Source organism: Mesorhizobium sp. M0590 (genome assembly GCF_040320905.1).
Lineage (GTDB): Bacteria > Pseudomonadota > Alphaproteobacteria > Rhizobiales > Rhizobiaceae > Mesorhizobium.
Genome location: NZ_JAMYQN010000012.1, coordinates 1 through 112,914, shown reverse-complemented (window position 1 = coordinate 112,914; position 112,914 = coordinate 1). Strand labels below are relative to the sequence as shown.

The following is a 112,914-nucleotide window of genomic DNA, read 5'->3' as shown; positions in this document are numbered from 1 at the left end:
TAGAAATCGAAGAAGGCCGGATCGCGCTGATAGGCCCCGGCAAACGTGGCACTGCGCTGGGCTTCACCTTCACCGCGCAGGATTTCAGACTCTTTTTGCGCTTCGGCGACGATTTCGACCACTTCGCGGTCGGCGCGAGCCCTGATCCGCTGCGCTGCCTCATTGCCTCGTGCCCTCAGCCGCTCGGCTTCGGCGAGACGTTCGGCCTTCATGCGATCGAAGGTCTGCTGCGAGACTTCGACCGTGAGATCGGTGCGGCGGATGCGGACATCCTCGATCTGCAGGCCAAGCGAGGTGGCATCGGGCCTCAGCTGATCGCGCACCTCGCGCATCATCACCGCGCGCTCTTCCGAGAGCGCCGCTTCGAAGTCGCGCAGGCCGTAAACGCGGCGCAAGGCGGCGTCGAGACGCGTCCTAAGCCGGGCCTCGGCCAGTTCGATCTGGCCGGACACCGCGGCGCGGAACACGCGCGGATCCGAGATACGATAGGCGATAAAGGCATCGACCTCATAGAACTTGCCGCCCGAAACCTGGACGCGGATGTTGTCGAGGTCGAAGCGCAGGACCCTGTTTTCGATCAGCTGGACGGTGTCGGCATCGAAGAAGGAGAATGGCGCCTTGAAATAGATGCCCGGCTGGTTCTTGACGTCGACGATTTCGCCGAACCTGAGCACCAGCGCCTGCTGGCGCGCATTGACGACGAAGACCGACGAATAGAGCAGGAACAGGATGACCGCGGCGATGACCGCAATGACGGGAAGACGGTTGGCCATCACTGGTTTCCTCCGGTGGCCGGTGCCGGCGCCTTCTGCTGCAATGCCGGCAGCGGCAGGTAGGGAACGACCCCTTGCCCGTTGCCTTGCTCGACGATGACCTTGCTCGAATCCTTCAGCACCCGCTCCATCGTTTCCAGGTAGAGTCGCTTGCGCGTCACCTCCGGCGCCTTGGCATATTCGTCATAAACCGAGATGAAGCGCTGCGCCTCGCCTTCGGCCTCCTGCACGACCCGGTTTTTGTAGGCGGCCGCGTCTTCGCGGATCTGTGCGGCCGCACCGCGTGCCTGGCCGAGCTTCTGATTGGAATACTGATTGGCCTGCTCGACGAACTTGTCCTCGTCCTGCTCGGCGCGCTGCACCTCGTCGAACGCGTCTGCCACCTCGCGCGGTGGCGCGGCGTCCTCGATCGAAATGGCGTTGACGTTGAGGCCGGCCTTGTAACCGTCCAGCGTCGTCTGGATGATCTCACGCACCGACGCCGCGATGCCTTGCCGGTCGTCGCGGAAAATGTCTTGCGCCGGGCGCCGGCCGACCGCTTCGCGCATCGCGCTTTCGGCGACCTGCTGCAGCATGCCGTCCGGGTCGGACACGTCGAACAGATAGGCCTTAGGATCGGAGACCTGATAGGCCACAGAGAACTGCACATTGACGATGTTCTGGTCGCCGGAAAGCATCAGGCCATTGCCGCTGGAACTGCCGCCGCCGATACTGACAAGCTGCTCGGCGATGTTGGCGGTCTCGACCGTTTCGATGGGCCACCAATGGAAATGCAGGCCAGGCTGCGACAGCTCCGCCTTCGGCTTGCCGAACCTGAGTTCCACCGCAACTTCGTCGGGCTGCACGGTGTAGACCGCCTTGAACGCCCATAGCACCACCAGCGCCGCGGCAATCAGCCCGAACACGGCAGGGCTCGCGCCACCGCCGCCCGGCAGCGCGCGCCGCAACCTGTCCTGCCCGCGCCGGATGATATCCTCGAGATCGGGAGGCGAGCCCTGCGGGCCGCTGGGTCCTTTTGGTCCCTGACCCCAAGGCCCCTGATTGTTGCCGCCGCCCCACGGGCCGCCGCCGCCGCTCTTGTCGTTCCAGGGCATGAATGTCCTTTCGCTTGGAATTCCCTCAAGCGCCGGCTCACCGGCGCAAAATCCAATATTATTATTCTATAGGGATGCAGCGGCACGCTTTCAACGCGATCGGCTGCCGCCACTGTCCGCCTTTTGGGTCCATCTAGACCTGTCGCGACCCCTTTGTCGCCTTCAATGCACGTCGCGGCGCCGCTCGTAAACCGAATAGCGTGTCGCATGGCTGTCCTTTTCGCCAGCCTCCACCTCCTGTGAGCGGACGATCCGCCACAGCGCCGGATCGATCGGCGGGAAATGGGCATCGCCGTCGACCGCGGCCAGAACATGGGTCACGTGCAGCCGATCGGCCAACGGCAGCGCCTGAGCGTAGATCTCGCCGCCGCCGATGACGCAGATCTCGTCGGCGCCGGCCATGCAGCGCCCGCGCACCGTCGCCAGCGCGATTGCGTCCTCGATCGAGTGCGCGACTTCGACGCCCTCGGCGCGCCATGCCCTGTCTCGTGTCACCACGATGTTGAGCCTGCCCGGCAATGGGCGGCCGATGCCTTCATAGGTCTTGCGGCCCATGATGATGGGCTTGCCCATCGTATCGGCTTTGAACCGCTTGAGATCGGTGGACAGCCGCCACGGCAACCCACCCTCGCGCCCGATCACGCCGTTCTCGGCGATGGCGACATAAATCGCGAGGTCCATCAGCCGCCGTTTCCGCCATCGGATGGCTCCAGCAGCAATATGTCGATATCGTGCTCGGGGTAGAAGTTCTGCGCCTTCATCTCGAACGTCGTCGGTCCGATCTTCCTGACGTTTTCGCCGCAAAACGAGACCAGGTTCTTCGCATCGCCCTTGTCGACGGTCAGCTTGAAACTGCCGATGTTTCCCGACGCCCAGTTGCCGCCCGTGGTCAGGATATAGGCGATGCGGTTCTCGAAATATTTGGGGTAGCCGTCGGGATCGTCCTTGGCTGCCTTGCGCACGGCATTCTCGAAGGCATCGTCCATGCAGTAGCGTGTCTTGTAGGCGGCATACTGACCCTGGAACTGGCCGTCATAGAAGAAGCTGACCGAGGAGGTGCCGCCGACGCTCGGCTTGTAGCGATGCGAGACATGGACCGCCTTGTTGGCCGGAAACGTCGAGCGCCACCAATAGGTCGAGCGCAATTGCCAGAACGGCGTATAGACGGTCATCATGCCCGAACCGTCGTCGGCAGTGTCCTCGATGATGATGCCGCGGTTGACCCAGTCGTCGGCGACCGCTTGCGGCAGCCTTGCCAGCGCCGCCTTGGCCGCATCGCCGAACGGATAGAACGGCACGCCCTGCGCCTTCAGGTCAGCGCCGATGTCGATGCCGAGCGCGAACACCTTCTGCTCGAGTTGCGGCTTTGCCGGCACCCCGTCGATCGTCACTTCGAAGCCGAGGAAATTGTCGCTCTGCGCCTCCGGAATCGCCGGTATTTCTTCGGGGTCGCCTTCGATGTCGGGCATCGGAAAGGCGACGATCGCATCGACATCCTTGTCGGTGTTGTTGCGGAAGACGTAATCGACCATCACTTTTTCCGGCGAGATGTAGAGATCCTCGCTTTCCATCGCCACCGCATCGCTGCGCGAAAGGATCAGCCCACCGGTGCCGAGTTCGGCGACCGAATCATTGGCGAGCGCAGGCGTAGCCGAGAGCGCCAAGGCTGCGGTCAGGACGTAACGGAACATGGAAACTCCCCCGGCGAGAATGCCAATATGACTCTAGCTGTTCAATATGGCGTTTCAAAGCCTTTCGGCAAATGCGCCGGCGCCTGCCGGCATGTCGTGTCGGTCTAGACACGCCGGTCCCGATCGGGCAGGAGTTCGCCCATGCGCAAGCTTCTCGTCATCGGCATCGGCGCCGGCAATCCGGAGCACATGACGGTCCAGGCCATTAACGGTCTCAATCGGGCCGACGTGCTGTTCATTCCCGACAAGGGCGCCAAGAAGAACGATCTCGCCGAATTGCGCCGCCAGATCTGCGACCGCTTCGTCATTAATCCGAACTCGCGCCGTGTCGAATTCGAGGTGCCGGTGCGCGCCGAGCCGGCGCCTTCCTACCGCTCGACCGTCGACGACTGGCACGAGGCGATCGCCGCGATCTACGAAGGCCTGATCCGCGACGAACTCCCTGAAGATGGCTGCGGCGCCTTCCTGATCTGGGGCGATCCGTCGCTCTACGACAGTGCGCTGCGCATCCTCGAGCGCGTGCGCCTCAGAGGCAATGTAGCGTTCGAGCTGGAGGTCATCCCTGGCATCACCGCCATCCAGGCACTCGCAGCCAGCCATAAAATGGCATTGAACCGGATCGGCGACGCCATTTTGATCACCACCGGCCGCCGGCTCGCCGAGGAAGGTCTGCCCGAAAACGCCGGCAGCACCATCGTCATGCTGGACGGCAAATGCGCCTTCAACACGCTGGACGACAACGACGTCACCGTCCACTGGGGCGCCTATCTCGGGACGCCCGACGAGATCGTCATCTCGGGCCGGATTGGCGACGTCGGCGACAAGATCGTGAGCACCCGTGAGCAGGCCCGCCGGAAAAAAGGCTGGATCATGGACACCTATCTGCTGCGCAAGCCGGGCGAGCCTAAGAAGTAACAGGGATCACACGCGGCATGAATTCCGCCGGCGTCACGCTGCGTCGATCTCGGCCTGCAGCGCCTCCATATGCGCCGCCGCTGCTGAAGACGCAGCCCGCTCGATCGCGCGGAAGCGGCTGACCACAGCAAGCCCGACCGACGTCAACTGGGCGCCACCGCCTTTTTTGCCGCCCGTCTGTGCCGCAACCAGCGGCTTGCCGAACACGCGGTTCATGTCTTCGACCAGATCCCAGGCGTGCTTGTAGGACATCTCCATGCCGCGTGCCGCGGCCGAAATCGAGCCGAAGGCGGCGATCTGTTCCAGAAGCTCGATCTTGCCCGGTCCGATGCGGCCATCTGGATCGAGATTTATCCGCAAACTCAGCGACGGCATTTGCTCCTCCGCGGTCACGCTATTCTACAAGTTCTGCAGCGATACCGCTATTCCAAAACGATATAGCGAATCATCGGCCGTTCACTCATCCGCCTCGGCGGGCAGGCCGGCGCCGGTATTCGCCCGGTCGAAGCTCACCGTCTTGACCACGGCGAAGACCTGTCGACCAAGCCGAAGCCCCAGTGTCTGCCGCGACTGTTCGGTGATGCGGGCAAGCACGGTTGCGCCATTGCAGTCGAGGCCAATCTCGACCGTAGGCCCTTCGCCCGGCTCTATCGCCACGATCGTGCCCGGCAATATGTTGAGCGCGCTGAGGCCAACCGGCTGCTCGGTGGCGATCATCACGTCGCGGGCACGGATGCGGACGCGCACCGGCGCACCGGCTGGCGTTGCCAGAAGCGGCACCCGGATATCGCCCGCCAATGAGCCTAGCACCGTCATGCCAAAGGCTTCGTCGTGGCGCAGAACCGCGGTATCCAGCACGGCACCGCCCTCGCCGCGCTCTTCGGCCGGCAATAGATCCAGACGCTGCATGATCGCTCCGGTCGGACCGGAAGCGGCGACCTTTCCTTGCATCAGCACCACGACGTCGCTCGCCAGCCGCGCCACTTCGGCGATCGAGTGGCTGACATAGACGATCGGGATTTTCGTCTCGTCGCGCAGCCGCTCGATATAAGGCAAGATCTCGGCCTTGCGCCCCTCGTCGAGCGAAGCCAGCGGCTCGTCCATCAGCAGCAATTTCGGACTGGCAAGCAGCGCCCTGCCGATTGCCACACGCTGCTTCTCGCCACCGGAGAGTTTTGCCGGCCGCCGGTCGAGCAAATGGCCGATCCCGAGCAGTTCGACCACGCCATCGATATCCGCGTAACGCTGAGCAGCCGGCGTGAACCAGCGGCCATAGCGCAGATTGCTCGCCACGCTCATATGCGGAAACAGCCGCGCATCCTGGAACACCATACCGATCCGCCGTTTGTGCTTCGGCACGAACAGACCGGCATCGCTATCGACCAGCACGCGGCCCTCTGCCGCGATACGACCTTTGTCGGGGCGGATCAGCCCGGCAATCAAATTGATCAGCGTCGTCTTTCCGGAGCCGGAAGGCCCGAACAGCGCAGTCAGCCGCCCGGCGCTTTCGAAGCGGGCATTGACGGTGAAATCGCCAAGCCGGTGGCTGATGTCGACCTGAACCGTCATTCGATGTCCATCCGCCGGCCGACGCGCCGCGCCAGCACTTCCGAGGCAACAAGTGCCGCCATCGAGATGACGATCGAGATCAGCGTCAGCCTGAGCGCGCCGGCGTCGCCGCCGGGAACCTGCGTGAAAGTGTAGATCGCCGACGGTAGCGTCTGCGTCTCGTTCGGAATGTTGGAGACAAAGGTGATCGTCGCGCCGAATTCGCCCATCGCCTTGGCGAAGGAGAGGATCGCACCGGCGATCAGGCCGGGCAGGATAAGCGGCAGCGTGATCGTGCCGAATACCCATAGCGGATTGGCGCCGAGCGTGCCGGCGGCCGCCTCGATTTTGCGGTCGACGGCCTCGATAGACAGCCGGATGGCCCGCACCATCAGCGGAAAGCCCATCACGCCGCAGGCGAGCGCGGCGCCAGTCCAGCGGAAGGAAAAAACGATGCCGAAATGTTCGGCCAGGAAAGCGCCGGCCGGACCACGTTTGCCGAAAGTCAAAAGCAGCAAATAGCCGGTCACCACCGGCGGCAGGATCAGCGGCAGATGCACCAGACCATTGAGCAGCGTCTTGCCCCAGAACTGGCCGCGGGCAAGCACAAGAGCGATCAGAATGCCCGGCGGCAGGCTGGCAATCATCGCCACGGTCGCCACCTTGATCGACAGCCGGACCGCATTCCATTCGTCGGGAGCGAGATCCAGCAGCCAGTTCATGTGCGGTGCCGTACGTCAGTTGCTCGGCGCGAGGATTGTAAAACCTTGCGCCTTGAAGAGTTCGCCAGCCTTGGCGGATTGCAGGCATTTCAGGAATGCCGGGGTATCCCTGCTCTTCGAATCCGCAAGCTGGGCGACTGGATAGATGATCGGCCGATGGGTACCCGCGGGGAAAGTGCCGACCACCTTCACGCCAGGCTCCGCATGCGCATCCGTGGCGTAGACGATGCCGAGTGCTGCCTCGCCGGTCGATACCAGTTTTAGAGCGGCGCGGACATTCTCGGCCTGCGCCACCTTGCCTTCGACCGAAGACCAGACACCGAGCGATTCGAGCGCCGCCTTGCCGTATTTGCCGGCTGGCACTGCCTTGACATCGCCCATGGCAAGTTTGCCGTTACCGACCAGCCCGGCAAGATCGAAACCCGTTTCGATCCTGGTTTCAACCTTGGAATCCCGCGGCGCAACCAGCACGATCTGGTTACCGAGCAATTTCACTTCGGTGCCGGGCTTGGTCAGCTTCCTGTCGGCAAGATATTTCATCCAGTCGAGATCGGCCGAGATGAACAGGTCTGCCGGCGCGCCGCTTTCAATCTGCCTGGCCAGCGCCGAGCTCGCCGCGTAGGAAATGGTCGCCGCCTCGCCGACATCGGCCTCGCAGGCCTTGTTGACGGCATCGAGCCCATCCTTCAGGCTCGCCGCGGCAAACACGACCACCTTGTCATCGGCATGGGCCGCCGGCACCGCGGCCATCAGCATGGCGGCGAGACCCGCGATGGCAATCGTCGTCGAACCTTTGCGCGCCAGCATGAAACTCTCCTCGTCTCAGAACGCCCGAAGCCGTCCATCGATATATCCATGTGAACATAACAAGGAAAGGCTCTTTACCGCCGACGGCATTCTGAGCTGAGGTTTTCCCGGCCTGCGATAATCTTCGTTGGATACAGCGGTACCGAGGCCGAAGGAAATATTCACATGAAAATCAGCGACCAGGGATTGCGCGTCAAGTCGACGTCGGCCAATCAAGATGGATGCTGACAACGCCCGAAGGCGCAGCCGCAGTAGGCAATGTCGACATGCACGGTCAGCTATGGTGCTAGACCGCGATCGGCGCCTTGATCGTCGCGTCGGCGAAATAGTTCTCGAGCCGGAAATCCTCGAAGCGGAAGGCAAAGAGATCCTTCACCTCGGGATTGATCCACAGCGTCGGCAACGCCTTGGGCGTGCGCCGCAATTGTTCGCGCGCCTGCTCGAAATGGTTCGAGTAAAGATGCGCGTCGCCGAGCGTGTGGATGAAATCGCCGGGTTTCAATCCGGTCACCTGCGCCACCATCAGCGTCAGCAACGCATAGGAAGCGATGTTGAACGGCACACCGAGAAAGATATCGCCCGAACGCTGGTAGAGCTGGCAGGAAAGCTTGCCTTCCGAAACATAGAACTGGAACAGGCAGTGGCAGGGCGGCAAGGCCATGGCCTCCACCTCGGCCGGGTTCCACGCCGAAACGATCAGCCGCCGCGAATTAGGATTTTTGCGTATCTCCTTCAGAAGATTCGCAATCTGGTCGATGGCGCCGCCATGGCCGTCCGGCCACGACCGCCATTGTTTGCCATAGACCGGGCCGAGATCGCCGTTCTCGTCGGCCCACTCATCCCAGATCGAGACGCCGTGATCGTTGAGATATTTGATGTTGGTGTCGCCGGCCAGGAACCACAAAAGCTCGTGGATAATCGACTTCAGGTGCAGCTTCTTGGTGGTGGTGACCGGAAAGCCGCGGGCCAGGTCGAAGCGCATCTGGTAGCCGAATACCGAGCGCGTTCCGGTGCCGGTGCGGTCGCCGCGATCGGCGCCGTTTTCCAGCACATGCTTCAGAAGGTCGAGATACTGGCGCATCGGCTCCGGTCCGATTCGGGTTGTCAGCCATCATAGCCGAATGACCGTCGGCCGAACACAGCAAAGCGAGACGATTCCAGCAGAAGCCTCACCAGCACCGGCGGCGAGGTTGCTCAGAGCGAGCCGAGCATGCCCAGATCCTTGGCGACGAGGTAATAGAATGTCACCCGGCTCTTGCTGTTGTCGGCCGCCATAGCCTTGCAGGTCTTTTCGATAGCCGCATCCGCCTTGGCACCGTCGGTGACGCCGAGCTTGCCGGCGACCCAGCTGTTCCTGACGCGCTTCAGTTCCTCCGGGTCGGTGCAGGACACCAGCGAGGAATCGCGGTTCCTGAGCGCGATGCCCAGATGCTTGACGATCTTGGCGACCGCGTCGGCATCCGCCGCCGCATCATATTTCTTTACGTCTGCGAGATAATCGGCCATCGAATTTCCCCTCGTCGGCGCCACGGGATCCGGTCAGTGAGGATCGTGGCGCGCTGCCGCAAGTATGCGCTAGGTCTCCTCACCGCCACAAAGCTTCGGTTGAGACCGGCTGCAAGTCAACCCCTTGATGATCCACTTTGACACGGACGAAAGTGGCATTCCGGCCTTTCATTTTCCACCGTCAGTCCCTATATTCGCCTCGTCGGCTCGACCGACTATGGCGATAAACAGGCGATGAAATAAGCCGTTCGGACCCGGGGGCGGTACCCGGCGCCTCCACCAAAAACCGCTGCTCAGGAGCGGCTTTTGCTGGGGGCGAAATAGGATCGACGAAGGTGTAAAGATCGTACTTTTGCCCGGCATTGTACCACCGTTATCGGGCTAAACTTATAGTTGCCAACGACAACTATGCGGAAGCACGTCTCGCCGCGTAAGCGGTGCGATAGCTTCAATTCAAGCCCTAGTGGTTCGCACTTCTAGGCGGGGTTCGGAGGTACCTGGCAACAGAAACCTCCATTTCTCCCTCTCGACATATGCAGAAGCAGGCCCCGCCGGCCGGGCTTTCATGTGCCCTGACGGGTCCAAAAAACCCCTGTCTTCATACTTCCCCATCCAATCCATGGATCAGAAATGCGAAACGATTCCAATCGGTTTTTCGTGCTGACCGGCGGTCCGGGCTCAGGCAAGACAACGTTGATCGACTCTTAAGGTGGCAGGCCTCGCACCTCGGGCGAAGCCGGGCGCAGCATCATCACGACGAATTGGCGATAGGCGGCAAGGCCCTGCCCTGGCGGCTCTGTTCGCCGAGTTGATGCTGTCTTGGGAGTTGCGCTCCTACCGGATCGCGGGCGAGCAATCCGGCCTGGTCTTCTTCGATCGCGGCGTGCCGGACACTCTTGGCTATCTGCGCCTGACCGGGGTGCCGGTTCCCGATCACGCCACGAATGCCGCCCGACGCTTCCGCTATGCCAGGCGCGTCTTCGTCGCGCCGCCATGGCCGGAAATCTTTCGGCAGGACAACGAACGCAAGCAAACGATGGACGAGGCTGAACGCACCTTTCACGCACTCGTCGCCGTTTACACGGAACTAGGCTACGAGCTGGTGCCGCTGCCCTTGGCGCCCGTCGAAACGCAGCTGCGGTTCGTCCTCTCCGAGACAGCGTCGTAGCGAAGCGCCGCAAGCGACGGTTTTGCGAAAGCCCAAGGGCCTCCCATCATCGGAACCTCCGATGGCAGCATTCGTATCTTCCCGTTTCCCTTCTCTCATGCCTTGCGGGACAAGGCCTCAGTTTCTCGCCGCATATCAGTCAGGCCCCGGCGAGCTATCTGATGGAGATAAGATGAACCAGGAAACCACACCAAAACACGAACGCATCCTGATCGTTGGCGGCAGTTCCGGTATGGGGCTGTCGCTTGCCGAACAGCAGCTTGCCGCCGGCGCCGAGGTTACGATCGTCGGCCGCTCCGAGGACCGGTTGTCGGCCGCACGGCAGCGCGTGCCTCACCCGGAAAGGCTGAGGACGATCGCAGCCGACGTCACTAGCGAGGACGAGGTCCAGCGCCTGTTCCAGGATGCCGGCACGCTCGACCACATCGTCTCGACCGCCGCCGACGTTACCGGCGTCTATGTGTTGCTTCCCGAGATGGATATCTCGGTGGCGCGGAAAGTGATGGATTCCAAAGTCGTCGGGCCGCTTCTTCTTGCCAAGCATGGCGCGCCTCGTCTGACGCCCGGGGGATCGATCACGCTGACCTCGGGCATCGCCGCCTATCGTCCGGCGGCGAAAGGCTCGGTGGTGGCAGCCGTTAATGGGGCACTTGGCTCACTCGCCTACGCGCTTGCCGTCGAACTGGCGCCGATCCGCGTCAACGTCGTCTCGCCGGGCTGGGTCGACACGCCGATTTGGGATGCCGTCGTCGGCAGCGGAAAGACAGCCGCGCTGGACGCCATGGCAAAGCGTCTGCTCGTCGGCCGGATCGGCCAGGCAGCCGACATTGCCCAAGCCATCACGTCCCTCATGCACAACGGCTTCATCACCGGAACCGTGCTTCATGTCGATGGTGGCCAGCGGCTGGTCTAGTGATGGCCAGATTTCGCGGACCATTGCGAGGAACAGCCGCAAGACCGGCGCTTGAATGCGCCGGTGGCGCCATACCATGGTGACCGGCGTCACCGGACTGCTTCCGACCCAAGGCAACACGACAATATTGGCGTCAGCCGCGGAAGCCACGAGACGCGGGACCAGCGCGCATCCAAGACCGCCTTCAACAAGGCTCCGTATCGCGCTCATGCTGGCGAACTCGCCGACGAGTTTTGGACGGTCAGGCAATGTTGCGGCAAACGTTTCGTCGAACATCCGCCTATAGACGCAACCGGGCTGGGTGACGAGGAAGGCCTCGTCGGCCAGATCGTCGGGCGTTATGGCAGAATATCCGGCCAACCGGTGATTTGCCGGCATTATGGTGACGAGCTCTTCCACTGCCACTTGCTCGCTTCGCAGCTCCGGCGCCGCCGCCGGGACGGCTCCGAAATGGAAAGATACGTCCAGCGCCCCGCTTGTCACGCCGGCACGCAACCCACTGCTATCGTCCGCCCTGAGGTTCAGTTCCACATCGGGATGGCGCCGATGGAATTCCGCCAGCAGAGCTGGCAAGCGTGTCGAGCAAAGCGTCTCCAGGCCGCCGACCGTCAGGCGACCGGCAACCGTGCCGCTCGCGTCGGCGACTGCGGAACGGGCTTCGTCCGCGAGGTCGAGGAGATCGTTTGCGTAGTCCAGCAGGCGTTGTCCCGCCGCCGTCAGCTTCAAGCCACGCCGTGATCTGTCGAACAGCGACGTGCCTAGATCGCTTTCCAGCGCCTGGATCTGTTCGGACACGCTCGATTGGGCAAGATGAACCCGCTCGGAGGCGCGTGTGATGTTCAAGGTGGTGGCGACGGCCACGAAGGTTTTGAGATGTCGAAGCTGCATGTCCTGAACCCGTCATATAGGCATAGGCTGCTTTGAACCGGGACCGCAAACGTGAAAAGGCCGGGAACATCGCCCGGCCTTTTTGTCTCGATAGGCGAAGTTTACTCCGCCGGCGCTTCCGCGACGTCCCGGCTGCGGCCGAGCGTTATTTTGGCCAGTGTGAAGGAGATCGCCGCGCAGAGCGTGATGCCCGCCACCATCGGCAGCGGCGTGCCGTCGAAAAACACGCCGGCGACGCCCATGGCGACCGCCCCGATGGCGAAGTGCAGCGTGCCCATCAGCGCCGACGCGGTACCGGCGATCTCGCCATGCTCTTCCATGGCCAGCACCGACGTCGTCGGGATGACCAGGCCGAGAAAGCCGTAGCCGATGAACAGCAGCGCCGCCATCACGTCGAGCCGGTCGACACCCGATGCCATCACCGCGAACAGCACCACCATCGTCGTCGCATAGCCTGTCACCGCGACGCGCACCACGCGCTGCAGCCCGAACCGCTCCGACAGCAACCCGGTCAGCTGCGACATGCCGATGAAGGCAACCGCATTGATCGAGAAGAACACGCTGTAGACTGAAGGCGACAGCCCGTAATGATCGATCAGGATGAAGGACGAGCTCGACAGATAGACGAAGAAGCTCGCAATGCCGAAGCCGGCGATGGCCGTCAGGCCAAGGAAGTTGCGGTCGCCCATCAGGAAGCGGTAGCCGGAAAGTGCCGTCCCGAAGGACGAACCGGCGCGCTCTTCGACCGGCCGTGTCTCCTTGAGCGAGGTCGCCAGCAGGATGGTGGCGAGCACGGCCGCGCCCGTCACCGTCCAGAACACGGCGCGCCAGCCGAAATTCTCGATGATCTGGCTACCGGTCAGCGGCGCTAGGATCGGCGACACCGAAAACACCAGCATCAGCAGCGACATCAGCTTGGCGGCCTCGGTGCCGGTATGCAGGTCGCGCACGATCGCACGCGGCACGGCCATGCCGGCGCTGGCGCCGAGCCCTTGCAGGAAACGGAAGGCGATCAGCCATTCGATCGAGGGAGCCAGCGCCGAGCCGACGCCGCCGACCATGAACAGCGCCAGGCCGCCGTAGAGCGGCAGCTTGCGGCCGACCATGTCGGAGATTGGTCCGACGACGATCTGGCCGAAGCCCATGGAAAGAAAGAAGATCAGCAGGCTCATCTGCACCGCGGCAGTGCTGGCATGCAGATCCTCGCCGATTGACGGCAGGGCCGGAAGATACATGTCGATGGCAAACGGGCCGATCGCGGACAATAGGCCGAGCACGACCGCAATGCGGAGGAATTTGGCGTTCATGATAGCAGGCTCTTTCGAATTCTGGTTGCCGCCGAGGACCGGCGTGTAACCCTAGGACGTTCCATCCCGTGGAGTTCCGACTCTTCTGCGGAACGAAACCCCCTTCTTGCAAGTCCACAAATTTAGACAGGCTTGTCTAATTCGTCAACCATCTCTATATAGTTTTGCATGAAGGCCAACGTCTCTCCTGACATTTTCCCGCCGCGAGGCCACGAGGCCAAGCGCATGTCGATTGTCGATGCCGCCGCCTCGGTCTTCTGCCGCGAAAGCTTTGCCGGTGCCAATATCGACATGATTGCCGCCGAGGCCGGCGTCTCCCGCCAGACCATCTACAATCATCACGGCGACAAGGAAAAACTCTTCGTTGCCATCGTCCGCGACCTCACCGAACGTTGCAATGCCGGCATCTTTGCTACGATTTCCACTTTTCCCGATCAGCCGAAGGATCTCGAGGCCGACCTCATCGCCTTTGCTGTGCGGATGAACCACAACTGCATCTGCAACCGCGACGGCAAATTCTTGCGCAAGCTGATCCAGACCGAGGGCGGGCGCTATCCCGAGTTGTTCGCCGAATGGCGCGAAGAAGGACCGGGCAGGACATGGCCGGCGATCGCCGCCCGCTTCGCCCGCCTCGCTCATGCCGGCTTCCTTGACATCGACGATCCCGATGTCGCAGCGCGCCAGTTCATGGCGCTTGCCAATGCCGAGTTGCAGACGACGTTCATGCTCGGCGGCACACCGACCGAGGACGAGGTGGTGCAGTCGGCGACAAATGGCGTGCGCACCTTCCTGCGCGCCTTCGGCAAGCGGCAGCCTATGGCCCGGGCAAGCAAACAGGGCGCGCTCGCCAGCGCTTGACGATCAAAGCCGTTTGACGATCAAATCGTCGCCAATGGGCTTCGCTTCCGCACGCCGGCGATCTATATCCGGTTTACGCCGCGCTCAAGCTTGATTACAGCTATCAGGACGATTCAACGGAACCCGACAGCCACATGGCCGACGACCACATCCGCTACGACATTCTGGCCCAGGAGGCGTTGCGCGGCGTCATGCGCAAGGTCCTGGCCGAGGTCGCGCGCACCGGTCTCCCGGGCAACCATCATTTCTTCATCACCTTTCTCACCGGCGCGCCGGGCGTGCGCGTGTCGTCGCGGCTGCGCGAGCGCTATCCCGAACAGATGACCATCGTCATCCAGTTCCAGTATTGGGACCTGAAGGTGAGCGACACCGGTTTCGAAGTCGGGCTGTCGTTTTCCGACGTGCCGGAGAAACTGGAAATCCCGTTCTCGGCCGTACGCGGCTTTTACGACCCGTCCGTCAACTTCGAGCTCGAATTCGACGTCAAGACCGATACCCCGGCGGAACAGGAGACAAAGGCCAAGCCTGCTCCCGAACCGCTGGCCATCGTCGCCGAGAAAAAGCCCGAGACGAAGAAGAAAACCGCCGAGGCGGAAAAGAAGCCTGCCGCGGCCGACGCCGGCGCCAAGGGCGCCGACGTGGTGTCGCTTGACGCCTTCCGCAAGAAGTGACCCGACGGGCGGCGTGACATGGCCGAGATCGTCAATCTCCGTCAGGCACGCAAGCAGAAGGCGCGAGCCGAGAAGGAGCGCCTGGCCGAACAGAACCGGGCGCTGCATGGCCGTTCCAAACCCAGCCGGGATCGCGACCGCCTGATCGCCGACAAGGCCGATAAATTCGTCGCCGGCCATCGCCGCGAAAATTCGGGCGATTCGGACAAATCCGATGCTTGAAGTGTGAGTAGGATCGTCTCGTGAGCCCGGTGGAAAAGCGCTCGGTCACCATTCGCGGCCACCGCACCAGCTATTCGCTCGAAAAGCCTTTTTACGACGACCTGGGCGCCATCGCGGCCGTGCGAAAACTGACGCTCGCCGCCCTTGTCGCCGAAATCGACGAGAGCCGCCCGCGGGATGCCAATCTCTCCTCGGCGCTCCGGCTCTATGTGCTGGATTGGGCCAAGCGCGGCAAGTTGTAGCCTTCAGGCAACGCTATCCTGTTTCCTGCGCCGGATACGGAAGCCCAGCAAAGCCGAGCGGTCGCGTTCTTCGGCCTGCCAAGCGGCGTATCCTGCAGTTTCAGGTCGGCGAGCGTGAACTGGCCAAAATAGGCGATGTTCGTGGCAAGCCGGATCAGCTTCAAAAGGGCAATGCCGGCAAACAACCCCGCGGTCGCAACCACCACCGCTATGCCGGCAATGAGCAGCACCCGGGCATCGGTGGTAAAATCGCGCAGATGGCCGGGGTTGGCGTGATCGGACTTCATTTGCAAACCTTGCTTTCTGGCGGCGTGCCGACTTGCGGATGGGTCGCTGGCCGTGCCACCGAAGATGGCGGGCACGAGCCATGTTGGTGCGCTGTATCGTAACACGATATAAATGTTCAAGGCCCGTTTGCGGCTTTGTCGGAAAGGAATCGATGGCAGACACTTCGAAGCCACAAAAGCGCGGCGCAACGATCGGGCCGGCCGACTACCAGAGGCTGTCCGAATTTCGTTACCTGATCCGCCGCTTTCTCGAATTCAGCCAGATCCAGGCGCAGGAAGCCGGCCTGACACCACGCCAGCATCAGGCCCTGCTTGCAATCAAAGGGTTCCCCGGCGGAGGGCCAGTGACCATTGGCGACCTCGCGGAGCGCCTGCGCATCCGCCATCACAGCGCAGTGGAATTGGTCAACCGTCTTTGCGAAGCCGGGCTCGTCGCGAGGGACCACGACGAGGAGGACCACCGCCGCGTGCTGCTGCGGCTGACCGAGCGCGCCGACGACAGTCTCGCCGATCTGTCGGCCGCTCATCTCGACGAACTCGGGCGGATCGAGCCGATGCTGAAGCGCTTGCTTGCTGGACGCGACACATAAGGGATGCGCCGTCACCCGCCATTCAACGATTTTAGCAGATCGTCGATCGACGAGGGATCGAACTTGAGCTTTGGCGGGGGCTGCACTGGCGGTGGCACGTTATTTGCGGCCGGTGGCGCCCGTTCCGCTCGCTCCGCCGCGGCCTTGCGTTCGGCGTCGAGCCTTGCCTTCTCTTCCGAGGCGATCCGCAACGCCTCTTCCGCCCTCTGGCGTTGCTGTTCTTCGGCCTGCGCTGCTTCCTCGGCAGCCTGTTGCGCCGCCTTGGCTTTGGCTTCGGCCTTTGCAGCCGCCTCGGCTTTCGCCCTGGCCTCGGCTTCGGCCTTCGCCGCTGCATCCGCCTTCGCCTTGGCTTCAGCCTGCGCCCTGGCCTCCGCTTCGGCTTGGGCCTGCGCCTCAGCTTCGGCCTTTGCCTTGGCGTCCGCTTCAGCTTTCGCTTTGGCCTCAGCCTGGGCCCTCGCCTCCGCATCCGCCTGTGCCTTGGCGTCCGCTTCAGCTTTCGCCTTGGCTTCAGCTTGCGCCCTCGCCTCGGCTTCGGCTTGGGCCTGAGCCTCGGCTTCGGCCTTCAGCCGCGCTGCTTCCTGTTGTCTGCGCAGTTCCTCCGCCGCTCTTTCACGCTCGGTTTGCAGTGCAGCGTAGTAGCGCACCTCACGCCGCAGCCTTTGTTTCTCGAGCAGTGCGGCTTGCATGGCTTCGACCCGCTGCTGCTCCTTTTCCAGCGCACGCTGGGTCAGGAACTGTGCCAGCGGCTCGCTGTCGAACTGCCGCTTGGTGGCGCCGAACGGCCCGTCGACGCTGAAATTCAAAATCGGTTCGGAGCCGACCAGCGCCTCGTCGCCGGGCCGGTAAGCGATCTCGCCCTTGGCATCGACGGTGCTGGTGTTCAGATCGGCGGTGATGTCGGCGGACAGCGTCGCGCCCGGGCTTTCGAATTTGACCGGCGGCGCCCTCAGCGTGCCGCCGGCGATGGTGAAGGCAATATCGGTGTCCTGTGCCGGAAAACTGCCCGCCGCGGCGATCTGCGGCACAAAGCCGGCAGTCTTCGAGGCGTCGATATCGCGCCCTATCGCGTCGGCCTTGGCGATGAATGCGCCAAAGGCTTCGGGATTGAAGCCGGCAATAGTCATGCCCTTGAGCGTTGCCGTGCCGGAACCGGACAGCGCCGCAACCATCGCGTCGACCGATTTGCCGCTGGTCGAAAGCGCCGTCGAGAACTCGCCGCTTCCGCTGATGCCGGCCTCCGGCAGCACGGCTGCCAGATCGGCGCCGGCGAGTTTCATCTGACCGGAGAAAAGCCCGGTGCCGTCATTGTTCTTGAGCTCGAACAGGCCACTCAACGCGCCGCCGAGGAACTTTGCCTTGAGGTCGGAAACGCGGATGCCCTCCTGGTCGAGCTGCAGCGACAGCGCAGCGTCATAGGCGGTGGCAAGCGGGCCGGCGGCAAGCGACGCCGCCGTCAGATCGAGATCGGCGGTAAATGGCAGACTGGATTTCTGGCTGAACGGTGCTGTCGGCCAGGTCCTGTCATTGACAAGGAAGGCCTGGTCACCGAACAGCATCACCGCCATCGGATCGAGGTCCAGCTCGTCCAGCGACAGCGCGCCGGCAAGATGCGGCAGCCCCTCTTTGATGTCGATATTTACGTCACCGGAAACCGCCGCTTCGTTGACGGCGCCGCTGAGGCCGCTCAGCACCAGGAGACCATTGCCGTAATCGGCATCGGCTGCAAGCGACGTCGACATGCCGGTGCCCATGCCGGGCAGGCCGACGCCGGTCGTCATCAGCCATGGCTCGATGTCGGCCGTTTCAAGGCTGACCTTGCCCTTGGCGGCCGCGCCTTGAGGCGTGTCGGCAATTGTCCCGTCGAAACCAGCTTTGAAGTCATTGCCGGCCAGGCTGAAGCGTGTCGCCAGGCCGCTGCCAAGCGTGCCTTTGGCCGAGACGTCGGTGGTCGCCTCGCCGAGCATGCCGAGCGGCAGTGCCGGCAGACCGTAAAGCGCCAGAAGTGCGGTGGCGTCGGCATTCCTTGCGTTGAAGGTCAGTGTCACCGGCGCTTCGAGAGGCCGGTCGAGCGCCCCTTTGCCGGACAACGACGCCGAAAAGGCCGAGCCACCGGCCTTGCCCTGTGCGCTCATTGCCAGTCCGGTCGTACCGTCGCCATTGTCTGCGGCACTCGTGACCGCGTCGATACGCGCATCCTGGAACAACTCGGGATAGGCAGCAGCACGCTCCGCCAGCCCCTTCAGCACCGCATTATCCGGATAATGCCGGACGGCGACGTCGATCAGCGGCTTGAGGTCGACGGCGACCACCGAGGCGTCGAGCTTGCCGGTCGGGCTCGCCGGGAAATCCTTGATCCGGCCGGTAGCGCTGATCGAGGCGCCGGCAAGTCCGCCGACCGACAGTCGGTCGATCTCAAGCAACCCCTCGCGCAATCTAAGCGCAGTATCGACGCTATCGGCGGTCAACCCGCCGGCGCTGACCGGCCCGGCCTTGATCTGGAAATCGAGGTCGCGATCGGAAAAGCGGTTGGCGCCCTTGTCGCTGACGAAGATCGAGGCGAAGGCGGCGAGCCCATCGACATCGAGTTCGCCACCTTCCAGTTGCATCAGCACCGATGGACGGGTGTCGTCGGGCTGGCTGGAATCGATGCGGCCGGAGAACTTCGCCTTGCCGAGGATGAGTTCGAGATCGCTGAAGGCCTGGTGCTTCTCGCTCAAATCCACCTTGGCCTTGAAGCCGGCGGCCGGCAAGCGGCGGATCGCCTCGTCGACGTCCTTCGACAGCCATGCGGCGAAGCCGGAGGGCTGCGCCACCGCCAGAAGCAGCGATCCGGTGAAACCGAAATGGTCCTCGACGCTGACCAAGCCATTGGCTTCCAGCTTGGCGCGGCCGGGCAGCGTGGCGGCCAGCGATTTTACCGCCCAGCCGCCCTCGGCCGGTTCGGCGGACAGATGCACGTCGCGAACCGTGGTGTCGCCTGCAACCACGGCCGGCAGTTTCACCTCGACCGTACCCGGTATGGTCGGCTTCGGTAGACCGAGCAGCGCCTGCTCCAGCGCCGCCACCCGCTCGGACAGCGTCAATCCGGCGCCGGCCGCCGCCCCTACGGCCTCGTCGAACTGCACCTGCGCGCCATTGGCCTCGATCGAGAAATGCGGCTTCAGCCCAAGGTCGACCGCAGCCTTGCCGTCGGCGGTGTAGGGATTGTCGAGCGGTCCCGTCTCGAAGCGGAATTCGTCGACGCCGAGCTTCTGGTGGTCGAGCGAAAACTTGCCGTTCAGCCTGAAGCCCGGGTCCGGTTTGCCGGCGCTGACTTTCAGTGCCTCGCCGCCGGTGCCGCGCAGCTGCGCCGCAGTTCGGTCTGCGCCCGATATCTTGAACTGGCCCGAATAGACCGCGGCGCCCTCGACGAGGCCCACATTGCCGTCGGTCTCGATGACCAGCGGATAGTCATCCGGATCGGCCTTGAGCCTGAGCCGCATTTGCCCGTCCGGTTCGGTCTTGCCGGTGGAAGCGGCGATCGTGGTCCGCAACCCGTCCAGCAACAGCGAGCCGTCCAGCCGCCAGGGGCCGGCCAGCGACTTGGCCGAGATCGTCGAGTTGATCTCGGAAATAAGATGGCTGCGCCCGCCGGCGGCGTGGCTGAGCGCGATCTGTCCTTCCGTCACCGTCAGCTTCTCGATGGAGATCTGGCCGGGATCGAAAGGCGAGGACGGCCGTATCGTCCAGTCGACCGTGCCGTCGGCGGCGATGTCGATCGTCGCCTTCGGCCGCACCAGGCGCATGTCGAAGATCAGCACCTCGCCGCGCAGGAATGGCGCGAGTTCTGCATCCATCGAAAAGGTTTCGACGGTCATCGCCGGCTGGCCGTTGGGGCCACCGGCAACGGCGACGTTGGAAAAGGTCACCGAGGGGAACGGCAACAGCCTTGCCGTCGCATCGCCTCGCACGGTCACCTTGCGGCCCAGAACGGCACTGGCCTCGCGCTCGAAATCGGCACGGTAACCTGTCCAGTCGACAAAGTACGGCACCACCAGCGCCGCACACAGCACCAGCACGAGAAGCCCACCAAAGATCACGAACAGGCGTGCGAGCATGAACTCCTAGACAGTTGATAGTAAAGTCAGTGGCACTCTACCCGCATCAGCGTGTCGATAAAGAGGCAAATCGGGGCGCGGCAGCGGCCTGATGTCAGTCCTTTCCCGGCAATATCTTGCCCGGGTTCATGATGTTCAGCGGGTCGAGCGCCTGCTTGATCGTGCGCATGATGTCGACGCCATGGCCGAGCTCATGCCGCAGGAAGCCGATCTTGCCTTGCCCTATGCCATGCTCGCCGGTGCAGGTGCCGTCCATGGCGATGGCGCGCATATTGAGCCGCGCCACGAATTTTTCCGCCAATGCGATCTCCTTCGGGTCGTCCACGTCCATCAGCACCAGCACATGGAAATTGCCGTCGCCGGCATGGCCGACGATCGGCGCGATCAGCCCCATCTCCGCGATATCCGCCTCGGTCTCCGTGACACATTCGGCAAAGCGCGAGATCGGCACGCAGACATCGGTCGAGAGGCCCTTGGCGCCCGGCCGCAGTGTCAGCGACGACCAGTAGGCATCGTGCCTGGCCTTCCACAATTTCGTTCGCTCTTCGGCGACGCTGGTCCACAGGAACGGACCGCCGCCATTTTCCTCGGCGATCATGCCGAAGGTCTCGGCCTGCTCGGCGACGCTGGCATCGCTGCCGTGGAATTCGACGAACAGGCAGGGACTCTCCGGATAGTCGAGCTTCGAATAGGTCTTCATCGCCCGCATCTGCAGTGCGTTGACCAATTCTATGCGCGCCACCGGAATGCCCATCTGGATGGTCGCGATCACCGCGTTGCACGCCGCCTCGAGGCTGGGGAACGGACAAACGCCGCCTGAAATCGCCTGTGGAATGCCCTGCAGCTTCAAGGTCAGCTGTGTGATGATGCCAAGCGTGCCTTCCGAACCGATCAGCAGCCGCGTCAGATCATAGCCGGCCGAGCTTTTCTTGGCGCGCTTGCCGGTCGTCACTGCTTCCCCGTCGGCCATCACCGCCGTCAGCGACAGGACGTTCTCGCGCATCGTGCCGTAGCGCACCGCGTTGGTGCCCGACGCACGCGTCGCCGCCATGCCGCCGAGCGAGGCGTTGGCGCCCGGGTCGATCGGAAAGAACAGGCCGGTGTCGCGCAGGTGCCGGTTGAGGTCCTCGCGCGTCACGCCGGGCTCGACGATGCAGTCGAGGTCCTGCGGATTGACCGCAGTGATGCGGTTCATGCGTGACGTATCGAGTGAGATGCCGCCGCCCGGCGCATTGGTGTGACCTTCCAGCGAAGAGCCGACGCCGAAGGCGATCACCGGCACGCGATGCGCCGCGCATGCGCGCACGATCTCCTGCACCTCCTCCGTCGTCTCGGCAAAGGCGACACCGTCCGGCGCCTGCGTCGGGATATAGGTCGTGGTGTGCGCGTGCTGGGCGCGGATCGCCTGGCCGGTCTGGAATCGCTCGCCGAGCCGCTGCTTGAGGATGCCGAGCACGGCGGCAATGCCTTCTTCGTTGCGCTCGACCGGATTGAGGTCGCTTAGAGCCATCGATTCCTCCGCGAATGGACCAGCGTCCACCCTTGTTCTGCTTCTACGGATGCGTAGTCTCACCAAGCACGCTCTGTCCAGTCCACGCTCACCCCGGCATGACGAGAAGGAAGTTTCCGATGCCCATCCCCGCCCCTTTCGTCTCTCGCGCCATGGACATCGAGGAGGCCTGGATCGACTACAACGGCCATCTCAACATGGCCTATTACAACGTGCTGTTCGATCGTTGCTCCGACGAAGCATTCGAGATGATGGGGATGGGGCCGGATTATGTGAAAGAACGACGGCTGACCATCTACACCGCGGAAGTGCATGTCTGCTACGTCCAGGAGTTGCATCTCGACCACAAGGTCACGGTCTCGTTCCAACTCCTCGACCATGACGAGAAGCGGCTGAGGGCCTATCAGGAAATCCGGCATCGCGACGGCTGGCTTGCCGCCACATCCGAAACGCTGTCGCTGCATGTCGACATGGCTGGCCCGAAGGTAGCGCCCTTCCCCGCCGACGTCCTGGCCAGGGTGGAAGCGATGCGCGCCGCCCATGCCGCCCTGCCGATGCCGGAGCGCGCCGGCCGCTCGATCGGTATTCGTCGTAAGCCGGCTTGAACCACGGTCCAACCGCCGTTAACCTTACCGAGGTTTTAACGTGAACAAGCCGAATTGAGACGTTGAACGACTCAGCGCGGCGTTGGAAAACCATCCGCATCGAATTGCGATACGGGCGGCGGAGCAGCAGCGGTTCGGGGAACGTGCATGAAAACCGATATCAAGGTCGAAGCGGACAGGCTGGCGGCTGACCCACGCATCACCGACTATGATTTCTGGCGCTCGCTGAAGAACCTCAACAACGAGATCTTCCACATCGCCAACAACAACGAGCCGATCCCCTTCGCCATGATCCGCTGGCGCGCCATCCTGAAGCAGGCGCGGATGAAACGCGGCCACGCCTGAACAGTGGGGAAGAAACAGACCGGCCGTCCGGTTTGCATTTCTGATGATGTGCTGGCGAACGATCCCAAGCGTCAAGGCTGGCGCTTCACCGCCCCCAGCGGCGAGCGCGCTGTGACCGGCGACGACTGGATGATCGCCGTGTTGGTCATCGCAAATGGGATGATGCGGTCGATCACCCGTTCGAGCTCGGCCACCGAGCCGACATGCGCCAAAGCGATGAAACAGTCCTCGCCGGTCACCCTGTCGCATTGGGCGATTTCCGGCAGCTCGCGGATGATCTCGGCCACGACGGCCAATTGGCCCGGCACCGGCCTGATGCGCAGCCATGCCGACAGCTTCATGCCGAGCGCGGCCGGATTGATACGCACCGTATAGGCCTCGATCACACCGCTTTCCTGCAGCCGCTTGATGCGCTCGGCAACGCTCGGCGCCGACAGGCCGACCGACCGCGCCAGTTCGGCGGTGCTGGTGCGCGCGTCCTTTTCCAGCAGGCGCAGGATTTTCAGGTCCGCCGGATCCAGATCGCTATTTTCATTTCGAAGGCGTTTCAGCGGAATACTCCTTGCTTTCAGAAAGGAAATGGCCGCAATGCCCGGCCATCATCCATATCAATGGCAAAAATCGCCTGCGATACTGATCCCATGCAAGATCGGACGCAAGCCCCCGCAGCAAGTCCGGCACTCGCCGGCCCCGCCTTTACCTTGGCAAACGCGGTCCCGCCGCATCTCTGGTTCGGCGTCAGCGCCGTGTTCCACTATCTCGGACCGGCCTTGGCGGTGCTGCTGTTCCCGCATGTCGGCGTGCTCGGCATGGCGTGGCTGCGCATCGCCACCGCAGCACTCGTCTTTGCGCCGCTGACCCGGCCATGGGCGGTCTTCGCCCGCGCCGACCGCTCGACGCGGTTGTTGCTTGTGGCTTTTGGCGTCTGCCTTGGGGTGATGAATTGCTCGTTTTACCTGGCGCTCGACCGGCTGCCGATCTCGCTGGTGGCGGCGATCGAATTCGTCGGCACCATCGGCGTTGCGCTTGTTGGCCTCAGAAGCCCGCGCAATCTCGCCGCCCTCGCAATCGCTCTCGCCGGCACCCTGTTGCTGATCGACGTCAAATGGTCGAGCGATCTCGTCGGCCTGTTCTGGGCCTTCCTCAACGGCACGCTGTTCGTTGGCTACATCGTGCTCGGCCACCGTATCGCGCGCGGCGGCGCCGGCGATGGCATCGCCGGGCTGGGTGCCGCCATGGCGGTCGCCCTTCTCGTCGTTCTGCCGATCGGTTTCGCCGATGCTCTGCCGGCTTTCTCGGCGCCGCCGCTGCTGTTTGCGGCGGTCGGCGTCGGCATCTGCTCGTCGGTCATTCCCTATATTTGCGACCAGCTTGCCATGTCGCGGCTGCCGCGCTCCAGCTTCGCGCTGATGCTGTCTTTGCTGCCGGTCACCGCGACGTTGATCGGCGTCATTGTGCTGCGGCAGGTGCCGAGCCTCACCGATTGCATCGGCATCGCGCTGGTGGTGGCCGGCGTCGCCCTTCACAAACCGGCGCCGGCGCCCACCTGATCAGGCCAGCTTCTCCTTGAGGAAAGCGATCGTCCGGCCCCAGGCGAGGTCAGCCGCCTTCTTGTCGTAGCGGGCCGCCGACGTGTCGTTGTTGAAGGCATGGTTGGCACCTTCATAGACATAGACCGAGTATTCGACATGAGCCGCGTCGAGTGCCTTCTTGAAGGCATCGATGCCGGCATTGGTGCGGGTGTCGAGCCCGGCATAATGCAGCATGAGCGCGGCCTTGATCTTCGGCACGTCCTCGGCCTTTGGCTGCATGCCGTAATAGGCGACGGCGGCGGCGAGGTCCGGCGCGTTGACGGCCAGCATGTTCACCGTGCCGCCGCCCCAGCAGAAGCCGACGGCGCCGACTTTGCCGTTGCCGTCCTTGTAGCCTTTGAGGTAGACGACCGTTGCCACGGCATTGGCGGCGACCTGTGCTGGATCGAGCTGGGAAAACAGGTCACGTGCCCTGTTTTCATCGTCCGGCGTGCCGCCGAGCGGTGTCATGAAGTCCGGCGCAAGCGCCACGAACCCTTCCAGCGCCACGCGCCGCGCCACATCGCGAATATGCGGGTTGAGCCCCCGGTTTTCATGCACGACGATGACCGTGCCGAGCTTGCCGGTCTGGTCCGCCGGCTTGACCAGATAGCCCTTCATCTCGCCGCCGCTGCCCGGATAGCTGATGTCCTCGCCTTTCACCCGCGGATCGTCTTCCGCCACGATTGCCGCCTGGGCCGAGTTCGCCGCCAGCAGCGGCGCGATCGCGGCAGCTGCCGCACCCGATCCGGCAAGCCTGGTCAATTGCTCCATGAAGCGCCGCCGGTCGAGCGTCAGGTGCGTGTATTCGTCATAGGCATCGATCATCGCCTGGGTAATGACAGGCTCGGCGGCAGTGGGTCCGGCAGGTGTTGTCATGGCGCGCTCCTCGTCGGCGCCCCCCGCGGCAACATAGAGCCGAAGCTTGCCTGGTCCAGTCACGGCTGAGTGAGGCTGCCATAAGTCCCTGCACGTGGGCCGTGATGCCGCGCGCCGCACTGTCGTTAAATTTTGGTCCTTTGTGGCAATGCTAAATGCACGCACCACAATGTAAAAAGAAGGGCTATGCCTTACTCGGGCCATTTGGCGAACGACAATGGCCATTTGGCGGGAAAAGAATGCCTGATTGACGACGAAGGAATACGCCCATGACCTTTCCCTCCCCGCTTCTTGCAAGTGGGTTCGCCCTCGCCGCTATGGCTTTGCTGGCGCTGCGGTTCACTGTCTTCACCGCATTCAAACGATCGTTGATCAAAATCCGCGCCAACCGGCACCCGCCCGCAAACACCAAAGCCTGAGGAAAGGTCATGAACGTTCAGGACATCATCAACACCGTCTCCCAGAAATCCGGTCTCAACCAGGCTTTGACGGAAAAGATCGCCGGCACGATTTTCTCGGTGCTCGAACACGAGGCGGAAGGCACGACTCTGTCCAGCTTCTTCGCCAAGATCCCGGGAGCCGACGCCCTGGCCAAGCAATATGATGTCATGGCTCCCGGCGCAGCTTCCGGTGGTGGCCTCCTGTCCTCGCTGGAGGGCGCGCTCGGCGGCGCTCTCGGCGAAAAGACCGGCGCGCTGATCAACGGCGTCGCCATACTCAAGGCATCAGGCCTCACGCTGGCACAGATCAGCCAGGCCGGCACGATGCTGGTCCAGCAGGCCGAGGCAGCAGCCGGCCCGCAGCTGACCAGTGAGGTACTTGCATCGGTACCCGACCTGAAAGGGCATCTCGGGCTTTGAAGGAACTTCTCTATTTCGGCAGCGTATAGGCCATCACATAGTCGCCCGGCTTGGTACCGACCGAGCCGTGGCCGCCGGCAACGATGACGACCAACTGGCGCCCGTCGGCTATCGTGTAGGTCATCGGTGTCGACTGCCCGCCCGCCGGCAGCCGCGCCTGCCAGAGCTGTTTGCCGGTCGTCAGGTCATAAGCGCGCACATAGTCATCGACCGCCGCACCGAGGAAGGCGATGCCGCCGGCAGTGATCATCGGCCCGCCAATGCCGGGCACGCCGACCTTGAACGGCAGCGGCAATGGCGTCATGTCGTAGACGGTGCCATTGCGATGCTTGTAGACGATCTTGCCGGTCCGAAGGTCGGCACCCGCCACATAGCCCCAGGGCGGCGCCTGGCAGGGAATGCCGAGCGGCGACAGGAACGGCTTCAATATCACTGCGTAAGGCGCACCGTCATTGCGATTCAGGCCTTGTTCGCTGCCCTTGGTGTCGCCGGGCGGCGGCACGTCGGCGCGCGGCACCAGCTTGGAGATGAACGCCAGGTACGTCGGCATGCCGAACATCACCTGCCGGACCGGATCGACTGCCACGCCGCCCCAGTTGAAGGTGCCGAAATTGCCGGGGTAGATCAGCGAGCCCTGCAGCGACGGCGGCGTGTAGCGGCCCTCATAGCGCAACTTCCGAAGCTCGATCCGGCAGGCCAGCTGGTCGAACATGGTAATGCCCCACATGTCGGCGCCGGTCAGCGGTTTCGGACTGAAGCTGAGATCCGAGAGCGGCTGCGTCGGCGAGGTATGGTCGCCCTCGATCGCGCCGCCCGGCGCCGGTACTTCCTTGACCGGAACGATCGGCTCGCCACTGCGCCGGTCGAGAACATAGAGGTCGCCCTGCTTGGTCGGCCCGACCAGCGCCGGCACCATGCCACTTTCCGTGGTGATGTCGACCAGCGTCGGCTGCGCCGGCACGTCCATGTCCCAGAGATCGTGGTGCACGGTCTGCCGCACCCAGCGCAATTGTCCGCTGTTGAGATCGAGCGCGGTGATCGACGAGGAGAATTTCTCGTCATTGGCGCTGCGCCCGGCGCCGAGCTGGTCCGGCGTCTTGTTGCCGAGCGGCACATAAAGCAGCCCGAGCTTCTCGTCGACGCTCGCCGTCGACCACATGTTGGGTGAGTTGTTGGTGTAGGTCTGGTCCGGCGGCAGCGGCATCGTCTGGTCCGGATTGCCGGAATCCCAATTCCACAACAGCGCGCCGGTGTCGGCATCGTAGGCACGGATGACCCCGGACGGCTCCTGCGTCGAATAATTGTCGTTGACCGCGCCGCCGACGATGATCTTGTTGGCGACGATCAGCGGCGCCGAGGTCGAATAATAATAGCCCGGCTTCGGATATGGCATGTTGGCGAGCAGGTTCAGCGTGCCGCCTTCGGCGAAAGTCGGGCAGACCTGGCCATTCGCCGCATCGAGCGCGATCAGCCGGGCGTCGGATGTCGGCAGGTAGATGCGTGTGGCGCAGGGCTGGCCAGCGGCGACCTTGGCATCGGCATAATAGGACACGCCGCGGCAGGTCTGGTGCTGGCGGTCCTTGTTGAGCTTGACCTGCGGATCGAAGCGCCATTTCTCCTTACCGCTCGCGGCATCGATGGCGATGGCGAAATTATGCGGCGTGCAGATGTAGAGCGTGTCGGCGATTTTTAGCGGCGTCACCTGATAGGTCGTCTCGCCGATGTCGTCGGGCCCTTTCACGTCGCCGGTGCGATAGGTCCAGGCCGGCTGCAGATTGGCAACGTTTTCGGCGGTGATCTGGTCGAGCGGCGAATAACGCTGGCCATATTGCGTGCGACCGTAATAGTGCCATTCGCCAGCCGGCACGTTGCCGCCGAGATCGGCCGTCGGCGTCACCTTGTCGGTGTTGAGTTCACCCGTAATATCCTTTGGATCGGTCGTCATCGAATAGCCGGCGACGGCAAGCGATGCCAGCACGGCGAGGATAAGCGGTGCGCGTCCGTCGGGACCGGTAAGCCCGCGCCGCGCCCATGGCGTCAACAGCCATAGCGCGACAAGCACGATGATGCCGCCGCGCGGGCCGAGCTCCCACCAGTCGAAGCCGATCTCCCAGACCGCCCAGGCGAGCGTGCCGAGCACGATCGCCGCGTAGAGCCACAGCGCCGTGGATCTGCGCCTGTAGAGCAGCCAGGCCGCGACAAGGAAAGCTAGACCGACGATGACGTAATACCAGCTGCCCCCCAGCGTCACGAGCCAGATGCCGCCGCCGCCAACCGCCAGGCCGATGAGGAAAAGGATCAGGGAGGTGATGACCACAGCCAAGACGGTGCTCCTTCGACTGGTGCGCTCCGCGACGCGTCCATGGGCAACCCCGCATTGCGTTCCTGCCCCCACGCAACTTTCTCCGGCCCGCCTCCCCTGTCAAGCAAGCTCGGCGTTTTACGGCGCCGGCCCATCGCAAGCCCGGCGTTTTGGTTAGCGGACCCATTCAGATTGTGAGTCTACCGGCTGGACAGAGAACAAAACGGAGACACTTCTGGCCTTTCGCTGCCGAATCACTACATTCGGGGAGAGATGTCCGGCTTTTCGGAAGACATGCCCTTTTTTGACGAACCGAACGCGCGGCCCGTGGCCCCGTCGGGCATTGCCGCGCGCGCCATGGCTGCCCGCAGCGGCCACAACAATGCGCCCGACTATCTCAAGGGGTTGAACCCCGAGCAGCGGCTGGCGGTGGAAACCACCGAAGGCCCGGTGCTGGTGCTGGCCGGCGCCGGCACCGGCAAAACGCGCGTCCTGACCACCCGCATCGCCCACATCCTTGCCACCGGCAAGGCTTTCCCCTCGCAGATCCTCGCCGTCACCTTCACCAACAAGGCGGCGCGCGAGATGAAGCAGCGCATCGGCCTGTTGATCGGCGAAGGCAATGTCGAGGGCATGCCGTGGCTCGGCACCTTCCACTCGATTGGAGTGAAGCTGCTGCGCAGACATGCCGAGCTGGCCGGGCTCAAATCCGACTTCACCATTCTCGACACCGATGATGTCGTGCGCCTGATCAAGCAGCTTATCCAGGCCGAAGGGCTGGACGACAAGCGCTGGCCGGCCAAGCAGTTCGCCCAGATGATCGACGGCTGGAAGAACAAGGGCCTTGGCCCCGCCGACATCCCCGAGGGCGATGCCCGTGCCTTCGCCAACGGCAAGGGCCGCGAGCTCTACAAGGCCTACCAGGAGCGGCTGAAAACGCTGAACGCTTGCGACTTCGGCGATCTCCTGTGCCACCCGATCCGCATCTTCCGCGCCAATCCGGACGTGCTGAAGGAATACCACAAGCGCTTCCGCTACATCCTCGTTGACGAGTATCAGGACACCAACACCGCCCAGTACATGTGGCTGCGGCTCTTGGCGCAGCGGCCGCAATCCTCCCCCCTTGAGGGGGAGGTGCCCGCGAAGCGGGCGGAGGGGGTTGCCGCAGAAGGCACCGCTAGAGCGTCGAGCACTGCCGCCGGTAGGTCGAGCACTGCCGCACGGACCCCACCCGACCGGGCTTCGCCCGGCCACCCTCCCCTCAAGGGGGAGGGAAGCCCGCGCCTATCCACCGTCAACATCTGCTGCGTCGGCGACGACGACCAGTCGATCTATGGCTGGCGCGGCGCCGAGGTCGACAACATCCTGCGCTTCGATAAGGATTTCCCCGGCGCCACCATCATCAGGCTGGAGCGCAATTATCGCTCCACTGCGCACATCCTCGGCACGGCGTCCCACCTGATCGCCCACAATGAGGGCCGCTTCGGCAAGACGCTGTTCACCGAAAAGATCGCCGAGGACGACGAGAAGGTGCATGTCCATGCCGCCTGGGATTCCGAAGAGGAGGCCCGCGCCGTCGGCGAGACGATCGAGGCCTACCAGCGCCAGAAGCACAATTTGAACGATATGGCGATTCTCGTCCGCGCCTCCTTCCAGATGCGCGAGTTCGAGGACCGCTTCGTCACGCTCGGCCTCAACTACCGCGTCATCGGCGGCCCGCGCTTCTATGAGCGGCTCGAAATCCGCGATGCGCTGGCCTTCTTCCGCGTCGTTGCGCAAGGCGCCGACGACCTCGCCTTCGAGCGCATCGCCAACGTGCCGAAGCGCGGCTTGGGCGAGGCCACCATCCGCCAGATCCACGACACCGCACGGGCGCTGCGCATCCCGATGCTGGAGGCGGCGGCAAAACTCGCCGAGAGCGACGAGCTGAAGCCGAAGCCGCGCGCCGCGCTGCGCGAGGTATCGGCCAATTTCGAACGCTGGCAAAAGGCTCTCGAAACCACGCCGCACACCGAGCTCGCCGAGACCATTCTGGAGGAGAGCGGCTACACCGACATGTGGAAGAACGACCGCTCGGTCGAAGCACCCGGCCGGCTGGAGAACCTCAAGGAGTTGATCCGCTCCATGGAGGAGTACGAATCGCTGCGCTCCTTCCTCGAACACGTCGCACTCGTCATGGACGCCGAGCAGAATGCCGAGCTCGACGCGGTCAACATCATGACGCTGCATTCGGCCAAGGGCCTCGAATTCGAGACCGTATTCCTGCCCGGTTGGGAGGAAGGCCTGTTCCCGCACCAACGGTCACTGGACGAAGGCGGCCGCTCCGGGCTGGAGGAAGAGCGCCGCCTTGCCTATGTCGGGCTGACCCGCGCCAAGAAGAACCTGCATCTGTGGTTCGTCTCCAACCGACGCATCCACGGTCTGTGGCAATCGACCATTCCCTCACGCTTTCTCGAAGAACTGCCGGAAGCTCATGTCGATATCGCCGAGAGTGGCAACAGCTACGGCGGCTACGGCAATTCTTATGGCGGCGGCTCGTTCGCCTCGGGCCGTGGCGGCCAAGGAGCAGGAAGGCAGAATCCCTATGGCGCCTCGCGCTTCGACAATGTCGGCGCGGAAAAGGCGGGAAGCTTCTCCAGCACCTATGCGACGCCGGGCTGGCAGCGCGCTCAAGCCAACCGCACCGAGGCCACAGACCGCAATTGGGGCACGCGTTCCGGCCACCAGGTCGAGCGCATCGGCTATGGCGAGACCGACTCCGGCTACGGCGCTGGCCGCACCTCGGTCAAGGGCCGCACCATCGACGGCGAACTGGTCGCCAAATCCGTCGCCGACACGCCGTCCCCCTTCAGCGTCGGCGACCGCGTCTTCCACCAGAAATTCGGCAACGGCAACATCTCGGCCATCGAAGGCAACAAGCTGACCATCGACTTCGACAAAGCCGGCCAGAAACGCGTGCTGGACGGGTTTGTGACGGGGGCGTGAGGCATATGGAAAATTGTCTGGCACCCCAGAACAAATAGGGTACAATCGCTTGCATGGCTTACGACTCGCGGTATATTGCTAACTTGGTGCTCGATCGCGCGGATGGCGAAGGGCTGGGAATTACAAATCTTGAGATCAACAAGATAATATATTTTCTGCATTCCACATATCTAGCCAATTTTGGAGAACCGTTGATTGAGGCAAAGATAGAAGCCTGGGACTACGGTCCAGTAATTAGAGAAATATATTCGGAATTTAAATCTTTTGGGGCTGCAGATATTAGGACAAGGGCTACAAGGCTCGACTTAAATTCGTTAAAAAGAGTGCCTGTATACGAAACGATGAGCGGTTCTGATGCAAATTTCCTGTATCCGATAATTGACAAATACATGCGCTTGGGGGCGACCAAACTTGTGAACATGTCCCACGAAAAAGGCGGGCCGTGGGACCTAGTGTATAATGCTTCGGGGAGGAGCAATCCTGGAATGGAGATATCCGACGATCTCATCCAGCGATATTTCTTACGTCAAACCCGGCACTAATGAGGAACGCTCGTGCAGATAAGCAAACTTAGCAGGCCTCCCTACGCTCACAACTGGGTCCGATATGTTTTCCCCGATCGCGTTCGAACCACGAAAGAACTCGTCAGGTTCGTGACCGGATTCCCAACGACTACATATTCTGCCGCGTCGCCGATTATTCGAGATCGAATTGTCTACGGGCTCGATCGGCGCACGGCGTTAATTGCGGCAATGTCGAAGGGACGAGCAAATAGTCGTGGCATCGTCGCCGAGTATGTTGAGGCATTTTATGACTACGATGAAAAAAGGGGCTACTTCGGCAAGCCCTGTTTTGACGAAATAGTTGAGCCATTTCGAGTTGGAAAAGGTCTTGTTGTTCCTGTTAAGCCTCTAATTACAATCGTTGAAAATGGGCTTCAGGTTCCAATTTTCACTGTGGGTTGGGCGAACTTCCCATTGACTAACTGGCAAATGCGTCTACTTGCCACGATTTTCGAAGATGCCGTGTTTTCGCTTACCGATTTTAGAAAATCGCCTGGCGAATTTCTCTGCTTTCCAAAAGTAGGAAAAGGTGATTCGGCCAAACGCCAGCCTTTGGTTTGGAAGCGCGGTGATTTTGAGCTTCTTTCAAGAAATGAATTGCGTGAGTGTCTCGATGAATTTTTGCTGGCGCTAGAAGACGCGAAAATTATTCTGGAGGAAGCACTTCGTAAGGAGCAGGCTGAAGCCCCGGTTGTTGAAGAAAAACCAATGGGTGAAACGCCGCTACTCGACTGGCGGTAGAATGCTCAAGACGGTTCGTCTCATACTTGTGCTCGGCTGAACTACCGATACCGCGCCTGGTTCCACTTATGGCCGAGCAGCGACAGGATGATGATCAGGCCGTTGAAGAACTGGACGTAGAAGCCGCTCAGGCCTGCCGCGACGACGCCTGTCTGGATGAAGGAGACCGTGACCGCGCCGATCGCACCGCCGACGACGGTGCCGATGCCGCCCCAGGTCGGAGTGCCGCCGACGAACACCGATGCCAGCACCGGCAGCAGGTATCCGTCGCCCGCCGTCGGCCACCAGGTGAAGTTGATCATCACCGAAAACGTGCCGGCGATCGCAGCCCCGATGCCGACGAAGACGAACACTTTTACCCGCACGCGCTTGACGTCGATACCCATCTGCTGGGCGCTGTCGGGATTGTCGCCGACCACCTTGACCTGCGCGCCGAAGCGATGGCGGTTGTAGAGCAGCGCCGACAGCACGACGAAGCCGATGGCCCAGAAGATCTGCACCGGAATGCCGTAAAGCTGGCTGGAGAAGATCTTGTAGGCCCAGCTGTCGGCAAGGCCGGTCAGCGCCGTCGACCTGCCCTCGTTGATGATCTGGATCAGGCCGCGCAGCAGGAAATTCATGCCGAGCGTGGCGATCAGCGACGACAGCCCGCCATAGACGACCAGTGAGCCGACCAGGAAGCCGAGCAGCATGCCGGTTATCATTGCGGCGGCGATGCCGAGGAACGGGTCGTAGCCGGCCTGCACGACCAGCGCAAACACCCAGGAGGCAAAGCCCATCGTCGCCGGAAACGACAGGTCGATCTCGCCGCAAGTGACGACGAAGACCAGCGGCACCACCACGAACAGCGCCACCGGCAGCGTGGTCAGCACGGAACTGTAGAGATACCAGGTGGTGAACACGATCGGGTTGGCGATCATGAACACCGCCATCATGACGATGAACACGGCAAGCGTGCCGAGCGCGGCGCGGTTGTCGAGGATGAACCCGCGCAGCCAGTTGTCGGACGGGTGTCTCCACTCTTTCCCGGCGGTTTCGCCATGCGTGCCGCCGAGGGGACTCTGCAGATCGGGTTCCATGGTCTTGCTCATCGTGCCGCCCTCCCCGCATCGCCCGCGTCGTGCAACCCCGGCAATCCGCTGGGGTGGGCGACGTCTTCCATGAAATTGATCAGATCCTCGGCCGATTTGACCTCGCTGCGGTCGGCGGTGAGCGCGACCTTGCCACGGTCCAGCACCACGAAGCGATCGGCGATATCGTAGACATGGTGGATGTTGTGGCCGATGAACAGGATCGAGCGCCCGCTCGCCCGCACCTGGCGCACGAAGTGGAAGACCTTGGCGGTCTCGGTCAGCGATAGCGCGGTCGTCGGTTCGTCGAGGACTATCAGCTCCGCCTTCTTATAGATGGCCCGCGCGATCGCCACGCCCTGGCGTTCGCCGCCCGAGAGCTGGCCGACGATCGACTGTGGCGTGAACACTTTCGAGGTGAAGCCGATCTCGCGCATCAGCCGGCTCGCCTCCGCGATCTCCTTGTTGACCTTCAGCCAGCCAAGCCAGCCGGTGAGCTCGCGGCCCATGAAGATATTGCGCACGATCGTCTGCTGCACGGCGAGCGCCCGGTCCTGGAACACGGTCTCGATGCCGGCGTCGCGCGAGCGCGCAGGGCTCCATCCGGTCACCGGCTTGCCGCGGACGAGAATCTCGCCGCTAGTCGGTTTGACCACGCCGGACAGGATCTTGATCAGCGTCGACTTGCCGGCGCCATTGTCGCCGATCAGGCCGACCACCTCGCCGCGATCGACGCTGAGATTGACCCCGCCCAGCGCATAGACCTGGCCATAGGACTTGCTGATGTCGCGCAGTTCGATGATGCGTTCGGCCATGGCGATCCTCGCTTGATTGTCGCGTGCCGGCCTTTTCGCCGGCGGTCCCGCCGGCCGGGCTCGATCCCGGCCGACGGCTTGGGAGGTCAGCGCAACGCCTGCTTGGCGAGCTCGGCGACGATCTCGTAATTCTGCGGCGTGACGAAGCCGGCGCCGGTGTCGACGTTCATCGGCGCAAGGCCGAGCACCACCTGCTGGCAGAGGCTGAGGATCGGCAGATAGCCTTGCAGGAACGGCTGCTGGTCGGCCGTCAGCTGCACCCAGCCGCCCTTGAAGCCCTCGACGATCTGCGGGCTGGTGTCGAAGCCGAAGTTGAAGATATCGCCCGGCTTCCTGCCCGCCGCCTGCATGTAAGTCGGGACGTTGCCCAGCATCTGCCCGCCGGGATAGCCAACCGCCTTGACGTCGGGATTGTTGAGCAGTGCCGCGGTGATCACCGGAAGGGCCAGATTTGGGTCGGAAGCCCATTCGCCGCTTGGCGGCGAGGAGAGCTGTATGACCTCGACGCCCCCTTCCTTGAGGGCAGCGACAGTGCCGCGCTCGCGCGCGCCGCGGCTCTCGTTCTCGAACGGGCCGATCATGATTGCCTTATCGCCGGCCTTGAGCCCGGCCAGCTTGACCGCCTCGGCGCCAAGCGCGCGGCCCTGCTGCTCCTGCTGGGCACCGACATAGCCGCCGCCGAACGCCGCCGTGACCGTCGGCACCGGCACGTTCTGGTACATCATCTTGATGCCGTCCTTGTGCGCCTGTTCGGCCAGCGGCATGATCGCGGCGTCGCCGGGGTGGCCCATCATGGCGATGCCTTGGGGCTTGACCGCGACAGCCTCGCGCAATTGCTGCACCATCTTCTCGACATCCCACTGGGAAAAGATGTAGTCGACCTTCGGCCCGAGATCGGCCGCCGCCTGCTTCGCGCCATTATAGACGATCGTGCCGAAGGCATCGCCCTCGGCACCGCCGACGAAGAAACGGATATGGACATCCTTGCACCACTGGGCATCGAGCGCCTGCGCCGGCAAGGTCGAGAGTGCGGCGGCGAGCGCCATCGCGGCCGCCGCGACGGTCGAGCGCAGAACTGTCCTTCTCATCGTAATGCTCATGCACTTATCCTCCCTTTGTTCCCTCGCTAGCCGAGGGGTTTTGACGATCGCTTCGGCATTGCGCCGCAATCTTTCGCTGGCCGGCACCTCCCGCCGGCTTGTCCTGTTTTTATGCATGTCGTTATCGCAAAACCGCTGGGCACTTTTGCGCGACATGCATTAGCCTCACACCGGGTTCGGCAGGTAGCTCGCGCCTCCCCGGCATTGTTGGAGATAATCCAGTGCCCGCGCCTGGCCGGTGATCTCGAGATCGCCGCGATAGACCGGGTCGTGCCAGCCCTCAATGTCGATGGCGCCCTTGTAGCCGGCCAGCCGCAGCTCGCTGATCACCCGCGTCCAGTCGCTATCGCCGAAGCCAGGGGTGCGCATCTGAACGAACGGCAGGCGGCCGAACACGCCATGTTCGCGGATCACGTCCCAGCGCACCGTCGCGTCCTTGCCGTGGACGTGGAAGATACGCGGCGCCCATTTGCGGATCTGCGGGATCGGATCGATCAGATAGACCAGCTGGTGGCAGGGCTCCCACTCCAGGCCGAGATTGTCGTCCGGCAATTCGTTGAACATCAGCTCCCAGGCGTCCGGATTGTGGGCGATGTTCCAGTCGCCGCTGGCCCAGTTGCCGTCCATGGCGCAGTTCTCGAAGGCGATGCGCACGCCCTTGTCGGCGGCCCGCTTTGCCAGCTTCCCCCAGACCTCGCGGAAGCGCGGCAGGCTGTCGGGCAGCGGCTTGCCGCGGATGCGGCCGGTAAAGCCGCTGACCACATTGGTGCCGAACAGATGCGCGTTGTCGATGATCGTTTCCCACGCCTCGAGCACGCCGCGATCGATCTCGCCGCTCTCCAGCGGATTGCCGAACACGCCGATCGACGAGACGATGACATCGGCATCGCCGATCGCCTCGCGGATCTCGCCCGCCAGCCGCGGAATGTCCTTGCCGCCCAGCGTCTGCCAGAAGAACGGCTGGATGCTCTCGAATCCGAGCGGCAGGATCTGCCTGACATAGGCGGCCGGGTCGTCGAGGTTGGCGCGCACCATGGTGCCGATCCTGATGTCGAGCAGCGGGTTTGGCATCATGATCCTTCCTGTGAGGCGATAGCGACCCGGCGCCCGGTTTCGGCGCTCTCGATCGCAGCGAAAACCATGGACAGGCTCTTGATGTTGTCGGCGCCGCGCGTCTCCGGCGCGGTGCCGGTCTCGACGGCGCGGACGAAATCCTGGATGATGCCGAGATGGCCGCCGACGCGATCTGCCGGGTCGAGCGGCGGCACGGCTATCGATTCGGTGCGGTCGAACAGGCCTTCACGGACCGGCCGCACGACTTCCGCCTTCAACCCGTCCGCGCCGTCCCAGACAATGCTGCCGCGCTCGGCGACGATCCGCCATGTACTGTCCCAGCTGGTACGGAAGCCGGCCGCGCACCAGCTGCCGGCATAGGTGAACAGCTTGCCGCCGCCGAGGTCGAAGCTTGCGGCTGCCGACGACCCTTGCCGATACCAGGAATTGGCCGGCTCCCACTCGTGGCAATAGACGCCGGCCGGTTCGCCGGCCACCATGTAGCGGGCCGCATCGAATGTGTGGATCGCCATATCGAGCAGCAGCACATGGCGCATCTCTTCGCGAAAACCGCCGAAATGCGGCGCAACGAAGAAATCGGCGTGGATGCTGGTTGGCGCACCAATGGCGCCGGAATCGAGAAAGCGCCGGATGCGCCTGACATTGGCGACATAGCGGCGGTTCTGCACGACGGCATGGATGCGGCCGGCGCTGCGGGCCGCCTCGACAATGGCACGCGCATTGTCCGGGCTGTCGGCCAGCGGCTTTTCGGTCAAGAGATGGCAATGGTGGGCAAAGGCGGAAAGCGCGACCTCGCGGCGGGCGGCGGGAACCACCACGTCGAATACCGCGTCGGGCCTGGTCTGGTCGAGCACGGCGTCGAGGTCGGTTCCGATGACGGCGCCGGAAAGCTCGTATTCGCGCGCCCTCGCCCGCGCCCTTTCGGCGTCGAGATCAACCAGGCCGACAATGGCGAGCCCATCGATCTGCTTGGCTGCATCGAGCCAGGCTTTGCTCATCGCGCCGCAGCCGACCAGGACGACATTGATCATCCAGCACTCCTCCCTCTCGGCCCCTCCAGACCGATCGTCACGGCGTTCACGGCAGGGCCGCAAACGTTCTTCCGTAAACGTTTACGAGAACACACCCGATGGCGTAGAATGTCAATTGGCCGATAGCGAAAAACGTGATGCCGGCTTGGCCTGAAGAGCGGCCGGTGCTAGCCAAGCAAGGGGGAGAACTGTCCTTTGGCGTCCAGTATTCACGACCTTGCACGTCACCTGAACATTTCGATCGGCACGGTGTCGCGCGCACTCAACGGCCGCGCCGACGTCAATGCCGACACACGCCAGCGCGTGCTCGATGCGGCCAAGAAGCTGAATTATTCGCCGAACCAGTCCGGCCGCAGCCTGCGGCGCGGCGCCACCCATTCGATCGCCTTCATGCTGCAGCCTCATCCGGGCGACCAGGAATATGGCGAGCCGTTCTTCATTCCGTTCCTGACCGGGTTGCAGGCCAAGCTCGCCGAAAGCGGCCTCGACCTGATCGTAGTGATGGGCGCGCCGGGCGACTATCAGCAGGAGCGCCTGCGCCGTGTCGTCGAGACGCGGCGGGCCGATGCGGTGGTGCTGGCCTGGACGCGGCGCGAGGACGAGCGCATCGACTATCTGACCCAGGCCGGTTTCCCGTTCGCGACGCTCGGCCGCAGCCGCTCCGGCGGCGATTCCTATCCCTCGCTCGACCTCGATTTCGAAAAAGCCGGGGCTGACGCGGTCGATCGTCTCGTCGCGCGCGGTCACCGCCGCATCGCCGCCATCCGCCCGTCGCTCGACCTCAATTTCGGCTATCTGTTCCTCGCCGGCTATCGCAAGGCGTTGCGGCGGCACGGCATCGAATTCGACCCCGAACTGATCGCCGACGGCTTCATCAACGAGGCCGGCGGCTACGCGGTGACGCCGAAGGTCATGCACTCCAAGGACCCGCCGACGGCCATCATCTTCAACAACGACGCGATGGCGCTTGGCGGCTGCAAGGCTCTGGCCGAGGCGGGCATCAGGCCCGGCCACGACGTTGCGGTGATCGTCATCGTCGACACGCCGCTCTGCCGCTATTTTTCGCCGGCGCTGACCGGCTTCCGCCCGGCGCTTGAGCCGATGGGCGAGCGGTTGGCCGAAATGCTGCTGGCATCGATCCCGGCTTACGCCGGCGCCGAAGGCGCACGCATCATCCGTGAAGTCTGGCCGCTGGAACTGATCGCGCGCGACAGCGATTGAATCGCGGCGGTCACTGAGCAGGCTCAGATTGATCAAGACCCCCGCGCCCGCGCTCTGGCGTTGCGACCAGCGAGGCAGCGGCGGCATTGGCGGCGGCAAGTGCCGCCTCGACGGGCTGCCCACGCGCAAGCCCAGCCGCGAAGGCCCCAACGAATTCATCGCCGGCACCGTGGGTGCTGATGACCTTCACCGGCATCGCAGGCAGTGCGAACGCCTGGCCGCCACGGTCGCGATAGGCAACGCCCTCGCCGCCTGCCGTGACGATCGCGGCCGGATAGGAACCGACGAGCATACCGGCCGCCTTCGCAGCCCCCTCGAGCGTGTCGACGACCGCAACGCCGGTCAGGAATTCCGCCTCGATGGCATTGACGATGACGATATCGGTGAGTGCGACCAGTTCGGCTGACAGCTTTCGCGCGGGTGCCGCGTTGAGGACGACGCAGCCGCAATGCGCCTTCACCGCCCGCGCCGCGGCAATGTTGGCGCCTTCCGGTACCTCGTTTTGCAGCAGCAGAACCGCCGTTTGCGCGATCAGCTCGGCCGCCTCAGTAATGTCCTTTTCGCCGAGAGTGAGATTGCTGCCCGAGACGATTACCGCGCCATAGTCGCCGCTGTCGTCGAAGATCGCTACGCTCATGCCCGAGCCGGCGCCCGCAGCCACTCCCACGAAGCGCTGGTCGACGCCGTTGCGATCGAGATTGTCGAGAAGCGCGCGGCCGAAATCATCGTCGCCGACAGCGCCGATCATTGCCGCACGCACGCCGGCCCGCGCTGCCGACACCGCCTGGTTGCCGCCCTTGCCGCCGCATTTTGGATGCCAGGCATGGCCGGTGACCGTTTCGCCCTTGCGTGGGCGATCGGGGGCTTCGACCATGATATCGTAATGCAGACTGCCGAATACGGTCACCAGCGGCGGGGAAGCCGTCATGTGCCCTTATCTTTCCGTTTCGACGTCACCGCAGACATGGTGCGGCCGAGATTGCGCTCCGCCGCCTGGTAGTCGCGTTGCGCGACCGCCACGAACAGCGCGTCGAGGATGTTGAGCTGGGCAATGCGCGCCGCTGCGTTCTCACCCATCAACGGCGAGCCTTGCGCGGTCGAGCAGAGCACGATGTCGGCGACGGCTGCCAATGGCGAGTTGTCATAGTTGGTGATGGCCAGCGTGCGCGCGCCGCTTTTGCGCGCAAGCTGGATGGCGTCGATGACGGCGCTGGTATTGCCGGAATGCGAAAAGCCGACGGCGATGTCGTCGGCGCCGAGCAGCGAGGCGGACATTAGCATCATGTGCGAATCGTCGTAGACAGAGGTGCGGATGCCGATGCGCAGGAATTTGTGCGAAACGTCGCGTGCGATCTGCGCCGAGCCGCCGACGCCGTAGAAATCGCGATTCCTGGCGCGGTAAAGCAGATCGGCGGCACGGTCGAAATCGTCCATGTCGAGGATGGCCAGCGTCTCCTCCAGCGCCTGGATGGAGGTGCGGAACACCTTCTGCACGATCTCGGCCGAACTGTCGTCCACCGACAGCTCCTGATGCATCTCGGCGGTCGGCAGGCGGCTGTATTCATAGACCGCCGTGCGAAAGTCGCGATAGCCGGAAAAACCCAGCTTCTTGGCGATCTTGACCACCATCGCCTCCGAGACACCGGCCTCCTCGGCGATCTGCTTGAGCGGTATGGTCTCGTCGAAGCCGCGCCGTCCGAAGACCGTTTCAACCACCTTCGCCTCGAGCGGCGTCAGATGCGGCATCATCATGCGAATGCGCGGTCCTACTGCTTTCAGGTCCAGCCCGGTCAAGGTCATCCACGTCCCCTCGTCACGCGATCGATAAGCATCGCGGCGAGGATTATAAGGCCAGTTGCCAGGAGCTGATAGAAGGACTGCACGTTCATCAGCGTCAGGCCGTTGCGCATGCTGCCAAGAATGACGGCACCCAGGATGGTGCCGACGACGCTGCCCTTGCCGCCCATCAGCGAGGCGCCGCCGATCGCCGCCGCTGCTATGGCGTCGAGCTCCCAGAGATTGCCCAGAATGGGTTCGGCCGCACCCAGCCGGCCGATCAGGATCTGCGCTGCAAGCGCTGCCAGCAGGCCCGAGATCATATAGGCGGCGATCTTGGTGCGGGCGATCGGCACGCCGGCTATGTAGGCCGCCTCCTCATTGCCGCCGACGGCGAGCAGATATTCGCCGAACGGCGTCTTCTTGAGGATGATCCAGGCAATCAGCGCGACCACCGCCACGATGATGACCGCCAACGGCAATCCGAACAGCGAGCCGTTGAAGATGGCACGGAAGCCGGCAGGCAGGCCGAGCACCGGATTGCCGCCGGTATAGATCAGCGCCAGCGCCCGGTAGGTGCTGAGCGTTCCCAGCGTGACGATGAAGGGCTGCAGCCCGACATAGGCGACCAGCACGCCGTTGAGCAGTCCGCAGGCAAGGCCGATGGCGAAGCCGGCGGCGATGGCCAGCGGAAACGGCACACCGGCAACCAGCATCGAGGCCGAGATGACCGCCGAAAGGGCTGCCGTCGGCCCGACGGACAGATCGATGCCGCCCGAGATGATGACCAGCGTCATGCCCAACGCCAGGCAGGCATTGATGCTCGATTGCTGCAGGATGTTGATCAGATTGCGCTCGGCAAAGAAGCCGGGGACCAGTGCACCGAAGACGGCGAGGATCACCACCAGTCCGATCAGCGTGCCGGCGTCGCGCACGGAAAACCGGTGCAGGAGATCTGCCCTTGGGCGCGCTGCTGTGTGTTCGATTATATCGGTCATCCGCTGGTCCTGTCCGTTATGCACCGGCCCGATGGCCTTGCGCCTTGCCGGCCTCAATCTCCGTTTGGGGTATGGCGTGCGCGGCGATCGCCTGTTCGCTGAGACTTGCACGGCCCAGTTCGGCGGCGACCGTGCCGTCGCGCATGACCAGCACGCGGTCGGCGAGCCGGATCACCTCGGGGAGTTCGGACGACACGACGATTACCGAATGGCCTTCGGCGGCGAGTTCCTCGATCAGGTGGTAGATCTCCGCCTTGGCGCCGACATCGATGCCGCGCGTCGGCTCGTCGAACAGAAGGATCCGTGTTCCCGCCGCCAGCCAGCGGCCGATGATCGCTTTCTGCTGGTTGCCGCCGCTGAACAGGCGGATCGGCCGGTCGAGCAGGAACGGCCTGAGATTGACCCGCTTCATCTTCTCGGCTGCGACCCGTTTCAGCCTTTTGTGATCGATGACGCCGCGCGGCGCGAACACGCCCATCGAGGCCAGCGCCATGTTGCTGGAGATCGACCGCAGCGGCACGATGCCTTCGCGCTTGCGCTCCTCCGGCACCAGGCCGATGCCGGCCGCGATGGCGTCGCGCGGACTGGAAAGCTTTACCGCCTTGCCGTCGATCTCTATTGCGCCTGATGAGGCCCGGTCGGCGCCGGCCAGGAGCCGCAGCAGTTCGGTGCGGCCCGAGCCGACCAGGCCGGCAACGCCCAGCACCTCGCCGCGATGCAGGTCGAACGAAACGTCACGGACCTTGGTTGCCGAGGCGAGGCCACGCAAGCTCAGCCTGACCTCGGGGGAAGCATGCGAGCGGTGTTGTTCCTGGGCAAGCTCGCGGCCGACCATCATCGAAACGACGGCCTTTTCCGACACCTGCGCGAGATCGACGGTTTCGACCACAACGCCGTCGCGCATGACAGTGGCGCGCTCGCAGATGCCGAACACCTCGTCCAGCTTGTGCGAGACATAAACGACGGCGACACCGTCGCGTGCCAGACCGGCAATGACTTCCGCCAGCCGTTCGAACTCGCTCGGCGTGAGGCTCGACGTCGGCTCGTCCATCGCCACGATCCTGGCGCGGTCGAGCAGCGCCCGGGCGATCTCGACGATCTGCCGCTGCGCCACCTTCAGCGAGCCAAGCGGGGCTGCCGGATCGATGGTCGGGTCGATGGCGGCCAGGGCTTCCGCAGCGCGGCTTTCCTGCTCGCCCCGTGCGACGAAGACGCCGCCGCGCGTCAACGGATGGCCGAGAAACATGTTCTGGGCGACGCTGAGGCGTGGCACCTGCTGTAACTCCTGATGGACCATCGCCACGCCGGCGGCGCGGGCCGCGACCGGGGTGTTCAGCGTCACCGGTTTGCCGTCAATAAGCACGCTTCCCGCCGTCGGCCGGTAGACGCCTGACAGGATGCGCAGCAGCGTCGACTTGCCGGCGCCGTTTTCACCGAGCAGCCCATGGATTTCGCCGGCGCCGACCGAAAAGGACACATCGCTCAGCGCCCGCACGGCCGGAAACTCTTTGGAAATGCCTTCGAATTGCAGCCGGGAGATGACTGACATTGCTTCGGTTCTCCAGGCAAGGTGCCGACCCAAGGCCGGCACCTGCCGGCCCTGCTCTACTGGCCCGCTGCCGCGTCCTCGAGCAGCGCCTTGCGCACGGCGTCGCCGGCGCCAGAGTAGCGGTCGGCATTGTCCTTGGTGATCAGCGCCTGCGGCGTGGCGACGACGCGCGGCAGCTTCTGCCCGGCCACCAGTCGCAGCGCCGATTCCAGCGCCACCTCGCCGGTCAGCACCGGGAACGAATCGACGGTGCCGGTCAGCTCGCCGGCGCGGATCGAGGCATAGGCGTCGGAGATGCCGTCGGTGCCGAACACGGCGACCTTGTCCTGCAGCCCGGCAGCCTTGACCGCCTCGACGATGCCCAGCGCCATGCCGTCATTGTTGGCATAGAAGCCGATCAGGTCGGGGTGCTGCTGCAGGATGTTGGTGGCAGCGTCGTAGGAGGTCTGGCGATCCCAGTTGCCGGGGACGCTGGCGACGACCTCGAACTTGCCGGCCTCGGTGACCGTGGTCTTGAAACCGTCGGTACGCTGGACGGCGGCGTAGACGCCGGCCTGGCCTTCGACGATGGCGACCTTGCCGCCGTCCGGCCGATTCTTGATGAACCATTTGGCGACGCGCACGCCGTTGTCGCGCTGGACATTGCCGACATAGTGCTCGGCCTGCGGGATGACCGCGTCGTTGACGTTGACCACCGGCACATTGGCGGCCTTGGCCTGTTCCATGATCGGCTGCAGGTTGGAGTCGGTCTGCGGCGAAACGAGCAGCACGTTGTAGCCTTGCGTGACCAGGCCTTCGGCGATGGTGAGCTGGCCGAGCTGGTCGCCCTCGCTCTGCGCCGCCTGGTAGACCACGGGCACGCCGGTGCGGTCGCCGAACGATTTGTAGCCCTCTCCCAGCGAACGCCAGTATTCGTTGGTCAGCGTCTTGGAGACCGCACCCGCCTTGGTGCCCTCGGGCAGCTTGGGGAAAGCCCCGAACTTGGCCTCGACCTGCGACCAGTCGATGCGATCCTTCTCGGTGTCGGAATTGAGCGGCGCGAGGTCCGCGGAAAACGACGAGCCTATAGACAGCGCCATCAGGGCAGCGGTGGCGGTGGCAAGCAGAAATTTCATGGTCTTTCCTCCCTGGTTGAAAACGGCGATGGCGCCGGAGCTTCAGCTGTCCGGCCCGAGCATGGCTTCCTGGATGATGGCCTGCGAGGCGACCGCGTCCTGACGGTCGACGGCAGTGGACAGGCGATTGTCCTTTTCCAGCCGATCGACGACGCGCAGCATGCGCTTGACGGTCGCGATGTTGACTTCGCATTCGTGGACCGGATCGAGCCCGGTCATGTCGGGGAACGTGTCGAAGTAGATGGCACCGGCGTAGCCGTCGCGGCGGATCTGCCTGAGCAGCTCGATCGTCTGCAGCGTATGCACCGCGCCGACCATCAAGCCGTCGTCGCGCTTGGCGTAGCCATCGTTGAGATGCACGCCGAGCAGCTTGCTATGACGCGCCACAAGTGCTGCGGCAAAGGCCGGCTGCTCGTCGGCATAGAGCACATGGGCGAAATCGAGCGTCACGCCGAGATTGGGCAGGCCGATCTCACGGATCGCCAGCAAAGTCGTCGCCGCGTCGGGCATCAGGCTGTAAGAGCGCGGCTCGTTGGGCTTGTACTCCAGGCTGATCTGGCAATCGGGGTCATGCGCCGAAACTTCACGAATTCCATCGATTTCGTGTTGCCAGAGCGTCGCATAATCGGCCTGGAAAGCATAATCGAAGCCATCCTGCCCGAGCCACAGCGTCATCAGGCTGGCGCCAGCCTCGCGCGCGGCGTCGATCCCGGCCTTGGTCATGTCGATGGCCTCGCGGCGAACGGCCGGATCCGGATTGGTGAAGGCGCCGAGCTTGAAGGCCGGGTTGGAGTAGTAGCGCATGGCGAAACCATTGATGGAAAGCCCGAGATCGCCGAGTTTGCGCGCCATTTCCGCAGGATTTTCATCGACATGGTCGGGAAAGTTGAGGTCGAGATCGGTCAACTCTGCAACCTTCGCCGCACGTGCCGCCATTTGCAGCATGGACGGTTTGCCGACAAGATCGGGCCACTCGGCCTGTGGCCGCGAGGCAAAGGAATTGAGGCGGGTGGCGAAACGGCAGACTGTCATCGGTGACCTTTCATCGTCATGACTTCACATAAAAACGATCATTTGTAAAGTTGCTAATTGTGTTCTCGGCGGCGGCGGATTCGCCATGCCCAGCCAGTTGCCACCACGCTGGGACAAGCAAGCGCGGCACTGTCACGCAAGTATCATGTTCGCATCCTAGATCGCTTCTCCGAAGGCTTTCGCGGCATCCTCGATGCGACGCGGCGCTTTTCGGGCCCCGGCAGCTTTGTCTCAAAAGAGGATATCCATGAAAAACCTGCACCGAACCGCGTCCCTCGCCGTCGCGCTGGCGATGTTCACCGCCTTGACGCCGGCCTTGGCTGAAAACGCCGCGACCGTCGGCGGCGTCAGCTTCGTCAACAAGGGCCTGGTCGGTGTCGGCCGCATCCCGGCCAGCCAGAAGGACAAGTTCGGCGAGACGTTTGGCTCGGGCTCGGGCATGTCGATCGACGCTGCCGGCTGGACGCATGGCGCCGATGGCTACAAGGGCTCGTTATGGCTGCTGCCGGATCGCGGCTACAATGTCGTCGGCACCACCGATTACCGTCCGCGCCTCAACACGATCGCCATCGAGTTCGCCCCGATCGCGCCGGGTGCGGCACCGGCCACCGGCCAGGAACAATCGGGCCTCAAGGCGACGCTTGCCGACACCATGCTTTTGACCGACGACAAGGGCGCCGACGCAACCGGGCTCGATCCGCTCAACGGCGTGCGTGCCGCGACCGACGACATGCCGATCCTGCCCGAAGCCAACGGCAAGCTCGCGCTCGATAACGAAGCGATCGCACGGCTGCCCGACGGCACGATGTTCATCTCGGACGAATACGGTCCGAACATCTACCGCTTCTCCGCCGATGGGCGTCTGATGTCGGCAACGCAGCCGCCGGCGGCGCTTGTCCCGATGCGTCACGGGACGCCAAACTTTGCTTCCAACAATCCGGGACCTGGCGCGGCAGACCCAGATCCGAAGGATCCCGAAACCGGCCGTCAGAACAACCAGGGCCTCGAAGGCATGGCGCTGACGCCGGACGGGAAGTTCCTGATTGCCGTGCTGCAGTCGGCCCCAAGGCAGGATGGCGGCGATTCCGCCTCGACGCGCCAGAACACGCGCGTGCTGGTCTACGATGCCTCGGATCCCGGCCAGCTCAAGCTCGCGCATGAATATGTCGTGCCGCTGCCGGTGTTCACCGATGCCAAGGGCAAAACCAAGATCGCCGCGCAGAGTGAAATCGTGGCGCTGTCGGACAAGACCTTCCTGATGCTGGCGCGCGACAGCGGCAACGGCCAGGGGCTGAAGGGCGACACCTCGCTCCATCGCGAGATCAGCGTCGTCGATGTGTCGGCGGCAACCGACATCGCCGGCACAGAGTTCGACAAGGACAAGCCGCTGGCGCCCAAGGGTGAGCTCGATCCATCGGTGACGCCGGCCAAGCTGACGCCGTTCATCGACATCAACGACAAGAGCGAGCTCGGCCGCTTCGGGTTGCACAATGGCGCGCCCAACGACCGCAACAACCTTTCGGAGAAATGGGAGGCGATGTCGGTGGTGAGCGTCCTCGATCCAAAGCTGCCCGACGACTATTTCCTGTTCGTCGCCAATGACAATGACTTCCTCACGCAGGACGGCTTCCAGGTCGGCGCGGCCTACAAGGCCGAGGATGGCGCCGATGTCGACACCATGTTCCTGGTCTATCAGGTCACGCTCCCAGGCCTCACCGGGAAGTAGCGGCAGCCATACAGGCGGAGGCGCCGAACGCGTCCGCCTGAGCTGGCGCGATTGAACGGTCGTGCCCCTTCAGTTGCGGCTCGCCCGCGAAAAGACGGTGTCCTAAGCATCGCAAAACCTGCGACTGACGATCCAGTCGAAGGCACTTACCTCAACATCTCCGCGTCCCTTGGCACGCCTGCATCGATCGGCTCGGCCGTCCTGTTTGACACGGCGGCGATCTTCCCGGCGGCCGACAGGTTCGGGCGCACGAAGACCGGCACGACGCCATCGACGCGGCTGTAGAGGTCGATAATGTCCTGATTCATGAAGCGCACACAGCCGGAGGAAGCGTTCTTCCCGATGGAATCCCACTCCGGCGTGCCGTGCAGCCTGTACATCGTGTCCTTGCCGTCACGGAAGAGATACAGCGCGCGGGCACCAAGCGGGCTCTGCGGGCCGGGCGGCATGCCGTCCTTGTATTTCGCCAGTTCCGGCCGGCGTTGGATCATTTCCGGCGGCGGCGTCCAGACCGGCCACTTCTTTCTCGCCTGAACCACGGCGCTGCCGGTCCATCCGAAACCGGCCTTGCCGAGGCTGACGCCATAGCGAATTGCCTTGCCGCCGTCGCGCACCAGATAGAGGAAGTGCTCGGAAGTATCGACGACGATCGTGCCGGGTTTTTCTCCAGTCGGGTCGGCCACGATTTGACGCACGAATTTCGGATCGACCTTGGCTACCGGAATTGCCGGCAGTTGATAGCCCTCGTCGATGCGCGCGGCATACATGCTTGCGGCATCGCCGAGAGCCGGATCGCTTGGTGCCGCGGGCACCGGCGGCGCCGCCACGTCCGTCGTGGTGCACGACGAAAGAGCCACGGAGGCCGCGCCCAGAGCGGATGCACCAAGAAAGGCGCGCCGGTTCAGGCGCTCAAAAAACAACGGAATATCGGACATGAGCCCCCCGGCTTACCGATGAGATCCAGGAAAATGCGGCCCCACGCGTGTGGGATCAATATACGATTCCGAAAGGTTTGAGAAATGCTTAGATCAAGGCACGCCAGGCGGAATTTACAGCGCCGCATCGACCTCTCCCGTTAAATCGGCAATCATTGCGGACTCAGACAAGCCTTCGCCGAGTTGCCTGCCATGGACGACAACATGCCCCCGCGCCGGCAGACCGGCGACCTCACCAGTGGGCCTATCCCGCGCACCCTTTTGCTGTTTGCCCTGCCGGTGCTCGGCTCCAATGTGCTGCAGTCGCTCAACGGCTCGATAAATGCCGTGTGGGTCGGCCGTTTCCTCGGTGAAGCGGCGCTGACCGCCACGTCCAATGCCAACCTCGTGCTGTTTCTCATCCTCGGCACCGTCTTCGGCATCGGCATGGCGGCGACCATCCTGGTCGCACAATCCGTCGGCGCTCGTGACCTGCCCGAAGCCCGGCGCATCGTCGGAACCAGCGCCACCTTCTTCTTCCTCGTCTCGGTGGTGTTCGCGGTCTGCGGCTGGATCTGGGTCGATGCGATCCTCGATGCGCTCGGCACGCCGGCCGATGCGTTGCCGCTGGCGCGCTCCTATCTGCGCATCATCTTCCTCGCCGTGCCGATGATGAACCTGCTGTCCTTCGTCATGACGGTGCTACGCGGCGCCGGCGATTCGCGCACGCCTTTCCTGTTCATGGCGCTGGCCGTCGTGCTCGACGTCGCTTTGAACCCGTTGCTCATCCTCGGCATCGGCCCGTTCCCCGAACTCGGCATCGCCGGCTCGGCCGCGTCGACGCTGATCGGCCAGACGGTAAGCGTGGTTGCCATCCTGATCGTGCTTTATGCGCGCAAGCACCCGCTGCGGCTGGCCGGCGCCAATCTCGTTCTGCTGCGGCCGGACCCGGCGCTGCTGCGCATTGTCGTCTTCAAGGGCGTGCCGATGGGCCTGCAGATGATCGTCGTTTCGGCCGCGGCGCTGACGGTGATGGGCATGGTCAACTCGTACGGCTCGCAGGTCGCGGCTGCCTACGGCATAGCCGCACAGCTCTGGACCTATATCCAGATGCCGGCGCTCGCCATCGGCGCCGCGGTGTCGTCCATGGCGGCGCAAAATGTCGGCGCCGGGCGCTGGGACCGGATTGGACGCATCGCCGCCTCCGGCGTCGGCTTCAACCTTGTGCTCACCGGCATGCTCGTCGCGCTGCTGTTCGTATTCGATCGCGCGGTGCTCAGCCTCTTCCTTGGCAGCGACAGTGCAGCAATCGAGATCGCCACTCACATCAACAAGATCGCGTCGTGGTCCTTCATCCTGTTCGGCATCACCATCGTGCTCTTCGCCACCGTGCGTGCCACCGGCGCGGTGATGCCGCCGCTGATCATCCTGGTGATCTCGGTGCTGCTGGTGCGCACCAGCTTCGCCTATTTCTTCCGAAGCGTGATCGGCGAGGAAGCTCTGTGGTGGAGCTTTCCGGCTGGCTCTATAACCTCGCTCGTGCTGGCCGCGGCCTATTATCGCTTCGGCCGCTGGCGCAGCCTGCACATGATCGAGAGCCGGCCGGCTGCCGGCGAACCGCCGGATACCGGCCTCGGCGTACCGCGCCAGCGCGCGCATCTTTCGCCCGAGACACCGAACGGCTGAAAGGTCGGCTCAGCGCGCGTATTTCGCGCCAAACCCGAGAGCGACCAGGGAAAAGACGACAATCATGCCGGCAAAGGCCAGGCTTGCCACGGTCGCACCTGCCACCGTCGACAGAACGCCGATGCCGATGACCGGCAGCGCGTTGCCGCAAAAACAGCAGATGAAGAAGGCCGAGACGACTTCGGCGCGCCGGTCCGCCGGCGCGATCTCGTTCACCACTTGCAAGCCGCCGCGATAGCCGAGCGCTGCCGCCCCGCCGCACAAGGCGGTCCCGGCAATCATTATGGCCATCGAGGCGAAGACCTGCGCCGCAACGACCAGTGCGACGGTTGGGATCATCAGCGCAAGTGCCGCGAACATCGCGGCTCGGCTCGAAAGACGTGCCGTCGCTACAATGGTGGCGGCCGTCACGATTGCCAATTCAAAGAACAGAGCGCCGGCTTCGGCATGGTTGGTTACCTGCAGTTGCTGCGCCAAAATGCTCGGTGCGAGTGCTGCATAAAAGCCGACCAGCGCCATTGCGCCAAAGCCGGTCACCGCCGGCGCAACGAAACTTGCGCGGATGTCATCGGGCACGGAAAGCCGCGGTCGCATCGAAACGTCAGCCAGTTTCCCCGGCCGCGAAACGGTTTCCCGCGTGCGCCAGACCAGCAGGGTTACAGTCGCGAGCATCGCCAGGTAGACGACGAATGTCAGCCTGAGCGGCCAGGGCGCGTATTCGGCGAGCAACCCGGCCCCCAGCGCACCGAGGCCGAGCCCGAGAAAATTGGTGCTGGTGGCAATCGTCGCCGCCTGTGACTTGTCGTCGGTCGGGAGCAATTCGGCGAGCCAGGCGGTGCCGGTGCCCGCGCCAACGCCGATTCCCAGTCCGCTCAGAATTCGGGCGATATCGAGCCAGGCGACATTTTCGGCGAAGAGGAAAACCACCGCGCTGACGACGGCCACCGCCATCCCGGCCAATGCCATTGGACGGCGCCCGATGACATCGGACACACGCCCTAACATCAGAAGCGCTGCCAGATTGCCGATGACATAGACGGCGTAGACCAGCGTCAAAGTGATCTGCGAGAAGCCGAAGAGCTGCTTGTAGATGATGTAAAGCGGCGTCAGCGCCGTGCTGCCGGCGAAAAGAGCCGCAATCATGGCGGCCACGGCGGCCGCTGCAGCGCGGCCGCCGAGTTCGTGATCGCGCGTCATGACTTGAGCGTGAGCTGTCATTTTTTCGACCTTTTGCTGTTCGGGATCTGCCATCCTAACGCCTTTTTCGCGTCAGCCGTTCCCCCCCCGGCTTGCTCCTGACAAGTTTGGCAGCTTTGCCGATGGCGCTGAGCGAGATCCTCTTTTAACTTCAGCGGATTGTCAGGGGAGATTCATGGGCAAGGGACGAGTCGAGGCATTCACCGATGGCGTGGTCGCCATCATCATCACCATCATGGTGCTGGAATTGAAGGTGCCGCATGGCGAGGATTTTTCCGCGCTGGCACCACTCTGGCCGATCTTCCTCAGCTATGTGCTGTCCTTCATCAATGTCGGCATCTACTGGAACAATTTGCACAACATGTTCCATACCGTGCAGCGGGTCGACGGCCGCGTGCTGTGGGCGAACCTCAACCTGCTGTTCTGGCTATCGCTGATGCCGGCGACGACAGCCTTCATGGGTGAGAACCATTTCGCGCCGGTGCCGGTTGCCGTCTATGGCGTCGACCTGGCGCTCTGCGCCATCGGCTTTAACATCCTCACCATGGCCCTGCATCGACTGCACGGCAATGAGACTCTCTTCGCCAGGGCGTTGGGCAATGACCTCAAGGGAAAGATCTCGCTGGTCCTCTATCTTTCCGCCATCGCGCTGACCTTCGTCAATCACTGGATCGGTGTCTCGATCTATGTCCTGGTGGCGATGATCTGGTTCGTGCCGGACAGGCGCTTCGAGCGGCTGATCGAGAAATAGGCCCCCTCTAGCCTCGCATTGCTTTCAGCTTTTCCGCTACCGAAGCGGCAAGGTCGGCGTAGCGCTCCTCCAGCCGCTCGGCCGCCTTGATCACTGAAAAATCATGGCCGAATTTTTCCAGCGCCATGCGCAGCTTTTCGACGAATTCGGCCTGTTTTTCGAGCGCCGAAAACAGCGTCATAACTTGCGCTTCGCTGATGTCGGGATTGGCGAGCATTTGTGGCACCTCGCGGCTCATCTGGTCGCCGGTGGCGGTCTGTTCTTTCAGGATCTCGATCCAGTCGGTCAATCGTCAGGTCTCCTTTTCGATATCAGCATGCGCAGCGCCCGCCGATGCGGTCAACCCGAAGATGCCGGCACCGGCTTGCGCGAGCCTCTTTCCGCGCTAAGTTCGCCGCGGCCAGAACAGGAGAAAATCATGACCACCGACGCCGAGATCCAGACCGCCCTGCCCGCACTTGCCTCCGGCAATGTCGCCGTCATCACCGGCGCGGCCAGCGGCATCGGCCTTGCCGCGGCCAAACGGCTGGCGGCGATGGGCATGAACATCGTGTTGGTCGATATTGGCGGCGCACGCCTCGATGAGGCCCGGCGCGCCGTCGCCGCCATCGCCGGCGACAGCGCCGTGATTGCCATTGCCACCGACGTTTCGAAAGCCGACGAACTCGACCGCCTCGCCGAAAGGACATCCGGCACTTTCGGCGACGTGTCGCTGCTGATGAACAATGCCGGCGTCGGCAACAACCCCGGCAAGCCCTGGGAGAACCATGACGCCTGGAAGCGACTGCTGGACATCAATTTCTGGGGTGTCGTGCATGGCGTAGAGGCGTTCGCGCCACGCATGCTGGCGGCGGGAAAGCCCGGCCTGATCGTCAACACCGGCTCCAAGCAAGGCATTACCACGCCGCCCGGCAACCTCGCCTACAACGTCTCCAAGGCTGGCGTGAAGACCTATACCGAGGGCCTTGCACACGCGCTGCGCAACGAGCCGGGCGCCAGTGTCGCGGCGCATCTGCTTATCCCCGGGTTCACTTTTACCGGCCTGACCGAAGGTGCGACCGAAAAGCCGGCCGGCGCCTGGACCGGCGAGCAGGTCATCGACTTCATGCTGGCCTCGCTACTACGTGGCGATTTCTACATCCTGTGCCCCGACAACGAGGCGACCCGGTCCATGGACGAAAAGCGCATGGCCTGGGCGATTGGCGACCTCATCGAGAACCGCCCTGCCCTGTCGCGCTGGCACCCGGACTACAAAGATGCTTTCGCGGCATTCATGACACGCACCGCATGATCCCGAACCGAAGATCACCGTAGCAAAGAATCGGATCCGATCTTCGCAGGTATGCGCCGGACCTTTATATCACGCCGCCGCGTGCTTCTTCGTGTTCCGCTTCTTCGCCATGGCTTTCTCGGCTGCCAACTCGGCAAGCTTCTGATCATGCCGCTTCGCTGCCTGTTCGCATTTCTTGCGGATCTCTTCGACCTCGGTCTCAGTCAGGTGTTCGATACCGATGAAGGTGTTCTGGGCTGTGCTGACCCGGATCAATTCGTCGAGCTTCGCCTGGATCGCAGCGCCATCGCGGTTCTGGGTGTTCTGGATGAGAAACACCATCAGGAAGGTGACGACCGTCGTGCCGGTGTTGATGACGAGCTGCCAGGTGTCCGAAAAGCCGAACATCGGCCCGCTTGCCGCCCAGACGACGATGATCAGGAAACAGACGGCAAACGTCGGCGGCAGGCCGGCAAAATGGGCGACGTTGTTGGCGATCCTGGTGAAAAGCTTCTCAATCATTCAAACTCCCTCAACAGCCGGGCGACGAACCCGGACGGAAGCCGAGTTCATTGTGTCTGCAGAAACAGTTGGCAGCCGCTCCTGGTTCCCTCGTGGCGGAAGGTCGCGGGTACATTGTTGGAGGAGCAGATCGCGCAGGCCGTCGGACCGCTTGCAGATACGCCCGAAGTCAGGCGGCGCCGTTTTCCCAGCGGTCGAGGAAAGCCTCGATGGGCAAGGCCTGCATGTCGGGGACTGCCCTGGCCAGTTTCTCGAGCGGCCAGTCCCACCAGGCAAGACGTTCGATCCGGGCCGCAGTTCCCGCGCTGAAGCGCTGCCGCAATGGCCTGGCCGGAACGCCGGCGACGATTGCATAGGCCGGCAGGTCTCGCGTCACCACCGCATTGGCACCGACGATCGCGCCGTTGCCGATCACTATGCCAGGCATGATCACGGCGCCATGGCCGATCCAGACATCATGGCCGATGCTGACGGCTCTCGCCCGCCGCCGGTCGCGGAATGCCTGATCGACACCCAGCCAGCGGAAGTACTCGTTGGGCCGATAGCTGATTTTGTGCTGCGTCAGCCGCTCGACCGGATGCTCCAGCGCATTGATGCGGCTGTTGGCGGCGATCGAGCAGAATTTGCCGATCGTCGTATAGATCGCCTCGGCGTGGCGCTCGAAGTAGGAGAAGTCGCCGACCGTCACCTCGCGCAGGATGACCCGCTCGCCGATCGACGCGTGGCGTCCAAGCTTGCACGCCTTCAGCTCCGCCGTCGGATGGATGCGCGGCTCGGGATCTTTCAGGACAAGGTGTTCGGGACGGTCCATGCGCGCGCTTTACGCCCGCGCGGATAGTCTCGCAAGCCGAGTGCAGCGCCGCGCATCCGTTTGGACGCGCCGAGGACCCTGTAGCACCTTAAGTCTCTATTTCGGCTTGCCGCTGGTCCACACCACGTTCTGGCCGTAGAGCGGCACGGTGGTGACCGACATTTTTGCCGAGCCGTCCTGCACCTGGCGTGAATGCGACAGGTAGATCAGGGTCTCGTTGGCCTTGTCGTAGATGCGGTTCACCACCTGCTTCTTCCAGATCAGGCTGATGCCTTGCTTGAACACCTCCTCGCCGGCCTCGCTCATGTCGATGTCGCCAATGGTGATCGGCCCGGTCTGGCGGCAGGAGATCGAAGAATCGGACGGGTCCTCGAACCAGTTGCCTTTCTGCAGGCGGTCGATCACGCCACGGTCGAAATAGGAGACGTGGCAGGTCACGCCCTCGACCTTCGGATCCTTGATCGCCTCGACGATGATATCGTTGCCGAGCCAATCTACGCCGACCTTGCCGACTTCCTCGGCGGCGGCCGCGCCGGCGCCAATGACAAGGCATGCGGCCAACGCGCCGCCAATCAGTTTTCGCAAAGAGGCCTCCTGCGGTTCGAATTTTGCCGACCTCAGGTGGGACGAACGGCAGCGCTTTGCAAGCAGATCGCCTCCCACAGGATTGCCGGTTGCGGCAACGCGACATCTTTGCGTCGGCGCGACCGAACCGCTAAGAGTGTTCGCCAAGCCAGGGCCTTCACGGCGCCAACCCGGCGCCCGATGGAAATAACGACGGACTTCACTGATGATGCGTTCAATTCTGGTCGGTATTCTCGTCCTGATGGCCGCCGGAATCGGCTGGCTCACCTTCGACTGGTACCGCGGACACTATGGCGGCGAGCCGTTCGGAGCACCTTTCACGCTGGTCGACCAGAAGGGCGCGCCGGTCACCGAAGCCGCCTTTCGCGGCCACCCCAGCGTCGTCTTCTTCGGCTTCACGCACTGTCCGGAAGTCTGCCCGACCACGCTTTTCGAGTTGGCCGGCTGGCTGAAGACGATGGGCGACGACGGCAAGAACCTGCGTGCCTATTTCGTTACGGTCGACCCGGAGCGCGATACGCCCGAAATCATGAACACCTATGTCAGCAATTTCTCCGATCGCATCCTCGGCATATCAGGCGATCCCGACAAGGTCCACGCCATGGCCAAGTCCTTCGGCATCTACTGGAAGAAAGTCGACACGAACGACGGCGACTACACGATGGACCACACTGCTTCGGTGCTGCTGCTCAACGCCAAGGGCGATTTCGCCGGCACCATTGCCTATGGCGAAAGCCCGGATGCCGCCATCGCCAAGCTCAAACGGCTGGCGGCGGAAGGTTGACACATCCGGTAATGACGCAGACGCGTTTGTATTTCACCGCGGGCAAGATCGAGGCTGACCGCATCTTTGCGGCGCTCGGTGCGGCATTCGACGATGAGGGCCTGCCGATTGCGGTGCTCGAGGTCGACGAGGACCGCGACATCCACGAAGTATCGCTCTATGCCGACGACGACGTCGATGCGGTCGAGGCGCGGCTTAGGGACATCCTTGCCGGACTGTCGCTGTCGAAACCGATAGCGCGCGAAGCGCTGCCCGACATCGACTGGGTGGCGCGCTCGCTGGAGGGATTGAAGCCGGTGCGGGCCGGGCGCTTCTTCGTCCATGGCGCGCATGACCGCAGGAAGCGCCACAGCGGCGAGCTCGCCATCGAGATCGAGGCCGGCCTTGCCTTCGGTACCGGCCATCACGGCACCACCGCCGGCTGCCTCGAAATGCTGGAGCAGGTCATACAGCGCGAGCATCCGCGCAACGCGCTCGACCTTGGCACCGGCAGCGCGGTGCTCGCCATCGCAGCGGCCAGGCTCGCGCATATACCGGTGCTGGCGACCGACATCGACCCGGTCGCCGTCAAAGTGGCCGCCGCCAATGCGCGGCTGAACCAGGTCAAGGGGCTCATTGAAACGGTGGCGGCGCCCGGTTTTCATCATCCGATCTTTGCCGCGCGTGCGCCCTTCGACCTGATCGTCGCCAACATATTGGCGCGGCCGCTGATGCGTCTGGCGCCGCAAATGGCCGGACATATCGCGCTCGGTGGCTCGATCGTTTTGTCGGGCATCCTCGAGCGCCAGCGCGATGCGGTAATCGCGGCCTATGTCGGCCAGAAATTCCGGCACGTCCGCACCTTGCACCGCGGGGGCTGGGTGACGATTCACCTCAAGCGCTGAGGCGCAGCGCCTTCAACGCAAGCCGGAATCAACTCGGACCTAGCGCGAGTTCGCCGCTTTCTTCAGCTGTTCGCGATCGTAGCCGTGAGCTTTCAGCGTTTCGTCGTCAAAGCCAAGCAGAACGCCGCTCACATACCGGCTCGCTTCGCGCTGGCGAGCTTCGATCAGCGCTTTCACAGCGTTTCTGAAAAATCCGCGTCTACGTGAAATCGTGGACATGACGGTCTCCTTTGCAGGGCAATAGGACTCTTTCCTCCACGTGAAGAAGGTAAGCCTTGCTGACGCTTTTTGAAATCGACGATTCTGCATGGCCCCCATGCGCAAAGAGACACGCAGCAACCGGGAATGATCGTTCCGAAAATCGATTCCGATTTTCGAGGTCATGCGCTACGGTCGCGCCAGCATTCGAGGAGAGCCGACATGTTCCAGACCTTCGATTCCGCCGGCGATCCGGCCGTTGGCAAGCCGCGCGTGGCAATGCTGCGCCAATGGTTGGCGGCGAACGGGCTGGATGGCTTCATTGTGCCCCGTGCCGACGAGCACCAGAGCGAATATGTCGCCGATCGCTCGGCACGGCTGAAATGGCTGACCGGCTTCAGCGGCTCGGCCGGAGTCGCCATTGTGCTTGGCGAGCGCGCCGTCATGTTTGTCGACGGGCGCTACACGCTGCAGGTGCGCCAGGAGGTCGATCTCGACATCTTTTCGATCGAGAGCCTTGTCGACAACCCGCCGGCCAACTGGATCAAGGACAATCTCGGCAAGGGCGTGCGACTTGGTTTCGATCCGTGGCTCCATACGATCAGTGACGTCAAGGCGCTGAAGGCCTCGGCCGAGAAATCAGGCGCGACTTTGGTGCCGCTCGAACAAAATCCAGTCGACGCCATCTGGCAGGACCAGCCCGGGCCGCCACTGGCGCCGGTCGAGATCCACCCGATCGGCTTTGCCGGCGAACTGGCCAAGGACAAGCTGGCGCGGCTGGCGGCGGCCATCGAGAAGGACGGCGCCACCCATGCCGTACTGACCGACCCCTCCTCCATTGCCTGGGCGTTCGACATTCGTGGCGGCGACGTACCGCACACACCGCTGGCGCTCGGCTTTGCCGTGCTCGCCGCCGACGGCTCGCATCTGCTTTTCATGGACCAGCGCAAGTTTTCGCGCACCGTCGCGGCCTACCTGACGCAGCTCGCCGAATTGCACGAACCAGGTGAATTCGAATCGGCAATCGTCACCCGGGCCAAGGGCGGCGCAAAAATCGCGCTGGACCCGGTTCTCGCGGCGGACAAGCTCAGAATGCTGGTCGAGGATAATGGCGGCACCGTCATTGCCACGGCCGATCCGGCCCGCATTCCACGCGCAACAAAGAACAAAGCTGAGATCGCCGGCGCACGCGCCGCACATCGCCGCGACGGCGCCGCGGTCGCCAAGCTGCTGTGCTGGCTCGACCGCCAGAAGCCCGGCACGCTCGACGAAATCGCCGTTGTCACCAGGCTTGAGGAGACGCGCCGTCAGACCGGCGAAGAAACGCAGATGCCGCTGCGCGACGTATCGTTCGATACCATCTCCGGCGCTGGTCCTAACGGCGCTATCATGCACTACCGCGTCTCCCGCGCCACCAATCGCAAACTGGAGCATGGGGAGCTGTTCCTGCTCGACTCCGGCGGACAGTACCAGGACGGCACCACCGACATTACCCGCACCGTGCCGATCGGCACGCCAACCGAGGAGATGCGCGAGCGCTTCACGCTGGTGCTGAAAGGCATGATCGGCATCTCCATGCTGCGCTTCCCCCAGGGCACGCGCGGCTCCGAAATCGATGCCGTGGCGCGCCTGGCGCTATGGAGACACGGCTGCGATTTCGCCCATGGCACCGGGCACGGTGTCGGCTCCTATCTTGCCGTGCATGAGGGCCCGCAGCGTATCGCCAAGACCGGTACCGAAAAGCTGCTGGCCGGCATGATCGTCTCCAACGAGCCCGGCTATTACAAGGAAGGTTCCTACGGCATCCGCATCGAGAACTTGATCCTGGTGACACCGGCCGAGGCAATCGAGGGCGGCGACATCGCCATGCACGGCTTCGAGACACTGACGCTGGCGCCGATCGACAAGCGGCTGGTCCGATCGGACCTTTTAACCCGCGACGAGTTGCATTGGCTTGACGAATACCATGCGCGCGTACTGGCCGAGATCGGACCGATGCTCGACGGCGAGACGCTGGACTGGCTGGAAAAGGCAACCGCCCCGCTGCCGCACGACTTCAAGCAATAGCCGCGGCGGCAACGCCGGTTGACAGGCTTTGCTCCGCAAGCAGTCCCTGCAAAGCGGTGACGTTGGGAGAACCGGCTCCCTTGCGCCAGAACAACACCGTGACGGCATTGTCTTCGTCAGAGGGCAGTTCGTGCAGCTTTAGCCAGCGGCTTTCCGGGAAACCCGAAAGCACGCTTTTCGGCATCAGCGCTATGCCCATGCCAGCCACCACGCAACCAAGGATGGCATGGTATGAACCAAGCTCGATGGTTTTCTCGGCCATGAACCCTCTGCGCGCATACCATTGTTCCAGCCGCTTGCGGTGCGGACAGCCGTGCTCGAAGGCTATCATGGTTTTGGGCATGTCCAGGTGGTCTTCGACCGAAACGCGCGATGCCGCCGAGACAATGACCAGCTGCTCGTGGAATGCGGGCAGCTTTTCGAACGGAACGTCGGCGATCGGCTCGGCGGCGAACGCTGCATCGAGCTCACCGGCAAGCATGGCGGTCGCGAGAACCTGCGGATTGCCGGTGCGCAACTGGATTTCCACTTCGGGATGCCGTGCATGGTATTCGGCGAGCAGACTTGGAAGCCGTGCCGCGGCGGTGCTCTCCATAGCACCTAGGCGAAGAGTGCCGCGCGGGCGTGGATCGAGCATCGCCGTTCGCGCCTCCTCCGCAAGCGCCAGCAGCCGATCCGCATAGCCGACCAATTTGTGACCGGCCGGCGATACGTGCAGGCGCTTGCCCTCCCGGATAAACAGCTGCACGCCGAGATCCTCCTCGAGCTGCCGGATGCGTGTGGTCACGTTCGACTGCACGCGAAACAGTTTTTCCGCCGCCTTGGTGATTCCGCCCTCGCGCACCACCGTGCGGAAGATGCGCAGATCGGCCAAATCCATACATCTCTCCTGGAGAACATAACGATCTTAATTATTCATTTTAACTGATTATGCCTTTCCCGTAAATCGCCGGTGTAGCTGCCGATCAACACGGCAAACCAGGGGAGATGGAAATGTCGCGTGAGCCCTTCGGCATCCAGCCGACCGATCTAAGCGCATTGACGCCGAAGCAGCGCGAAGCGCTCTATACCGACGCCGTGCGTCGCGCCCACCAGGAGAGATCGGAGGCGATCCGGCTGAGCCTGTCGCGGGTCGGCGCGGCAATAGTCGCTGCGGTAAAACGCATGTGTGCTCTCGCCGCCAAGGCAAAAGTCGATCAGCCGACGAGCTGCCGCGCGAGGATCAGCACGGCAGCACCCGCCAGGAACATCGCCATCAGGCCGCCGCGCAGTGAGACCAAGCCGGCAACGATCAAGGCTGCCCATTCCGCCGGCCCGGCGCTGAGCGCCGCCGGCGCCACCAGCGTGGTCAGCACCGCCGCCGGCACGGCGCTGAGCCCGGCTTCGACGCGCGGGTGGATTTGATCGAAACGCGAGATCACCAGATGACCGCCGATGCGGGTCAGATAGGTCGCGATCGAAGCGGCGACGATGATCCACAAGGTCGTGCTCATGGCCGTGCCTCCACGCCGCTGTGGCGGGGCGGCAGGATGACGGCGAGCAGCACGCCGGCCAGCGCACCTATGGAGACATGCCAGGGCGAGCCGACCGTTTTGTATGCAATGATGGAGGCGGCAGCGCTGGCGATGACCACCGGCAGCCACAGCGGCCGCTTGCGGAAGCTCATGACCAGGCCGAGAAAATAGATCGGCAGCAGGAAATCGATGCCCAACGCATGGGTGTCGGGAATAAGCTTGCCGAACATCGCGCCGAGCGCGCTTTCGATGATCCAGAACACATAGACCGGCAGCCCAAGCCCCATATACCAGGTGAACCCGACGGTCTCGCCGGCCTCCGCCTTGCGCTCGGCCACCGCGAACTGCGGATCGGTAAGCACGAAGTAGCCTATCGCCTGCTGGATCAGCGGCCAATGCGCGATGCGCCGGCCGATGCCAGCCGAATAGAGCACATGGCGAAAATTCACGGCGAAGATCGACAGCACGATCAGCCACGGCGCGACATGTTGGCCGAACAGCTCGATGCCGACCATCTGGCTGGCGCCGCCGAACACCGTTGCGCTCATCAGGAACGCTTCGAGCACGGAAAACCCGTTGTCAACTGCGAGCGCACCGAACAGCAATGCAAACGGCGCCGACGCCACCACGACGGGCATGCTGAGCCGCACGCCGTCCCAGAAATCGCTTTTCGCTCCGTTTTCGGAGATTGCTTCCGCCGACATCGATCGCTCCTTGGGAACGGCCGTATGTAGAGAGAGCGGCCCGGCTTGTCACACCAATTTGCTTGAGGCAAACGATCAGCGGAAATGATGGCTGAAGCGTCGCGGCAAGCTCGCTTCCGAGCCTAGCGCGGCGAAGCCTTGCCATCGATCGCCCTGCCCCAGTCGAGCAGCGGTTTTGCCCGCATGACGAAGTCGACGAGTTCGTCGACCAATCCAGCTCCGTAGATATCCGCCGGCTCGATTGCGTGCCGGACGGCAAAATGCCGGTTGCGGATCGCAGCAGCGAGATCGGGCTCGGCGATATGCTCGAAGCCGCGCGGCGTGCGCTTCATGCAGCCGTCCGGGTCGAGCTCGAGGCCGTTCTTCTTCAGCGCCGCGACGAGGCTGCGGAATTCAGCGGGCCGCTTCGCGATCGCGTTGCGCAGCGCCAGCAATAGCTCCGGTCCGGGCTGCCACCAGGCAATGGCGGCAAAGCATCGCTCGAGCCCGATATGGACGTAAAACACGCCCTGTTCCATCTTGGTGCCGTCGGGCGAAAGGATCGCCGACAAATGCCGGTTATAAGGCCGTTTGTCCTTGGCGAAACGCACATCGCGATTAATCCGGAACAGCGACTTCTTGCGGTCGCCGCGCAGGCCGAGCCCCAATGCCATGAAGCGCTCGGAGAGCGTCTCGACCAGATCGCCGAAAGGATCGCGCAGGTCGCGTTCGAAAAGGTCGCGGTTTTCCAAAAACCACTCCCGGCTCTGATGAAAATCCAGCGCCTTGAGGAAGGGAATGGCCTTTTGCCCAAAACCGTTGAACGCAGCCGCCATCACCCGCCCTTGCCGATCCGCTGCAGCCAGGTGTCCTCGTCGATCACCTCGATGCCGAATTTGGTCGCATCCTTCAGCTTGGAACCGGCGCCTGGCCCTGCCACCAGGAGATCGGTCTTCGCGGAAACCGAGCCGGCGACCTTCGCGCCGAGACGTTCGGCCATCGCCTTGGCCTCCGGGCGCGTCATCTTTTCCAGCGTGCCTGTAAACACGATTGTCTTGCCGGCGACCGCACTATCGGCTGAGACGTTCACAATGTACGGCTTCGGGTGGACCTGTGTGAGCAGCGCTTCAAGTACGGCGTCGTTGCGTTCATTGCCGAAGAAATCGCGAAGCGCGCCTATCACCGTATCGCCGATGCCGTTGATCGAAGGAAAAACGCTGTGTGGATCGGCTGCCGCTGCCGTCTCCTTGCCAATGCGGATCAACTCCTCGATCGTCGAGAAGGTTCGGGCCAGCACAGCGGCCGTCGTTTCGCCGATATGACGAATGCCCAGCGCGAAGATGAAGCGATCAAGTTCGGGTTCGCGGCGGGCGTCGATGGCAGCGAAGAGCTTGTCGAGGCCGTCATAGTTGCGTTCCTCGACGCTGCGTACATTCTTGCGCGTTTTGCCCGATGCGGCCTCGCGCTGCCTGGCCTGCTCCTCCCGTCGCTCCGCCAGCGCCTTGGTGACGGCGGGACGGCGGTCCCGGAGGGTGAAGATATCGGCGGCAGTCTTGACCAACCCGGCATTGAAGAACAGGTCTATGTTTTCAGCGCCCAGGCCTTCGATATCCATGGCGCCGCGCGACACAAAGTGGCGTAATCCTTCCACGGCCTGCGCGGGGCAGATCAGCTCGCCGGTGCACCGTCGGCGGGAATCCTCCTTGCCGGTCTTCTCGTTGATCTCGCGCGTTGCGGGTGAGCCGCAGATCGGACATTTGTGCGGGAATTCGTAGGGCACGGCATCAGTCGGCCGCTTGTCGGCGACGACACTCACGATTTGCGGAATGACGTCCCCTGCCCGCTGGATGACCACCGTGTCGCCGATACGCACGTCATAGCCGTCGCGGATCGGCTGGCCGTTGCTGTCCAGACCCTTGATGTAATCTTCGTTGTGAAGCGTGACGTTTTCGACCACGACGCCGCCGACCGTGACGGGTGCAAGCCGGGCAACGGGCGCCAGCGTACCGGTACGGCCCACCTGAATGTCGATCCTGAGCACGGTTGTCATCGCCTGTTCGGCCGGAAATTTGTGAGCGATCGCCCAGCGTGGTTCGCCAGTGACAAAGCCCCATCTGCGCTGCAACTCCAATTGGTCGACCTTGTAGACGACGCCGTCGATGTCGTAGCCGAGCGATGAGCGCTGGGTCTCGATTAGGTGATAGTGCGCGACCAGTTCCTCGACCGATCTTGCCCGGACCATCAGCGGGCTGACCTTGAATCCCCACTCCGCGAATTTTTGCACGGAATCGTATTGGGTCGGAGCTGGATCCTTTGAAGTATAGCCCCAGGCGTAAGCAAAGAATTTAAGGTTGCGGCTGGCGGTAACTAACGGGTCCTTTTGGCGGAGCGACCCGGCCGCCGTGTTACGCGGATTGACGTAATCCTGGCCACCTATCGCCGCCGAACGTTGCTTCAGCGCCTCGAATTCCGCGTAGGTCATATAGACCTCACCGCGTATTTCGATGACCTCGGGCCAGTCCGATCCCTTCAAGGTCTTGGGAATATCGGCGATGGTCTTGAGATTGGCGGTGATGTCCTCGCCGACGACGCCGTCGCCGCGCGTTGCTCCCTGCACGAACACACCGCCTTCATACCGCAGGGAAGCCGATAGCCCGTCGATCTTCGGCTCCGCCGTGAAGGCGATGTTCAGATCCTTGTCGCGGTCAAAGAATCGCCGGCCCCGTTCTATGAAGTCCGCGACGTCCTGGTCGGTATAGGCCTTGGCAAGGCTGAGCATCGGCACCGCGTGGCGCACCTTGGCAAAACCTTCCGCCGGCGGCGCGCCGACCCTGCGTGAGGGCGAATCCTCACGCACCAAAGCAGGGAAGCGCTGTTCGATGGCCAGGTTGCGCCGCGTCAGCGCGTCATATTCCGCATCCGTGATTATCGGCGCGTCCTCGCCATGGTAGCGCCGGTCGTGCTCGGCGATCTCCTGCGCCAACCGCTTCAACTCGCTTGCCGCCTCGCTTTCGCTGAGCGAATCGACTGGTTTTTCGTCCATGCACGGCTCCCTTCACGGTGGCGCGACACAATAGAACAGGATTCTCTCATGAGGGAGAGACCAGACACGGAAAATCATGCCTGAACAGCAGGATGGAGCCATACCCTGACTCAAGTCGCGAGCGCCGGAAACGAACTTGTCTAGGCTGCCGCGGTGTTCTCCCGCAGCAGCCGCTCGGCCGCCGCACGCGCCTCGTCGGTGATGGTGGCGCCGGCGAGCATGCGTGCAATCTCCTCCTGCCGTGCCGCCCGGTCCATCTCGGCGATGCCGGTCGAGACCCGGTCGGCGCCGCCCGATTTGGAGATCAGGAAATGCGTCGCCGCGCGCGCCGCCACTTGCGGTGCATGCGTGACCGAAAGCACCTGCACGCGTTTTGCCAGCCGCGCCAGCCGCTGGCCGATGGCGTCGGCAACCGCGCCGCCGACGCCGGTGTCAATTTCGTCGAAGACCAAGGTCGGCGCCGAGCCCCGGTCAGCGAGTGCTACCTTCAACGCCAGCAGGAAGCGCGAAAGCTCACCGCCGGAAGCGACTTTCATCATCGGGCCGGGCCTGGTGCCGGGGTTGGTGCGCACCCAGAACTCGACCTGGTCGATGCCTTCTTCCATGCGGCTCTCGGCATCGCTTGCGATCTCGACGATGAACTCGGCCCGTTCGAGCTTCAGCGCCGGCAGTTCGGCCATCACCGCCTTGGTCAGCCCGACGGCCGCCGCATGGCGACGCGACGATAGCTGGGCCGCCGTAATGTCATAGGCCTGGCGCGCCGCCGCAGCCTGTGTCTCCAGCGCATGCAGGCGCTCTTCGCCGGCGTCGAGATCGGCAAGGTCGGCCGCCATGGTGTCACGCAATTGCGCCAGGTCATCGACGGCGACGCTGTGCTTGCGCGAGGCGGCACGCAGCGAAAACAGCCGCTCCTCGGCTTTCTCCAGCCGCTGCGGATCATATTCGGTGGCGCGCAGTGCGGCTTCGACGCCCGACTGCGCCGCGTCGAGCGACAGCATCGCCTCGTCGAGCGACTTGACGACATCCTCGAGCAAGCCGGGCGCTTCCGTCACCTTGCGCTGCAGCCGCCTGAGCAGGCTGGCCAACTGCGGCAAGGGCGAGGACGGGCCCGAGAGCACATCCTGCGCATCGTGGATTTCCGAGGCGATCTTTTCGGCACGCATCATCGAGGCGCGCAGTTCGGCGAGCTCGGTCTCTTCGCCCGGTTGCGGATCGAGCCTGGTCAATTCGGCGACCGCCGCACGCAGATAATCGGCCTCGCGGGAAGCCGCCTCGACTTTGGCCCGGTGCCGTGAAAATTCCTGCTCGCAGGTACGCCAATGCCGCCACGCCTCGCCGGTTGCCCGAGCAGCGCCGAGATGGCCGCCGAAACTGTCGAGCAACTCGCGATGGGCGCCGGGATCGACCAAAGCGCGCTCGTCGTGCTGGCCGTGGATCTCGACCAGCGCACGGCCGATGTCGCGCATCAGCGTCACGCTGGACGGCTGGTCGTTGACGAACACGCGCGTGCGGCCGTCAGCCGTCTGGACGCGGCGCAGGATGATGTCGCCGTCGTCCTCGATGGCATTCTCGGCAAGCAGCATGCGAGCCGCGTGGTTGCGCGGCACGTCGAACACGGCGATGATCTGGCCTTGTGCCGCGCCATGCCGCACCAGCGAAGCGTCGCCGCGGGCGCCAAGCGCCAGTGACAAAGCGTCGAGCAGGATGGATTTTCCGGCGCCGGTTTCGCCGGTAAGGACCGAAAGGCCGGACGAGAAGTCGATGTCCAGCTTCTCGATCAGAACGATATCGCGGATCGACAGTCTGGAGAGCATGGGGACGCGCCGCTCAGGCGCCGGTGATCAGCTTCCCGGCCTTGGAGATCCACGATCCGGCATTCTCGCGCGGCTCGAGCCCACCACTCTGCAGGAGCTTGTAGGAGTCCTTGTACCACTGGCTATCGGGATAGTTGGTGCCGAGCACGGCCGCAGCGGTCTGCGCTTCCGACGTCAGCCCCATCGCATAGTAGCTCTCGGTAAGACGCGCCAGCGCTTCCTCGACATGACGTGTGTTGGAATAGTTCTCCACGACGTTACGGAACCGTTTGACGGCCGCGATGTATTCGCGGCGCTCGAGATAATAGCGGCCGATCTGCATCTCTTTGCCGGCGAGCTGATCGTTGGCGAAGCGGATCTTCTCCTTGGCGTCGTCGGCATATTCGGACGTGGGCCAGCGCGTCACGAGGTCCTGCATCGTCTGCACGGTAAGACGCGCTTCCTTCTGGTCCTGGGTGACGTCCTTGATCTGACGGTAGTAGCTCAGCCCGATAATGTACTGGGCATAGGCTGCATCGTCGGTGGACGGGTAGAGGGTCAGGTAGCGCTTGGCCGAACCGATCGCCTCGTCGTAATTGCCCTGACGGTAGTCGGCAAAGGCACCCATCACCATCGATTTGCGGGCGAATTCGGAATAGGGATGCTGGCGGTCGACGGCATCGAACTTGCGGCTTGCCTCCTGCAGTCGCCCGGCATTCAGATTGGCGAGACCCTGATTGTAGAGCACGTCGGCCGGCTCGGTCTGATCGACATAGGTCGACAGATCGACGTCCTTCTCGGACGACATGCAGGCCGACAGAAACAGCGATGGAACGACCACCGAAAGCGCCAGGAAAACAGCCCGCCGCAGCGCCTTCGATTGACCAACTCGCTTGAAAAACATGTTTGGATTCCGCCCTTTCGGCGTCATTTCAGTCGACGGCAGCAGCCATAAACCATAATTGCCTTGCCCGGCAACGCTATCCCCGGCCAATCGCACATTTTTGTGGCGGTTTGGCGCCACCTGGAAAGCTGCGTAATTTGGCCGGCCGGTGATGCATCCATGCAACACAGCTTGACCGCAACGGGAGCCGCAAGACCTTAAGAATCAGATCATCCAGGGTGCGTAGAGGGGTGCGTTGACGGCGCTCATCTCGGCGGTACGCCCGCGCTCGCGGCGCGTCGTCTCAACGATCTCGAAAGCCGAACGGTCGGACAAGAGACGGCGCAGCGCAGCTGCGTTCAGCCTGTGGCCGCCACGATAGGAGCGGAAGCAGCCGATGAACCGGGCACCGGCGAGCGCCAGGTCGCCCATCGCATCCATCGTCTTGTGGCGCGCGAACTCGTTGGGATAGCGCAGGCCTCCCATGTTGATCACGCGGTTGTCGTCGCCGATCACCAGGGAGTTTTCCAAAGACGAGCCGAGCGCATAGCCGGCCGCCCACAGCCGCTCGACGTCCTTCATGAAACCGAAAGTGCGGGCCCGCGCGACGTCGCGGCGGAAAATGTCGGCGTTCATGTCGGATGCAAAAAGCTGGCGCCCGATCGCCGGGCTTTCGAAATCGATCTCGATCTCGAAGCGCGTGCCGTCATAGGGCCTGAACTCCGCCCAGCAGGCGCCGTTCTCGATGCGAACCGGCTTGACCACCCTGATGTAGCGACGCTTGACCGGCAGCGTTTCGATGCCTGCCTGGTCAATGGCCTCGACGAACATCACTGCGCTGCCGTCGAGGATAGGCACCTCATGGCCGTCGATTTCGATGACGAGATTGTCGATTCCAAGCCCGAAAAGCGTCGCCATCAGATGCTCGACCGTGGCAATGTGCTCGCCTTGCGGATCGCCAAGCATGGTTCAGAGATCGGTGGCGCCGACCTCGGAGACGAGCGCGCGAAATTCGTGGCTTCCGCTTGCATTCGAAAGCTGGAAGACGACACCCGTATCGGCATCCGCCGGCAGGAAATGGACGGTGACCGGATTGCCACTGTGAACGCCGATGCCAGTCAGCGTCGCGCGCGATTTAAGTGTCGTCTGATAGTCGTGCAAAACAATCCCCATAGCCCGTACTGCCTAGGTCCGCTTCGTTTGCCCTGAGGGCGCGGCTCTTGATTGATCGGCAGGCAGGGCCACTTCCCCGAGACTCCCAGCAAACCGACTTTGGTCGGTGGCGAAGATAATGATCCCGCAGGGAGACTCCAAATCACGGTTTCTTACTCTTTGTAACTGCGGTCCCGGGAGGGAACGCCTCATAAGTCCTTGTTCTGAAATCGTTTTTAACGTTGACAGGCGAACAGTCTCCTGCTCGCCTGTTAACAACTGTTACGAACCGTTAACAGATCAATTGGCCTGTCGGCGCAGAAAGGCGGGAATCTCCAACTGATCGTCTTCCTGGACAGCCCGGCTCTGCGGCGTCAGGCGGCCCTGCTCGTCCAGCTGGCCGCGGCGCGGCGCGTAAAGTTGCGGATCCTGGCTGGCTAGGCGGCGCACTTCGGCCGGCGCCTGGCGCAGTTTCGGTTCGCGAGGCTGCGCCGGCTGCAGTCTTGCAGGCTCCTCTTCGCGGCGGGTCAAGCCGTTGGTCAGGCGCTTGAGCAAGCCCATCGGGCCGCTGTTCTCGTGGTCGGCGGGGCGGGCCTTGGCTTCCACTTCGGCCTTCACCTGCGGCGGGAAATCCTCGACCCGCGGCATGCGCTGGGGTGCCGCGGCAACCGGCTGCGGCATTTCACGATGCGGAGCGGGCTGCATCGCTTGCTGAACCGCTGGCTGCATCATCGGCTGCGGCTGAGCGGGAGGCGCCTGGAAAATCTTGCTCTGCGGACGGAAGTCTTCCGCATGGGCGACCGGTGCCGGGCGGGCCTGCGCCATCGCTGCCGCATTCGCCTCGGCGAGCTGAATGGCCTCGGCGACCGGGTCGGCAGCACGTGGTTCATAGATCGGTTGCTGGACAGGCGCCGGGCGCATTTCCGTGACCTGGGCCGCCGGGCGGCTGACCGGCTTCGGCGGAGCCGTGCGGATGGCGATCGGCGCGGCAGCGATTTCGGCCGCCGATTTGTCGATGCCGGTGGCGACCACTGACACGCGGATAACGCCTTCGAGTTCCTCGTCGAAAGTGGCGCCCAGAATGATGTTGGCATCCTGGTCGACCTCTTCGCGAATGCGGGTTGCCGCCTCATCGACTTCGAACAGGGTCAGGTCGCGGCCGCCGGTGATCGAAATCAGCAAGCCCTTGGCGCCCTTCATCGAGGTCTCGTCGAGCAGCGGATTGGCGATGGCAGCTTCCGCCGCGGCCATTGCGCGGCCCTCGCCCGAAGCCTCGCCGGTTCCCATCATCGCCTTGCCCATTTCGCGCATGACCGAGCGGACGTCGGCGAAGTCGAGATTGATCAGGCCTTCCTTGACCATCAGGTCGGTGATGCAGGCAACGCCCGAATAGAGCACCTGGTCGGCCATGGCGAAGGCATCGGCGAAGGTGGTCTTGTCATTGGCCAGCCGGAACAGGTTCTGATTGGGAATGACGATCAGGGTATCGACGCATTTCTGCAGTTCCTCGATACCCATGTCGGCCGTCTTCATGCGGCGCTGGCCTTCGAAGTGGAACGGCTTGGTGACGACGCCGACGGTGAGGATACCCTTTTCGCGAGCAGCGCGCGCGACCACGGGGGCCGCCCCGGTGCCGGTGCCGCCGCCCATGCCGGCGGTGACGAAGCACATATGCGTGTTGGAGAGATGATCGATGATCTCGTCGATGCACTCTTCCGCCGCCGCGCGCCCGACTTCAGGCTGCGATCCGGCGCCAAGACCCTCGGTGACATGCGCGCCGAGCTGGATCAGCCGCTCGGCCTTCGACATCGTCAGTGCCTGCGCGTCGGTGTTGGCCACCACGAACTCAACGCCGCGCAAGCCGGCGGTGATCATGTTGTTGACGGCATTGCCGCCGCCGCCGCCGACACCGAACACGGTGATGCGCGGCTTGAGCTCGGTGATGTCCGGCTTCTGCAGATTGATGGTCATTGTCTTCGTCCTTTGCCTTTCCCGCCGCTTCGCCGCCGCGGCCGCCTATGGGGCTGTCCCCGTCAAAATTAAAAACTGTCTCTCAACCACTGACTCATTCGATGCAGTTTTCCGCCTGTTCCGGTCATCCGGAGACCGGAAATTCCCTTCGCCGGCCGGCTCTCGAAGCTCGCCATCTGTGGATAGATCAGAAGTCCGACCGGGGTCGAGAAAGCCGGCCCCTTGGCCGCCTCGGGCAAGCCTGCCACGCCGAGCGGGCGTCCGATGCGCACATTGCGGCCGAGAATGCGGCGTGCTGCTTCGGGCAGGCCGGCAAGCTGGCTGGCGCCGCCGGTCAGCACCACGCGCTTGCCGACGGCATTGCCGTAGCCGGATTTGTTCAGCCGGTCGCGCAACAATTCCAGCGTCTCGTCGATGCGGGCGCGGATGATGCGCGCCATCACCGAGCGCGGGATCTGCAACGGCACCTCGCCGTCCTCGCCGATCGGATGGATGGAAACCAGGTCGCGGTCGTCGGCACTGCCAGGCAGCGCCGAGCCATGCATCACTTTCAGCCTTTCGGCGGCATCGAGCGAGGTCGACAGGCCCTTGGCCATGTCCAGCGTGACGTGGTTGCCGCCGATCGCGATGGCATCGCCATGGACGAACTTGCCTTCCGAAAACACCGAGATCGTCGTCGTGCCGCCGCCCATGTCGATGCAGGCCGCGCCCATTTCGAGCTCGTCGTCGACCAGCGCAGCAAGCCCACTGGCATAGGGCGTCGCCACCATGCGTTCGACCGACAGATGCGAGCGGTTGATGCAGAGCTCCAGATTGCGCAAGGGCGCTGCGTCGCCTGTCAGCACGTGCATGTCGACGCCAAGCTGGTCGCCAACCATGCCGCGCGGATCGCGCACACCGCGCTCGGCATCCAGCGAAAAGGCTACGGGAAGCGAATGGATCACCTCGCGCTCGGCCCGCAACGCCTGCTTGGCGCCGGCGGCAAGTACGCGCTTGATGTCGGCCTCGTCGGCCTCATGGCCGCCGAGATTGATGGTGGCCGAAAAAGCCTCGCTCTTCAGCCGGCCGGCAGTCATGTTGACGATCAGCGAATCGACCGTCAGTCCCGCCATGCGTTCGGCGGCGTCGACGGCAAGACGGATGGCGTGCTCGGCACGGTCAAGATCGATGACGACGCCCGATTTCACGCCTTGCGATTTCTGGTGGCCGATGCCGATCACCTGGACGCGATGCGAGCGTCCGCGCAGCAGCTTGCCATCGTCGCGCGGCTTGAGTTTGGCCACCACGCAGCAGACCTTGCTGGAACCGACATCCAGCACCGTCAGGATGCCGGACCGGCGCGACGAGGCATCGCTATTGCCGCCAAGCCAGCTCATATCTTCGTCTCCGGCTTGCGCTTCAGCATCTTGGGCTTTTCGTCGAGCGCGGCTTGGCGCTGTGTCGCCGCTTCCGGCGTCAACTGGACGACCAGACGATCGGAAAGGCGCATGTCGACGGCGGCGATGTCGCGCGTCAAAAGCCCGTTCTCGTGATCCATCCTGACCAGGTCGGCAATCGCCTGATCCTCACCGTCTTCGGGAAGCTTGATCGTGATGCCGTTTTCAAGCTTGAGATCCCAGCGCCGTTCGCCGATGCGGATATAGCCCTTGATCCGCGCGGCGAGCTCCGGATAATTCTTGATCTTGGCCAGGAAATCCGGCGCTTTGGCCGGTGCGCCGGTGCCGATGATCAGCGGCAGCAATATCTGCTTGCCGCCGGAGAACGGCGCAATGACGGTGCCGGATTTCTCGATGACCGAAAGCGCGCTGCCTTGCTGCCACAGCGCGAACGGCTCGCGCTCCTCGACGCGCACTTCCAGCGTATGCGGGTAGACCTTGCGCACTGCCGCGGCTTCGACCCAGGGTAGCGTGGTGATGCGTTCGCGCGCGGCTTCGGCATCGAAGCCGATCAGCGAGGTCCAGCCGTCGAGTTCCAGCCTGTCGAGAATATCGATCTCGGACGTTTCGCGGTTGCCGACGACCTTGACCTGGTCGACGGCAAAGCCGGTGCGGGCGGTAACACTCTGGACGATGGCGTCGGAATATCCGCCGAGATAGGCGCCATAGGCACTGCTCGAAACAAGCAGTGCCGCCGACAGCATGGCAGCGCAATAGGGCGGCGCTTCGAAGTCGCCCTCGCCGAGGCGCGCCAGCACGCGCACCGGCCGGCGGAGCAGGCGTGGCAGCACGAAATGGTCGAACGACAACGGCATGCCGAACAGCGCCGGCCCGGCAGCGCCCTTCCCCTTGCCCTGTCCCCACTTCAACGCAGACACGAAGCGTCCTCCACCATCCAACTCAACAAATCGCCGAACGAGTGTCCCGCTTGCGCGGCGATTTCCGGCACCAAAGACGTCGGCGTCATGCCCGGCTGGGTGTTGACCTCGAGCCAGACAATTTCGCCGTTTTCGGAGTGACGATCGTCATAACGGAAGTCCGACCGGGAAACGCCCCGACAGCCGATAGCTTGGTGAGCCTTGAGCGTCAGTGTCTGTATTTTTTGGTAAATATTCGGTGAAAGTTTTGCCGGGCATTCGTGTTTTGATCCTCCCGCGACGTATTTTGAATCATAGTCGTAGAAGGAATGGCCGGTCGGGATGATCTCGCAGACACCGAGCGCCACATCGCCCATCACCGCGCACGTCAATTCCCGCCCGTGCACATAACGCTCGACCATCACCGCGTCGCCATATCTCCACTCGGACGAGCCGATGATCTGCGGCGGATGCGACTGGCCTTCATGCACGATGACGACGCCGAAGCTCGATCCTTCGTTGACCGGCTTGACTACATAGGGCGGCTTCATCGGGTGCTTGTTCTGGATGGCGAAGCGATTGGCCACCTTCGATTCCGCCACCGGAACGCCGGCCGCCTTCGCGACCTTCTTGGCCTGTTCCTTGTTCATCGCAAGCGCCGAGGCAAGCACGCCGGAATGGGTGTACGGAATGGCGAGGTACTCGAGGATGCCCTGGATGGTGCCGTCCTCGCCGAAGGGGCCGTGCAGCGCATTGAAGACGACGTCAGGCTTGAGCTCGGCAAGCACCGAGCCGATGTCACGCGAGACGTCGACGCGGGTGACCTGGTAGCCCTCCCCCTCCAGCGTATCGGCGCAGGCTTTGCCCGACGACAGGGATACGGGCCGCTCGGACGAGAATCCCCCCAGAAGGACGGCCACGTGCTTGCTTGTCATTCCCCGTCATTTCCTCTCACAGCAGGCCTGCACCATCATGCATGGCCCGAAAAGCATCGCGCGCACTCAAATACGCCGAGCAGCTTTGCTCCCGTGTTTCCGCAACATTGAGTCCGAGTCTCCCGGCAGGTTGCCCCCCAGACGGAAACGCGAGTAACGCGTCGAAACGACTCAAATCAGGAAACGCTTCAGGGCAGAGAATCAGAGAGTTGATTCGCTGGCAAGTGCTTACGATTCCGATGGATTCACTTTCCGCAAAAACGGCAGCAAAATGTGAATTCATGAGTCCGAAAGGCAACGGCGGGTCAGCTTGCCTAAAGCAACTGCCCGAGAAATTCCTGGACGGCATGGCCCGGCCGAAAATTACCGATGCGCTTGATCTCCCACTGCAGCCGGATGCCTGATCTTTCGAGCACGCGCGCACGCACCGTCTCACCGAGATATTCAAGCTCGTAGCCCGTGGCGGTTCCGGTGTTGATCATGAAGTTGCAATGCATCGGCGACATCTGCGCCCCACCAACCATCAGGCCGCGGCAGCCGGCCTTGTCGATCTCCTTCCAGGCCGAGGTGCCCTCAGGATTCTTGAAGGTAGAGCCACCGGTCTTTTCGCGGATCGGCTGCACGGTCTCGCGATGGTTCTGGACAGCATCCATCGCGGCCTTGATCGCCGCCTTGTCCTCAGGAATGCCTTCGAGCAGCGCCGACGTGAAGATCAGCCCGGACGGCGCCGCTGAATGGCGATAGGCATAGCCCATATCGGCATTGCTCAGCGTATGAACATTGCCCTTGCGGTCGAGTGCCCGCACCTCGACCACGCGCTCGCGCGTCTCGACGCCATTGGCGCCGGCGTTCATCCTCAGCGCTCCGCCAATGGCGCCGGGAATGCCGTGGTAGAAATGAAAGCCACCGATGCCTGCCTCGTAGGCAACGGCCGCAAGGCGCTTGTCGGGTGTCGCGGCGCCCGCCTTGATCGTGGTCGGCGCAATTACTTCGGTCTCGCCAAAGCCTTTGGCCGAAAGCCGGATGACAAAGCCCGCAATGCCGCCGTCACGGACAAGCAGGTTCGAGCCGACGCCGACGATGGTCAGCGGAATTTCCTCCGGCACCGCCTTCAGGAACGTGGCAAGATCGTCCTCGTCGGCCGGCTGGAACAATGCGTCCGCGAGCCCGCCGGCTCGAAACCAGGTGATCTTGTCCATCTCGGCATTGGGCGTGATGCGGCCGCGCAGTCCGGCAAGCCGGTCGCCAAGCTTCTCGATCAACGCCTGGCCGCGCATCATGAGATGGTCCCGCCGAGTTCCTTGGGCAGCGCATAGGCCCATTGGGTGATGTTGCCGGCGCCGAGGAAGACGACGAAATCGCCCGGCTTCGCCACCTCGCGCACGATCGGCGCAATCGCCGCCGGACCTTCGATGTAGCGTGCGTCGCGATGGCCGCCGGAGCGGATGCGCGACACCAGTGCGTCGGACGTGACGCCGTCGATCGGTTCCTCGCCGGCCGCATAGACGGGCGCCACCATTACCGTATCGGCGTCGTTGAAGCAGACGGAAAACTCGTCGAACAGATCGCGCAGCCGGGTGAAGCGATGCGGTTGTGTAACGGCGATGATGCGACCCTTGGTAGCGCTGCGCGCAGCTTTCAGTACCGCCGTGATCTCGACCGGATGATGACCGTAATCGTCGAACACATCGACACCGTTCCACGAACCGGTATGGGTGAAGCGCCGCTTGACGCCCGCGAAAGACGACAGGCCCTTCTTGATTGCCTCAGCCGAAAGGCCGAGCTCATGCGCGACGGCAATCGCCGCCGTCGCGTTGGAGACATTGTGGCGCCCGGGCATGGGCAGCCGCAGGCCTGATATCGTTATCTGGCCGTGCGTCTTGCGGTCGCGGATCACCACGTCGAATTCCGAGGTCGGGCCGTCCATGCGGTGATTGGTGAAGCGCACGTCGGCCTGCGCATTTTCGCCATAGGTGATGACGCGCCGGTCCTCGATGCGGGCGACCAGCGCCTGCACCTCGGGATGGTCGGTGCACATCACACCAAAGCCGTAGAACGGCACATTCTCGACGAACTGACGAAACGCTTCGCGCACTTTGTCGAAGGAGCCGTAATGGTCGAGGTGCTCGGGGTCGATATTGGTGACGACGGCAATCTCGGCCGGCAGCTTGAGGAAGGTGCCGTCGCTCTCGTCGGCCTCGACCACCATCCATTCGCCGTCTCCCATGCGGGCATTGGTGCCATAGGCATTGATGATGCCGCCATTGATTACCGTCGGGTCGAGCCCGCCGGCTTCGAGTAGCGTCGCCACCATCGAAGTCGTCGTCGTCTTGCCATGCGTGCCGCCGATCGCGACCGCCTGCCGGAAGCGCATCAGCTCGGCCAGCATTTCGGCGCGCCGCACGATCGGCAGCAACTTCTCTCTCGCCGCCTTCAGCTCCGGGTTGGATTTCTTGATTGCGGTGGAGACGACGACCACTTCGGCCTCGCCGAGGTTTTCGGCCTGATGGCCGACGAAGCATTCGATGCCCTTGTCGCGCAGCCGCTGCACATTGGCGCTGTCGGCCTGATCGGATCCCTGCACCTTGTAGCCGAGATTGTGCAGCACCTCGGCGATGCCGCTCATGCCGATGCCGCCAATGCCGATGAAATGCACGAGGCCGATCGTCTGTGGCATCTTCATGCGTGCGTCTCCTTCCTGAATTCCGAAACGGATTTCCTGGACGCAATAGCCTCTGTCAGATCGGCGAGCAACCGCGCCGCGTCGGGTCTTCGCACCGAGCGGGCCGCCGAGGCCATGGCGGCGAGCCTGTCGCCGTCGCCCAGCAACTCCACGATCTCGCCTGCGAGCGCCGCCGCGTCGAGGCCGGGCTGGCGCCGCATCACCGCGCCCCCCGCGTTGACGAGGATCTGTGCATTGTGGCCTTGATCGTCGTCGAGGGCATGCGGAAGAGGCACGAGGATGGCCGGCCGGCCGATCACCGAAAGCTCGAGCACCGTCGACGCGCCCGAGCGTGAGACGACGAGATGCGCGGCGGCCATGCGCGCCGGCAGATCGGAGAAGAACGACGCGACCTCGGCCTCGATGCCGAGAGCGCGGTAGTGCTCTCTCACCCGCGCCTCGTCCTCGCCGCGCGCCTGCTGCACGATGCTCAGCCGCGAGCGCATTGCGCTGGGCATCGCCGCCACCGCCTCAGGCACAGTGTCGGAAAAATAGCGCGCGCCCTGGCTGCCGCCGAAGACGAGCAGCCGCAGCGGCCCGCCGGGCTCGGGCACGGCATAGGGCCTGCCGGCCACGTCGAGCACCGCCTGCCGGACCGGATTGCCCGTCTCCACGATCTTGGCCGAGAAGGGACCGGAGGCCTTGAGGAAGCCCCCCGCAATCGCCGTCACCCGCGGCGCGAGCGCCTTGTTGGCGCGGCCCATTACCGCGTTCTGCTCATGGATCAGCGTTGGCGCACCGCGTCGCGTCGCCGCGAACAGCGGCGGCAGCGTCGGATAGCCGCCGAAGCCCACCACCGCATTCGGCCTCAGCCGGGCGATCAGGGCGGACGACTGGCGGAATCCACGCCACAGGGTCCAGAAGGTCCGCGCGACAGTCAGCGGATTTCTCGACCCGAAGGTAGCGGAGGCGATAGCGTGGACGCCGTCGCCGGGGAACCTGCCGGCATAGCGCTCGGCGCGGTCGTCGGTGGCCAGATGTACCGCCCAGCCGCGCGTCTTGAGCTCATGTGCCAGTGCCTCGGCCGGGAACAGATGTCCGCCGGTTCCGCCTGCCGCCAGAAGGATGACCCCCTTCGCCATCTCACTCCGCCGGCATCGCACGCGGCGACGGCATGAAGCCCAGCTGCTTGCGCTTTTCCGGGCGCTTGCGCGTCAGCGCCAGCACCATGCCCATCGAGATGGCGATCGCGATCTGCGAAGAGCCGCCGTAGGAGATGAACGGCAGCGTCATGCCCTTGGCCGGCATCAGCTGCAGATTGACGGCCATGTTGATGACCGACTGCAGGCCGAAGACCGTGACCAGGCCGCCAACCGCGTAGCGGGTGAAATCGTCCTGCTCCCTGAGCGCCGTGTTGAGACCGCGCAGCACGATGAAGCCGAAGATGGACATGATGAAGAAACACATGATCAGCCCGAATTCCTCGCCGGCGACAGAGAAGACGAAGTCGGCGTGGCTGTCGGGGATGACCCGCTTGACGGTACCCTCGCCCGGCCCGACGCCGAACCAGCCGCCATTGATCAGCGCCTCGCGGCCCATGTCGACCTGGAACGTGTCGCCCTCGCCGGTCATGAAGCGGTCGATACGGCCGGCAACGTGCGGGAACACTGCATAGGCGGCGAACACGCCGCCGACGCCTGCAGCACCCAGCGCGACGATCCACAGCCACGGCAATCCGGCCATGAAGAACATCACCCCCCAGGTGCCGAGCACCAGCATGGTCTGCCCGAGGTCAGGCTGCGCCACCAGCAGCGAGATGACCAGTGCAAGCAGCAACATGGCGAACAAATTGCCCGGAATGTCGGGCTGGCGCTTGTGCTCGGCGAACAACCAGGCGCAGATGATGACGAAGGCCGGTTTCAGGAACTCGGACGGCTGGATCGACAGGCCGGCTAGCGACACCCAGCGCCGCGCGCCCTTCACCTCGACGCCGATATAGAGCACCGCCACCATCAGAAACAGCATGATGCACAACATGACCAGCGCCATGCGCCGGATCTGCCTGGATTCAAGGAACGAGACGGCCAGCATTACCCCAAGCGCCGGAATGGTGAAGATAATCTGGCGTGTCGCGAAGTGGAAACTGTCTAGCCCGATGCGCTCGGCCACCGCCGGGCTTGCGGCGAAGGACAAAACGATGCCGAGCCCCATCAGCGACAGGAACGCCGCCAGGAACCAGCGATCGATCGTCCACCACCAGGTCGCCACAGGGCTTTTGTCGAGACGGCTTTGCATTATCGTGTCCCTCCGATGGGCTTCACGCCATCAATGGCGGTTGCGGCTTGCCTGAACGCCTCGCCGCGGACTTCGAAATTCTTGAACTGGTCGAAACTGGCGCAGGCCGGCGACAGCAGCACCACTGCCTCGCCGCTACTATCCCTGGCCGCATCGCGGGCGGCGTGTTCGACTGCCGCCGCCAACGTGCCTGATATCTCGTAGGGCACCGCTTCGCCCAGCGTCGCCGAAAAGGCCGGTGCGGCTTCGCCGATCAGATAGGCCTTGGCGATGCGCGGGAAGAAGCCGCGTAACGGCTCGATGCCGCCCTCTTTCGGCAGGCCGCCGGCAATCCAGTAGATACGCGCAAAGCTCGACAGCGCCGGTGCAGCGGCATCGGCATTGGTCGCCTTGGAATCGTTGACGAACAGCACATGCCCTTTGCGGCCAACCTGCTCCATGCGGTGCGCCAGCCCAGGGAAACTCTCCAGTCCGGATTGGATCTCGCCGAGCTCGAGCCCGACCTTGAGGCAGGCGGCGGCGGCGGCCAGCGCGTTCTGCGCATTGTGCTGGCCGCGCAACGAGCCGATGCCTTCGAGGAAGGCGACACGGCTGTAGCGGCCGTGCACGGCTTCCATTAAGTTGGTGCCGTCAGCGAAATAACCGTCGGTCAGCGGCAGGCGCTTGGAGATGCGGATGACCTGGCGGCCGGCCCGCTCCAGCCGATCGGCGATCTGGGCGCACCAGGAATCGTCGACACCGATGATTGCCGTCTCGCTGCCGGCCACCAGCCGCTCCTTGATCGAGGCGTAGTGTTGCATCGTGCCATGGCGGTCGAGATGGTCCGGCGTCAGGTTGAGCAGGACACCGGCCGTCGGATTGATCGAAGGGGCAAGATCGATCTGGTAGGAAGAGCACTCAACCACATAGTGCCGTTCAGGCTGCGGCGGATCGAGCGTCATCACCGCGCGGCCGATATTGCCGCCCATCTGCGTGTCGCGCCCAGCCGATTTTAGGATGTGCGCCGTCAGTGCCGTGGTCGTCGACTTGCCGTTGGTGCCGGTAATGGCAATGAAAGGTGCTGCCGGTGCCAGCAGCATCCGCTCGCGGCAGAAAAGCTCGATGTCGCCGATGATCTCCACGCCTGAGCCCCGCGCCAGCTCGACGGTCCAGTGCGGCTTGGGATGCGTCAGAGGCACGCCGGGCGACAGCACGAAGGCAGAAAACCTCGCCCAGTCCGCACCGCGCAGGTCCGCTGTCGTGATGCCGACCGCGCCGGCTTTGGCGACGCTGTCGGGATTGTCGTCCCAGGCCAGCACATCCGCGCCGCCCTCGATCAGCGCGCGCGCCGTGGCAATCCCCGAGCCACCGAGCCCGAAGAGCGAAACGCGCTTGCCTGAAAAGGATGCGGCGGGGATCAAGCGGCCTCCTATCTGAGCTTCAGGGTCGACAGGCCGACCAGCGCCAGGATGACGGCGATGATCCAGAAGCGGATCACCACCTGGCTTTCGGTCCAGCCGAGCTTTTCGAAATGATGGTGGATCGGCGCCATCAGGAAGACGCGCTTGCCGGTCATCTTGAAGTAGCCGACCTGGATGATGACCGAGAATATCTCGACGACGAACAGGCCGCCGACGATGACCAGCACGATCTCGTGCTTTGTCGCCACCGCGACCGTGCCGATCAGCCCACCCAGCGCCAGCGAGCCGGTGTCGCCCATGAAGATCGCCGCCGGCGGCGCATTGAACCAGAGGAAGCCAAGCCCGGCGCCGATCACCGCTCCAAGGACCACCGCAAGTTCACCGGTGCCGGGCACGAAATGGATCTGCAGATATTCGGCGAACACCGCGTTGCCGGAGAGATAGGCGATGACGCCGAAGGATGCGGCGGCGATCATGATCGGCACGATCGCCAGCCCGTCGAGACCGTCGGTCAGGTTCACCGCATTGCCGGCGCCGACGATGACGAAGCACGAGAACGGGATGAAGAACCAGCCGAGATTGACGAGAAACTCCTTGGCGAAAGGGAATGTCAACGATGACGAGAACGGCGCCTGGCCGTTATGCATGATCACCCAGGCGGCGATGCCGGCGATGACGAATTCGAGCCCCAGCCGCGCCTTGCCGGAAAAGCCGAGATGCGATTGCTTGGTTACTTTGAGATAATCGTCGTAAAAGCCGATCGAGCCGAATCCCAGCGTCACCAGAAGGACCACCCAGACGTAGATGCTCGACAGGTTCGCCCACAGCAGGGACGAACCGACGATGCCGGACAGGATCATCAGTCCGCCCATTGTCGGCGTTCCCGCCTTCTTGAAATGCGTCTGCGGCCCGTCGGCACGGATCGGCTGGCCCTTGCCTTGCCGCAGCCGCAGCGAATTGATGATGGTCGGTCCGAAGATGAACACGATCAGCGCCGCTGTGATCAGCGCTCCGCCGGTGCGGAATGTTATGTAGCGGAAGACGTTGAAGACCGAGATCTTGTCCGCAAATTCGACGAGCAGTGTTAGCATGCGCTTGCGTCCCCCGGACCGATCCTAGGTCTGTCTGCTGGTTGTGGCTTCCGCCGGAAACTTGCCGAGCAACGCCTCGACCAGCTTTGAAAAGCCTATGCCCTTCGACGATTTGATCATGACCACGTCGCCGGGCTTCAATTCCGATAGAAGAACCGGTTTCAGATCTTCCGCACCGGCGCGGTATTCCGTCTTGATCTCGCCCGGCAAAACGTCGGCCAGCGCCCGCATTTCCGGACCGCCGAGAAAGACCGTGCGCGTGTCGGTGCCGACGATCAGACCGGCAAGCGCGGCATGCAATTTCGCCGAATGGCTGCCGAGCTCGAGCATATCACCGAGCACGGCAATGCGCCTGCCCTCGCCCGACACCGGCGTCGTGTTGAGCAGTGCCATTGCAGCGCTCATCGACGCCGGATTGGCGTTGTAGCTCTCGTCGATCAGCGTGATCGGCCCGTTGGGGTGACGCAACACATAGCGCTTGCCGCGTCCGCGTTCGGGCGAAAGATCGGCCAGCGCCTGCGCAACTCTGGTGACGTCGGCGCCGACCAGATGCGCGGCACCAAGCACCGCGAGCACGTTCTGCACCATATGGCGGCCCGGCGCGCCGATCCTGGCGACAATCTCGTGCCCGCCAATCTTGGCGGTGATGACCGAGTGATCGGCATTGAGCTCGCATTTGATCAGCTTGAAGGTCGCCCGGGCATTCTCGCCGAACCCGTAGACATGCTCGACGCCGGCCTCTTTGGCCATCTTCTCCAGCAGCTTCCAGCGCGCATCGTCGCGGTTGAGAAGGGCGGCGCCACCGGGCTCCAGTCCCTCGAAAACCTCTGCCTTGGCCTTGGCGATCTCGTCCAGGTTGCGGAAGAAGCCGAGGTGAGCCGCCGCGATCAACGTGACGATGGCGACATGCGGCCGGACCATCTTGACCAGAGGCCGGATCTCGTCGGGATGGTTCATGCCGATCTCGAAGACGGCATAGTCGCAATCCTGCGGCATGCGCGCCAGCGTCAGCGGCACGCCCCAGTGATTGTTGAACGACTGGGCCGATGCATGCACCGTACCGACCGCGGAGAGAGCGTGGCGTAGCGCTTCCTTGGTGGTGGTCTTGCCCGCCGACCCGGTCACGGCAATCACCCTGGCCTTTGAGCGTGCGCGCGCGGCAACGCCGAGCTTTTCCAGAGCGACAAGCACGTCCTCCACGACGATCATCGGTGCCGTCAGCCGCCCCAGCGACGGCAGCTTGCCCTCGGCGACGACCAGCACGCCGGCGCCCGCCTTGATGGCGGCGGTGACGAAATCATGGCCGTCCATAGCCTCGCCCTTGATGGCGAAGAAAGCGTCTCCCGGCTGCAGGCTGCGGCTATCGATGGAAATGCCGGCGATGCCTTCAGGCATCGGACCGAGCGGCCGGCCATCCATGGCGGCAACCAGCGCCTCGGAGGTCCACAGATAACTCACGCTGCTTGCTCCCGCAGCGCCGAGCGAACTTCTTCATGATCGGAAAAATGCAGCGTCTCGGTGCCGATGGTCTGGCCTTCCTCATGGCCCTTGCCGGCCACGATCAGCGTGTCGCCAGCGTGAAGCATCCCGACCGCCTCGTGGATGGCCTTGCGCCGGTCGCCGATCTCGATGGCGCCAGGTGCGGCCTCCAGGATCGCGGCGCGGATCGTCTCGGGTACTTCCGAGCGGGGATTGTCGTCGGTGACGATGACGACGTCGGCCAGCCTTGTGGCGATCTCGCCCATGATCGGCCGCTTGCCCCGATCGCGGTCGCCGCCGCAACCGAATACGACGATGACGCGGCCGGTGGTAAAGGGGCGCACCGAAGCCAGCACGTTTTCCAGCGCATCCGGCTTATGAGCGTAGTCGACATAGACGGGCGCGCCGTTGGCGGCCGTCCCGACAAGGTCGAGCCGTCCCGGCGCGCCCTTCAATTTCTCCAGCGCCATTAACGCCTTGGCAACAGATGTTCCAGTCGAAATGGCGAGGCCGGCCGACACCAGCGCATTTGCAATCTGGAAGTCGCCGGCCAGCGGCAAGTCGACTTCATGGAGAACGCCGTCCGCTTCGACCTCGGCGCGCTGGCGGTGGCGCTCGTGCTCGACCCGCTTCAGCCGCAGGAAATCGCCGTGGCGGCCGACCGTCAGCACATTCAGTCCCCCTGCCCGCGCCGCCTTGATCGTCGGCTCCGACCACGGGTCGTCGGCAAAGATGACCGCCGGCGCGCCCTTCGGCAGCAGCGCGTCGAACAGACGCAATTTGGCGCGATGATAGTCCTCGACCGTCGGATGATAGTCCATATGGTCGCGGCCGAGATTGGTGAAGCCGCCGGCCGCAAGCTTGACGCCGTCGAGCCGGCGCTGGTCGAGGCCATGGCTGGACGCTTCCATCGAGGCGTGGGTGACGCCGGCCTCCGCCAGCTCCTTGAGCAGCCTGTGCAGTGCCACCGGATCCGGCGTGGTCAGCGAGCCATATTCGTTGCGGCCCGGCGCCACCACGCCGGTCGTGCCGATCGAGGCGGCGGCAAAACCCGCCTGCTCCCATATCTGCCGGGTGAATGCGGCGACCGAGGTCTTGCCGCTGGTTCCGGTCACCGCGACCATGGTTTGCGGTTGCATGCCGAAAAAACGGGCAGCACTCAGCGCCAGTGCAAGGCGCGGATCGTCTACGACAAGAACCGGGACTGGCAGCCCGGCGACGGCACTGCCCTTGCCGACCACGATCGCTGCAGCGCCTCGGCTCGCGGCATCGGCTGCGTAGGCTGCGCCATCCGCCTTGGAGCCGGTGAGCGCGAAAAAGACGACGCCCCGTGTTACCTGGCGGGAATCCGACGAAATCCCTGTAACCTCCATGTCGAAGGAAGCTGTCCCCTCGACAGGCAGGATACCGGCTAGATTTTTCAGCTTCATCGAACCCCGTTCATCGCAACAAAATAGCGCGCAGTTGCCGGCGCGCCCCAAGAATCACTGATAGGAAACCAGCGTTGCACCATTTTCATGGCTGAAATCTGGCTTCACGCCAAGCATGGAAGCCGCACGTCGGATGATGTTTGCAGCCATGATGCCCGCGTTCGAGGCGGCCGTAGCACCCATGCCGGGCTTTTCCGGCTTCGGTTCGTCGGCGATCGTAAGCACTATGTATTGCGGATCGTCCATCGGGAAAGCCGCAACGAAGGCGTTGAAATTCTTTTCCTTCGAGTAACGGCCGTTGACGACCTTCTCCGCCGTTCCCGTCTTGCCGCCCACCCGGTATCCTGGCACCCGTGCATTGCGGCCGGATCCCTTTTCGGCATTGAGTGCATAGAGATAGCGCATGCCCTCGACCGTCTTGTCGCTGACCACTTTCTTGGCCACCGCCATCGCCTGCTCCTGCGTGCGCGGCAGGAAGGTCGGGTCCATCAGATAGCCGCCATTCATCAGCGCGGCGCAGCCGACCGCTGTCTGCAGCGGCGTCGTCGACACACCGTGGCCGAAGGCGATGGTGATCGAATTGACCTGCTTCCAGACCTTGGGCTCGGTCGGCCGAGCGACTTCCGGCAGTTCGGTCTGCATCTTCTCGAGGATTCCCAGGCGATGCAGGAATTCGCGGTGTCCGTCGATGCCAACCGCTTCGGCTTCCTTGGCAGAGCCGATATTGGAGGAGTAGATGAACACTTCCGGCACCGACAGTACCCGGCCCTTGCCATGGAAATCATGGATGGTTTGATGGCCGATCCTGATCGGGCGCGACGCGTCGAAACGGCTTTGCAGCGTTATCTTGCCGGAATCGAGCGCCATAGCGGTGGTGAAGCTCTTGAAGGTCGACCCCATTTCATAGAGGCCGGCCGACATACGGTTGAGCCTGTCCTTGTCCTGCGCGTTATAGGGGTTGTTCGGATCGAAATCCGGAACCGACGCCATCGCCAGCACCTCGCCGGTCTTGACGTTGAGCACAACGGCGCCCGCCGCGATCGCGTGGTACTTTTCCATGCCGGTGGCGACCTCGTCGCGCACGATATGCTGGACGCGCAGGTCGATCGAGAGCTGCACCGGCTTCAAATCCTTGGCCACCGCCAGACCCGACGCCTGAAGGTCGCTCAAGCCCTGTTCGTCGATGTATTTCTCCATGCCGGAGATGCCCTGATTGTCGATGTTGGTGAGGCCGACAATGTAGGACGAGGTTTCGCCGGCCGGATAGAACCGGCGCTTTTCGGTGCGAAAGCCGAATCCGGGGATGCCGAGTTGCATGATGTCGGCCTGCTGCTTCGGCGTCAGTTGCCGCTGCAGCCAGACGAACCCGGCGCCGCTCTTCAGCTTGTTATATGTCTGCTCGTAGTCGATCTCGGGAAGCACCGTCGACAGCTTTTCGATCGCCTCGTCTGCATCGACGATGCGGCGCGGTTCGGCAAACAGCGACGCGGTCTTGATGTCGGTCGCCAGCACTTCGCCGTTACGGTCGACGATGTCGGGTCGCGATGCCGTCACCCGGCTCTGCGGCCCGCCCGACAGGTCGGGATTCTGGAAACCCAGATAGACCAGCCGCCCGGCAATGGTCGAATAGATGCCGAAGAACACCGCCATCGTCATGATGATGCGGGTCCTGCCCTTGCCACCGGTCGCCTTACGGGCACCTTCGACCACGATCGATCCGCCCGCGCTGGGCTTCGAACCGCGCTTCAGCAGCCTGCCAACCTTTGGAAATCTGGCGGCGATTGGAAATCCGGTGATCATTGGACGATGCCTCCGGTCACCACGGGATCCTTGCCGCCGATATCGGCCATGCCGCCCAGCCGCTGCGATGAAAGGTCCTCGATATTGACGGGTTTCGCCGGCAGATCGTCCAGCCCGACGATCTGCCGCGCATTGACCGGCTCGAGTCCGAGTTGCGATTTGTAGATTTCGGTGAGCTTCTGCAGGCGCGACGGCTGGGTAAGCAGGCTCCAGTCCGCCTTGAGCAGGTCGATCGTGTCCTCCTCATAACGGATCTGCGCCTGGATCTTGTGCACTGCCGCCAGTTGCTCCTCGGCCTCGCGCTTGGTCTTGTAGGTCAGGGCAGCCGCAGAAACCATGACGGCGATCAGGACTATGTCGCTGGTACGAAACACGTGCTCACCTCTCTCCCGGTCGATCGGCGCCGGGAAGCTTTGGGCCAGGCAGTTTTGGCAGGCCGAAAATCGAAAAATCGCCGGCGCGCGCCGGCGCCTCTGTACGGATCGCAGCGCGCAGCCTTGCCGAGCGCGCCCGCGGATTTGCCGTTATCTCGGCATCGCCAGGTGTCACGCCGCCGCCCTTCTTGGTGAAGGTGGCGGTGCGCGCCCGCGCCTCGGGCAGGTGCCGCGATCCGGTCGCTGAATCGGCTCTGTCGGCGATGAAGCGCTTGACGATGCGGTCCTCGAGGGAATGGAAGGTCACCACGGCAAGCCGCCCGCCCGGTTTCAGCACGCGCTCGGCGGCAAACAGTGCCTTGGCCAGTTCGCCGAGTTCGTCATTGACGAAGATGCGCAGCGCCTGGAAAACGCGGGTGGCCGGATGGATCTTATCTTTCGGCGCGCGACCGATATGCGTCTCGATGGCATCGGCAAGGTCGAGCGTGCGCTCGAAGGGGCGTTTTTCGCGACGGCTCTCGATCATGCGGGCGATGCGCCCGGCATGGCGTTCCTCGCCGAGAAAACCGAAGATGCGGGCAAGATCGCCCACCTTGAAGGTGTTGACGACGGCGGCGGCGCTCAGGCCCGCCTGCGCCATGCGCATGTCGAGCGGTCCATCGGCCCGGAATGAAAAGCCGCGCTCCGGCTGGTCGATCTGCATGGAGGAGATGCCGATGTCGAGCACGACGCCATCGGCACTTTCAACCTGCTCGTCGAGCGTCGAGAACGGTGCCTGGACAAGCCTGAGCTTGCCGCCGGACTGCTGTTCAAGGGCCCGCCCCGCCGCGATCGCATCCGGATCGCGGTCGATGGCGACGACCGAGGCTCCGCTTGCCAGAATGGCCTTGGTGTAGCCGCCGGCACCGAACGTGCCGTCGACGATCACCTCGCCTTTTGTCGGCGCCAGCGCCTCCAGAACTTCGGCAAGGAGCACCGGAATGTGACGGGCTGGTCCGCCAGCGGCATGAACTTCATCGCCGTCGCCCGCCATCATTCCAGCCGCTCCCCGGGCTTCGTCCCCTGCCGAAGCTGCAAAAGCCGGGCACGTGCTTCCGTCCCATAGGCGCTGAGCCGTCCCGGCTCCCAGATCTGAAAGAAATTGCCGCGGCCAACGAAGGCCACTTCCGCTGAAATGCCGGTATGCTCGCGAATGAAATCGCTCATCGTGATACGGCCGTCCTGGTCGAGCTTCAGAAACGTTCCATCGCCATGGCAGAAGAACGACATGTCGTCCGCCGTCTGCAGGAACGGGTCTTCCTGGGCGATACGCTGCTCGTAGCGATCGAGCAGGTCGAGCCCACCGACATCCATCGCCGGGCGATCCAGGCAGCGTAGCGCATAAAGTTCCGAATAGCCGCGTTTCTGCACAACGGCACGGAAATGCGCAGGCACGGACACCCGTCCCTTCGCATCGATCCTGTTCACCGCGTTCGACAGAAACCGGTCCATTACGCGTTACGGCCGCTTGCGCCGCCGCACCCCTCTGCATCTTCCTGTCCGCGCCGCCCCAGCCCGGTCGGCGTCCAAAACCCACTTCGTTATAACGGGCGAACGCAGGCAAACGCGCAGCCGCCGCGGCTGCCCGGTTGGCGTACGCTTCACCCTGACACGGAACGAAGGCTTGAGTATCGGAATGGGATATCATGGGGTGTTATGGGCGTCAACGGGAACAGTCTTCAAAACGCGCCTGCCACGACTGGGGAGAGCAGCTTTGACGGCACTCCCGTCTTTATCGTCTATTAAGCCTAACGAAGCGTTTAGAGCCGTGTGGCCCAACCGGAGCCGACTTGCTGCGGATCGCTGCCGCGCATAGCCTCGGCATCTCCTTTTCCGGTCAGTAACGAGGTTTGAAATCATGTTCGAAACAGCCAAGTCACGCGCCGCGGCACTTCCCCATCTGCGCCGCGGCGGGCTGGCCAAGGGCGACCCGATCCCCTTGCCCCTGACCATGGCCGCCATCTTTCATGCGCCCGGCGACGCCACCGGCTTCGATCAATATGGCCGCTTCAGCAATCCGACCTGGGATGCGGTCGAGCACATGCTGGCGCATTTGGAAGACGCCCCATGCGTCGCCTTCCCCTCGGGGATGGCTGCCATCTCGGCGGTATTTTTCGGCCTGCTCAAAGCCGGCGACCGTATCCTGCTGCCGTCCGACGGCTATCACACGACGAGAGCGCTGGCAGAGCGTTTCCTGAAATCCTTCGGCGTTGCCTACGATGTCCGGCCGACGTCGAGCTTCCTCGACGGCGGCTTCGATAGGTATCGGCTTGCGTTCGTCGAAACGCCCGCCAACCCAGGACTGGACATATGCGACATCGCAGCCGTCGCCGAGGCCGTGCATAGAGCGGGTGCGGTGCTTGTGGTCGACAACACGACGATGACGCCTTTCGGCCAGCGCCCGCTCGATCTCGGCGCAGATATCGTCATTGCCGCCGACACCAAGGCACCAAACGGCCATTCCGATGTGCTGTTCGGCCATGTCGCCAGCCGCGACGCGGACATTATCTCGAGGGTGACCGACTGGCGCGAGACGTCGGGCGCCATCCCCGGGCCGTTCGAGGCATGGCTGGTGCATCGCGGCCTCGAAACGCTGGACGTGCGCTTCGACCGCATGTGCGCTTCCGCCGAAATGATAGCGCGACGGCTGACAAACCATCGCGCGATCAGCGGCTTGCGCTTTCCGGGACTGGAGAGCGATCCATCGCACAATCTTGCCTGCGCCCAGATGGAGCGCTTCGGCTTTCTCATCTCCTTCGTGCTCGCCTCGGAGGACAAGGCCGAGGATTTCATCAACAGCTGCGCCTTGATGCAGGCCGCGACATCGTTCGGCGGTGTACACACCTCGGCCGAACGGCGATCAAAAAGGGGAGATGCCGTTCCGCCCGGCTTCGTTCGCCTGTCGGTCGGCTGCGAGCCGGTGGAAGAGCTTTGGCAAGCGATCGAAGCGTCGCTAGATGCAATCGGTGGCTGAATCGGCAATCACGAATTCAGATCGTCGGCATCAATCTTGCGCCGGCCGTGCAGCACGCGAATGATTTCGATCGCCTCTTCGCGGACACGATACAAGGTGAGGTATTCGCCGACGATCAGGTGACGGATTCCGGTTGCGATGTCTTCGCGCGGCGCACCTGAGAAGGGGTGCAGGGTCAGCAAATCCCACCGCCTTTGCAAGAGATCCACGAGCCGAACCGCCGCATTTGGATTCTGTTCGGCAATGTAGTCGCCGATGGCTTCGAGGTCGATCAATGCCTGAGGAAGCAGGCGGTATTTCACTCCTCAAGGCCTTTGGTTCCGGCCACTTTCAGATATTTGGCGCGCAGCCGTTCCATGATTGGCGGCCCGTCCAGCCCCGGACCGCTGTCGATCCCCTCCTGCACCAGCTTGCGCAATTCCTCGACCGTGTAGCCGAGCAGGTCGCGCCGGTCCTTCCATTGCCGCAGCGCGTCGCGGATCACCTCGCTCGCCGAGGCATATTCGCCGGCGGCGACCACGTCGTCGACCGCCGCCGCCAGTTCCGGCGACAGCGTGATGCTGCGTTTGTCAACGTGGCCCATGGCGCACTCCTGATCAATCTCTCAATGGTACGATTAAATCGTACCAATTTCAAGGATTGTCGCGCTCGGCTGCAGGGGTCGAAAGTGAATCAACGGCTGCGCCCGAAGACGCAACCTGCTGATATCAGGAGATTTCCTTTTATCGGGGAAAACTGCCAGCTGGCCTGTAAGCCGGGTTCTGTATGGCCCTCGCCCCTTACGGGGCGAGAACGTGGCGGCCATTCATCTTGGGCGCATGTTGCCACGCGCCTCACGCAACCTACCCGGACGGTGAGCCGGAAACAGCCCTCGAGGGTTTCCCCTCGCACCGCCCCTATTCGGTCTTGCTCCCGGTGGGGTTTACCGTGCCGCTCCTGTCGCCAGTCGCGCGGTGGGCTCTTACCCCACCCTTTCACCCTTGCCACGATTGGATCGTGGCGGTTTGCTTTCTGTGGCACTTTCCCTGGGGTCGCCCCCGCCGGCCATTAACCGGCACCGTGTCTCCATGGAGCCCGGACTTTCCTCACCCGCAGCCTTTCGGCTTCGCGGGTGCGGCCGCCCGGCCAGCTGGCAAGGCGTATAAAGGGGTTCAGGCCCGAAAACGCAAACGAAAAAGCAAGTTGTCGCTTGTCAGGCGGGCGCTCCAAGTGCTGCCAGCTGGACCTTGACCTTGCCGCAATAGGCTGCGGACACCGGATTCATCCGTGTGGCGGCGTGGCCGGCATTGTATTTCAGGATCGTGCCGCAGGTCGTGCCGCCGCCGAGATCCCGCGCCATGGCAAGGTACTTCATGCCGTATTTGATGTTGGTATCGGGATCGTAGAGACCCTGAACCGGACCGCTATAGCCCATCATCCTTGCCGTCGCCGGCTTGATCTGCATCAGGCCGATCTCGCCGGCGCTGCCGACCTGGTTCGGTTGGTAGTTGCTTTCGATCTTGATGACGGCGTTGGCGAGCGACACCGGGACGCCATAGCTGGCGGCATAACGCGCAATGATCGCCGAATACTGTCCGCTGCCGCCGACAACCACCGCCTGAGGCGCTGGCCTGCTCTTCGGAGCGACTGACGCCGTTGCCATGGGGTCGATGCGTTTGCGGTTACGCTTCACATGCTGTTTGGCGATTGTCTTTCTCGCAGCGGTTGGCCTTTTCGCGGAGACTGGCTTTTTCGTCCTTACCGCGGCCGCTTTTTCCACTTTTGCGGTGGCGGTTTTCTCTACTTTTGCACCACCCTTCGGCATGGCGGTTTTGCCGGCTGCGGCACTGAAGCCCTGATCGGCCCGCTGGCTCAGCGGTGCGCTGTTCGCCGCACTGAAGGCAAAAGTCATTACGCCGGCAGCAATGGCTGCCGTTAAAACGGTCAATTTCTGCATGTGATCCTGTTCTGTTTGATCTGCACAAAGAACTTCGCGCAGATACCCTCAATCAACATCGGAACATTTGGGGGGATAGACGTCCGACAATCTGTACGGATCGCCTTTGACGACGGAATTGGCGCCAAAGAAGGCGGCGCAAGTCACTTTGAGTAACAGATTGTAACTTTTAAGCTGGCAAAAGATTATTTGAGAGAGGCTATCCTTACGGAAGCGAGCAGCCTTTCCAGCGTGCGGATCGTCGATCCGTCAGCCATGCCATCGACCAGGCGCTGCCGGAAATGCCGCTGAAATGCCTCGACCACGATTTCGGTCTGCCGGTCGAAAGTGCCGGTGATCTCGACGCCATAACCATAGAGCGCCAGCATCGACTGCAGCGCCTCTACCTCGGCGCCGGTATCGCCTGGCTTCAGCACGGCGCCGCGCCGGATCGGTGCTGCCGGCACAACATGGCCGATACCGGCGGCAAACAAGGCCTTCCATGGAAATTTCTCGCCTGGATCGACCTTTCGCCCCGGTGCCACGTCGGAATGGGCAAGCACCCGCTGCGCCGGAATGGAATGGCGCTCGATGATCCCAGCGCACAGGCCGATCACCGCGTCGATCTGCGGTTTTGGAAAGTTGCGATAGCCGAGCGTATGCCCCGGATTGACGATCTCGATGCCGATCGAACAGGAGTTGATGTCGCTCTGTCCGAACCACGAGCTCTTACCGGCATGCCAGGCGCGGTCGCTTTCCCTTACCATCTGAACAAAGCGGCCGTCCTCATGGACCAGGTAGTGCGACGAGACCTCGCTTGCCGGATCGCACAACCATGCCTCGGCACCGGCGCCGGTAGCCATGCCGGTGTAGTGCAGCACGATCATATCGGGTCCGAGCGTCCCGCGCCGTGGTCCGAAATTCGGCGATACCCTGACCTCGGCGCTCGGCTCATCGGGCGGAAAGCCGCTCATGCGTGCCGCAGGCCTCGCTCGATCATTTCATAGGCCGCGTTGATCGCCGCCAGCCTGGTCGTCGCGATCTTGATGAATTCCTGCGGCAGGCCGCGTGCGATCAGCCGGTCCGGATGATTGTCGGAGACCAGCTTGCGGTAACGCCTGCGGACCTCCTCGAACGGCTTCCCACGCTCGATGCCGAGCACAATATAGGGATCGGCGGCACCCAGATCGACATGCCGGGCCAGGATGCTCTGGTAATGCGCCTCATTGATGCGGAATATCTCGGCGATGCGATGCAGGAATTGGCCCTCGCGCTCATGCACCAGCCCGTCGGCCTTGGCGATGTGGAACAGCCCGTCGAGTATGTCCTCGAGCATCAGGCAGTTCGAATGGCCCGAACCGCAAAGCTGCGCCATCCGCTCGGCATAGGTCTCGAAACCGGCAATGTCGCGTTTGGCCAAATCGTAGAGCCGCGCCACATTGCGCCTCTGTTCCTTCGGCACCTCGAATATTTCCTGGAAGGCGCGCACCTCGTCTTGCGTGACGATGCCGTCTGCCTTGGCCATCTTGGCCGACAGGGCGATCATCGCCACCGAGAAGGCGACGCGCCGGCGCAGATCGGCATCGCCGGAGAAAACCGTGCGCACGGCCTCGACCACTTCGGCGACGCCTGACGACGCTGAAGATGAAACGCGTGTGACGAAGTCGCCAAGGCGGTCCCAAATCGACATGGGGGCTTCATAGGGCCAACCACCCATCGCTATCAAGCCAAGACAGTGCCGCAGGGGCTGGCCCAATCGATTTGGCGCAATGCCTGAGGCGGCTGGCGCCAGCGCTCACGTCGTCGCACTCGGCCGCCAGGCGCTGCTATCGTAAGCAGCAGAAAGGCCGGCCTGTGAGGCCAGCCTTTCCTTGGTTGCCACATTGACTACTGAGCCGGAGCAGCCGGCGCAGGCGCCGGAGCCGGAGCCGGCTCGGCAGGCTTGTTGGCGTCAGGAGCAGCCGGCTTCATCGTCTGGTCGGATGCCGGCGGGTTGGTGCTCTGCGTCGTGGTGTTGTCGGTGCCGCTGTTGCTGCAGGCGGCAAGGCCAAGCAACGCAAGCGCCGACACCGACGCAAGAATGAGTTTCTTCATGATATCTCTCCTCTAATCACGCCTCCGTTACCGGCGGCGGTCGAGGACACAATGCGTAAGCTGCGCATGAGTTTCGTAACGTTGCATTTCTGCCTGTAACATATTCCAATCATTTGACGATTGCCGGTCAGGGCCTCGCGAGCTAACAGATCGAACAGGGAAAAATCCCGGGAGCCGCCGCAGTGACTGCAAAATGGGATTTCTGGATCGACCGTGGCGGCACCTTCACCGATGTCATCGGCCGTGACCCGCAAGGCGGGCTGCATCCAAGGAAACTCCTTTCGGAAAATCCCGAAGCCTATGCCGACGCTGCCATCCAGGGCATTCGCGATTTGCTCGGCGTCCAACCCGGCGCTCCAATCCCCTCCGCTCTGATCGGCGATGTCAAGATGGGCACCACGGTTGCCACCAATGCCCTTCTCGAGCGCAAGGGCGACCGTGTGCTGCTGCTCATCACCAAAGGCTTCCGCGATGCGCTGAGGATTGCCTATCAGGCCAGGCCCGATATCTTTGCCAAGCAGATCATCCTTCCCGAACAGCTCTATGAGCGTGTCGTCGAGATCGACGAAAGGATTCGCGCCGACGGCAGTGTCGAGCGCCTGCTCGACATTGCTTCGGTACGCCCGGCTGTTGAGCAAGCCAAGGCGGACGGCATCGATGCGGTCGCGATCGTCTTCATGCATGCCTGGAAACATCCCGAGCACGAAAAGGCGGTCGCCAAAGTCTGTCGAAAGCTCGGATTCTCGCAGGTCTCGGTCAGTCACGAGGTCTCGCCTCTGATCAAGCTGGTCGGCCGCGGCGACACCACGGTGGTCGACGCCTATCTGTCGCCGATCCTGGCTAGGTATGTGCAAAGGGTTGCGGCGGAACTGGGTGCCGCGCCAATCTCCCCCCTTGTGGGGGAGATGGCTGCGCAGCAGCCAGAGGGGGTCATCTCAGAAGGCACCGCCAGAGTGTCGAACCCAGTCGAGCCGACCCCACCCGGCGGCTTCGCCGCCACCCTCCCCTCAAGGGGGAGGGAAAGCCCTCGCCTCATGTTCATGATGTCGTCGGGCGGCCTCACCGCCGCCGACATGTTCCAGGGCAAGGATGCGCTGTTGTCCGGCCCGGCCGGCGGTGTCGTCGGCATGGTCGAGACGGCAAAACTCGCCGGTTTCGGCAAAGTCATAGGCTTCGACATGGGCGGCACCTCCACCGATGTCGCCCATTACGATGGTGACTACGAGCGCGCCTTCGACACCGAGGTCGCCGGCGTGCGCATCCGCGCGCCGATGATGCGCATCCACACCGTTGCTGCAGGCGGCGGCTCGATCCTCCATTACGAGGCCGGCCGCTTTCGCGCCGGGCCGGATTCGGCCGGCGCCAATCCCGGCCCGGCCGCCTATAGGCGCGGCGGCCCGTTGGCCGTCACTGACGCCAATGTCATGCTGGGCAAGCTGCAGCCCGAGTTCTTCCCGGCTATTTTTGGACCGGGCCAGGACGAACCGCTCGACGTCCAGACGGTTCGCGAAAAATTCACCGCACTTGCCGCCGAGATCGGCGACGGCCGCTCGCCGGAAACCGTCGCCGAAGGGTTCATCACCATCGCCGTCGAAAACATGGCCAACGCCATCAAGAAGATTTCGGTGCAGCGCGGCTACGATGTCACCGAATACCTCCTGAACTGCTTCGGCGGCGCCGGCGGCCAGCACGCTTGCCTGGTCGCCGATGCGCTCGGCATGGAGGCGGTGCTGATCCATCCCTTCTCAGGCCTGCTCTCGGCATACGGCATCGGCCTATCCTCTGTATTTGCGTCACGCCAGCAGGCGCTGCTGAAGCCGCTGGCGGACAATTCCGGGCCAGCGATCGATGAACTCATCGCAACGCTGCGCAAAGCCGTCATCGACGAACTCGCCGCGCAAGGCATCAGCGAAGACGCGGTCGCCTCGAGACCGGTGCTGCAGATCCGCTACGACGGCACCGATACCGCGCTGCCTGTGAACTTCGGGCACGGCTCGATTGCGCAGGCCAAGGCGGACTTCGAACTGGCGCACAAGGCGCAGTTCGGTTTCGTCTACGACGACAAGCCGATGATCGTCGAATCGGTCGGCGTCGAGGGTACCGATACCGGCGGCACCGGCCGCGAGGAACAAAGCCTTCCTGGCGTTCGCCACTCCAGACCAGCGCAGAAACGGGTGCGCCTCTACTCTGAAGGTCAATGGCGCACCGCTGGGGTTTATTTCCGTGAGTATGACAACGGCATCCCTGATCTCGACCCCGGTTGCCAGATCGCCGGCCCCGCTTTGATCATCGAGCCGAACCAGACCATTATCGTCGAGCCGGGCTGGCAGGCCGAGATCACCGCCAAGGACCACGTATTGATGCGGCGCGTCGAGAAGAAGCGCCGACAGGCCGCACTCGGCACCGAAGCCGATCCGGTGATGCTGGAGGTCTTCAACAACCTGTTCATGTCGATCGCCGAACAGATGGGCGTAACGCTGCAAAACACTGCCTATTCCGTCAACATCAAGGAGCGGCTCGATTTCTCCTGCGCCGTCTTCGACCGGAATGGCGCGCTGGTCGCCAATGCACCGCATATGCCGGTGCATCTCGGTTCCATGGATCGCTCGGTGGAGACCATCATCCGGCTCAATTCCGGCGACATTCACCCCGGCGACGTGTTTGCGCTGAACGCACCTTACAATGGCGGCACCCATCTGCCTGATATCACAGTGGTGACACCGGTGTTTTCCCTCCCCCTTGAGGGGAGGGTGGCCGCGAAGCGGCCGGGTGGGGTCCTCGCAGAAGGCACCACAAGTGCGTCGAGCACTGCCGCAACGACCCCCTCCGGCGGCTTCGCCGCCACCTCCCCCTCGAGGGGGGAGGAGATCCTCTTCTACGTCGCCTCGCGTGGCCATCATGCCGACATCGGCGGCACCGCGCCCGGCTCGATGACGCCGCTTGCCACAACCGTCGACGAGGAAGGCGTGCTGTTCGATAATTTCCGCATCGTCGATCGCGGCCGGTTCCGCGAGAAGGACCTGGAGACGCTACTCACCAACCACCCCTACCCGGCGCGCAATCCGCACCAGAACATCTCCGACCTCAAGGCGCAGATCGCCGCGAACGAAAAGGGCGTCGCCGAGCTGCGCAAGATGGTCGCGCATTTCGGCCTCGATGTGGTCGAAGCCTATATGGGCCATGTCCAGGACAATGCCGCCGAAAGCGTGCGCCGCGTTCTGGAGCGGCTGCCCGACAGTTCCGAATACGAATATCCGACCGACACCGGCCAAATGATCAAGGTGAAGATATCGGTCGACCGGCGGAAGCGCGAAGCGACCGTCGACTTCACCGGAACGTCGCCGGTGATGAAGAACAATTTCAATGCGCCAGAGCCAGTCGCCCGAGCCGCTGTGCTTTATGCCTTCCGCGTCATGGTCGAAGACAACATCCCGATGAATGCCGGATGTCTGCGGCCGATCAACATCGTCATTCCCGACGGCTCGATGCTGAAGCCCGCCTATCCCGCGGCAGTCGTCGCCGGTAACGTCGAGACCTCGCAGCACGTCACCAACGCGCTGTTCGGCGCCATGGGCGCGATGGCCAATGCGCAAGGCACGATGAACAATCTCACCTTCGGCAACAAGCAGTACCAGTATTACGAGACGATCTGCTCGGGCTCGCCGGCCGGCCGGATGAACGACGGCCGCGGTTTTGCCGGGACCTCCGGCGTCCACACCCATATGACCAATTCGCGCCTGACCGATCCGGAAGTGCTGGAACTGCGTTTCCCGGTATTGCTCGAGGATTTTCATATCCGCGAAGGCTCCGGCGGCGAAGGCAAATGGAATGCCGGCGACGGCACCAGGCGCACCATCCGCTTCCTCGAAAAAATGGAATGCGCGATCCTGTCCTCGCATCGCAACCGCCCGCCGCGGGGACTGGACCGAGGCGGCGATGGCGAGGCCGGTTCGACCAAGGTCCGCCGCAAGACCGGCGCGATCGAGACGCTGAAAGCCTGCGATCAGACCATCCTCGACACTGGCGAGGCGGTCATCGTGACGACGCCGACCCCAGGTGGATTTGGCAAGGCCTGAACTCGCGTCAACAGGCTGTCACTGGCCTGTCATCACCCTGCGCTACCCGCTTGCGGCAAAGCAAACGGGGAATCGCCTTGCCATGACGGACATTTCTGGGGACCTGGTTTTTCGCCGCGGCAAGGAAGTCGGCAAGGCCGTCTACCAGAACCGCCCGCTGTCGAAAGCCGGCATCTCCGAGCGCCTGTTCGCCTTCCTGTTCTCCGGCCTCGTCTATCCGCAGATCTGGGAAGACCCCGAAATCGACATGGACGCGATGCAGCTCGGGACGGGCCACCGCATCGTCACCATTGCCTCCGGCGGCTGTAACATCCTTGCCTATCTCACCCGCTCGCCGGAAAGGATCGATGCCGTCGACCTCAACGCTGCCCATATCGCGCTGAACCGCATGAAGCTCGAAGCCGTCCGTCACCTGCCGTCGCAAGGCGACCTGTTCCGTTTCTTCGGCGCGGCTGGGACCGGGCACAATTCACAGGCCTACGACCGCTTCATCGCACCGCATCTCGACCCGGTCAGCCGCCACTATTGGGAGCGCCGCAACTGGCGCGGCCGTCGCCGCATCGCTGTCTTCGACCGCAATTTCTACCAGACCGGGCTGCTCGGCTTGTTCATCGCCATGGGCCACCGCACCGCAAAATTCTTCGGCGTCGACCCGGCCGGCATCATGGACGCCAAGAGCATCGCCGATCAGCGCCGCTTCTTCGACGAAGAGCTGGCGCCGGTCTTCGAAAAACCGCTGCTGAAATGGGCGACATCGCGAAAGGCTTCGCTGTTCGGCCTCGGCATTCCGCCGGCCCAGTACGATTCGCTGATCACCTCGGGTGACGGCACCATGGCCAGCGTGCTGAAGGCACGACTGGAAAAGCTCGCCTGCGATTTTCCGCTGAAGACCAATTATTTCGCCTGGCAGGCTTTCGCCCGCCGCTACCCTGATCCGGGCGAGGCCGCCCTGCCCGCCTATCTCGAAAAGCGCAACTACAAGACGATCCGCAACAATGTCGATCGCGTTGCCATCCACCACGCCAATCTGATCGAGTTCCTTGCCCGCAAGGATGCCGGCTCGGTGGATCGCTTCGTGCTGCTCGATGCACAGGACTGGATGACCGACGACCAGCTCAACGAGTTGTGGGCCGAGATCACCCGAACCGCCTCCACCGGCGCCCGCGTCATCTTCCGCACCGCAGCGGAACCCAGCCTGCTGCCCGGCCGCGTCTCGAATTCGCTGCTCGATCAGTGGCGCTACGAGAACGACGCCTCGCGCGAGTTTTCGGCGCGCGACCGCTCGGCCATCTATGGCGGCTTCCATCTCTATGTGAAGCGGTCCGCATGAGCACGACCGACTTGCCGGCCAGCCATGCCGAACTGATGGACGGCGTCTACCGCTGGCAGCGTCATATCTACGACCTGACCCGCAAATATTATTTGCTGGGCCGCGACCGGCTTATCGCCGGACTGGATGTGCCGGCCGGCGGCACCGTGCTCGAGCTCGGCTGCGGCACCGGCCGCAACATCATCCTCGCCGCCCGCCGCTATCCCGGCGCGCGCTTCTTCGGCCTCGATATTTCGGCCGAGATGCTGGAGACGGCCACTGCCGCCCTCGCGCGCGAAGGCCTCTCCGGCCGCGTCACGCTGGCGCGCGGCGATGCCACGAATTTCGACGCGAAAGCGCTGTTCGGCGTCGAAAGTTTCGACCGCGTCTTTGTCTCATATTCGCTGTCGATGATCCCCGGCTGGGAAAAGACGGTATCCGCGGCTCTTGCTGCTCTGTCACCGGGTGGCTCGCTGCATGTCGTCGATTTTGGCCAGCAGGAAGCCTTGCCCAGCTGGTTCCGCAAGCTGTTGCGCGGCTGGCTGAAAAAATTCCACGTCGAGCCGCGTCAATCGTTGCGCGCGATTCTGGATTCGGAATCTGCAAGAGTTGGCGCAAGCGTTCGATTCAAAACACTTTATCGCGGCTACAGCTGGCTCGCCGTGAGCAAGATCGCCATCTAATATCAATTTTGCCGTGGAAGGTTTTGGGGCTCCAATCCTAAATGAGGGCCGTGGCTGAAATCAGTTAATTGGCTAAATCACACATTGCCATATGACCCAAGGAGTGGTACATTATCTCCTCGCCGGAAGCATGGGATGATCATCGGCTTTAGAGATGGATGGCTGCGGGCTTTCTTCGTGGACGACACCCACTCCCGCAATATTCCGTCCGATCTCGAAAGCCGCTTGTTCCGCAAGCTCCAGATGATTGACGACGCGGCGATCGATCAGGATTTGCGTGTGCCGCCCAGCAACCATTTCGAGAAGTTGCGCGGCAATCTCGAAGGCTTCCATTCGATCCGTGTCAACAAACAATGGCGGCTGGTCTTCCGCTGGGACGGGGGCCGGGGCGAGGCGTCGGACATCTATCTCGACGACCACAGTTATATATAAGTGAGGTGAGACATGTTGATGACCGCACGCAAGCCAGCAACGGTTGGCGAAATTCTTACGGAAGAATTCATGCAACCACTCGGCCTGACACAGGCGGCTTTGGCCGAAGCTATGAGCGTCCAGCGCAAGCATGTGAACGAATTGTGCAACGGCCGCCGCAACGTGACGGCGGCTACCGCGCTCATTCTGGCGCGGGTGTTTGGCAACAGCCCGGATTTCTGGTTGAACGTCCAGCGCCGTAATGATCTTTGGACGGTTATGAACTCACCCGACGAGCGGGCGCGTGTTGATCGCGCCAAACCTTTGGCGACAGCCGCATAGACAAGACTGCGACCGCCGCATTCCTCAGTGCAGCGCCTTGATCAGCGCCGCCACCATCGCCTGCGGCCGATAGCCGAGCCTGGCCGGCGTCAGCCCGAGCCGCACCACAACCAGCTGCTCCGAGGGGATGATGGCAACCGTTTGCCCATCATGCCCCTCCATCCAATAGGTGTCCTTGGGCAGGCCGGCGGCAGTGCCGGCGCCGGGGTTTTCTTCGTCGCCCGGTCCTTCTATCCATAATTGCCCCTTGCCGTAGACTTTCGAGGCAGTTGCCGGTTCCCGCATCCAGTCGACGAAGCCGGCGGGCAGGATCTCCTGGCCGTTCCAGACGCCGCCCTGCAGCAGGAACTGGCCGAAGCGCGCCCAGTCGCATGCCGTGGCATAGAGATAGGACGAGCCGACGAAGGTGCCGTGCTCGTCGGCCTCAAGCACAGCGCTCTGCATGCCGAGCGGATCGAACAGCGCGGTCCTCGGCCACGCCAGTGCCTTGTCCTTGTCGCCGATTGCGTCCTGCCACAGCCTGGACAGCATCACCGCCGTGCCGCTCGAATAGGAAAACACCTTGCCGATCTCGCCGGTCAGCGGCTTGGATCCGGCAAAGCCCGCCATGTCCGGTTCGAGATAGAGCATGCGCGTTACGTCGGCGACGTCGCCATAATCCTCGTTGAATTCCAGCCCGCTCGACATCGCCATCATGTCGGCGAGGCTGATCACGGCGCGACCATCTCCCTTCCAGGGACCGAACAGACCCTGGTTGGTCATCGCCAGCTTGCCCTCCTTCACCAGCGTGCCGACGATCGCCGCATTTACGGTCTTGGTCATTGACCAGCCCAATAGCGGCGTCTTTTCGGAAAAGCCGTCGCCATAACGCTCAGCGACGATGCGGCCGTTCTTGACCACCACGACGGCCCGCATGCCGGCGCCGGTCATTGCTGGATCGTCGAGGACTTTCGCGACCTCGGGATCCTGCGAGGCATCGGCCTTGTCGCCCTCCGGCCAGATCAGATCGGGCAGCGGCGCCGGCGTCGGTGCAGCTCCGGCGACAGCCTTGGCGGCGGCAATATCGCCGTCGGGAACCGAGGCGCAGCCGAGCCCGTCGCGCGCAACCGCGACACTTTTGCCGAGCACACCGAACAGGCCGGCCGAAACCGTTCCCTTCTCCTTGTCGACCGACACTCTCATCAGCTTCAGCAGCGGGTGACCCGGCGCCTGCACATCGACGGCAAGCACATCGTCGGCGTCTCGCCCGGCGATGAAGACGTTCGAACAGACGATCTTAGCCGCATAGCCGGAACCGACGCGGATCAGTTCCGGCGGCGCAAAATACAGCCAGCCGGCGAGTACCGCGGCGGCCAGCACAGCCAAGCCGAGCAGCCATTTGACGAACTTCAAAAGGATCTGCATTTGAGTTCCCCCGGGCGCGCTCGATCTATGTCATCGATTTGCCGCCATTGTTTCGGCAAAATCGCGGCTCTTGTCGAGCGCCGTCAACCGAATATCAACCATGATCGGCGATCACAGGTGAATGTCGCCCAGAAGTGCGCAGCGGTTTTGGGACAACGACATGCATAGACAAAAGAGCTAAGCGCGTCGAAGCGACGCGCTTAGGACAGACCGGGCGATCCTGTAGGGTGACCGTCCGGCGGGGCTTGAATGCATGCGTCCCAAACTGCGTAACGGTTTGGGAATGCATGAAACGAAGATCCAGGCGCGTCGCGTAAGTCGGTTTCAGACACGCTGCGCCTGGTCGAGGGGCACCCGCGGAAAGACCCATCAGCGGCCGGCTGAAACCGGCTCGGGAAGTAGCGATGCGCCGTTTCGCGGTTCTCATCACGCTGACGCTGCTTGGTGCCTGCTCGACAGTCGAGGATCTGACGCCATCGCTGTCGTCGTCCAGCGCCTCGATGGTTGCGGTACGCGCGCCGCGTTTTGCCGATTCCGACCCGCATGAATGGGATAGCGGCGCACCGTGGAGCTACGCCGTCCACGGCACCGACGTCTCCAAATACCAGACCTCGATCGACTGGCCGGCGGCCAGGGCCAGCGGCATCTCCTTCGCCTTTATCAAGGCAACCGAAGGCGGAGACCGTTTCGATGAAGCTTTCAACGAGCATTGGAGCCGCACCAAGGCCTCGGGCGTCCCCCGTGCCGCCTATCATTTCTTCTACTTTTGCACGCCGGCCGCTACCCAGGCGCGCTGGTTCATCCAGAACGTGCCCAGAGACGGTTCGGCGATGCCGCCGGTTCTCGACATGGAATGGAACCCGAAATCGCCGACCTGCAAGCTGCGGCCAGATCCCGCCACGGTACGCAGCGAGATGAGCACATTCCTCGAAATCGTCGAAAAACACTACGGCAAGAAGCCGATCATCTACACGTCGGTCGACTTCTTCGAAGATAATGGTTTATCGGGTTTCCGCGGCTACCCCTACTGGCTGCGCTCCGTCGCCGGGCACCCGCGCCAGAAATACGGCAGCCATCCCTTCACCTTCTGGCAGTATACCGGAACGGGTGTCGTGCCGGGCATGGCCGGAAACGCCGACATCAACGTCTTCAACGGCTCCGAAGCCGCCTGGAAGAAGTGGTTGCGGCAGAACACCCGTTGACACCAGGCCTGCCGCCTGCTTTTCGACACAGCCAATGACGAATGCCCGCAACCGCTGGTAATCTTCTCGGAAGGATGGCGATGCGATCGCGCTTTGGAATTATCGCGGCGCTGCTCCTGACCGCCGTGCCGGCCGCGGCACAGCAATGCGGCGGGGATTTCGAGTCATGGAAGCACGGCGTGGCGGCGGAGGCCAGGGCGGCCGGCGTCGGCGCTGCCGGCCTTGATGCGCTGGAAAACGCCACCCTCGATGAGAAGGCGTTGGCACGCGACCGCGCCCAGGGCGTCTTCACCCAGACCTTCATCGAATTCTCGAACCGCATGATCTCGTCCCATCGGCTGAAGCAAGGTGCGGCCAATCTGCAAAAATATGCCGAGGTCTTTGTCCGCGCCGATCGCGAATACGGCGTGCAGGCGCCGGTCATCGCCGCCTTCTGGGCCCTGGAGACCGATTTTGGCGCCGTGCAGGGCGATTTTCATACGCTGAACGCGCTGGTGAGCCTCTCGCATGACTGCCGCCGTCCGCAGTTGTTCCGGCCGCAGATCGTGCCGCTGCTGATGTTGATCGATCGCGGCGTGGTGCCGGCCGACGTGACCGGTGCCTGGGCCGGCGAGATCGGCCAGACGCAGATGTTGCCTTCCGACTATCTCGGCCACGGCGTCGACGGCGACGGCGATGGCTTGGTCGACCTGCGCGGCAGCGCGCCGGACGTGATCATGAGCACGGCCAGCAAGATCCAGTCGCGCGGCTGGAAGCGCGACCAGCCCTGGATCGAGGAAGTCCGTGTGCCTGACGATTTGCCGTGGGAGCAGACGGGACGCACCAACAAGCTGCCGTTGACGCAATGGAGCCAGTGGGGCGTTACCAGGCCCGACGGTACGCCGCTTCTCGACAACGGCCTGAAGGCCGGCCTGGCGCTGCCCATGGGTCGCAAGGGGCCAGCCTTCCTGACCTACGACAATTTCGACGTCTATCTCGAGTGGAACCAGTCCTTCACCTATGCCCTGACCGCGGCAAATCTTGCCGCCCGACTGGGGGGCGCGCCGCGATTCGATCCGCGCAACCCCGAACCCGGCCTCGACGGCGACCAGATGAAGGCGCTGCAGACCAAGCTCGAAGCGAAAGGCTATGACGTCGGCACCGTCGACGGCATCCTGGGCACCAACACCCGCGAAGCCATCCGCAAGGAGCAGATGCGTCTGGGCCTGCCGGTCGACGGCTGGCCGACTCCGGAGCTGCTGGACAGGCTGTGAAGGTGGTGAATGGTGAATGGTGAATGGTGAAAAGAATAGAACAGGAGCCGCATTGAGCACCAGAGCTACCACTATTCACTATTCACTATTCACATCACCGCCTGGCAAGCAGGAAATCGATGAACGCTCGCAACGGCGCCGGAAATTGGCGGGAACTCGCGTGATATAGATAAAAACCCGGAAATCTCGGCGACCAGGCTTCGAGAAAACGGATTAGCTTTCCCGCTTCGATCCACGGCCGGACCTGGTATTCCAGCATGTACGCCACGCCGACCCCATCCAGAACCGCCCCGATCATCAGTTCCGTATCGTTGACCGTCAGGCCGCCGCTGACGGCCACTTCCAAGGCACGCTGGCCTCGGGCGAACTCCCAGCGGTAGAGATTGCCGCCGCTCGGCCATTGGAAATTGATGCATTGGTGATGATGCAGGTCCGCGGGGCGACGGGGTATCGGGCGATGCGCCAGATAGCTCGGCGCCGCCACTGCGGCCATCTCGAGTTCCTCGCTGAGTTTCACCGCCACCATGTCCTTGTGCAGCCGCTCACCCAATCTGATTCCGGCATCGAAGCGGCCCTCGACGATGTCGGTGAGCATGTCGTCGACAATGATTGTGAGGGCGATATCGGGATAGGCGCGGCGGAAATCGCCGAGGATCGGCGCGATGAAACGCGTGGCGGCAATGCGCGGAACATTGATGCGCAGCGAGCCTGCCGGCCGGCCGCGTGATGCATGCGCGTCGGCGACGGCCCCTTCCAGTTCGCTGAACGCCGGTGCGATGCGGGCAAACAGCTTCTCGCCCTCAGCCGTCGGCGACATGCTGCGCGTGGTGCGGTTGAGCAGGCGGACACCGAGACGCTCTTCCAGCCCACGTATCGTCTGGCTGAGTGCTGGAGGCGAAATCCTGAGTTTGGCCGCGGCGCGGACGAAGCTGCCCTCTTCGATGATTGCTGCAAATGCCGTGAGTTCGGAAAACTCGGTTCCGCGCATTATGTACCCCAGGCTTAACAAGTCAGTAAGATAATAGGCTATTCTCTGAGCAATAGCATGCCCATAGCTTTCCCTGGAACGCCGCTCGATCGAGGCGGCCGTAATCAGACGGAAGGAACAGCCATGCATCGTCCACTCGAAGGCAAAACCGCACTTGTGACCGGCAGCTCGCGTGGCATCGGGCGCGCCATCGCCGAGGGGCTCGCGGCCAAGGGTGCTGCCGTGGTCGTCAACTATGTGGGCAACGAGAAAGCAGCCAGGGAAGTGGTTGCCGCCATTGAAGGGATTGGCGGAAAAGCGATCGCCATCCAGGCGGACGTCTCCAGCATCCCCGACATTCGCAAGCTGTTCGACGAAACCGAGAGGCAGATGGGGCCGATTGACGTCGTCGTCGCCAATGTCGGCGTCGCCGTCATAAAACCGCTCGTCGAGGCTACCGAAGCGGACTTCGATCATGTGTTCGGCACCAATGCCAAGGGCACCTTCTTCACGTTTCAGGAGGCGGCGCGCCGCGTTCGCAACGGTGGCCGCATCATTGCCGTTTCCACCGGTGGAACCAGGATGTTCTTCACGCACACGGCGCTCTATCTCGGCAGCAAGGGAGCCGTCGAACAGTTCGTCCGCGTCCTCGCGCGCGAACTCGGCCCGCGCTCCGTTACCGTGAATGCGCTTTCACCAGGCTTCACCGACACCGACCTGCTTCCCGAACGGGACCGCGCCGTGGCCGCCGGCATGTCGCCCTTCTGCCGGATCGGAGCGCCGCGCGACGTCGCCGATGTCGCGGTTTTCCTGGCCTCGGACGAGGCTCGCTGGCTTACCGGCGAGAATATCCAGGCCGGCGGCGGCGTGGCCTGACTGAATGGTGAATGGTGAATGGTGAATGGTGAATGGTGAATGGTGACGATTCACGGGAGCGGGACGGAAGCAATAACTACTTCTATTCACTATTCACTATTCACTATTCCACCATTAACTAATCCGCCATCGTCTCCAGGCTGGCAAACCCCTGCGGCGCATCGCCTTCGTCGAATGGCGTCGCCACCTCGACGAAAGTGTCGGGATAGAAGCCGTTGAACCGTGTTCGGAGCGACAGCGAATAGGCGCCGATATGGCCGATCTCGATCCAGTCACCGGTATCGACGGTTTCGGGCAGCCAGAACGGCCGCGACAATATATCGACGGAATCGCAAGTCGCGCCACAGACCTTGAACGGCACGATGGTCTTGTCCTCGCCATTGCGCGAGCGGATCGCCGGATCGGGGATGAAGCGCGCCGGCAACGTGATCTTGCCGGTCCATGAATCCGACAGCGACGCCCAGATGCCGTCATTGATGTAGAGCCTTTTGCCCTTGCGCAGCAGCACGCGCACGATCAGCGACAGGCAGCGCGCCACGATCACCCGGCCCGGCTCGGCCACCAGCGGCATCTGGTCGAACTGGTACTCCTGGAGGTCGCCCGACAACCGCGACATGATCTGGCCGAGCGACGGCATTTCCGGCTTGCGGCTGTTCGGATCATGACCGTATTCGGCCGGAAAGCCGCCGCCGACATCGAGCCCGGCAATGTCGAAGCCGACGCGGTTGCGCACCCAGTCGGCGGAGGCCAGCGCCCGCTCGTAGGTGTCGGGATCCTCGATCTGGCTGCCGACGTGAAAGCACAGCCCGACCTTGTAGCCCGTCCGGTTCAGCCGTTCGGCCAGTTCGACCGCATTGGCCGGTCCGGCGCCGAACTTCTTCGACAGTTCGTAAGCTGCCGAGCCTTTCGTCTGGATGCGCACGAACACGGTAATCGCGCCCGGATCGATGTCGAGCGCCCGCACCACCCTGGTCAGCTTGGTGATCTCGTCCTCATGGTCGAGCGAAATGACGCGGACGGCGTATTTTTCCAGCGCCAGCCTGATGTCCGACTGCGCCTTCACGGGGTGCATGTAGAGCATCTCGGCGTCGGGCGAGACGGCGCGCACGGCAGCGAATTCGCCGGGCGAGGCCACATCGAAGGCACTGACGCCGGCCTCGACCAGGGCGTTGAGCACGATCCGCTCGCCATTGGTCTTGACCGCATAGGCAGTCTTGCCGGGAAACATGCCCATGAACTGTTTGGCGTCCGCCTTCAGCACCTGCGGGCGGAAGCAATAGATCGGATCGTCCGGGCGAAGCGCCAGCGCTGCCTCGCGGGCATTTTCGAATCGCTGCATGGACGAATCCCTTGACTGAGGCTGCGCACAATTAATCCAAGCTAGCGGCTAATGAAAACAATTCTATGTCTCGCCGCCCTAGCTTCGCGGCGCTACGCCGTTCTGTACGCCGGTTATGAGCGAGCTAGGCCATCGCTCAGGTTTCGGGTGGCCCTTGCCGCCGGACCGGGTGGAGCGTGAACAGATGCCTGAAGAGAGCAAGGCATCTCGTCTGGGAGGACGACCAATGGCGATAGCTGCCACCACCACAATGCGCGGGCCGATGGTGCTCAAGGACTGGGCGCAGCTTCTGCTGCTCGGCGCGATCTGGGGCGGCTCGTTCTTCTTTGCCCGTATTGCGGTAGCGGAACTTCCGCCGCTGGTGCTGGTGCTGTTCCGCGTCACCATAGCTGCGATCGCGTTGCAGCTCTATCTTGCGGTCCGTGGCCCGTCGTTTCGCCTCGCCTTGCCGCATGCCGGCCTGTTCTTCCTGCTGGCGCTCGCCAACAATGTCATCCCTTTCTCGCTGATCTTTGCCGGCCAGACCGAGCTCGGCGCCGGTGTCGCCTCGGTGCTCAATTCGACGACGCCGTTCTGGACGCTGATCCTCGCCAACGCCCTGACCAGCGACGAAAAGCTGTCGTGGAACAAGCTTGCCGGCATCGCCCTCGGTATCGCGGGAACGGCGGTGATGATCGGCCCCGGCCTCGTCGCCGGGCTCGGCGGTCCGGTCTGGGCGAAATTCGCGCTCATCGGAGCGTCGCTATCCTATGCGGTTGCACTGATGATTGCCCGCCGCTTCAGGGGTGTGCCGTCGCCGGTCATTGCCACCGGACAATTGACCTGCTCGACCGTTATCATGGTTCCGGTCGTTCTGTTCACCTATGATGCCGCCAATCTGTTTTCGGCTTCACCGCCGGTCTGGGCGGCGGTGCTGGCACTGGCTCTGCTGTCGACGGCCTTCGCCTACATCCTCTATTTCAATCTCGTCGCCTCGGCCGGCGCCACCAACGCCTCGCTGGTCACGCTCATCGTGCCGGCCAGTGCCATCCTGCTCGGCTTCCTGTTCCTGGGCGAGCGGCTCGAACTGTTCGAATTCGGCGGCATGGCGCTGATCGCCCTCGGCCTCGTCACCATCGACGGTCGACTGTTCTGGCGGCGTTAGAGATGGCGCAGCGAAGTTGTCGCTCCCGATCGTGCACTATATGGGCGTGATCGCGGGAACAGATGAACCCTGCCATTCCAGACGCCAGATACCGCCTTGCCGGAGATTCTGAACGAGATCGGGAAGGAAGGCGGCAAGGCAGGTCCCGCCGACATGTCTCACGGAAGGATAGACAAAGCCGCTCGCGGCGTCTTGCTTGCGGAGTTGCTTCGCCAGCGCCTGACCGGCAGGATAGGCTAATACAGTATCCGGATCGAGCACCGGGTCCTTGCTGAACTCAGCACCGCGCAGATCGTGAAACGAGCCTATGAAGTCGGCAACGAGCTCCGCGTAGTCGGTGACGTTTTCGAACCGTTCGATCGCGGCAAGCTCGCGCGTCAGATGAAACGAGACCTCGCCGAGCGCGGTTTCGGCATCGAACCCACAATACCAGACGCCCCTGGCATCATCGTTGAAACGATTGCCGCCCGGACGGGTGTAAGCGAACGCCGCATTGATGAAGGTGTAGCCCGGTCTCCCGAAAACCAGTTCGCGCGGATCGAGGTCGGGCAATCCCCCTTGCTGCGCCTGAAGACGGCCGCTGGTGGCCCCTTCGAGTTCCGCAAGGTCCTCCAAATCTCCATGATTCCTGGCCAACGGCATCAGGACCGGTTCCTTGAGCCTGCCTGTCGAAATGAGCCGGATCGGGTCGCGCTGGGAAATGTCAGCGCGCGGCGGGATCGGCATTCAAAGTCCACCGCGCAAAGCGTCGATATGTTGGCGAACCTGCAGCAGCTTCGGAATGCCGCCCTCGATCATTACGTCCAGGGGGCGCCGGCCACCATAAAGCGGCCCTTTGTTCGGCAACCGCACCCATTCATCGGCAAGCGCTTCGGAGAACAGAAGCCGCAGTCCCTTGAAGATGCCGATCAGGGCGCTGATGCGTGTCAGCGAATCCTGGGAGAGAACGCCCTCCCACTCGCCTTTCTTCATGCGGAACCAGGTTCTCTCCGACACGTCGCCGATCAAGGTACAGATCTCGGCGCTGGTCAGATGCCAGATGTCTGCGAGCCTGACGATGCCGGCAACAGCCGCTGGCGTGAGCCGCGCCCGTGCCGAGGCATCCGCCAGATTTGCCGGCAAAGCCTGATTTGCAGGATCGCGAACCGCATAAGCGACACTCATTCCGACCTCCATCACTTGGCAGTCAATATACTGCCAATTGGCAGAAAATTCAAGTCCTGGCTATCTCACAACGCTGCCGATTGCCCACCGCATTCGTATAGCGTGCGTATAGCGTGCAGCATCCGGTTGGATGCGCAAAGGATGCGTCGAATCTTCAGTCGGTCCGAAAATCGATTCCGATTTCCGCCGCGGTAGCGCTGCCATTCTCGTTGCTGCCCCGGCTTTGCCACAAATTATTCACAGGTCCCGGGCCGGCTTTTGACAAAGAGTTTCAATGCCTAACGGCAAACGGCAGGTCGCAAATTCCACAATCTCGTCGCATTGCAGCAAAGTTTCTGCTTGCCTGTGGCACAAATGACCCTAGACTCTCGCCATAGCTCTTTAAGAGGAGGCTATGACATGGGACTGACGAGGCCGATCAACGCATTGATGATTTGTGCTGCGTTTGCATTCATCGGCGCCCTCATTATGGGCGTCCTTCCATAAGGCCGCTGAGCGGGGGAAGACCAGCACAGAATATTCCAAACCATTGAAAAGGCCGGGCATTTTGCCCGGCCCTTTTGCATTCCCCCGATCTTTGACAGTTCAAAAAGTGCCTGCCGCCTTACGCCGCGGCTGATCCCGCCGCCTCGACTTCGTGCGACCTGATGCCGATCATGTGGCAAATGGCAAAGACCAGATCGGCCCGGTTCATCGTGTAGAAGTGGAAATCGCCGACGCCGCGCTCGACAAGGTCCAGCACCTGCTCGGCCGCCACGGCAGATGCCACCAGCGCATGCGTTTGCGGATCGTTCTGCAGCCCATCGAAACGCTCGGCCAGCCATGCCGGCACCAAGGCGCCGCACCGCGCCGAGAAGTTGGCGACCTGGGTGAAATTGTGCACCGGCAATATGCCCGGCACGATCGGTATGTAGATGCCGGCCCGCCGTGCCCGCTCGACATAGCGCTCATAGAGATCGTTGTCGAAGAAGAACTGGGTGATCGCCCGCGTCGCGCCGTTGTCGGCCTTGCGCTTCAGCATGTCGAAGTCGGTGGCGAAATCCGGGCTTTCCGGATGCTTTTCCGGATAGGCCGAGACCGATATGTCGAAATCGCCGGCGCCCTTCAGCGCATCAACCAGTTCGGCGCCATTGGCATAGCCTTCCGGATGCGGCCGGTAGGCCGCGCCGACGCCCTCGGCCGGATCGCCGCGCAGAGCGACGAAACGCTTGACGCCCATATCGGCGAACTCCCGGATCACCGCATCGACCTCGTGACGCGCCGCATCGACGCAAGTCATGTGCGCTGCCGGCGTCAGCGTCGTTTCATTGAGGATGCGCTTGACGGTGCGGGCCGTCCGCTCGCGGGTCGAACCACCGGCGCCATAGGTGACCGAGACGAATTTCGGCTTGAGCGGCTCAAGCCGGGTGACCGTGTCCCACAGCCTTGCTTCCATCTCATCGTTTTTCGGCGGAAAGAACTCGAACGAAACCCTGACCTTGTCGCCGATGTCGGGGCGGCGGGAGAAGCGGAACTGGTTCATCAGGCGGTTTCCCCTATCGGATACGCATTGGCCGGTTGTCTGTCGTTGGAAGGCTCGGCAATCAGCATGCGCCGATCGCGGCCGAGCCAGAGTTTGACGGTGAGCTTGGCCTCGTTGCCGCCGCGCGGCTCGAATTCCTGGCTGTCCTCAAGGTCGAGGCCGGCCTCGGTAAACCAGTCGCCAATCTGCCGGTCGGAAAAGCCGAGACGCATATGCGCGTGCTCCTCGCGCAAGAACTCCAGCGCGTGCGGCGCGAAATCGACGATCACCAGCCGGCCGGCCGGGCGCAACAGACGCGCCGCCTCGCGGATGGCGCGGGCGGGATCGTCGAGATAATGCAGCACCTGATGGATGGTAACGAGATCAAAGGCGTCGCGTTCGACCGGTGGCGCAAAAATGTCACCCTGGCGCACTTGCGCATTCGAAACGCCGGCCTTGTCGAGATTGGCGCGCGCCACCGTCAGCATCTCGCGCGACATGTCGATGCCGACACCGCGCCGATAGAGCGGCGAAAAGATCTCGAGCAGCCGTCCGGTGCCGGTGCCGAGATCGAGCATCGACTGGAACGGCCGCTTGCCGACGAGCTTGATGAGAGCTGCTTCGACCGCGCGATCCGGCACATGCAGCGAGCGGATATGGTCCCAGCTTGCGGCGTTTACCGAGAAATATTCGGCAGCCCGGTCCTGCCGCTTGCGCTTGACCGCGGCCAGCCGTTCGAGATCACGCTCGACCTGCGGATCGGCGCCGCGGATGCCGGAGACCAGCCTGAGCACGAAATCGCGCGACGCGTCGGAATCCGATAGCCGGAAGAACGCCCACGAGCCCTCCTGGTAGCGGCCGATCAGCCCGGCCTCCAGCAGCAATTTCAAATGGCGCGAGACGCGCGGCTGCGACTGGCCAAGGATTTCGGTGAGATCTGAAACGGTCAGATCGCCGCGCGACAGCAGCGCCAATATGCGCAGCCGGCTGGATTCCGCCGCCGCCTTCAATGTATCTACCATCGTGTCGAGAGCGACATGCATGCGAGCATTCTCTTTGAAAAGATATAAACATATGTTTATGTCGGTTTGGATAGGCTTGCAAGCGCTATGTCGCTTCCGGACAAGAAAATGACGCATGCGTGGCGGATCGCGCAAAAACGGACGCATGATCGGGGCGAGAACCATGTTCGAAACGCGCAGCGGCGAAAAGCTTCTGGAAACCGACCCGGCAACGATGCCGCCGGATGGCAATGTCGTCTTCATCGGCCGCATCGCTTCGCCTTGGGTCACGCGGGAGACCTGCCCCAAGAACATGAAGGCAGCGCGGGAGACGGGACAGCCGGCGGTTCTCACGATCGATCCGCTCTATCGGGACGGCCTGCTTGGGCTGGAACGCGCCAGCCACGTGATCATCCTGTCCTGGCTGCACCATGCGCCGCGGCAACTGATTGTCCAGAAACCCCGCCATGCCACGGAGCCGAAAGGCGTCTTTTCGCTGCGCTCCCCTGCCCGGCCGAACCCAATTGGGCTGCATGTCGCCAGGCTGGTTGGCGTCGACATCGACACCGGCCGCGTCGATCTCGATGCCATCGACGTGCTCGACGGCACGCCGGTCATCGACATCAAGCCTTATTTCGCCTCGACCGATGCCTTCGCCGAGGCGACCATGTCCGGGCGGGACGAGTCGTCCAGATCGGGCGAGCCCCCCAGATGGGATGAGCAGTGAGCGCGCCGACCGGCCGCCGCCGCGCTATCGCCAAGGCGCTGACAGCGCTCCTGCCGCTGGCGCCCTATGCCGACATGGAAAATATCCGTGCCGATGCCGGCGCCGTGCACATGAAGAGCTTGCCGCCGAGCATTGCCGTATGGCTGGCGACGATTGCGCATATTCGCCACGCCCACACCGACTACGAAAAGCTGCTGGCCGAAGGCTATGACCGCGATTCCGCGCGCTTCTTCGTCATCGAACAGACCAACATCGTGCTGACCCGCTGGCGCGCCACCCGGCTGCTCGACGATGAGGATGAGGCGTAGAGAATGGCAGGCACACGCGTCGAGTTCTACGGCGCCCCCCTCTGGCCTGCCGGCCATCTCCCCCTCCAGGGGGAGATCAGCAGCTTCGCCCTAGCCGCCAATCCTGCAACGTTGGTGATTGGCGGAAGCAGACAAGATACCCAATCTCCCCCTTGAGGAGATGGCCGGCAGGCCAGAGGGGGGTGCTGTCCAGGGCGCTGTCCCGCCAACATCAGGTCGGCAACACCGGAACCTTCAAAGCTTGAAATAAAAAACCCGCCTCGGTGGGCGGGTCGTTGGAGCCAATTGGCACCATACCGAAATTAGTAGCATAGCTGCCGGCACAAAGCAAGAACAAACTTGCTGTGTTTTAGGGAAATCGCTTCAGGTTGGCATCGCGGCTTCATTCCAGCTTGGGTTCCTCGCCCCCACGAAAGTGGGGGAGAGGTGGCTCGGCGAAGCCGAGACGGAGAGGGGGAACCGCGCTCTACGAAGGCCCCTCTCCGGGGGGCGGGCGGCGCCCCCACCCCCCCCCCGGGCGGGGGCCGGGGCGCCCCCGGGGAGCCGAGGGG

At 63.2% G+C, this 112,914-nt stretch carries 108 protein-coding genes, 2 other RNA genes and 3 pseudogenes (1 of these 113 only partly in view); 38 read left to right on the top strand and 75 right to left on the bottom strand.

What is annotated here, in order from left to right:
- From hflC to NKI52_RS20535, 4 genes are all read right to left on the bottom strand, one after another.
- Positions 1-773, bottom strand: the 5' portion of a protein-coding gene (gene hflC, locus NKI52_RS20550) for a protease modulator HflC (RefSeq protein WP_352699303.1). It extends 190 nt beyond the left edge of the window; only the first 773 of its 963 coding nucleotides appear in the window; it begins with the start codon at positions 771-773; its stop codon lies beyond the left edge, outside the window.
- On the bottom strand, positions 773-1,867 hold the full coding sequence (gene hflK, locus NKI52_RS20545; RefSeq protein ID WP_023676693.1) for an FtsH protease activity modulator HflK: 1,095 nt from the start codon (positions 1,865-1,867) through the stop codon (positions 773-775). The genes hflC and hflK overlap by 1 nt, the downstream gene beginning before the upstream one ends.
- A gap of 162 nt (positions 1,868-2,029) precedes the next feature.
- A complete protein-coding gene (locus tag NKI52_RS20540; RefSeq protein WP_023676694.1) occupies positions 2,030-2,548 on the bottom strand; it encodes a dihydrofolate reductase in 519 nt (172 codons plus the stop codon).
- Positions 2,548-3,558, bottom strand: a complete 1,011-nt coding sequence (locus NKI52_RS20535) for a DUF4424 domain-containing protein (RefSeq protein ID WP_352699301.1) — start codon at positions 3,556-3,558, stop codon at positions 2,548-2,550. The genes NKI52_RS20540 and NKI52_RS20535 overlap by 1 nt, the downstream gene beginning before the upstream one ends.
- Positions 3,559-3,699: 141 nt before the next feature.
- Here NKI52_RS20535 and cobF point away from each other — a divergent pair, with 141 nt between their 5' ends.
- Complete coding sequence (cobF, locus tag NKI52_RS20530) at positions 3,700-4,473, top strand: precorrin-6A synthase (deacetylating) (RefSeq protein WP_352680226.1); 774 nt, start codon at positions 3,700-3,702, stop codon at positions 4,471-4,473.
- 33 nt (positions 4,474-4,506) lie between these two features.
- Here cobF and NKI52_RS20525 read toward each other — a convergent pair whose 3' ends face one another.
- The 6 genes from NKI52_RS20525 to NKI52_RS20500 all read right to left on the bottom strand — a co-directional run bounded on the left by NKI52_RS20525 (position 4,507) and on the right by NKI52_RS20500 (position 9,056).
- Complete coding sequence (locus NKI52_RS20525) at positions 4,507-4,848, bottom strand: winged helix-turn-helix domain-containing protein (protein ID WP_023676697.1); 342 nt, start codon at positions 4,846-4,848, stop codon at positions 4,507-4,509.
- 81 nt (positions 4,849-4,929) lie between these two features.
- Positions 4,930-6,042: a molybdenum ABC transporter ATP-binding protein gene (modC, locus tag NKI52_RS20520; protein ID WP_352699298.1), complete on the bottom strand. Its 1,113-nt coding sequence runs from the start codon at positions 6,040-6,042 to the stop codon at positions 4,930-4,932.
- Positions 6,039-6,743 (bottom strand): molybdate ABC transporter permease subunit, encoded by a 705-nt coding sequence (gene modB / locus NKI52_RS20515; protein WP_023676699.1) that lies wholly within the window; start codon positions 6,741-6,743, stop codon positions 6,039-6,041. The genes modC and modB overlap by 4 nt, the downstream gene beginning before the upstream one ends.
- 15 nt (positions 6,744-6,758) lie before the next feature.
- On the bottom strand, positions 6,759-7,550 hold the full coding sequence (modA, locus tag NKI52_RS20510) for a molybdate ABC transporter substrate-binding protein (RefSeq protein ID WP_352699296.1): 792 nt from the start codon (positions 7,548-7,550) through the stop codon (positions 6,759-6,761).
- 286 nt (positions 7,551-7,836) lie between these two features.
- The gene (locus tag NKI52_RS20505; RefSeq protein WP_023676701.1) at positions 7,837-8,631 is read right to left on the bottom strand and encodes a thymidylate synthase; all 795 of its coding nucleotides are present in this window, start codon (positions 8,629-8,631) and stop codon (positions 7,837-7,839) included.
- A 113-nt stretch (positions 8,632-8,744) separates the two neighbouring features.
- Positions 8,745-9,056: a DUF2853 family protein gene (locus NKI52_RS20500; protein ID WP_023676702.1), complete on the bottom strand. Its 312-nt coding sequence runs from the start codon at positions 9,054-9,056 to the stop codon at positions 8,745-8,747.
- Positions 9,057-9,218: 162 nt separating this feature from the next.
- Here NKI52_RS20500 and ssrA point away from each other — a divergent pair.
- The 3 genes from ssrA to NKI52_RS20485 all read left to right on the top strand — a co-directional run bounded on the left by ssrA (position 9,219) and on the right by NKI52_RS20485 (position 11,137).
- Positions 9,219-9,574, top strand: a transfer-messenger RNA (tmRNA) gene (gene ssrA / locus NKI52_RS20495).
- A gap of 293 nt (positions 9,575-9,867) precedes the next feature.
- Positions 9,868-10,224, top strand: coding sequence for an AAA family ATPase (locus NKI52_RS20490; protein ID WP_502896707.1), 357 nt, complete (start codon positions 9,868-9,870; stop codon positions 10,222-10,224).
- A gap of 172 nt (positions 10,225-10,396) precedes the next feature.
- Positions 10,397-11,137, top strand: a complete 741-nt coding sequence (locus tag NKI52_RS20485; RefSeq protein WP_352570448.1) for an SDR family oxidoreductase — start codon at positions 10,397-10,399, stop codon at positions 11,135-11,137.
- Positions 11,138-11,209: 72 nt separating this feature from the next.
- Here NKI52_RS20485 and NKI52_RS20480 read toward each other — a convergent pair.
- Positions 11,210-11,710 (bottom strand): annotated as a pseudogene (locus NKI52_RS20480) (LysR family transcriptional regulator substrate-binding protein); the annotation flags it as partial.
- On the opposite strand from NKI52_RS20480, the gene NKI52_RS20475 reads away from it, so the two are divergent.
- Positions 11,684-11,875 (top strand): hypothetical protein, encoded by a 192-nt coding sequence (locus NKI52_RS20475; protein WP_352699386.1) that lies wholly within the window; start codon positions 11,684-11,686, stop codon positions 11,873-11,875. The pseudogene NKI52_RS20480 and the gene NKI52_RS20475 sit on opposite strands and share 27 nt — an antisense overlap.
- 24 nt (positions 11,876-11,899) lie before the next feature.
- On the opposite strand, the pseudogene NKI52_RS20470 reads toward NKI52_RS20475, so the two are convergent.
- Positions 11,900-12,025, bottom strand: a pseudogene (locus NKI52_RS20470) (LysR family transcriptional regulator); the annotation flags it as partial.
- Between the two features lie 101 nt (positions 12,026-12,126).
- Entirely contained in the window at positions 12,127-13,332 is a 1,206-nt protein-coding gene (locus NKI52_RS20465) for a multidrug effflux MFS transporter (RefSeq protein WP_352456523.1), read from the bottom strand.
- A 168-nt stretch (positions 13,333-13,500) separates the two neighbouring features.
- Between NKI52_RS20465 and NKI52_RS20460 the strand changes: the two genes are divergently transcribed.
- The 4 genes from NKI52_RS20460 (at position 13,501) to NKI52_RS20445 (ending at position 15,325) form a co-directional block, all read left to right on the top strand.
- Positions 13,501-14,190, top strand: coding sequence for a TetR/AcrR family transcriptional regulator (locus tag NKI52_RS20460; protein WP_352456524.1), 690 nt, complete (start codon positions 13,501-13,503; stop codon positions 14,188-14,190).
- A gap of 134 nt (positions 14,191-14,324) precedes the next feature.
- Positions 14,325-14,861, top strand: coding sequence for an SspB family protein (locus tag NKI52_RS20455; RefSeq protein WP_023676707.1), 537 nt, complete (start codon positions 14,325-14,327; stop codon positions 14,859-14,861).
- Between the two features lie 18 nt (positions 14,862-14,879).
- On the top strand, positions 14,880-15,083 hold the full coding sequence (locus NKI52_RS20450) for a DUF4169 family protein (protein ID WP_023676708.1): 204 nt from the start codon (positions 14,880-14,882) through the stop codon (positions 15,081-15,083).
- A gap of 20 nt (positions 15,084-15,103) precedes the next feature.
- Entirely contained in the window at positions 15,104-15,325 is a 222-nt protein-coding gene (locus NKI52_RS20445) for a ribbon-helix-helix domain-containing protein (protein WP_352456525.1), read from the top strand.
- Here the strand turns inward: NKI52_RS20445 and NKI52_RS32755 are convergent.
- Positions 15,289-15,732 carry a hypothetical protein gene (locus tag NKI52_RS32755; RefSeq protein WP_502897776.1) on the bottom strand — a complete coding sequence of 148 codons (444 nt, stop codon included), beginning with the start codon at positions 15,730-15,732 and terminating at the stop codon, positions 15,289-15,291. The genes NKI52_RS20445 and NKI52_RS32755 overlap by 37 nt on opposite strands.
- Before the next feature lie 32 nt (positions 15,733-15,764).
- Between NKI52_RS32755 and NKI52_RS20435 the strand changes: the two genes are divergently transcribed.
- Positions 15,765-16,202 (top strand): MarR family winged helix-turn-helix transcriptional regulator, encoded by a 438-nt coding sequence (locus NKI52_RS20435; protein WP_352622738.1) that lies wholly within the window; start codon positions 15,765-15,767, stop codon positions 16,200-16,202.
- Between the two features lie 11 nt (positions 16,203-16,213).
- Here NKI52_RS20435 and NKI52_RS20430 read toward each other — a convergent pair whose 3' ends face one another.
- Positions 16,214-20,299, bottom strand: a complete 4,086-nt coding sequence (locus NKI52_RS20430) for an AsmA family protein (RefSeq protein WP_352699294.1) — start codon at positions 20,297-20,299, stop codon at positions 16,214-16,216.
- A gap of 94 nt (positions 20,300-20,393) precedes the next feature.
- Positions 20,394-21,809: an FAD-binding oxidoreductase gene (locus NKI52_RS20425; protein ID WP_352699292.1), complete on the bottom strand. Its 1,416-nt coding sequence runs from the start codon at positions 21,807-21,809 to the stop codon at positions 20,394-20,396.
- A gap of 119 nt (positions 21,810-21,928) precedes the next feature.
- On the opposite strand from NKI52_RS20425, the gene NKI52_RS20420 reads away from it, so the two are divergent.
- Positions 21,929-22,414: a thioesterase family protein gene (locus NKI52_RS20420; RefSeq protein ID WP_352505630.1), complete on the top strand. Its 486-nt coding sequence runs from the start codon at positions 21,929-21,931 to the stop codon at positions 22,412-22,414.
- Positions 22,415-22,561: 147 nt separating this feature from the next.
- The gene (locus tag NKI52_RS20415) at positions 22,562-22,759 is read left to right on the top strand and encodes a hypothetical protein (RefSeq protein WP_023676715.1); all 198 of its coding nucleotides are present in this window, start codon (positions 22,562-22,564) and stop codon (positions 22,757-22,759) included.
- Positions 22,760-22,830: 71 nt separating this feature from the next.
- Here NKI52_RS20415 and NKI52_RS20410 read toward each other — a convergent pair whose 3' ends face one another.
- Positions 22,831-23,310, bottom strand: coding sequence for an Lrp/AsnC family transcriptional regulator (locus NKI52_RS20410; protein WP_352647432.1), 480 nt, complete (start codon positions 23,308-23,310; stop codon positions 22,831-22,833).
- 90 nt (positions 23,311-23,400) lie between these two features.
- Here NKI52_RS20410 and NKI52_RS20405 point away from each other — a divergent pair, with 90 nt between their 5' ends.
- Positions 23,401-24,309, top strand: coding sequence for an EamA family transporter (locus tag NKI52_RS20405; protein WP_352699290.1), 909 nt, complete (start codon positions 23,401-23,403; stop codon positions 24,307-24,309).
- Here NKI52_RS20405 and NKI52_RS20400 read toward each other — a convergent pair whose 3' ends face one another.
- Entirely contained in the window at positions 24,310-25,209 is a 900-nt protein-coding gene (locus NKI52_RS20400) for a dienelactone hydrolase family protein (RefSeq protein ID WP_352636641.1), read from the bottom strand.
- A 269-nt stretch (positions 25,210-25,478) separates the two neighbouring features.
- On the opposite strand from NKI52_RS20400, the gene NKI52_RS20395 reads away from it, so the two are divergent.
- A complete protein-coding gene (locus tag NKI52_RS20395; protein ID WP_352636640.1) occupies positions 25,479-25,628 on the top strand; it encodes a hypothetical protein in 150 nt (49 codons plus the stop codon).
- A gap of 9 nt (positions 25,629-25,637) precedes the next feature.
- Positions 25,638-26,069 carry a hypothetical protein gene (locus NKI52_RS20390; protein WP_352636639.1) on the top strand — a complete coding sequence of 144 codons (432 nt, stop codon included), beginning with the start codon at positions 25,638-25,640 and terminating at the stop codon, positions 26,067-26,069.
- 10 nt (positions 26,070-26,079) lie between these two features.
- Here the strand turns inward: NKI52_RS20390 and NKI52_RS20385 are convergent, their stop codons facing one another.
- Positions 26,080-28,392: a glucose/quinate/shikimate family membrane-bound PQQ-dependent dehydrogenase gene (locus NKI52_RS20385; RefSeq protein WP_352699288.1), complete on the bottom strand. Its 2,313-nt coding sequence runs from the start codon at positions 28,390-28,392 to the stop codon at positions 26,080-26,082.
- Between the two features lie 252 nt (positions 28,393-28,644).
- Here NKI52_RS20385 and NKI52_RS20380 point away from each other — a divergent pair, with 252 nt between their 5' ends.
- The 3 genes from NKI52_RS20380 to NKI52_RS20370 all read left to right on the top strand — a co-directional run bounded on the left by NKI52_RS20380 (position 28,645) and on the right by NKI52_RS20370 (position 32,660).
- Entirely contained in the window at positions 28,645-31,356 is a 2,712-nt protein-coding gene (locus NKI52_RS20380; RefSeq protein WP_352699286.1) for an ATP-dependent helicase, read from the top strand.
- A gap of 53 nt (positions 31,357-31,409) precedes the next feature.
- A complete protein-coding gene (locus NKI52_RS20375; RefSeq protein WP_352619531.1) occupies positions 31,410-31,898 on the top strand; it encodes a Panacea domain-containing protein in 489 nt (162 codons plus the stop codon).
- 111 nt (positions 31,899-32,009) lie between these two features.
- Positions 32,010-32,660, top strand: coding sequence for a hypothetical protein (locus NKI52_RS20370; RefSeq protein ID WP_352619530.1), 651 nt, complete (start codon positions 32,010-32,012; stop codon positions 32,658-32,660).
- 41 nt (positions 32,661-32,701) lie between these two features.
- On the opposite strand, the gene NKI52_RS20365 is transcribed toward NKI52_RS20370, so the two are convergent.
- The 5 genes from NKI52_RS20365 to NKI52_RS20345 all read right to left on the bottom strand — a co-directional run bounded on the left by NKI52_RS20365 (position 32,702) and on the right by NKI52_RS20345 (position 37,750).
- Positions 32,702-33,751 (bottom strand): ABC transporter permease, encoded by a 1,050-nt coding sequence (locus NKI52_RS20365; RefSeq protein ID WP_023676723.1) that lies wholly within the window; start codon positions 33,749-33,751, stop codon positions 32,702-32,704.
- Positions 33,748-34,545, bottom strand: a complete 798-nt coding sequence (locus NKI52_RS20360) for an ATP-binding cassette domain-containing protein (RefSeq protein WP_023676724.1) — start codon at positions 34,543-34,545, stop codon at positions 33,748-33,750. Before NKI52_RS20360 ends, NKI52_RS20365 begins: the two co-directional genes overlap by 4 nt.
- A gap of 86 nt (positions 34,546-34,631) precedes the next feature.
- Positions 34,632-35,645: a substrate-binding domain-containing protein gene (locus NKI52_RS20355; RefSeq protein ID WP_352699282.1), complete on the bottom strand. Its 1,014-nt coding sequence runs from the start codon at positions 35,643-35,645 to the stop codon at positions 34,632-34,634.
- Positions 35,646-35,810: 165 nt separating this feature from the next.
- Positions 35,811-36,716, bottom strand: coding sequence for a sugar phosphate isomerase/epimerase family protein (locus NKI52_RS20350; RefSeq protein ID WP_502897779.1), 906 nt, complete (start codon positions 36,714-36,716; stop codon positions 35,811-35,813).
- Complete coding sequence (locus tag NKI52_RS20345) at positions 36,716-37,750, bottom strand: Gfo/Idh/MocA family protein (RefSeq protein ID WP_352699280.1); 1,035 nt, start codon at positions 37,748-37,750, stop codon at positions 36,716-36,718. The genes NKI52_RS20350 and NKI52_RS20345 overlap by 1 nt, the downstream gene beginning before the upstream one ends.
- 195 nt (positions 37,751-37,945) lie before the next feature.
- Here NKI52_RS20345 and NKI52_RS20340 point away from each other — a divergent pair, with 195 nt between their 5' ends.
- Positions 37,946-38,971 carry a LacI family DNA-binding transcriptional regulator gene (locus NKI52_RS20340; RefSeq protein ID WP_352539542.1) on the top strand — a complete coding sequence of 342 codons (1,026 nt, stop codon included), beginning with the start codon at positions 37,946-37,948 and terminating at the stop codon, positions 38,969-38,971.
- A 10-nt stretch (positions 38,972-38,981) separates the two neighbouring features.
- Here the strand turns inward: NKI52_RS20340 and NKI52_RS20335 are convergent, their stop codons facing one another.
- From NKI52_RS20335 to NKI52_RS20310, 6 genes are read right to left on the bottom strand one after another with little or no spacing between them, the layout of a single operon-like run.
- A complete protein-coding gene (locus tag NKI52_RS20335) occupies positions 38,982-39,899 on the bottom strand; it encodes a ribokinase (RefSeq protein WP_352699278.1) in 918 nt (305 codons plus the stop codon).
- Positions 39,896-40,771, bottom strand: coding sequence for a MurR/RpiR family transcriptional regulator (locus NKI52_RS20330; protein WP_023676730.1), 876 nt, complete (start codon positions 40,769-40,771; stop codon positions 39,896-39,898). Before NKI52_RS20330 ends, NKI52_RS20335 begins: the two co-directional genes overlap by 4 nt.
- The gene (locus NKI52_RS20325; protein WP_352570464.1) at positions 40,768-41,745 is read right to left on the bottom strand and encodes an ABC transporter permease; all 978 of its coding nucleotides are present in this window, start codon (positions 41,743-41,745) and stop codon (positions 40,768-40,770) included. The genes NKI52_RS20330 and NKI52_RS20325 overlap by 4 nt, the downstream gene beginning before the upstream one ends.
- A 16-nt stretch (positions 41,746-41,761) precedes the next feature.
- Positions 41,762-43,294, bottom strand: a complete 1,533-nt coding sequence (locus tag NKI52_RS20320; protein ID WP_352699275.1) for a sugar ABC transporter ATP-binding protein — start codon at positions 43,292-43,294, stop codon at positions 41,762-41,764.
- Positions 43,295-43,350: 56 nt separating this feature from the next.
- Positions 43,351-44,409, bottom strand: a complete 1,059-nt coding sequence (locus tag NKI52_RS20315; protein WP_352570466.1) for a sugar ABC transporter substrate-binding protein — start codon at positions 44,407-44,409, stop codon at positions 43,351-43,353.
- A 42-nt stretch (positions 44,410-44,451) separates the two neighbouring features.
- On the bottom strand, positions 44,452-45,441 hold the full coding sequence (locus NKI52_RS20310) for a TIM barrel protein (RefSeq protein ID WP_352575119.1): 990 nt from the start codon (positions 45,439-45,441) through the stop codon (positions 44,452-44,454).
- Between the two features lie 247 nt (positions 45,442-45,688).
- Here NKI52_RS20310 and NKI52_RS20305 point away from each other — a divergent pair, with 247 nt between their 5' ends.
- The gene (locus NKI52_RS20305) at positions 45,689-47,167 is read left to right on the top strand and encodes an esterase-like activity of phytase family protein (protein ID WP_352699272.1); all 1,479 of its coding nucleotides are present in this window, start codon (positions 45,689-45,691) and stop codon (positions 47,165-47,167) included.
- Positions 47,168-47,313: 146 nt separating this feature from the next.
- Here NKI52_RS20305 and NKI52_RS20300 read toward each other — a convergent pair whose 3' ends face one another.
- On the bottom strand, positions 47,314-48,102 hold the full coding sequence (locus tag NKI52_RS20300) for a L,D-transpeptidase (protein WP_023676737.1): 789 nt from the start codon (positions 48,100-48,102) through the stop codon (positions 47,314-47,316).
- 192 nt (positions 48,103-48,294) lie between these two features.
- On the opposite strand from NKI52_RS20300, the gene NKI52_RS20295 reads away from it, so the two are divergent.
- Complete coding sequence (locus NKI52_RS20295; RefSeq protein ID WP_352699270.1) at positions 48,295-49,767, top strand: MATE family efflux transporter; 1,473 nt, start codon at positions 48,295-48,297, stop codon at positions 49,765-49,767.
- A gap of 9 nt (positions 49,768-49,776) precedes the next feature.
- Here the strand turns inward: NKI52_RS20295 and NKI52_RS20290 are convergent, their stop codons facing one another.
- Positions 49,777-50,985: an MFS transporter gene (locus NKI52_RS20290; RefSeq protein ID WP_023676739.1), complete on the bottom strand. Its 1,209-nt coding sequence runs from the start codon at positions 50,983-50,985 to the stop codon at positions 49,777-49,779.
- Positions 50,986-51,139: 154 nt separating this feature from the next.
- Between NKI52_RS20290 and NKI52_RS20285 the strand changes: the two genes are divergently transcribed.
- Positions 51,140-51,715: a TMEM175 family protein gene (locus NKI52_RS20285; protein ID WP_023676740.1), complete on the top strand. Its 576-nt coding sequence runs from the start codon at positions 51,140-51,142 to the stop codon at positions 51,713-51,715.
- A 7-nt stretch (positions 51,716-51,722) separates the two neighbouring features.
- Here NKI52_RS20285 and NKI52_RS20280 read toward each other — a convergent pair whose 3' ends face one another.
- Entirely contained in the window at positions 51,723-52,004 is a 282-nt protein-coding gene (locus NKI52_RS20280; RefSeq protein ID WP_023676741.1) for a hypothetical protein, read from the bottom strand.
- A 129-nt stretch (positions 52,005-52,133) separates the two neighbouring features.
- Between NKI52_RS20280 and NKI52_RS20275 the strand changes: the two genes are divergently transcribed.
- Entirely contained in the window at positions 52,134-53,006 is an 873-nt protein-coding gene (locus tag NKI52_RS20275; protein ID WP_352636630.1) for an SDR family NAD(P)-dependent oxidoreductase, read from the top strand.
- Positions 53,007-53,075: 69 nt separating this feature from the next.
- On the opposite strand, the gene NKI52_RS20270 is transcribed toward NKI52_RS20275, so the two are convergent.
- The 3 genes from NKI52_RS20270 to NKI52_RS20260 all read right to left on the bottom strand — a co-directional run bounded on the left by NKI52_RS20270 (position 53,076) and on the right by NKI52_RS20260 (position 54,903).
- The gene (locus tag NKI52_RS20270; protein ID WP_031211766.1) at positions 53,076-53,507 is read right to left on the bottom strand and encodes a low affinity iron permease family protein; all 432 of its coding nucleotides are present in this window, start codon (positions 53,505-53,507) and stop codon (positions 53,076-53,078) included.
- A 169-nt stretch (positions 53,508-53,676) separates the two neighbouring features.
- A complete protein-coding gene (locus NKI52_RS20265) occupies positions 53,677-54,318 on the bottom strand; it encodes a DapH/DapD/GlmU-related protein (RefSeq protein WP_352589494.1) in 642 nt (213 codons plus the stop codon).
- A gap of 96 nt (positions 54,319-54,414) precedes the next feature.
- Positions 54,415-54,903: a CreA family protein gene (locus NKI52_RS20260; RefSeq protein ID WP_023676745.1), complete on the bottom strand. Its 489-nt coding sequence runs from the start codon at positions 54,901-54,903 to the stop codon at positions 54,415-54,417.
- A 205-nt stretch (positions 54,904-55,108) separates the two neighbouring features.
- Between NKI52_RS20260 and NKI52_RS20255 the strand changes: the two genes are divergently transcribed.
- Together NKI52_RS20255 and NKI52_RS20250 are read left to right on the top strand one after the other, a co-directional pair.
- On the top strand, positions 55,109-55,687 hold the full coding sequence (locus NKI52_RS20255) for an SCO family protein (RefSeq protein WP_352450110.1): 579 nt from the start codon (positions 55,109-55,111) through the stop codon (positions 55,685-55,687).
- Between the two features lie 11 nt (positions 55,688-55,698).
- Positions 55,699-56,571, top strand: a complete 873-nt coding sequence (locus NKI52_RS20250; RefSeq protein ID WP_352570474.1) for a 50S ribosomal protein L11 methyltransferase — start codon at positions 55,699-55,701, stop codon at positions 56,569-56,571.
- A gap of 39 nt (positions 56,572-56,610) precedes the next feature.
- Here NKI52_RS20250 and NKI52_RS20245 read toward each other — a convergent pair whose 3' ends face one another.
- Positions 56,611-56,955, bottom strand: a complete 345-nt coding sequence (locus tag NKI52_RS20245; protein ID WP_352699268.1) for a hypothetical protein — start codon at positions 56,953-56,955, stop codon at positions 56,611-56,613.
- 36 nt (positions 56,956-56,991) lie between these two features.
- Between NKI52_RS20245 and NKI52_RS20240 the strand changes: the two genes are divergently transcribed.
- Entirely contained in the window at positions 56,992-58,836 is a 1,845-nt protein-coding gene (locus tag NKI52_RS20240) for an aminopeptidase P family protein (protein ID WP_352699266.1), read from the top strand.
- On the opposite strand, the gene NKI52_RS20235 is transcribed toward NKI52_RS20240, so the two are convergent.
- The 24 genes and pseudogenes from NKI52_RS20235 to mraZ form a co-directional block, all read right to left on the bottom strand.
- On the bottom strand, positions 58,826-59,716 hold the full coding sequence (locus NKI52_RS20235) for a LysR family transcriptional regulator (RefSeq protein WP_352699264.1): 891 nt from the start codon (positions 59,714-59,716) through the stop codon (positions 58,826-58,828). The genes NKI52_RS20240 and NKI52_RS20235 overlap by 11 nt on opposite strands.
- Before the next feature lie 316 nt (positions 59,717-60,032).
- Positions 60,033-60,329, bottom strand: coding sequence for an AzlD family protein (locus tag NKI52_RS20230; RefSeq protein WP_352699262.1), 297 nt, complete (start codon positions 60,327-60,329; stop codon positions 60,033-60,035).
- Positions 60,326-61,054 carry an AzlC family ABC transporter permease gene (locus tag NKI52_RS20225; protein WP_352699260.1) on the bottom strand — a complete coding sequence of 243 codons (729 nt, stop codon included), beginning with the start codon at positions 61,052-61,054 and terminating at the stop codon, positions 60,326-60,328. Before NKI52_RS20225 ends, NKI52_RS20230 begins: the two co-directional genes overlap by 4 nt.
- Positions 61,055-61,176: 122 nt before the next feature.
- A complete protein-coding gene (locus tag NKI52_RS20220; RefSeq protein ID WP_352699258.1) occupies positions 61,177-61,869 on the bottom strand; it encodes a DUF2461 domain-containing protein in 693 nt (230 codons plus the stop codon).
- The gene (gene ligA / locus NKI52_RS20215) at positions 61,869-64,076 is read right to left on the bottom strand and encodes an NAD-dependent DNA ligase LigA (protein WP_352699256.1); all 2,208 of its coding nucleotides are present in this window, start codon (positions 64,074-64,076) and stop codon (positions 61,869-61,871) included. Before ligA ends, NKI52_RS20220 begins: the two co-directional genes overlap by 1 nt.
- Positions 64,077-64,216: 140 nt before the next feature.
- Entirely contained in the window at positions 64,217-65,890 is a 1,674-nt protein-coding gene (gene recN / locus NKI52_RS20210; protein ID WP_352699254.1) for a DNA repair protein RecN, read from the bottom strand.
- 13 nt (positions 65,891-65,903) lie between these two features.
- On the bottom strand, positions 65,904-66,773 hold the full coding sequence (locus NKI52_RS20205) for an outer membrane protein assembly factor BamD (protein WP_023676756.1): 870 nt from the start codon (positions 66,771-66,773) through the stop codon (positions 65,904-65,906).
- Positions 66,774-66,977: 204 nt separating this feature from the next.
- Positions 66,978-67,925, bottom strand: a pseudogene (gene lpxC / locus NKI52_RS20200) (UDP-3-O-acyl-N-acetylglucosamine deacetylase).
- 279 nt (positions 67,926-68,204) lie between these two features.
- On the bottom strand, positions 68,205-69,875 hold the full coding sequence (gene ftsZ / locus NKI52_RS20195; RefSeq protein ID WP_023676758.1) for a cell division protein FtsZ: 1,671 nt from the start codon (positions 69,873-69,875) through the stop codon (positions 68,205-68,207).
- A gap of 68 nt (positions 69,876-69,943) precedes the next feature.
- Complete coding sequence (gene ftsA, locus NKI52_RS20190; protein WP_352699252.1) at positions 69,944-71,251, bottom strand: cell division protein FtsA; 1,308 nt, start codon at positions 71,249-71,251, stop codon at positions 69,944-69,946.
- A complete protein-coding gene (locus NKI52_RS20185; protein WP_352456163.1) occupies positions 71,248-72,189 on the bottom strand; it encodes a cell division protein FtsQ/DivIB in 942 nt (313 codons plus the stop codon). The genes ftsA and NKI52_RS20185 overlap by 4 nt, the downstream gene beginning before the upstream one ends.
- Complete coding sequence (locus tag NKI52_RS20180; protein WP_352619502.1) at positions 72,177-73,103, bottom strand: D-alanine--D-alanine ligase; 927 nt, start codon at positions 73,101-73,103, stop codon at positions 72,177-72,179. The genes NKI52_RS20185 and NKI52_RS20180 overlap by 13 nt, the downstream gene beginning before the upstream one ends.
- Before the next feature lie 314 nt (positions 73,104-73,417).
- Positions 73,418-74,383, bottom strand: a complete 966-nt coding sequence (gene murB / locus NKI52_RS20175; RefSeq protein WP_031211769.1) for a UDP-N-acetylmuramate dehydrogenase — start codon at positions 74,381-74,383, stop codon at positions 73,418-73,420.
- On the bottom strand, positions 74,380-75,786 hold the full coding sequence (gene murC / locus NKI52_RS20170; RefSeq protein ID WP_352456166.1) for a UDP-N-acetylmuramate--L-alanine ligase: 1,407 nt from the start codon (positions 75,784-75,786) through the stop codon (positions 74,380-74,382). The genes murB and murC overlap by 4 nt, the downstream gene beginning before the upstream one ends.
- On the bottom strand, positions 75,783-76,907 hold the full coding sequence (murG, locus tag NKI52_RS20165; RefSeq protein WP_352456167.1) for an undecaprenyldiphospho-muramoylpentapeptide beta-N-acetylglucosaminyltransferase: 1,125 nt from the start codon (positions 76,905-76,907) through the stop codon (positions 75,783-75,785). Before murG ends, murC begins: the two co-directional genes overlap by 4 nt.
- 1 nt (position 76,908) lies before the next feature.
- Complete coding sequence (gene ftsW, locus NKI52_RS20160) at positions 76,909-78,060, bottom strand: putative lipid II flippase FtsW (RefSeq protein ID WP_352456168.1); 1,152 nt, start codon at positions 78,058-78,060, stop codon at positions 76,909-76,911.
- Positions 78,060-79,460: a UDP-N-acetylmuramoyl-L-alanine--D-glutamate ligase gene (gene murD, locus NKI52_RS20155; protein ID WP_352570481.1), complete on the bottom strand. Its 1,401-nt coding sequence runs from the start codon at positions 79,458-79,460 to the stop codon at positions 78,060-78,062. The genes ftsW and murD overlap by 1 nt, the downstream gene beginning before the upstream one ends.
- A gap of 8 nt (positions 79,461-79,468) precedes the next feature.
- Positions 79,469-80,551 (bottom strand): phospho-N-acetylmuramoyl-pentapeptide-transferase, encoded by a 1,083-nt coding sequence (mraY, locus tag NKI52_RS20150; protein WP_023676767.1) that lies wholly within the window; start codon positions 80,549-80,551, stop codon positions 79,469-79,471.
- 24 nt (positions 80,552-80,575) lie between these two features.
- On the bottom strand, positions 80,576-82,009 hold the full coding sequence (locus NKI52_RS20145) for a UDP-N-acetylmuramoylalanyl-D-glutamyl-2,6-diaminopimelate--D-alanyl-D-alanine ligase (protein ID WP_352570482.1): 1,434 nt from the start codon (positions 82,007-82,009) through the stop codon (positions 80,576-80,578).
- On the bottom strand, positions 82,006-83,460 hold the full coding sequence (locus tag NKI52_RS20140) for a UDP-N-acetylmuramoyl-L-alanyl-D-glutamate--2,6-diaminopimelate ligase (RefSeq protein ID WP_352699250.1): 1,455 nt from the start codon (positions 83,458-83,460) through the stop codon (positions 82,006-82,008). Before NKI52_RS20140 ends, NKI52_RS20145 begins: the two co-directional genes overlap by 4 nt.
- 54 nt (positions 83,461-83,514) lie before the next feature.
- Positions 83,515-85,260 carry a peptidoglycan D,D-transpeptidase FtsI family protein gene (locus NKI52_RS20135; protein WP_352570485.1) on the bottom strand — a complete coding sequence of 582 codons (1,746 nt, stop codon included), beginning with the start codon at positions 85,258-85,260 and terminating at the stop codon, positions 83,515-83,517.
- Positions 85,257-85,634, bottom strand: a complete 378-nt coding sequence (ftsL, locus tag NKI52_RS20130; RefSeq protein WP_023676771.1) for a cell division protein FtsL — start codon at positions 85,632-85,634, stop codon at positions 85,257-85,259. Before ftsL ends, NKI52_RS20135 begins: the two co-directional genes overlap by 4 nt.
- Before the next feature lie 4 nt (positions 85,635-85,638).
- A complete protein-coding gene (rsmH, locus tag NKI52_RS20125) occupies positions 85,639-86,670 on the bottom strand; it encodes a 16S rRNA (cytosine(1402)-N(4))-methyltransferase RsmH (protein WP_352699248.1) in 1,032 nt (343 codons plus the stop codon).
- Positions 86,667-87,125 carry a division/cell wall cluster transcriptional repressor MraZ gene (mraZ, locus tag NKI52_RS20120; protein ID WP_352570487.1) on the bottom strand — a complete coding sequence of 153 codons (459 nt, stop codon included), beginning with the start codon at positions 87,123-87,125 and terminating at the stop codon, positions 86,667-86,669. The genes rsmH and mraZ overlap by 4 nt, the downstream gene beginning before the upstream one ends.
- 406 nt (positions 87,126-87,531) lie before the next feature.
- Between mraZ and NKI52_RS20115 the strand changes: the two genes are divergently transcribed.
- Positions 87,532-88,647 carry a cystathionine gamma-lyase gene (locus NKI52_RS20115; protein ID WP_352699246.1) on the top strand — a complete coding sequence of 372 codons (1,116 nt, stop codon included), beginning with the start codon at positions 87,532-87,534 and terminating at the stop codon, positions 88,645-88,647.
- A gap of 8 nt (positions 88,648-88,655) precedes the next feature.
- Here NKI52_RS20115 and NKI52_RS20110 read toward each other — a convergent pair whose 3' ends face one another.
- From NKI52_RS20110 to NKI52_RS20080, 7 genes are all read right to left on the bottom strand, one after another.
- The gene (locus NKI52_RS20110) at positions 88,656-88,949 is read right to left on the bottom strand and encodes a type II toxin-antitoxin system RelE/ParE family toxin (protein WP_352456175.1); all 294 of its coding nucleotides are present in this window, start codon (positions 88,947-88,949) and stop codon (positions 88,656-88,658) included.
- The gene (locus NKI52_RS20105; protein ID WP_352699243.1) at positions 88,946-89,230 is read right to left on the bottom strand and encodes a type II toxin-antitoxin system ParD family antitoxin; all 285 of its coding nucleotides are present in this window, start codon (positions 89,228-89,230) and stop codon (positions 88,946-88,948) included. The genes NKI52_RS20110 and NKI52_RS20105 overlap by 4 nt, the downstream gene beginning before the upstream one ends.
- Before the next feature lie 151 nt (positions 89,231-89,381).
- An RNA gene (gene rnpB, locus NKI52_RS20100) (RNase P RNA component class A) lies at positions 89,382-89,780 on the bottom strand.
- Between the two features lie 59 nt (positions 89,781-89,839).
- Positions 89,840-90,583 carry a lytic transglycosylase domain-containing protein gene (locus tag NKI52_RS20095; RefSeq protein WP_352699241.1) on the bottom strand — a complete coding sequence of 248 codons (744 nt, stop codon included), beginning with the start codon at positions 90,581-90,583 and terminating at the stop codon, positions 89,840-89,842.
- Between the two features lie 185 nt (positions 90,584-90,768).
- Positions 90,769-91,536 (bottom strand): N-acetylmuramoyl-L-alanine amidase, encoded by a 768-nt coding sequence (locus NKI52_RS20090; RefSeq protein WP_352699239.1) that lies wholly within the window; start codon positions 91,534-91,536, stop codon positions 90,769-90,771.
- Positions 91,533-92,252 (bottom strand): TerB family tellurite resistance protein, encoded by a 720-nt coding sequence (locus NKI52_RS20085; RefSeq protein WP_352699237.1) that lies wholly within the window; start codon positions 92,250-92,252, stop codon positions 91,533-91,535. The genes NKI52_RS20090 and NKI52_RS20085 overlap by 4 nt, the downstream gene beginning before the upstream one ends.
- A 197-nt stretch (positions 92,253-92,449) precedes the next feature.
- Positions 92,450-92,656 (bottom strand): hypothetical protein, encoded by a 207-nt coding sequence (locus NKI52_RS20080; protein WP_023676780.1) that lies wholly within the window; start codon positions 92,654-92,656, stop codon positions 92,450-92,452.
- Between the two features lie 182 nt (positions 92,657-92,838).
- On the opposite strand from NKI52_RS20080, the gene NKI52_RS20075 reads away from it, so the two are divergent.
- The 5 genes from NKI52_RS20075 (at position 92,839) to NKI52_RS20055 (ending at position 99,477) form a co-directional block, all read left to right on the top strand.
- Positions 92,839-96,732, top strand: a complete 3,894-nt coding sequence (locus NKI52_RS20075; RefSeq protein ID WP_352699234.1) for a hydantoinase B/oxoprolinase family protein — start codon at positions 92,839-92,841, stop codon at positions 96,730-96,732.
- 82 nt (positions 96,733-96,814) lie between these two features.
- The gene (locus NKI52_RS20070; RefSeq protein ID WP_352699232.1) at positions 96,815-98,062 is read left to right on the top strand and encodes a BtaA family protein; all 1,248 of its coding nucleotides are present in this window, start codon (positions 96,815-96,817) and stop codon (positions 98,060-98,062) included.
- Positions 98,059-98,724: a class I SAM-dependent methyltransferase gene (locus NKI52_RS20065; protein ID WP_023676783.1), complete on the top strand. Its 666-nt coding sequence runs from the start codon at positions 98,059-98,061 to the stop codon at positions 98,722-98,724. Before NKI52_RS20070 ends, NKI52_RS20065 begins: the two co-directional genes overlap by 4 nt.
- A 135-nt stretch (positions 98,725-98,859) precedes the next feature.
- On the top strand, positions 98,860-99,156 hold the full coding sequence (locus NKI52_RS20060) for a type II toxin-antitoxin system RelE/ParE family toxin (protein WP_352456184.1): 297 nt from the start codon (positions 98,860-98,862) through the stop codon (positions 99,154-99,156).
- A gap of 12 nt (positions 99,157-99,168) precedes the next feature.
- On the top strand, positions 99,169-99,477 hold the full coding sequence (locus NKI52_RS20055) for a HigA family addiction module antitoxin (RefSeq protein ID WP_352453138.1): 309 nt from the start codon (positions 99,169-99,171) through the stop codon (positions 99,475-99,477).
- Positions 99,478-99,501: 24 nt separating this feature from the next.
- On the opposite strand, the gene NKI52_RS20050 is transcribed toward NKI52_RS20055, so the two are convergent.
- On the bottom strand, positions 99,502-100,881 hold the full coding sequence (locus NKI52_RS20050) for a serine hydrolase domain-containing protein (RefSeq protein ID WP_352589427.1): 1,380 nt from the start codon (positions 100,879-100,881) through the stop codon (positions 99,502-99,504).
- Between the two features lie 404 nt (positions 100,882-101,285).
- Here NKI52_RS20050 and NKI52_RS20045 point away from each other — a divergent pair, with 404 nt between their 5' ends.
- Positions 101,286-102,083, top strand: a complete 798-nt coding sequence (locus tag NKI52_RS20045; protein ID WP_502897774.1) for a glycoside hydrolase family 25 protein — start codon at positions 101,286-101,288, stop codon at positions 102,081-102,083.
- 80 nt (positions 102,084-102,163) lie between these two features.
- Entirely contained in the window at positions 102,164-103,336 is a 1,173-nt protein-coding gene (locus NKI52_RS20040) for a lytic murein transglycosylase (RefSeq protein WP_352680278.1), read from the top strand.
- A 94-nt stretch (positions 103,337-103,430) separates the two neighbouring features.
- Here the strand turns inward: NKI52_RS20040 and NKI52_RS20035 are convergent, their stop codons facing one another.
- Complete coding sequence (locus NKI52_RS20035; protein ID WP_352699230.1) at positions 103,431-104,324, bottom strand: LysR family transcriptional regulator; 894 nt, start codon at positions 104,322-104,324, stop codon at positions 103,431-103,433.
- Positions 104,325-104,447: 123 nt separating this feature from the next.
- Here NKI52_RS20035 and NKI52_RS20030 point away from each other — a divergent pair, with 123 nt between their 5' ends.
- Positions 104,448-105,179 carry an SDR family oxidoreductase gene (locus NKI52_RS20030; RefSeq protein ID WP_352699228.1) on the top strand — a complete coding sequence of 244 codons (732 nt, stop codon included), beginning with the start codon at positions 104,448-104,450 and terminating at the stop codon, positions 105,177-105,179.
- A gap of 118 nt (positions 105,180-105,297) precedes the next feature.
- Here NKI52_RS20030 and NKI52_RS20025 read toward each other — a convergent pair whose 3' ends face one another.
- Positions 105,298-106,518: an alanine racemase gene (locus NKI52_RS20025; protein WP_352465177.1), complete on the bottom strand. Its 1,221-nt coding sequence runs from the start codon at positions 106,516-106,518 to the stop codon at positions 105,298-105,300.
- Positions 106,519-106,744: 226 nt separating this feature from the next.
- On the opposite strand from NKI52_RS20025, the gene NKI52_RS20020 reads away from it, so the two are divergent.
- Complete coding sequence (locus NKI52_RS20020) at positions 106,745-107,662, top strand: DMT family transporter (RefSeq protein ID WP_352699225.1); 918 nt, start codon at positions 106,745-106,747, stop codon at positions 107,660-107,662.
- Between the two features lie 36 nt (positions 107,663-107,698).
- Here the strand turns inward: NKI52_RS20020 and NKI52_RS20015 are convergent, their stop codons facing one another.
- The 4 genes from NKI52_RS20015 to NKI52_RS20000 all read right to left on the bottom strand — a co-directional run bounded on the left by NKI52_RS20015 (position 107,699) and on the right by NKI52_RS20000 (position 111,370).
- Positions 107,699-108,304, bottom strand: coding sequence for an RES family NAD+ phosphorylase (locus NKI52_RS20015; RefSeq protein WP_352699223.1), 606 nt, complete (start codon positions 108,302-108,304; stop codon positions 107,699-107,701).
- A gap of 84 nt (positions 108,305-108,388) precedes the next feature.
- Positions 108,389-108,826, bottom strand: coding sequence for an antitoxin Xre/MbcA/ParS toxin-binding domain-containing protein (locus tag NKI52_RS20010; protein ID WP_352495783.1), 438 nt, complete (start codon positions 108,824-108,826; stop codon positions 108,389-108,391).
- 604 nt (positions 108,827-109,430) lie between these two features.
- Positions 109,431-110,348 (bottom strand): methylenetetrahydrofolate reductase [NAD(P)H], encoded by a 918-nt coding sequence (metF, locus tag NKI52_RS20005; RefSeq protein WP_023676795.1) that lies wholly within the window; start codon positions 110,346-110,348, stop codon positions 109,431-109,433.
- Positions 110,348-111,370, bottom strand: coding sequence for an ArsR/SmtB family transcription factor (locus NKI52_RS20000; RefSeq protein ID WP_352699222.1), 1,023 nt, complete (start codon positions 111,368-111,370; stop codon positions 110,348-110,350). Before NKI52_RS20000 ends, metF begins: the two co-directional genes overlap by 1 nt.
- A gap of 142 nt (positions 111,371-111,512) precedes the next feature.
- Between NKI52_RS20000 and tsaA the strand changes: the two genes are divergently transcribed.
- Together tsaA and NKI52_RS19990 are read left to right on the top strand one after the other, a co-directional pair.
- Entirely contained in the window at positions 111,513-112,055 is a 543-nt protein-coding gene (gene tsaA, locus NKI52_RS19995) for a tRNA (N6-threonylcarbamoyladenosine(37)-N6)-methyltransferase TrmO (protein WP_352699221.1), read from the top strand.
- Positions 112,052-112,363, top strand: coding sequence for a DUF2293 domain-containing protein (locus tag NKI52_RS19990; protein WP_023676798.1), 312 nt, complete (start codon positions 112,052-112,054; stop codon positions 112,361-112,363). Before tsaA ends, NKI52_RS19990 begins: the two co-directional genes overlap by 4 nt.
- Positions 112,364-112,914 lie beyond the last annotated feature (551 nt).

Bases quoted from the DNA above. Each gene is read 5' to 3' on its own strand.
- hflK (WP_023676693.1), bottom strand. From the start codon at position 1,867: ATGCCCTGGAACGACAAGAGCGGCGGCGGCGGCCCGTGGGGCGGCGGC.
- NKI52_RS20540 (WP_023676694.1), bottom strand. From the start codon at position 2,548: ATGGACCTCGCGATTTATGTCGCCATCGCCGAGAACGGCGTGATCGGG.
- NKI52_RS20535 (WP_352699301.1), bottom strand. From the start codon at position 3,558: ATGTTCCGTTACGTCCTGACCGCAGCCTTGGCGCTCTCGGCTACGCCT.
- cobF (WP_352680226.1), top strand. From the start codon at position 3,700: ATGCGCAAGCTTCTCGTCATCGGCATCGGCGCCGGCAATCCGGAGCAC.
- NKI52_RS20525 (WP_023676697.1), bottom strand. From the start codon at position 4,848: ATGCCGTCGCTGAGTTTGCGGATAAATCTCGATCCAGATGGCCGCATC.
- modC (WP_352699298.1), bottom strand. From the start codon at position 6,042: ATGACGGTTCAGGTCGACATCAGCCACCGGCTTGGCGATTTCACCGTC.
- modB (WP_023676699.1), bottom strand. From the start codon at position 6,743: ATGAACTGGCTGCTGGATCTCGCTCCCGACGAATGGAATGCGGTCCGG.
- modA (WP_352699296.1), bottom strand. From the start codon at position 7,550: ATGCTGGCGCGCAAAGGTTCGACGACGATTGCCATCGCGGGTCTCGCC.
- NKI52_RS20505 (WP_023676701.1), bottom strand. From the start codon at position 8,631: ATGCGCCAGTATCTCGACCTTCTGAAGCATGTGCTGGAAAACGGCGCC.
- NKI52_RS20500 (WP_023676702.1), bottom strand. From the start codon at position 9,056: ATGGCCGATTATCTCGCAGACGTAAAGAAATATGATGCGGCGGCGGAT.
- NKI52_RS20490 (WP_502896707.1), top strand. From the start codon at position 9,868: ATGCTGTCTTGGGAGTTGCGCTCCTACCGGATCGCGGGCGAGCAATCC.
- NKI52_RS20485 (WP_352570448.1), top strand. From the start codon at position 10,397: ATGAACCAGGAAACCACACCAAAACACGAACGCATCCTGATCGTTGGC.
- NKI52_RS20475 (WP_352699386.1), top strand. From the start codon at position 11,684: ATGGAATTCCGCCAGCAGAGCTGGCAAGCGTGTCGAGCAAAGCGTCTC.
- NKI52_RS20465 (WP_352456523.1), bottom strand. From the start codon at position 13,332: ATGAACGCCAAATTCCTCCGCATTGCGGTCGTGCTCGGCCTATTGTCC.
- NKI52_RS20460 (WP_352456524.1), top strand. From the start codon at position 13,501: ATGAAGGCCAACGTCTCTCCTGACATTTTCCCGCCGCGAGGCCACGAG.
- NKI52_RS20455 (WP_023676707.1), top strand. From the start codon at position 14,325: ATGGCCGACGACCACATCCGCTACGACATTCTGGCCCAGGAGGCGTTG.
- NKI52_RS20450 (WP_023676708.1), top strand. From the start codon at position 14,880: ATGGCCGAGATCGTCAATCTCCGTCAGGCACGCAAGCAGAAGGCGCGA.
- NKI52_RS20435 (WP_352622738.1), top strand. From the start codon at position 15,765: ATGGCAGACACTTCGAAGCCACAAAAGCGCGGCGCAACGATCGGGCCG.
- NKI52_RS20430 (WP_352699294.1), bottom strand. From the start codon at position 20,299: ATGCTCGCACGCCTGTTCGTGATCTTTGGTGGGCTTCTCGTGCTGGTG.
- NKI52_RS20425 (WP_352699292.1), bottom strand. From the start codon at position 21,809: ATGGCTCTAAGCGACCTCAATCCGGTCGAGCGCAACGAAGAAGGCATT.
- NKI52_RS20420 (WP_352505630.1), top strand. From the start codon at position 21,929: ATGCCCATCCCCGCCCCTTTCGTCTCTCGCGCCATGGACATCGAGGAG.
- NKI52_RS20415 (WP_023676715.1), top strand. From the start codon at position 22,562: ATGAAAACCGATATCAAGGTCGAAGCGGACAGGCTGGCGGCTGACCCA.
- NKI52_RS20405 (WP_352699290.1), top strand. From the start codon at position 23,401: ATGCAAGATCGGACGCAAGCCCCCGCAGCAAGTCCGGCACTCGCCGGC.
- NKI52_RS20400 (WP_352636641.1), bottom strand. From the start codon at position 25,209: ATGACAACACCTGCCGGACCCACTGCCGCCGAGCCTGTCATTACCCAG.
- NKI52_RS20395 (WP_352636640.1), top strand. From the start codon at position 25,479: ATGACCTTTCCCTCCCCGCTTCTTGCAAGTGGGTTCGCCCTCGCCGCT.
- NKI52_RS20390 (WP_352636639.1), top strand. From the start codon at position 25,638: ATGAACGTTCAGGACATCATCAACACCGTCTCCCAGAAATCCGGTCTC.
- NKI52_RS20380 (WP_352699286.1), top strand. From the start codon at position 28,645: ATGTCCGGCTTTTCGGAAGACATGCCCTTTTTTGACGAACCGAACGCG.
- NKI52_RS20375 (WP_352619531.1), top strand. From the start codon at position 31,410: ATGGCTTACGACTCGCGGTATATTGCTAACTTGGTGCTCGATCGCGCG.
- NKI52_RS20365 (WP_023676723.1), bottom strand. From the start codon at position 33,751: ATGAGCAAGACCATGGAACCCGATCTGCAGAGTCCCCTCGGCGGCACG.
- NKI52_RS20360 (WP_023676724.1), bottom strand. From the start codon at position 34,545: ATGGCCGAACGCATCATCGAACTGCGCGACATCAGCAAGTCCTATGGC.
- NKI52_RS20355 (WP_352699282.1), bottom strand. From the start codon at position 35,645: ATGAGCATTACGATGAGAAGGACAGTTCTGCGCTCGACCGTCGCGGCG.
- NKI52_RS20350 (WP_502897779.1), bottom strand. From the start codon at position 36,716: ATGCCAAACCCGCTGCTCGACATCAGGATCGGCACCATGGTGCGCGCC.
- NKI52_RS20345 (WP_352699280.1), bottom strand. From the start codon at position 37,750: ATGATCAATGTCGTCCTGGTCGGCTGCGGCGCGATGAGCAAAGCCTGG.
- NKI52_RS20335 (WP_352699278.1), bottom strand. From the start codon at position 39,899: ATGACGGCTTCCCCGCCGCTGGTGACCGTATTCGGCAGTCTGCATTAC.
- NKI52_RS20330 (WP_023676730.1), bottom strand. From the start codon at position 40,771: ATGACCTTGACCGGGCTGGACCTGAAAGCAGTAGGACCGCGCATTCGC.
- NKI52_RS20325 (WP_352570464.1), bottom strand. From the start codon at position 41,745: ATGACCGATATAATCGAACACACAGCAGCGCGCCCAAGGGCAGATCTC.
- NKI52_RS20320 (WP_352699275.1), bottom strand. From the start codon at position 43,294: ATGTCAGTCATCTCCCGGCTGCAATTCGAAGGCATTTCCAAAGAGTTT.
- NKI52_RS20315 (WP_352570466.1), bottom strand. From the start codon at position 44,409: ATGAAATTTCTGCTTGCCACCGCCACCGCTGCCCTGATGGCGCTGTCT.
- NKI52_RS20310 (WP_352575119.1), bottom strand. From the start codon at position 45,441: ATGACAGTCTGCCGTTTCGCCACCCGCCTCAATTCCTTTGCCTCGCGG.
- NKI52_RS20305 (WP_352699272.1), top strand. From the start codon at position 45,689: ATGAAAAACCTGCACCGAACCGCGTCCCTCGCCGTCGCGCTGGCGATG.
- NKI52_RS20300 (WP_023676737.1), bottom strand. From the start codon at position 48,102: ATGTCCGATATTCCGTTGTTTTTTGAGCGCCTGAACCGGCGCGCCTTT.
- NKI52_RS20295 (WP_352699270.1), top strand. From the start codon at position 48,295: ATGGACGACAACATGCCCCCGCGCCGGCAGACCGGCGACCTCACCAGT.
- NKI52_RS20290 (WP_023676739.1), bottom strand. From the start codon at position 50,985: ATGACAGCTCACGCTCAAGTCATGACGCGCGATCACGAACTCGGCGGC.
- NKI52_RS20285 (WP_023676740.1), top strand. From the start codon at position 51,140: ATGGGCAAGGGACGAGTCGAGGCATTCACCGATGGCGTGGTCGCCATC.
- NKI52_RS20275 (WP_352636630.1), top strand. From the start codon at position 52,134: ATGACCACCGACGCCGAGATCCAGACCGCCCTGCCCGCACTTGCCTCC.
- NKI52_RS20270 (WP_031211766.1), bottom strand. From the start codon at position 53,507: ATGATTGAGAAGCTTTTCACCAGGATCGCCAACAACGTCGCCCATTTT.
- NKI52_RS20265 (WP_352589494.1), bottom strand. From the start codon at position 54,318: ATGGACCGTCCCGAACACCTTGTCCTGAAAGATCCCGAGCCGCGCATC.
- NKI52_RS20255 (WP_352450110.1), top strand. From the start codon at position 55,109: ATGATGCGTTCAATTCTGGTCGGTATTCTCGTCCTGATGGCCGCCGGA.
- NKI52_RS20250 (WP_352570474.1), top strand. From the start codon at position 55,699: ATGACGCAGACGCGTTTGTATTTCACCGCGGGCAAGATCGAGGCTGAC.
- NKI52_RS20245 (WP_352699268.1), bottom strand. From the start codon at position 56,955: ATGACCTCGAAAATCGGAATCGATTTTCGGAACGATCATTCCCGGTTG.
- NKI52_RS20240 (WP_352699266.1), top strand. From the start codon at position 56,992: ATGTTCCAGACCTTCGATTCCGCCGGCGATCCGGCCGTTGGCAAGCCG.
- NKI52_RS20235 (WP_352699264.1), bottom strand. From the start codon at position 59,716: ATGGATTTGGCCGATCTGCGCATCTTCCGCACGGTGGTGCGCGAGGGC.
- NKI52_RS20230 (WP_352699262.1), bottom strand. From the start codon at position 60,329: ATGAGCACGACCTTGTGGATCATCGTCGCCGCTTCGATCGCGACCTAT.
- NKI52_RS20225 (WP_352699260.1), bottom strand. From the start codon at position 61,054: ATGTCGGCGGAAGCAATCTCCGAAAACGGAGCGAAAAGCGATTTCTGG.
- NKI52_RS20220 (WP_352699258.1), bottom strand. From the start codon at position 61,869: ATGGCGGCTGCGTTCAACGGTTTTGGGCAAAAGGCCATTCCCTTCCTC.
- ligA (WP_352699256.1), bottom strand. From the start codon at position 64,076: ATGGACGAAAAACCAGTCGATTCGCTCAGCGAAAGCGAGGCGGCAAGC.
- recN (WP_352699254.1), bottom strand. From the start codon at position 65,890: ATGCTCTCCAGACTGTCGATCCGCGATATCGTTCTGATCGAGAAGCTG.
- NKI52_RS20205 (WP_023676756.1), bottom strand. From the start codon at position 66,773: ATGTTTTTCAAGCGAGTTGGTCAATCGAAGGCGCTGCGGCGGGCTGTT.
- ftsZ (WP_023676758.1), bottom strand. From the start codon at position 69,875: ATGACCATCAATCTGCAGAAGCCGGACATCACCGAGCTCAAGCCGCGC.
- ftsA (WP_352699252.1), bottom strand. From the start codon at position 71,251: ATGAGCTGGCTTGGCGGCAATAGCGATGCCTCGTCGCGCCGGTCCGGC.
- NKI52_RS20180 (WP_352619502.1), bottom strand. From the start codon at position 73,103: ATGACAAGCAAGCACGTGGCCGTCCTTCTGGGGGGATTCTCGTCCGAG.
- murB (WP_031211769.1), bottom strand. From the start codon at position 74,383: ATGATGCGCGGCCAGGCGTTGATCGAGAAGCTTGGCGACCGGCTTGCC.
- murC (WP_352456166.1), bottom strand. From the start codon at position 75,786: ATGAAGATGCCACAGACGATCGGCCTCGTGCATTTCATCGGCATTGGC.
- murG (WP_352456167.1), bottom strand. From the start codon at position 76,907: ATGGCGAAGGGGGTCATCCTTCTGGCGGCAGGCGGAACCGGCGGACAT.
- ftsW (WP_352456168.1), bottom strand. From the start codon at position 78,060: ATGCAAAGCCGTCTCGACAAAAGCCCTGTGGCGACCTGGTGGTGGACG.
- mraY (WP_023676767.1), bottom strand. From the start codon at position 80,551: ATGCTAACACTGCTCGTCGAATTTGCGGACAAGATCTCGGTCTTCAAC.
- NKI52_RS20140 (WP_352699250.1), bottom strand. From the start codon at position 83,460: ATGAAGCTGAAAAATCTAGCCGGTATCCTGCCTGTCGAGGGGACAGCT.
- NKI52_RS20135 (WP_352570485.1), bottom strand. From the start codon at position 85,260: ATGATCACCGGATTTCCAATCGCCGCCAGATTTCCAAAGGTTGGCAGG.
- rsmH (WP_352699248.1), bottom strand. From the start codon at position 86,670: ATGATGGCGGGCGACGGCGATGAAGTTCATGCCGCTGGCGGACCAGCC.
- mraZ (WP_352570487.1), bottom strand. From the start codon at position 87,125: ATGGACCGGTTTCTGTCGAACGCGGTGAACAGGATCGATGCGAAGGGA.
- NKI52_RS20115 (WP_352699246.1), top strand. From the start codon at position 87,532: ATGTTCGAAACAGCCAAGTCACGCGCCGCGGCACTTCCCCATCTGCGC.
- NKI52_RS20105 (WP_352699243.1), bottom strand. From the start codon at position 89,230: ATGGGCCACGTTGACAAACGCAGCATCACGCTGTCGCCGGAACTGGCG.
- NKI52_RS20095 (WP_352699241.1), bottom strand. From the start codon at position 90,583: ATGCAGAAATTGACCGTTTTAACGGCAGCCATTGCTGCCGGCGTAATG.
- NKI52_RS20090 (WP_352699239.1), bottom strand. From the start codon at position 91,536: ATGAGCGGCTTTCCGCCCGATGAGCCGAGCGCCGAGGTCAGGGTATCG.
- NKI52_RS20085 (WP_352699237.1), bottom strand. From the start codon at position 92,252: ATGTCGATTTGGGACCGCCTTGGCGACTTCGTCACACGCGTTTCATCT.
- NKI52_RS20080 (WP_023676780.1), bottom strand. From the start codon at position 92,656: ATGAAGAAACTCATTCTTGCGTCGGTGTCGGCGCTTGCGTTGCTTGGC.
- NKI52_RS20070 (WP_352699232.1), top strand. From the start codon at position 96,815: ATGACGGACATTTCTGGGGACCTGGTTTTTCGCCGCGGCAAGGAAGTC.
- NKI52_RS20065 (WP_023676783.1), top strand. From the start codon at position 98,059: ATGAGCACGACCGACTTGCCGGCCAGCCATGCCGAACTGATGGACGGC.
- NKI52_RS20060 (WP_352456184.1), top strand. From the start codon at position 98,860: ATGATCATCGGCTTTAGAGATGGATGGCTGCGGGCTTTCTTCGTGGAC.
- NKI52_RS20055 (WP_352453138.1), top strand. From the start codon at position 99,169: ATGTTGATGACCGCACGCAAGCCAGCAACGGTTGGCGAAATTCTTACG.
- NKI52_RS20050 (WP_352589427.1), bottom strand. From the start codon at position 100,881: ATGCAGATCCTTTTGAAGTTCGTCAAATGGCTGCTCGGCTTGGCTGTG.
- NKI52_RS20045 (WP_502897774.1), top strand. From the start codon at position 101,286: ATGCGCCGTTTCGCGGTTCTCATCACGCTGACGCTGCTTGGTGCCTGC.
- NKI52_RS20040 (WP_352680278.1), top strand. From the start codon at position 102,164: ATGCGATCGCGCTTTGGAATTATCGCGGCGCTGCTCCTGACCGCCGTG.
- NKI52_RS20035 (WP_352699230.1), bottom strand. From the start codon at position 104,324: ATGCGCGGAACCGAGTTTTCCGAACTCACGGCATTTGCAGCAATCATC.
- NKI52_RS20030 (WP_352699228.1), top strand. From the start codon at position 104,448: ATGCATCGTCCACTCGAAGGCAAAACCGCACTTGTGACCGGCAGCTCG.
- NKI52_RS20025 (WP_352465177.1), bottom strand. From the start codon at position 106,518: ATGCAGCGATTCGAAAATGCCCGCGAGGCAGCGCTGGCGCTTCGCCCG.
- NKI52_RS20020 (WP_352699225.1), top strand. From the start codon at position 106,745: ATGGCGATAGCTGCCACCACCACAATGCGCGGGCCGATGGTGCTCAAG.
- NKI52_RS20015 (WP_352699223.1), bottom strand. From the start codon at position 108,304: ATGCCGTTGGCCAGGAATCATGGAGATTTGGAGGACCTTGCGGAACTC.
- NKI52_RS20010 (WP_352495783.1), bottom strand. From the start codon at position 108,826: ATGAGTGTCGCTTATGCGGTTCGCGATCCTGCAAATCAGGCTTTGCCG.
- metF (WP_023676795.1), bottom strand. From the start codon at position 110,348: ATGAACCAGTTCCGCTTCTCCCGCCGCCCCGACATCGGCGACAAGGTC.
- NKI52_RS20000 (WP_352699222.1), bottom strand. From the start codon at position 111,370: ATGCATGTCGCTCTCGACACGATGGTAGATACATTGAAGGCGGCGGCG.
- tsaA (WP_352699221.1), top strand. From the start codon at position 111,513: ATGTTCGAAACGCGCAGCGGCGAAAAGCTTCTGGAAACCGACCCGGCA.